104 protein-coding genes and 1 pseudogene (1 of these 105 running past the window's edge) are annotated in these 115343 nt (G+C 37.6%); 74 read left to right on the top strand and 31 right to left on the bottom strand.

Translation table 11 applies throughout. The features are described 5' to 3' along the window. The 21 genes from RV15_RS00530 to RV15_RS00430 form a co-directional block, all read left to right on the top strand. Positions 1-216, top strand: partial view of a WxLIP family cell surface protein gene (locus tag RV15_RS00530; protein ID WP_342715478.1) — the end only. 873 nt of this gene lie to the left of the window's left edge; 216 of the gene's 1089 nt are visible here — the last part of the coding sequence; its start codon lies beyond the left edge, outside the window; its stop codon occupies positions 214-216. A 28-nt stretch (positions 217-244) separates the two neighbouring features. Further along, positions 245-910 carry a hypothetical protein gene (locus tag RV15_RS00525; RefSeq protein WP_071876105.1) on the top strand — a complete coding sequence of 222 codons (666 nt, stop codon included), beginning with the start codon at positions 245-247 and terminating at the stop codon, positions 908-910. 21 nt (positions 911-931) lie between these two features. Continuing rightward, positions 932-1651: a signal peptidase I gene (gene lepB, locus RV15_RS00520; RefSeq protein ID WP_083429050.1), complete on the top strand. Its 720-nt coding sequence runs from the start codon at positions 932-934 to the stop codon at positions 1649-1651. 21 nt (positions 1652-1672) lie between these two features. After that, complete coding sequence (lepB, locus tag RV15_RS00515) at positions 1673-2386, top strand: signal peptidase I (protein ID WP_083429049.1); 714 nt, start codon at positions 1673-1675, stop codon at positions 2384-2386. Positions 2387-2427: 41 nt separating this feature from the next. After that, positions 2428-5025 (top strand): YfhO family protein, encoded by a 2598-nt coding sequence (locus RV15_RS00510; protein ID WP_071876227.1) that lies wholly within the window; start codon positions 2428-2430, stop codon positions 5023-5025. An 84-nt stretch (positions 5026-5109) separates the two neighbouring features. Then, positions 5110-6054: a DUF5067 domain-containing protein gene (locus tag RV15_RS00505; RefSeq protein ID WP_071876104.1), complete on the top strand. Its 945-nt coding sequence runs from the start codon at positions 5110-5112 to the stop codon at positions 6052-6054. Positions 6055-6065: 11 nt separating this feature from the next. Next, positions 6066-6800, top strand: coding sequence for a hypothetical protein (locus RV15_RS00500; RefSeq protein ID WP_071876103.1), 735 nt, complete (start codon positions 6066-6068; stop codon positions 6798-6800). Positions 6801-7451: 651 nt separating this feature from the next. After that, positions 7452-11069 carry a MucBP domain-containing protein gene (locus tag RV15_RS00495; RefSeq protein WP_071876102.1) on the top strand — a complete coding sequence of 1206 codons (3618 nt, stop codon included), beginning with the start codon at positions 7452-7454 and terminating at the stop codon, positions 11067-11069. A 12-nt stretch (positions 11070-11081) separates the two neighbouring features. Further along, complete coding sequence (locus RV15_RS00490) at positions 11082-11471, top strand: EF2685/EF0750 family sortase-dependent surface protein (protein WP_071876101.1); 390 nt, start codon at positions 11082-11084, stop codon at positions 11469-11471. 1 nt (position 11472) lies between these two features. After that, a complete protein-coding gene (locus RV15_RS00485) occupies positions 11473-12273 on the top strand; it encodes a WxL domain-containing protein (RefSeq protein WP_245791161.1) in 801 nt (266 codons plus the stop codon). Positions 12274-12304: 31 nt separating this feature from the next. Beyond that, positions 12305-13090 carry a WxL domain-containing protein gene (locus tag RV15_RS00480; protein WP_071876100.1) on the top strand — a complete coding sequence of 262 codons (786 nt, stop codon included), beginning with the start codon at positions 12305-12307 and terminating at the stop codon, positions 13088-13090. A 110-nt stretch (positions 13091-13200) separates the two neighbouring features. Next, entirely contained in the window at positions 13201-14271 is a 1071-nt protein-coding gene (locus tag RV15_RS00475; RefSeq protein WP_071876099.1) for a WxLIP family cell surface protein, read from the top strand. Positions 14272-14320: 49 nt separating this feature from the next. Further along, positions 14321-14986 carry a hypothetical protein gene (locus tag RV15_RS00470; RefSeq protein ID WP_071876098.1) on the top strand — a complete coding sequence of 222 codons (666 nt, stop codon included), beginning with the start codon at positions 14321-14323 and terminating at the stop codon, positions 14984-14986. 27 nt (positions 14987-15013) lie between these two features. Further along, positions 15014-15721, top strand: coding sequence for a signal peptidase I (gene lepB / locus RV15_RS00465; protein ID WP_083429048.1), 708 nt, complete (start codon positions 15014-15016; stop codon positions 15719-15721). A gap of 24 nt (positions 15722-15745) precedes the next feature. Next, positions 15746-16342, top strand: coding sequence for a signal peptidase I (lepB, locus tag RV15_RS00460; protein ID WP_071876097.1), 597 nt, complete (start codon positions 15746-15748; stop codon positions 16340-16342). A 25-nt stretch (positions 16343-16367) separates the two neighbouring features. Then, the gene (locus RV15_RS00455; RefSeq protein ID WP_071876096.1) at positions 16368-18980 is read left to right on the top strand and encodes a YfhO family protein; all 2613 of its coding nucleotides are present in this window, start codon (positions 16368-16370) and stop codon (positions 18978-18980) included. Then, positions 18964-19941, top strand: coding sequence for a DUF5067 domain-containing protein (locus tag RV15_RS00450; protein ID WP_071876095.1), 978 nt, complete (start codon positions 18964-18966; stop codon positions 19939-19941). Before RV15_RS00455 ends, RV15_RS00450 begins: the two co-directional genes overlap by 17 nt. Positions 19942-19961: 20 nt before the next feature. Next, a complete protein-coding gene (locus tag RV15_RS00445) occupies positions 19962-20699 on the top strand; it encodes a hypothetical protein (protein WP_071876094.1) in 738 nt (245 codons plus the stop codon). Between the two features lie 13 nt (positions 20700-20712). Further along, the gene (locus RV15_RS00440; protein WP_071876093.1) at positions 20713-22416 is read left to right on the top strand and encodes a YfhO family protein; all 1704 of its coding nucleotides are present in this window, start codon (positions 20713-20715) and stop codon (positions 22414-22416) included. A gap of 121 nt (positions 22417-22537) precedes the next feature. Further along, positions 22538-22759: a hypothetical protein gene (locus RV15_RS00435; protein ID WP_071876092.1), complete on the top strand. Its 222-nt coding sequence runs from the start codon at positions 22538-22540 to the stop codon at positions 22757-22759. A 328-nt stretch (positions 22760-23087) separates the two neighbouring features. Further along, positions 23088-23519 (top strand): hypothetical protein, encoded by a 432-nt coding sequence (locus RV15_RS00430; protein ID WP_071876091.1) that lies wholly within the window; start codon positions 23088-23090, stop codon positions 23517-23519. 118 nt (positions 23520-23637) lie between these two features. Here the strand turns inward: RV15_RS00430 and RV15_RS00425 are convergent, their stop codons facing one another. Further along, positions 23638-24375, bottom strand: a complete 738-nt coding sequence (locus RV15_RS00425; protein WP_071876090.1) for a class A sortase — start codon at positions 24373-24375, stop codon at positions 23638-23640. A 270-nt stretch (positions 24376-24645) separates the two neighbouring features. On the opposite strand from RV15_RS00425, the gene RV15_RS00420 reads away from it, so the two are divergent. Beyond that, entirely contained in the window at positions 24646-25428 is a 783-nt protein-coding gene (locus RV15_RS00420) for a hypothetical protein (protein ID WP_071876224.1), read from the top strand. A 69-nt stretch (positions 25429-25497) separates the two neighbouring features. Here RV15_RS00420 and RV15_RS00415 read toward each other — a convergent pair whose 3' ends face one another. Then, on the bottom strand, positions 25498-26265 hold the full coding sequence (locus tag RV15_RS00415; RefSeq protein ID WP_025871755.1) for a MurR/RpiR family transcriptional regulator: 768 nt from the start codon (positions 26263-26265) through the stop codon (positions 25498-25500). Between the two features lie 216 nt (positions 26266-26481). On the opposite strand from RV15_RS00415, the gene RV15_RS00410 reads away from it, so the two are divergent. The 4 genes from RV15_RS00410 (at position 26482) to RV15_RS00395 (ending at position 30100) form a co-directional block, all read left to right on the top strand. After that, positions 26482-27864 (top strand): glycoside hydrolase family 1 protein, encoded by a 1383-nt coding sequence (locus RV15_RS00410; RefSeq protein WP_071876089.1) that lies wholly within the window; start codon positions 26482-26484, stop codon positions 27862-27864. A gap of 23 nt (positions 27865-27887) precedes the next feature. Then, positions 27888-29204: a PTS sugar transporter subunit IIC gene (locus RV15_RS00405; protein ID WP_071876223.1), complete on the top strand. Its 1317-nt coding sequence runs from the start codon at positions 27888-27890 to the stop codon at positions 29202-29204. A 23-nt stretch (positions 29205-29227) separates the two neighbouring features. After that, positions 29228-29470 (top strand): hypothetical protein, encoded by a 243-nt coding sequence (locus RV15_RS00400; protein WP_071876088.1) that lies wholly within the window; start codon positions 29228-29230, stop codon positions 29468-29470. 84 nt (positions 29471-29554) lie between these two features. After that, positions 29555-30100: a DUF1697 domain-containing protein gene (locus RV15_RS00395; protein ID WP_071876087.1), complete on the top strand. Its 546-nt coding sequence runs from the start codon at positions 29555-29557 to the stop codon at positions 30098-30100. 73 nt (positions 30101-30173) lie between these two features. Here the strand turns inward: RV15_RS00395 and RV15_RS00390 are convergent, their stop codons facing one another. From RV15_RS00390 to RV15_RS00370, 5 genes are all read right to left on the bottom strand, one after another. Next, positions 30174-30581 carry a DUF1622 domain-containing protein gene (locus RV15_RS00390; protein ID WP_071876086.1) on the bottom strand — a complete coding sequence of 136 codons (408 nt, stop codon included), beginning with the start codon at positions 30579-30581 and terminating at the stop codon, positions 30174-30176. Between the two features lie 46 nt (positions 30582-30627). Then, positions 30628-31371, bottom strand: coding sequence for a class I SAM-dependent methyltransferase (locus RV15_RS00385; RefSeq protein ID WP_071876085.1), 744 nt, complete (start codon positions 31369-31371; stop codon positions 30628-30630). Between the two features lie 163 nt (positions 31372-31534). Next, complete coding sequence (locus RV15_RS00380) at positions 31535-31918, bottom strand: ACT domain-containing protein (RefSeq protein WP_071876084.1); 384 nt, start codon at positions 31916-31918, stop codon at positions 31535-31537. A 17-nt stretch (positions 31919-31935) separates the two neighbouring features. Further along, the gene (locus RV15_RS00375; RefSeq protein ID WP_071876083.1) at positions 31936-32400 is read right to left on the bottom strand and encodes a GNAT family N-acetyltransferase; all 465 of its coding nucleotides are present in this window, start codon (positions 32398-32400) and stop codon (positions 31936-31938) included. 444 nt (positions 32401-32844) lie between these two features. Next, on the bottom strand, positions 32845-33210 hold the full coding sequence (locus tag RV15_RS00370; protein ID WP_071876082.1) for a hypothetical protein: 366 nt from the start codon (positions 33208-33210) through the stop codon (positions 32845-32847). 240 nt (positions 33211-33450) lie between these two features. Here RV15_RS00370 and RV15_RS00365 point away from each other — a divergent pair, with 240 nt between their 5' ends. From RV15_RS00365 to RV15_RS00355, 3 genes are all read left to right on the top strand, one after another. After that, entirely contained in the window at positions 33451-34215 is a 765-nt protein-coding gene (locus RV15_RS00365) for a C39 family peptidase (protein WP_071876081.1), read from the top strand. Between the two features lie 161 nt (positions 34216-34376). Then, the gene (locus RV15_RS00360) at positions 34377-35075 is read left to right on the top strand and encodes a glucosamine-6-phosphate deaminase (RefSeq protein WP_071876080.1); all 699 of its coding nucleotides are present in this window, start codon (positions 34377-34379) and stop codon (positions 35073-35075) included. A gap of 105 nt (positions 35076-35180) precedes the next feature. Further along, positions 35181-35744 carry a DNA-3-methyladenine glycosylase I gene (locus RV15_RS00355; protein WP_071876079.1) on the top strand — a complete coding sequence of 188 codons (564 nt, stop codon included), beginning with the start codon at positions 35181-35183 and terminating at the stop codon, positions 35742-35744. Positions 35745-35855: 111 nt separating this feature from the next. On the opposite strand, the gene RV15_RS00350 is transcribed toward RV15_RS00355, so the two are convergent. Beyond that, positions 35856-36395, bottom strand: coding sequence for a DUF4865 family protein (locus RV15_RS00350; RefSeq protein WP_139242945.1), 540 nt, complete (start codon positions 36393-36395; stop codon positions 35856-35858). A 115-nt stretch (positions 36396-36510) separates the two neighbouring features. On the opposite strand from RV15_RS00350, the gene RV15_RS00345 reads away from it, so the two are divergent. Then, entirely contained in the window at positions 36511-37287 is a 777-nt protein-coding gene (locus RV15_RS00345; protein WP_071876078.1) for a LysR family transcriptional regulator, read from the top strand. A gap of 16 nt (positions 37288-37303) precedes the next feature. Beyond that, positions 37304-38065, top strand: a complete 762-nt coding sequence (locus tag RV15_RS00340) for a MurR/RpiR family transcriptional regulator (protein WP_071876077.1) — start codon at positions 37304-37306, stop codon at positions 38063-38065. A 282-nt stretch (positions 38066-38347) separates the two neighbouring features. Here RV15_RS00340 and RV15_RS00335 read toward each other — a convergent pair whose 3' ends face one another. Further along, positions 38348-39811: an AcpB/EbpR/MafR family transcriptional regulator gene (locus RV15_RS00335; protein WP_071876076.1), complete on the bottom strand. Its 1464-nt coding sequence runs from the start codon at positions 39809-39811 to the stop codon at positions 38348-38350. Positions 39812-40200: 389 nt separating this feature from the next. On the opposite strand from RV15_RS00335, the gene RV15_RS00330 reads away from it, so the two are divergent. Continuing rightward, a complete protein-coding gene (locus tag RV15_RS00330; RefSeq protein WP_071876075.1) occupies positions 40201-41679 on the top strand; it encodes a lytic polysaccharide monooxygenase in 1479 nt (492 codons plus the stop codon). 114 nt (positions 41680-41793) lie between these two features. Here RV15_RS00330 and RV15_RS00325 read toward each other — a convergent pair whose 3' ends face one another. From RV15_RS00325 to RV15_RS00305, 5 genes are all read right to left on the bottom strand, one after another. Continuing rightward, entirely contained in the window at positions 41794-42180 is a 387-nt protein-coding gene (locus RV15_RS00325) for a DUF1761 domain-containing protein (protein WP_071876074.1), read from the bottom strand. 20 nt (positions 42181-42200) lie between these two features. Further along, a complete protein-coding gene (locus RV15_RS00320) occupies positions 42201-42560 on the bottom strand; it encodes a rhodanese-like domain-containing protein (RefSeq protein ID WP_071876073.1) in 360 nt (119 codons plus the stop codon). Positions 42561-42622: 62 nt separating this feature from the next. Next, the gene (locus RV15_RS00315) at positions 42623-43453 is read right to left on the bottom strand and encodes a helix-turn-helix transcriptional regulator (protein ID WP_071876072.1); all 831 of its coding nucleotides are present in this window, start codon (positions 43451-43453) and stop codon (positions 42623-42625) included. A gap of 91 nt (positions 43454-43544) precedes the next feature. Continuing rightward, positions 43545-43895 (bottom strand): DUF4260 domain-containing protein, encoded by a 351-nt coding sequence (locus RV15_RS00310; protein WP_071876071.1) that lies wholly within the window; start codon positions 43893-43895, stop codon positions 43545-43547. Further along, positions 43892-44320 (bottom strand): MerR family transcriptional regulator, encoded by a 429-nt coding sequence (locus tag RV15_RS00305; protein WP_071876070.1) that lies wholly within the window; start codon positions 44318-44320, stop codon positions 43892-43894. The genes RV15_RS00310 and RV15_RS00305 overlap by 4 nt, the downstream gene beginning before the upstream one ends. Before the next feature lie 178 nt (positions 44321-44498). On the opposite strand from RV15_RS00305, the gene RV15_RS00300 reads away from it, so the two are divergent. Together RV15_RS00300 and RV15_RS00295 are read left to right on the top strand one after the other, a co-directional pair. Further along, complete coding sequence (locus RV15_RS00300; protein WP_071876069.1) at positions 44499-45293, top strand: MerR family transcriptional regulator; 795 nt, start codon at positions 44499-44501, stop codon at positions 45291-45293. A 93-nt stretch (positions 45294-45386) separates the two neighbouring features. Then, on the top strand, positions 45387-46007 hold the full coding sequence (locus tag RV15_RS00295) for a GyrI-like domain-containing protein (RefSeq protein WP_071876068.1): 621 nt from the start codon (positions 45387-45389) through the stop codon (positions 46005-46007). Between the two features lie 146 nt (positions 46008-46153). Here RV15_RS00295 and RV15_RS00290 read toward each other — a convergent pair whose 3' ends face one another. From RV15_RS00290 to RV15_RS00280, 3 genes are all read right to left on the bottom strand, one after another. Continuing rightward, positions 46154-47833, bottom strand: a complete 1680-nt coding sequence (locus RV15_RS00290; RefSeq protein WP_071876067.1) for a glycoside hydrolase family 13 protein — start codon at positions 47831-47833, stop codon at positions 46154-46156. Between the two features lie 275 nt (positions 47834-48108). Continuing rightward, positions 48109-49758, bottom strand: coding sequence for a glycoside hydrolase family 13 protein (locus RV15_RS00285; protein ID WP_071876066.1), 1650 nt, complete (start codon positions 49756-49758; stop codon positions 48109-48111). Next, on the bottom strand, positions 49679-51544 hold the full coding sequence (locus RV15_RS00280; protein WP_071876065.1) for a glycoside hydrolase family 13 protein: 1866 nt from the start codon (positions 51542-51544) through the stop codon (positions 49679-49681). Before RV15_RS00280 ends, RV15_RS00285 begins: the two co-directional genes overlap by 80 nt. A gap of 373 nt (positions 51545-51917) precedes the next feature. Here RV15_RS00280 and RV15_RS00275 point away from each other — a divergent pair, with 373 nt between their 5' ends. From RV15_RS00275 to RV15_RS00265, 3 genes are all read left to right on the top strand, one after another. After that, positions 51918-53153 (top strand): extracellular solute-binding protein, encoded by a 1236-nt coding sequence (locus RV15_RS00275; protein ID WP_071876064.1) that lies wholly within the window; start codon positions 51918-51920, stop codon positions 53151-53153. 114 nt (positions 53154-53267) lie between these two features. After that, positions 53268-54623 (top strand): carbohydrate ABC transporter permease, encoded by a 1356-nt coding sequence (locus RV15_RS00270; RefSeq protein ID WP_071876063.1) that lies wholly within the window; start codon positions 53268-53270, stop codon positions 54621-54623. Positions 54624-54631: 8 nt separating this feature from the next. Beyond that, positions 54632-55471 (top strand): sugar ABC transporter permease, encoded by an 840-nt coding sequence (locus RV15_RS00265; RefSeq protein WP_010772099.1) that lies wholly within the window; start codon positions 54632-54634, stop codon positions 55469-55471. 35 nt (positions 55472-55506) lie between these two features. Here the strand turns inward: RV15_RS00265 and RV15_RS00260 are convergent, their stop codons facing one another. From RV15_RS00260 to RV15_RS00250, 3 genes are all read right to left on the bottom strand, one after another. Then, positions 55507-56142, bottom strand: a complete 636-nt coding sequence (locus RV15_RS00260; RefSeq protein WP_071876062.1) for an SDR family oxidoreductase — start codon at positions 56140-56142, stop codon at positions 55507-55509. Positions 56143-56251: 109 nt separating this feature from the next. Further along, on the bottom strand, positions 56252-57073 hold the full coding sequence (locus RV15_RS00255; RefSeq protein WP_071876061.1) for an endonuclease/exonuclease/phosphatase family protein: 822 nt from the start codon (positions 57071-57073) through the stop codon (positions 56252-56254). 286 nt (positions 57074-57359) lie between these two features. Beyond that, a complete protein-coding gene (locus RV15_RS00250; RefSeq protein ID WP_071876060.1) occupies positions 57360-59537 on the bottom strand; it encodes a PTS transporter subunit IIBC in 2178 nt (725 codons plus the stop codon). A 183-nt stretch (positions 59538-59720) separates the two neighbouring features. Here RV15_RS00250 and RV15_RS00245 point away from each other — a divergent pair, with 183 nt between their 5' ends. The 9 genes from RV15_RS00245 to RV15_RS00205 all read left to right on the top strand — a co-directional run bounded on the left by RV15_RS00245 (position 59721) and on the right by RV15_RS00205 (position 69539). Beyond that, the gene (locus RV15_RS00245; protein WP_281246816.1) at positions 59721-62060 is read left to right on the top strand and encodes a glycoside hydrolase family 65 protein; all 2340 of its coding nucleotides are present in this window, start codon (positions 59721-59723) and stop codon (positions 62058-62060) included. Then, positions 62053-62727, top strand: coding sequence for a beta-phosphoglucomutase (gene pgmB / locus RV15_RS00240; protein ID WP_071876058.1), 675 nt, complete (start codon positions 62053-62055; stop codon positions 62725-62727). Before RV15_RS00245 ends, pgmB begins: the two co-directional genes overlap by 8 nt. Before the next feature lie 131 nt (positions 62728-62858). After that, positions 62859-63884, top strand: coding sequence for a LacI family DNA-binding transcriptional regulator (locus RV15_RS00235; protein ID WP_071876057.1), 1026 nt, complete (start codon positions 62859-62861; stop codon positions 63882-63884). A 125-nt stretch (positions 63885-64009) separates the two neighbouring features. Beyond that, positions 64010-64327, top strand: a complete 318-nt coding sequence (gene trxA / locus RV15_RS00230; RefSeq protein WP_071876056.1) for a thioredoxin — start codon at positions 64010-64012, stop codon at positions 64325-64327. Positions 64328-64416: 89 nt separating this feature from the next. Further along, positions 64417-64842, top strand: coding sequence for a DUF1541 domain-containing protein (locus RV15_RS00225; RefSeq protein WP_071876055.1), 426 nt, complete (start codon positions 64417-64419; stop codon positions 64840-64842). Between the two features lie 12 nt (positions 64843-64854). Then, the gene (locus RV15_RS00220; RefSeq protein WP_071876054.1) at positions 64855-65298 is read left to right on the top strand and encodes a CopY/TcrY family copper transport repressor; all 444 of its coding nucleotides are present in this window, start codon (positions 64855-64857) and stop codon (positions 65296-65298) included. Positions 65299-65319: 21 nt separating this feature from the next. Beyond that, positions 65320-67785 (top strand): heavy metal translocating P-type ATPase, encoded by a 2466-nt coding sequence (locus RV15_RS00215; RefSeq protein WP_071876053.1) that lies wholly within the window; start codon positions 65320-65322, stop codon positions 67783-67785. A gap of 49 nt (positions 67786-67834) precedes the next feature. Beyond that, positions 67835-68029, top strand: a complete 195-nt coding sequence (locus RV15_RS00210; RefSeq protein ID WP_071876052.1) for a heavy-metal-associated domain-containing protein — start codon at positions 67835-67837, stop codon at positions 68027-68029. Between the two features lie 97 nt (positions 68030-68126). Further along, positions 68127-69539 (top strand): multicopper oxidase family protein, encoded by a 1413-nt coding sequence (locus RV15_RS00205; protein WP_071876051.1) that lies wholly within the window; start codon positions 68127-68129, stop codon positions 69537-69539. Between the two features lie 202 nt (positions 69540-69741). Here RV15_RS00205 and RV15_RS00200 read toward each other — a convergent pair whose 3' ends face one another. Next, the gene (locus RV15_RS00200) at positions 69742-71061 is read right to left on the bottom strand and encodes a serine hydrolase domain-containing protein (protein ID WP_071876050.1); all 1320 of its coding nucleotides are present in this window, start codon (positions 71059-71061) and stop codon (positions 69742-69744) included. 8 nt (positions 71062-71069) lie between these two features. Continuing rightward, positions 71070-72077: a serine hydrolase domain-containing protein gene (locus RV15_RS00195; protein WP_071876049.1), complete on the bottom strand. Its 1008-nt coding sequence runs from the start codon at positions 72075-72077 to the stop codon at positions 71070-71072. 234 nt (positions 72078-72311) lie between these two features. On the opposite strand from RV15_RS00195, the gene RV15_RS00190 reads away from it, so the two are divergent. The 3 genes from RV15_RS00190 to RV15_RS00180 all read left to right on the top strand — a co-directional run bounded on the left by RV15_RS00190 (position 72312) and on the right by RV15_RS00180 (position 75788). Further along, on the top strand, positions 72312-73100 hold the full coding sequence (locus tag RV15_RS00190) for a 7beta-hydroxysteroid dehydrogenase (RefSeq protein ID WP_071876048.1): 789 nt from the start codon (positions 72312-72314) through the stop codon (positions 73098-73100). 431 nt (positions 73101-73531) lie between these two features. Next, on the top strand, positions 73532-74734 hold the full coding sequence (locus RV15_RS00185) for a multidrug effflux MFS transporter (RefSeq protein ID WP_071876047.1): 1203 nt from the start codon (positions 73532-73534) through the stop codon (positions 74732-74734). Positions 74735-74879: 145 nt separating this feature from the next. Further along, positions 74880-75788 carry an AEC family transporter gene (locus tag RV15_RS00180; protein WP_083429046.1) on the top strand — a complete coding sequence of 303 codons (909 nt, stop codon included), beginning with the start codon at positions 74880-74882 and terminating at the stop codon, positions 75786-75788. Positions 75789-76040: 252 nt separating this feature from the next. Here the strand turns inward: RV15_RS00180 and RV15_RS00175 are convergent, their stop codons facing one another. Next, the gene (locus RV15_RS00175) at positions 76041-77561 is read right to left on the bottom strand and encodes a UDP-N-acetylmuramoyl-L-alanyl-D-glutamate--L-lysine ligase (protein WP_071876046.1); all 1521 of its coding nucleotides are present in this window, start codon (positions 77559-77561) and stop codon (positions 76041-76043) included. Between the two features lie 448 nt (positions 77562-78009). On the opposite strand from RV15_RS00175, the gene RV15_RS00170 reads away from it, so the two are divergent. From RV15_RS00170 to RV15_RS00150, 5 genes are all read left to right on the top strand, one after another. Then, complete coding sequence (locus RV15_RS00170) at positions 78010-79659, top strand: putative polysaccharide biosynthesis protein (protein ID WP_071876045.1); 1650 nt, start codon at positions 78010-78012, stop codon at positions 79657-79659. A 169-nt stretch (positions 79660-79828) separates the two neighbouring features. After that, entirely contained in the window at positions 79829-80551 is a 723-nt protein-coding gene (locus RV15_RS00165; RefSeq protein WP_071876044.1) for a pseudouridine synthase, read from the top strand. A 135-nt stretch (positions 80552-80686) separates the two neighbouring features. Further along, complete coding sequence (locus tag RV15_RS00160) at positions 80687-81574, top strand: ABC transporter ATP-binding protein (RefSeq protein WP_071876043.1); 888 nt, start codon at positions 80687-80689, stop codon at positions 81572-81574. Next, on the top strand, positions 81571-82392 hold the full coding sequence (locus RV15_RS00155) for an ABC transporter permease subunit (RefSeq protein WP_071876042.1): 822 nt from the start codon (positions 81571-81573) through the stop codon (positions 82390-82392). The genes RV15_RS00160 and RV15_RS00155 overlap by 4 nt, the downstream gene beginning before the upstream one ends. Beyond that, on the top strand, positions 82392-83042 hold the full coding sequence (locus tag RV15_RS00150) for a TetR/AcrR family transcriptional regulator (protein ID WP_071876041.1): 651 nt from the start codon (positions 82392-82394) through the stop codon (positions 83040-83042). The genes RV15_RS00155 and RV15_RS00150 overlap by 1 nt, the downstream gene beginning before the upstream one ends. Here RV15_RS00150 and RV15_RS00145 read toward each other — a convergent pair whose 3' ends face one another. Then, positions 83043-83876 (bottom strand): NAD(P)H-hydrate dehydratase, encoded by an 834-nt coding sequence (locus tag RV15_RS00145; RefSeq protein WP_071876040.1) that lies wholly within the window; start codon positions 83874-83876, stop codon positions 83043-83045. Positions 83877-84027: 151 nt separating this feature from the next. Between RV15_RS00145 and pepV the strand changes: the two genes are divergently transcribed. The 5 genes from pepV to RV15_RS00120 all read left to right on the top strand — a co-directional run bounded on the left by pepV (position 84028) and on the right by RV15_RS00120 (position 90777). Continuing rightward, positions 84028-85443: a dipeptidase PepV gene (gene pepV, locus RV15_RS00140; protein ID WP_071876039.1), complete on the top strand. Its 1416-nt coding sequence runs from the start codon at positions 84028-84030 to the stop codon at positions 85441-85443. Between the two features lie 188 nt (positions 85444-85631). Further along, complete coding sequence (locus RV15_RS00135) at positions 85632-86585, top strand: ABC transporter ATP-binding protein (protein ID WP_071876038.1); 954 nt, start codon at positions 85632-85634, stop codon at positions 86583-86585. Between the two features lies 1 nt (position 86586). Continuing rightward, a complete protein-coding gene (locus RV15_RS00130; RefSeq protein WP_071876037.1) occupies positions 86587-88104 on the top strand; it encodes an ABC transporter permease/substrate-binding protein in 1518 nt (505 codons plus the stop codon). A 658-nt stretch (positions 88105-88762) separates the two neighbouring features. Next, on the top strand, positions 88763-89218 hold the full coding sequence (gene argR, locus RV15_RS00125; RefSeq protein ID WP_010763619.1) for an arginine repressor: 456 nt from the start codon (positions 88763-88765) through the stop codon (positions 89216-89218). A gap of 38 nt (positions 89219-89256) precedes the next feature. Further along, the gene (locus RV15_RS00120) at positions 89257-90777 is read left to right on the top strand and encodes a phosphohexomutase domain-containing protein (protein ID WP_071876036.1); all 1521 of its coding nucleotides are present in this window, start codon (positions 89257-89259) and stop codon (positions 90775-90777) included. A 45-nt stretch (positions 90778-90822) separates the two neighbouring features. On the opposite strand, the gene RV15_RS00115 is transcribed toward RV15_RS00120, so the two are convergent. After that, positions 90823-91683: an RluA family pseudouridine synthase gene (locus RV15_RS00115; protein ID WP_071876035.1), complete on the bottom strand. Its 861-nt coding sequence runs from the start codon at positions 91681-91683 to the stop codon at positions 90823-90825. 454 nt (positions 91684-92137) lie between these two features. Further along, positions 92138-93094 carry an endo-beta-N-acetylglucosaminidase family protein gene (locus RV15_RS00110; protein WP_071876034.1) on the bottom strand — a complete coding sequence of 319 codons (957 nt, stop codon included), beginning with the start codon at positions 93092-93094 and terminating at the stop codon, positions 92138-92140. Between the two features lie 484 nt (positions 93095-93578). Between RV15_RS00110 and RV15_RS00105 the strand changes: the two genes are divergently transcribed. From RV15_RS00105 to RV15_RS00060, 10 genes are all read left to right on the top strand, one after another. Beyond that, positions 93579-95717 carry a MucBP domain-containing protein gene (locus RV15_RS00105; RefSeq protein ID WP_071876033.1) on the top strand — a complete coding sequence of 713 codons (2139 nt, stop codon included), beginning with the start codon at positions 93579-93581 and terminating at the stop codon, positions 95715-95717. 268 nt (positions 95718-95985) lie between these two features. Then, positions 95986-98148: a PBP1A family penicillin-binding protein gene (locus RV15_RS00100; protein WP_071876032.1), complete on the top strand. Its 2163-nt coding sequence runs from the start codon at positions 95986-95988 to the stop codon at positions 98146-98148. Positions 98149-98216: 68 nt separating this feature from the next. Next, complete coding sequence (locus RV15_RS00095; protein WP_071876031.1) at positions 98217-98558, top strand: YlbF/YmcA family competence regulator; 342 nt, start codon at positions 98217-98219, stop codon at positions 98556-98558. A gap of 203 nt (positions 98559-98761) precedes the next feature. Beyond that, positions 98762-99367 carry a CDP-alcohol phosphatidyltransferase family protein gene (locus RV15_RS00090; protein ID WP_071876030.1) on the top strand — a complete coding sequence of 202 codons (606 nt, stop codon included), beginning with the start codon at positions 98762-98764 and terminating at the stop codon, positions 99365-99367. A gap of 21 nt (positions 99368-99388) precedes the next feature. Further along, entirely contained in the window at positions 99389-100258 is an 870-nt protein-coding gene (locus tag RV15_RS00085) for a phosphatidylserine decarboxylase (RefSeq protein ID WP_071876029.1), read from the top strand. Then, positions 100251-101381 (top strand): metallophosphoesterase, encoded by a 1131-nt coding sequence (locus RV15_RS00080; RefSeq protein WP_071876028.1) that lies wholly within the window; start codon positions 100251-100253, stop codon positions 101379-101381. The genes RV15_RS00085 and RV15_RS00080 overlap by 8 nt, the downstream gene beginning before the upstream one ends. 167 nt (positions 101382-101548) lie before the next feature. Beyond that, positions 101549-102781 (top strand): metallophosphoesterase family protein, encoded by a 1233-nt coding sequence (locus RV15_RS00075; protein ID WP_071876027.1) that lies wholly within the window; start codon positions 101549-101551, stop codon positions 102779-102781. Continuing rightward, positions 102778-105474: an ATP-binding protein gene (locus tag RV15_RS00070; protein WP_071876026.1), complete on the top strand. Its 2697-nt coding sequence runs from the start codon at positions 102778-102780 to the stop codon at positions 105472-105474. The genes RV15_RS00075 and RV15_RS00070 overlap by 4 nt, the downstream gene beginning before the upstream one ends. Positions 105475-105476: 2 nt before the next feature. Further along, entirely contained in the window at positions 105477-106421 is a 945-nt protein-coding gene (locus RV15_RS00065) for a 3'-5' exoribonuclease YhaM family protein (protein WP_071876025.1), read from the top strand. 17 nt (positions 106422-106438) lie between these two features. Continuing rightward, positions 106439-106900, top strand: coding sequence for an ASCH domain-containing protein (locus tag RV15_RS00060; protein WP_071876024.1), 462 nt, complete (start codon positions 106439-106441; stop codon positions 106898-106900). A 46-nt stretch (positions 106901-106946) separates the two neighbouring features. Here RV15_RS00060 and RV15_RS00055 read toward each other — a convergent pair whose 3' ends face one another. From RV15_RS00055 to RV15_RS00045, 3 genes are all read right to left on the bottom strand, one after another. Then, positions 106947-107978, bottom strand: a complete 1032-nt coding sequence (locus RV15_RS00055; protein ID WP_071876023.1) for a peptidylprolyl isomerase — start codon at positions 107976-107978, stop codon at positions 106947-106949. Positions 107979-108265: 287 nt separating this feature from the next. Continuing rightward, the gene (locus RV15_RS00050) at positions 108266-108607 is read right to left on the bottom strand and encodes a YtxH domain-containing protein (RefSeq protein WP_083429045.1); all 342 of its coding nucleotides are present in this window, start codon (positions 108605-108607) and stop codon (positions 108266-108268) included. Positions 108608-108609: 2 nt separating this feature from the next. Continuing rightward, positions 108610-109035, bottom strand: a complete 426-nt coding sequence (locus tag RV15_RS00045; RefSeq protein ID WP_071876021.1) for an HIT family protein — start codon at positions 109033-109035, stop codon at positions 108610-108612. A gap of 135 nt (positions 109036-109170) precedes the next feature. Between RV15_RS00045 and RV15_RS00040 the strand changes: the two genes are divergently transcribed. From RV15_RS00040 to trmB, 5 genes are all read left to right on the top strand, one after another. Continuing rightward, positions 109171-109908, top strand: a complete 738-nt coding sequence (locus RV15_RS00040; RefSeq protein WP_071876020.1) for an ABC transporter ATP-binding protein — start codon at positions 109171-109173, stop codon at positions 109906-109908. 1 nt (position 109909) lies between these two features. Beyond that, complete coding sequence (locus tag RV15_RS00035) at positions 109910-111127, top strand: ABC transporter permease (RefSeq protein WP_071876019.1); 1218 nt, start codon at positions 109910-109912, stop codon at positions 111125-111127. Between the two features lie 2 nt (positions 111128-111129). Beyond that, positions 111130-111993 (top strand): D-amino-acid transaminase, encoded by an 864-nt coding sequence (dat, locus tag RV15_RS00030; RefSeq protein WP_071876018.1) that lies wholly within the window; start codon positions 111130-111132, stop codon positions 111991-111993. A 110-nt stretch (positions 111994-112103) separates the two neighbouring features. Continuing rightward, complete coding sequence (locus RV15_RS00025; protein WP_071876017.1) at positions 112104-112883, top strand: phosphotransferase family protein; 780 nt, start codon at positions 112104-112106, stop codon at positions 112881-112883. A 114-nt stretch (positions 112884-112997) separates the two neighbouring features. Beyond that, positions 112998-113642 carry a tRNA (guanosine(46)-N7)-methyltransferase TrmB gene (gene trmB, locus RV15_RS00020; protein WP_071876016.1) on the top strand — a complete coding sequence of 215 codons (645 nt, stop codon included), beginning with the start codon at positions 112998-113000 and terminating at the stop codon, positions 113640-113642. 46 nt (positions 113643-113688) lie between these two features. Here trmB and RV15_RS18560 read toward each other — a convergent pair. Further along, positions 113689-114508, bottom strand: a pseudogene (locus RV15_RS18560) (transposase). A gap of 185 nt (positions 114509-114693) precedes the next feature. Continuing rightward, a complete protein-coding gene (locus RV15_RS00005) occupies positions 114694-115128 on the bottom strand; it encodes a hypothetical protein (RefSeq protein WP_139242944.1) in 435 nt (144 codons plus the stop codon). Positions 115129-115343 lie beyond the last annotated feature (215 nt).

Genomic DNA, 115343 nt, shown 5'->3' with positions numbered 1-115343 from the left:
GAATGGGATGAAGAATTTACGGTGACTGATGAAGAAGCCGATAAATACAATAAGCAAGATGTCAGCCTAATCCAAGAAAATGGGATTGATTGGAAAATCATCGTAGCGATCGTTGCAGGTGTGTTTGTCCTTGTTCTTGTTATTTTCTTCGTTGTGCGAGCTGTAAATAATCAGAAAAAAACCAAAAATAAATCGATGTCGAAAAAAAGAAAATGATCGTTCATAAATAGAGGGGGATGGAAAGATGAGTATTTTAGATTGGTCGTTTATAACGTTACTATCCAGTGCCCTTCTCTTTGTTCTTTTTGCAGGGTTAGCCTTTTTGCTCGCTTTTTCAACGAACAAAAAACTGAAAAGATTTAGAAGAAAGCCACCAAAAGATAAAGAAAAACGGAAAAGGTTTCTATCTGAGCGTAACAGCTTAGACAAGCAAAAGAGCCGGCAAAGAAATTGGGGATTTTTCTGTATTTTGATGATGTTACTGACAGGCTGCGGTGCGTTTTATTCGAGATATTATCAAATGACGAATTTAGAAGCAAGTGATTCAGAAGCTATTGTGCAAAGTTATTACTTAACGGATGATATCATGGTGCAATTAACAAATATTCAAAATGATGAAAATTCTGAAAAGTCGATTAAAAATCTCCGAGATGTCGCTTCACGTTTGGCAAGCTACGGCACTAAAATGGCGTATCCAGGCTTGACGGAAGAAGGTCAAAAAACGTTGGCCCGTCACTATGCATTGATCAAAAACTTAGGTGTCAACTTGTCGGTTCAAACAACCGAAACCTTGTCGGACCAGCAAGTGATGGAGGGGTATGTAAAAGACATTGAGAAAGTCAAAGAAAGCCAAGCAAAAGTCTTTAAAACCTTCAAGGTCAATGAGTCAGCACTAAAGCAGAAGAAATAGTTCTTAGCTGAGGTAAATTCGATGGATAAAGTAAAAAAAAAGACGACTACTACACAAAAAAAGACAAGACCGTTGGTTAAAAAGTCCAGTCACCAAAAAAGACAAAAAGCTAACCATGTTCGGCCGAGCAAAGAAATACCAAACATCAACGCACATAAGAAGAAAAAGAAGCAATCTAAAAAACAAAAAGAGCAGTTAAAGAAGCGGAAACGAAACAAAGTGTTGATGGAGATTAGCATGGCTTTGGTGATCTCCGCATTCTTGATTTGGCTAATAATGTTTCTAACCATTGCCATACCCAAGGTAGATGGGTATTCAATGACCCCTACAACGAATGATAGAGATCGAATGCTTGTGAATAAGTGGGCTAAGATCAAACGACTTAATCTGATTTACTTTAAAGAGCCTAGAAAAGATGAAAAAATGATTCGTCGGGTGATTGGGTTACCAGGAGATACGTTATTTTACAAGGATGGACAATTGTTTGTTAATGGGAATGAAGTCGCGGAACGCTTTTTGTCTGATACCTATCAATTAAAAGACCAAGAGCAGACGATGCCTGACTTCACTTTGCAAGAGATACTAAATGTAAATAGTGTTCCTAACGGTAAATACTTTGTTCTTGGCGATAACCGCGCCTATGCTACAGATAGCCGTTATTTTGGTTTTGTGGATGAAAAAGATATTGTCGGTGTAGTGAAAATTCGCTTATTTCCGATCCACTCAATGACTCACTTTTAATGCAATGAAGGGAACGAAGCGATGAAAAAGCAACGACCAGAAGAGATCAGAAAAAGACCAAAGAGAAAAAGTCCTGCTGGTTACTCTAAGAAAAAAAATCAAAACAGAACAGTAAGCAAACAGAAGAGTAAACGTCTGTTATTAGAAGCCAAAAGCAAACAAACAGCTGCTGGGAAGTATCACAACATTCAAGGTTGGGTAGCAAATTTCTTTTTTCTCTTCGTTTTCTTGGCAGGTATTGTCTTTTTAATACAAGTAAAGTCACATCAAATAGATGGCCACTCAATGAATCCGACATTCAATGATAAAGATCGCATACTTGTCATCAAAGGGCAAGAGCCAAAACGCTATGAAATCATTACGTTTGAACCTAAAAGTGCACCAGGAGACTCCTATGTAAAACGCGTAATTGGTTTGCCAGGGGATGTGATTTGGGTCGAAGGTACCTCTTTATATATCAACTATCAAGCCGAAAATAATCCAGCAAATCTTTATGGACACAATCTTGCCGCCAAAGATTTGCCAGATGGAACGACTCGGATCACTGTAAGTGAATGTGTTGCAAAAGAGTTAGCCCCATACTATCAAATTCCAGAAAATGCCTATTTTGTTCAAGGCGATAATCGCAACCATTCAGACGATAGTCGAGTGCTAGGATTGATCGATCGCAAACAAATTGAAGGTGTAGTCGCCTATCGTTATTATCCCTTCAATAAAATCGGTGTGGTGAGATAACAGAGGATGTTTAGGAAAAGAAAGTGAGTGAGTCAAAAAAGATGAGTCAAACGATTAAAAAATTTATAAAGACTAATGGCGTGGCCCTGTTGCTTAGCTTTAGTCTGCCAGTCATCATAATGGTGATATCGTATTATTTAGTAGGAATTTATCCAGGTAGCAAGACGACATTGTTGGCCAGTGATGCGTTTACTCAATATGCTAATTTCCACGCAAGCTTTAATAATGTCTTGCATGGGAAACAAAATATATTCTACACGTGGTCTGGCTCGTTAGGCTTAAATTATTGGGCATTTATGGCTTATTACTTAAATGGGATCTTTACACCATTAGTTGGACTTTTCGATAATATACATATGCCTGATGCATTATATTTTTTAACGCTACTTAAATTTGGGGCAAGTGGTTTAGCTTTTTGGATTTTTGCCCATCATACCTTTAAAATCCGTCAATGGGCTACGATTGGTTTGAGTGTGTCGTATGCTTTAATGGCATATGCTGTAGGCTATTCTGAGGTTATTATGTGGTTGGATACCTTTATGTATTTACCATTAATTATTTTAGGTATTCATCGATTGATGGATCAACATAAACCAACCCTTTTATTTATTAGCTATTTATTTCTGTTTTTATCTAATTTTTATATGGCGTTTATAGTGGGCGTCTTTTCATTTATGTATTTCATGGTACGGATGTTGACAGATGTGAAAAACTATAAGAAAAAGATCATCCCGTACTTGTTTACCTCACTGTTAGCAGGTGGTGCTTCGATGATCACGATTTTGCCGACGATTTTTGACTTGAGTAACAATGGTGAAGGCTTAAGTACGATCAATAAAGTGTTGACCAAAGATACAGGTCCTTGGGATTTTGTAGCCAAAAGCTTAGTTGGGGTTTATGATACATCCAAATATGAAAGCATGCCGTTTATCTACATTGGGTTAATACCGTTGATGTTTTGCATATTCTATTTTCTAACGAAAAAAATTCCGTTAAAAAATAAACTGCTCTTTGGCTCATTGTTGATGGTCTTGATCGCAAGTGTTTATATTTATCCATTGAACTTATTCTGGCATGGCTTACATTCGCCTAATATGTTTTTATTTAGATTTAGTTTTTTATTTTCGTTTATGATAATTTTACTCGCAGGCTATGGGTTAGAAGTCTTTGAAAAAGAAGATTTCGATCAGCTGCTAAATGGAACACTTGGGATTGTTGGTATCTTTATTCTTTTTATCTTAGTATCAAATAAAAAACGTTATGGGATTATTACAACAAATTCTTTGATTATCACCGTGGGATTGCTCATTGGTTATTTAGTTTTTTGGTTTATCTATCATCGAAATGTCAAGGTGGCAAAATGGCTACCCATCTTGTTTGTACTAATGATGACGGGGGAAGCGTTCGTGAACTCAAAAGTCATGATTGAAGGCATACGAGATGATTGGGGCTATCCAACAAGAAAAAGATACGATGAATTTTATCCTGAGATAAAAAATTTGGTTGACCAAACAAATAAAGCAAACGATACGTTATTCCGATTAGAAAATTTAGATCCAGTTTCTTTGGATGACAGCTTTAACTATGGTTATAGTGGTGTGACGATGTTTTCATCCATTCGGAATCGACATTCATCGGCCTATGTTAATGCTTTAGGATTCCGCTCGTTAGGCAGTAACTTACAGGTTCAGTATAGGAATAATACATTGCTGATGGATGCGCTAGTCGGGATCAAATACAATATAGCGAAAACAGACCCATCAAAATTTGGTTTCACTAAAATTGCGACAGAAGGAGCTTATTCGCTGTATGAAAATCGCTTTGCTTTACCTCTGGGAATCACTACAGATGATGGCATTTATGAAACTGGTGCTGTAAGTAACCAAACTGAATTGTTTAATTACCTTGCCAATACAGAAGGCGAACTTTTCAGTTTCGATGAACCGAAAGTAGCTGACTTAGAAAATGTGATTGTGACTGATGAGGGGAATAATATCATCAGCTACGGGGAAGAGATTCCTAATAAACCAAAAAAAGTAACTTGGCTGGTCACTATTCCAGCACATTCCCAAGGATATCTAAGTCTTGTTCCGGCAAGCTTTAATAACAAATTAGAGCGCGGCGCAGCAATCAAAGTTACGGTCAATGGAAATTCTCAAAGTAACAGAGTCATGGATTATGGGCAGTATTATAGTATTGGGTATTCTGAAAAAGCAACGTCAATTAAGGTGACCGCAACATTTACTGGCTCTCAAAAAATGACTCTCTTCAAACCAGACGTTGTGTTTTTAAACACACAACGCTTTGAAAAAACGGTCAAACAAATACAGGATAAAGGGGTCAAATTCCAAACAAGTGGGCGGAAAGCTAAAGCAGATATTTCTTTAGCGCAAGACCAAGTTGTGTTGACCACGATTCCTTATGATAAAGGGTGGAAAGCCTATATTGATGGGAAAAAAGTGGACATTCCAACCTTTAAGGATGCCTTTTTAGCAATTCCAGTCCCAGCCGGAAAGCACTCACTGGAGCTTGCCTTTTTACCACAAGGCTTTTTGATTGGCGCAGTGTTGTTTGTCCTCTGTCTTTTGGTTTTTATTGGCTATAGTTTGCGCCTAACAAGAAATAAACAGCTTAAATGAAGTAGAGAAAAATAATGAGAGTAACTTATTTTGACGAAGCCACTTGTTCTTCGAGTGGCTTTTTTTAAATAGAGAGGAGCTCAGATGAAAAAAAAGATAATCGCTGTTGCTTTAGGTGTATTGATGATTGCGACAGGCTGCACTAAGCCAAGTTTAGAAAAGGCAAAAGAACATTTCTCAGACCAGGAATTCAACTACTCGTTTCAATTACCGCAAGGTTGGAGGACTCAAGAAGACTATCAAAACCTGTATAATCCAGCGGCCGTTTTTGGTGCAGAAGATCAAAATAGTAAATCCTATATGTTCATTCGGACAAGGAAAAATAGTGAAATAGATCATGAAAAACAAATAGAACAAGAATTGAAAGAAAATTATGAGTTGGACGATCTCGAAGTGGAAACCTTTAAGTCTAATGAACGATCAGTTCTCTTATATAAATTTCAAGGCCTTTACAATCATGAAGAGGTGTCTATTCATGATTTCTATGTTGTTTTAAATCAGAGGATGGTGGAATTTACGTTTTATTCTCCAGCGAATAGCAACGATACGAAACAAGTAGAACTATTTAAGCAATCAGTCACTACTTTAAATGAAGAAAAAAGAACGGAAGCCAAGACAAGCGAGTCAATGGAGGAAAATACCGATCTTAAAATTGAAAATGACGCTGTCTCGTTTACTTTGACAGGTTACAAGATGATTACTGGGACAGAAGAAAAACGCCTATTGATTATTCGTTACTTATTTTTAAATAAGCAGACCGAACCTAGTATGCCTAATATCTGGAATTCCTTAGTGACAGCGAAACAAGATGGGCAAGATCTGACGGTTAGTTCAATAACTGAAAGTGCAGAGGTATCTGATTTGAGTTATCTACTACAAGTTGGCAAAACTGCAATTGGCAAAGATGATCTAGTAGAAACCGCTGTGGTATACGAACTGGTAGACTCGTCGATGTCTGATATTTCCTTTATATTTGACCAAGCGACCTTTAAAGATCAAGCGCCAATTATATTGCCAATCAAAGAATAAGGAGAATGGGTATGAAGAAAAAACTGATCCTATTAGCGACAGTTACACTCGCTGTGTTAACCGCTTGTCAATCAGGAAAAAACACAGCAAAAACTAAGTTAGCAGAGGATGAACAGGTGTTTACTTGGTGGGCAGATCGCAGTAAACCGTTTGGAAATCTAGAATATCTTGAGATTTCTGAGAAGGAAGCGACAGAGCTGATGGCAAATAAATTTGAGCTAAAAATCCCCCGTTTTTTTGATGTGGCAAAAGAAATTATTGAAGATGATTTAGTGAGTGATGCTGTGCAGCGAGAACCAGATATCTACAATGTGGTTGCATCAGGGAATGATCTCGTCTTATCCAGTCTGATTAAAATAAAGGATGCAAAGGGCAGTTATTTGTCTTATGGGAAAATTGAGTTGAAATATCAATACATGGGTCTTCAAAAGAAAGTCAAGTTACTTAGCCAAGAAGTATCCATTTACAATTTATCGGAAGATGAAACTTATCATGGGAAAGATGCAACGGCTGTGCTAAAACAATTAAGCAGCCTGATGAAATTGAAAGACCAAGACAAACTGCTGACAAAATTTACTGAAGAGACCAAAGAAAGTCAAAATAATGTTGGAAAAGAGATCAGTCTTTATAGAACATTGGATAAAGCGTATAAAAATAATTCGTTTGGGAAAAATTTGGTTGTAACCTTTAATGGAGCTGGCGGCATCAAAATTATTGAAGCCGCAATTTCAGATTATCGACTATAAAAAAGTAAACCTTTCATTATAGATAATATAGTTAAGCTTGTGTTTATATATCATTTTTTTATTTTTGTTCTTTGATAGGTTTCTTTTTGATGTGTAAATATAACAAATTATCAAGAATTACCGTAGCTAATGTTGTATTATTGCGAAGAAAAGCGCTGGAATTTTGAGTATATAGAGTTAATTTCAAAAAGAACTAAAAAAAAAGAAGTATATGTAATTCAATTTATGTTTTTAAAGATATAATTTTAATAGAAATAAATAATTATTTTGTATTTAAATAGTTAAATGCAATAATGTTCTTTATTAAATAGAAATAACCCTAATTTAACCTAAGTACACGGAAAAAATCGAGCTAAAGCAGAAATAAGAACTAGCTATGGTGAGTATGCGGTGAAAAATAGTATGAAGACAATGACTAAAAATAAATAGGGTAGTTAGTTGGTTTTCTTGTTTTCACCATACAGGAGAGTCAATAAATAAAGTTTGAATGAGTGACTAAGTATTTTAATTATTTGTATGGAACCTTGCATAAAAATAGTTAAAATACAGAAAAATACCTATTTAAACAGGAATCGAATGTATGGAGAAAATTTGAAATAAATGTGCCTAGATTGATTGCACATAAAATATTTTTTAAGAAAGGAGGATAAAATGAAAAAGAAAATAATCGGTCTAGTAATGGCGGCTGGCGTTATCTTATCTTCATTGCTCATTTACTCAGTGGGAAATAACCAAATTAAGGCCGAAGAAGTAGCGAATACAGGTTCTAAGTCAAGTGTAGATCCCTCTAGTTTAAGGGTGAAATTTCCAGATTATTCCCAACTTCCATGGCAATCATTGCCCCTTGGCGTACATGCGTTTAATGAACGTAGCTTTGATACTAGTTCTGCTGGAGCAACATTAGGCTGGCATTATGGGCGTTCAAGTGATAAAGTAATCCCTGATTTTAGTGGTGCTAATTTAGAGGAACTTAAAATGAATTTGGATTATGGCGTGACACCTACCACGGAACTAAATGGATATGTTCCTTATGGAACTAGTGGCGGGTTATTTAATACTGAAGAGGAAGAACCCATCGCTGGAGGTTGGACGGTATACCGAAGAGGCTTTCCAGTCAGTTCTGCACCGATAATATTTGCTCAAGGTGATAAAGTGATTGAACCTTTAAGTCAATTTGGACATGGTGATCCCAACCTAAATCAGCCAGCAGCGATTGCATCTAATGTAAAAGTCTATACAACAGGAACGGCCATTCCTGAAAAAGCAATTAAGGTGGAATATGAACTAAAAAATAATCCAGCTGTAAAAACGGCGAATATGTTTGAATTTCATGTGAAAGTTGAAAGTGTCGCTAGAATACTTGCGGGTAAAACAGTATCAGCCAATAGTCTAAAAGTGACGAATCTAAGTGAGAAAAAACTAGAGAATTTTGTTCTGGGAAGCCAGTATGATATTGATTTACTAGGAACATACAATCGTGGTTACGGCCAAGACGTATCTGACAATACCTTGCCAGTAAAATTTTTAGGGCATAATAGAGGGGTCAAATACACCGCGCATTACTTGAAAAGAACAAAATACGTAGATCATTTTCTTCTAAACTTTTATTTTGATACCCTTGATAAACCGGATAACTGGAGTGTAAAACAAATTAGGCCTTTAGGGCAAGTTGAGAGCTTTTATGATCCAGCTTACTCTGGATTTTCAGGTCCAACCGCTAGTGGTCAGGAAAATAACAATACGCCAGCTCCGGCAGGAAGTATCGCCTATTCTGCAGAACAAAAAGATCCTAAAATTACAGCAGCATACAATACAGCACTTTATATGAAGAATCAACCAGTTGATTTAGAAAAAAATCAGTCTACTGGTTATACATTCAACACAGCTGCAGGAGTTATGGATGCAAAGCAACCGTTGATTTTTGTGGATAGTCCAACCGCTTATTATACAGGAGAATCGCCGCAAAAAGTCAGTGGAACTGTCATGGATTATAAGGCTACCACAACGAGCTTAGACGTTATGTACTCATTTAATGCAAAAGGTCCATTCAAAAAAGCAACAACAGTTTCTTCATACGTACCAGGAGTGGATAAAGAATGGTCATTTGAAATTCCCACAGCTGAACTGGCACCCATTACTAAAGAAAAGATCGTGTATCTTAAAACTGTCAATAATGGAAACGTAGAATCAACTGTTGTGCAGCAATTGTTAGAACATAACGTAGCACCTACCTTGACAGCTGATAAATCTGTTGATTGGTTTATGACTGGATCAAGCTACACGATCAATGGACAATGGAAAGAAGCGGATGGAGATGCAGTCAGTCTGTACTATTCTCTTGATGGTGGAGCGCCAAAGCAATTTGAGAGCAGCCTTGTAAATAGTCCAGCAAATACTGATCGGAAGTTCAGTAGTGTTATTGCCGCAGCTGAATTAGGTGATACTGCTCATCAACTTTCAGTCTGGGCAGAAGACTCCCGTACAGGAGAATCAGCTGTAGAAACATGGACGATTAGTCCGCACAACCAACCTAACGCTTCAGCAAATTTAGCAATTGCGACACCAGAGATCTTTGAAGGGGAAACAGTCGTGTTCACCTCTACGTTCCAAAATTCTGCGCCGGCGCCTTCCATATGGAGAGATGTACTTTATGAAACAACTGAAGTATTCCCTGAACATGTAAAGGTAGATACAACTACGGTCAAATTAAATGGACAGGCAATTGCGGCAACGGATATTGAGTTTGGTGCTGATCGAAAATTGAAAGTCAAACTTGGAGAAATCAAACCAGGCATAGAGATGAATTTAACCTATAACGTTATGTCAGAAATTTCTAATCCGCCTATCCTGACACCAATAGAAGTAAACCAGGCATACAAAGTTAGTGGTATAACTGCTGATGAAACTGTGGTAACAGCCGTTTCTGGAGAACTAAAAGGATTTACAATCAAACCGAGAATCGCTGAAATAAAGATTTCTCATGTAAAAGAAGGATCCGATCCGGAAACCTCTTTAGCATCAGAACCTGTCAGATCAGGATTGATTGGAACAGAAGAAACGGTCTCTGCAAAAGCGATTGATGGGTATATCTTAAGCAAGGTGACAATTGACGGCGTAGAACAAACACCATACGCTAACTCAGCAAAAGTAAAATTTGGCGAGTCAAGTGAAGTGAAATTCTACTATCAAAACAAACCGAACCTTACTGCTAAACTAGATATTGCTTTACCAGAAATTTCTGAAGGAGAGAAAGTGACCTTTACTTCGACCATCCAAAACACAGTAGCAGCTCCGTCAGTACTCAACGATGTATTATACAAAACAACCGAAGCATTTCCTGAAAATGTCGATGTTGATTTAACATCTGTTAAGTTGAACGGTCAAGCCATACCGAAAGAAAATGTGGTACTAGGCAGTGCAAGACGATTAAATGTGAAATTAGGACAACTAGAACCAAGCATTGAATACAAATTAACCTATGATGTTGTGTCGAAAATAACAACACCACCGTTAATGACGCCACTTAAAGTAGATCAAGCGTACACAGTAACTGGGAAAAATGTAGATGCATCTGTTAGCGAAGCAAGTTCAGGAGCATTACAGTCATTTACGATCAAACCTAGAATCGATAGTATTTACACACTACACCTAGAAGAAGGCTCCGAACGTGAACTAGCGGAAGAGCCGGATGCATCAGGCATTGTAGGGGAAAAAGTCACAATTTCTGCTAAGAAAATTGATGGCTATGTTCTAAGTAAAGTACTCATTGATGAAGTTGAACAAGAAACAGTCTCAAATGAAGTGACTGTAACGTATGGTGAAAATTATTTGGTTGAATTTTATTACACAGGTGTCTTAGAAATTAAATCTGCACCGACAGGTTTTGATTTTGGTGTCGTTCCTTCAAGTTACGAAAAAGTGAGGGTCGAATCTGCGCTTGCCAAAGGGGATCCATTGGTCATTACAGATAATCGCTTAGGCAATCAAAATTGGACCTTGAATGCAACCTTAACAACACCGTTATCAAATAAATCTGGGAAAATTCTTCCAGATGTGATTCGTTACAAAAATGGCAACGAAGAAATCAAATTACGTGGTGAAGGAATGCCGATCGTGACGCGTGAAACAACGACCACTGGTGACTATAGTATCAGTGACACTTGGAGCTCTACCGGAGACGGATTTAAGATGGAAGTTGCACCAGGGATAGTCAATGAGCTAGGCAATTATCATGCTGAAATTTTATTTGAGATGGGTATAACACCATAATGGAGGAAAACAATGAAAATAAATAATCATGTACGACATGCGTTCTCCTTCATTGCGGTATTGTTCTTGCTTTTGGGCGTGCCCAAACTAGCACATGCTGCAGAAAATGGTGGCGCCATCCAAACGAATGGACAAATCACGTTTTTTGAAAGCGAACCTTCAAGTAGTAGCTCAACTGAACCGACAACGAGTACTAGTTCATCCTCCAGTTCAACTGCGACGACAACTAGTGATCAAACGTTCTTACCTGGTAAGCCAACAAAGCCAGTCGGTAGATATCCATCTACAGGTGAGCTAGTGGGGAAAAGTTTGTCAGTCACAGGTCTAGCATTGTTGCTAATTCTTCTTGTTCTGTATTTATGGAAACGTAAAAAGCATGCAGAGCAAAAAAGGAGGAACTAGGATGATGCACACAAATATGAACCGATTGGCTGCACTATTTCTATGTTGCATGGCTCTTGTCGTGACGACTCAACCAGCATTTGCTGAGGGAGCGGAAGCAGGGGTTGAGATTCAGTTTTCTGGTAGACCAGATGAAGGAGACGGCATTAGAGATCCTGAAAATGCGGATGTCATCGTTGATCCTGGTAAAGTCAACAAAACAGAAGGCCTTTTGCGCTTTGATTTTGTACCAGAGCTTAACTTTGGTGCAAGCGAAATTTCAGACAAAAATATAGTTTTTCCGGTAAATGCCCAACAGTTCAAAGATGAAACGACCGCTAGAGGGCAGTTCATCCAACTTTCTGATTATCGTGCGAACCCCACTGGCTGGACTTTGCAATTGCGACAAGAAACGCAATTCAAAAGTGAAGCACAAGATGGGGCAGTCTTAAAAGGCGCCGTTTTATCGTTTGATAATTCCTGGACAAATTCGAAAAAAGACGCATCTTTAGCACCAAAAGTCTCAAAAGAAGTGATTCGCTTGAATAACATTGGCGAGACATATAATTTGGCAGAAGCGGCTTTCGGGAATGGCGGGGGAACTTGGAGCATTGTCTTTGGTGCTTCCGAAAATAATCCCAAAGGCCAGGCTACGACAGTATCCGCAAAAGTGGATGAACAAAATAAACCAGTTATTGATGAAGCAGTGAATAAAGCGGCCTACATCAATAGCGCTGTACAACTAACCGTTCCAGCGGCAACAGAGAAACAACCTGGAACCTACTCAACGGTGTTAACTTGGATCATATCCGAGCTACCATAAATAAACAACATAATATTAGGAGGAAACACAAATGAAATTAACACACAAATTATGCGGTGCCGCTTTATTAGCAGCAGTAGGCATGGCAGTAGCAATCCCAAATTCAGTAAAAGCAGCTCCAGGAGCTGCACCAGCTGCAGGAATGGATATTCAATTTACGGCCAACACAGGTGACGGAACAACAAATACAATTACAGATGGCGACGGTAGTGGTGAAGGAACTGTAACTTCTGGTCTTGTAACGACAGATGCTGGTACTTTCGGTGTTAGAGCAATCACACCATTAAAATTTGGTTCAGATAATTCATCTGCTTCTGGTACTGGACGTCACTTCTTTGCGAAAAACTTTGTAGCTAATGATGGTGAAGGTTCTACTGATCAAATTATTGCACCAAACTATGTTGAATTCGTAGATGACCGTTCAGAATTAGACCATAAATATGAAATCACTGCTCAAATCACAAGTGAATTAAATACAACAGTTGGTACAGAAAACACTGTAAAAAAATTAGACGGTGCTACATTACAGTTCTTAAATGGACGTGTTAAATCAGAAACTGATGTAACAGATGCTTTAACACCAAAAGAAGCTGTTGCAACAACAGCAGTTACCTCTAAAGAATCAACAGTAATTCTTAACCATGTAGATGCGGCTAAAGGTCGTGGACGTTTCAAAATGTTATTTGGAACATACGCTGCAGAAGGCGATACAAATTCAGAAAAATCTGTAAAACTAAACATTAAAGATGAAACTGAATTATTCCAAGATACAAACTACCAAGGTGAAATCACTTGGTCAATGAACGTTTTACCATAAGTCGTAAGACGGTAATCGATCAAATCATATTATAAAAGCATCGCTAAACAAGGTCGGCCGATTCTTAGGAGTCGGCGGCCTGTTTCTTGGTGAAGAGAAAGGTCAAAAAAATGAGAAAACTTAAAGTAATTTGTTTTAGTTTTATATTATACATAACTTGTTTCAGTATTGGAACAGTAGCAGCATCGGCAGCAGAGTCTGAAGATATCGGGAACTTTAACTTCAAAATGATCCGGCCGGAAAACCAAATAGGTGACACGGGTTACTTCAATTTAAAAATGAAGCCAAGTCAAAAACAAACGGTTCAAGTCGAGATGTCAAATATCACAGATAAAGAAGTCACTGTCGAAATTGCGCTAAATAGCGCTAAAACGAACTCAAATGGGGTGCTGGAATTTGGCCCGACTGTGTTTAAAGAAGATGCGTCCTTAAAGTATAACTTTAAAGATATTGTCAAAGGTCCTGAAACAATTACGATCCCAGCCAAACAAAAAATTCCGTTGAATCTAGAAATTACAATGCCAGCCGACTCCTATGATGGAATCATCACAGGTGGTATCCAAATGCAGGTCCAAAAATCAAAAGAACAGCTGGAAAAAGAAAAGAAAGAAAAGCAAATCGTGAACCGTTATGCCTATGTCTTAGGAATGGTCTTAAAAGAAACCGATACAGAAGTGAAACCAGAATTGGAATTTAGTAAGTTTTATCCAGAACTTGCTAATTATCGCAATGCAGTCTTTGTAAACTTCTCAAATGTCCGTTCAGAGTTTTTGAATGATATGACAGTTGACATGCAAGTGATGAAAAAAGGTTCGGATGAAGTTCTTTACGATACGAAAAAGACTAATATGCGAATGGCACCTAATTCAATGATCGACTTTCCAGTTGAGATGAATGGTGAACGGATGGAGCCAGGTGACTATACAGGTCACGTATTGGTGACCAGTGGTGACCAAAAATGGGAATGGAGTAATGATTTCAAAATTACCAAAGAAGATGCAGATAAATACAACGCACAAGATGTTACCTTAGTACAAGAACGTGGCTTCAATTGGCTATTGATAGCGTTGATTGCCGGTGGCGTTATTTTAGTGGTAGGTCTAGTGTATTTTGTGGTTCGAATGACCCTGAATAAAAAGGCAGCATCTAAAAAAAGAAAAAAGAAAACCGTAAAAAAATGATCGTAAAAAAAAGTGTATTGCTATTATTTAAAGGAGGAGGAGGAACGAAGTGAGTATTCTAGATTGGCTATTTATCTTAATGTTATCCTCTTCTGTGCTGTTTCTCTTTTTCGGTGTGATTTGTGTAGTGTTATCTATTCGTAAACAAAAAAGATATACCTTGTTGAAGAGTAAGCGAGTGAAAAATAAGCGGAAAAAGCAAAAAATCAAGCGAATGCTGGCTAAGCTAAAAAAGCAGCAAAAGAAAAATATCCGAACCAGCGTCTTCTTGTTTCTTTTAGGTGCATTGACTTTAGGTGGTGGAATGTATGCTCGTTACTATCAACAAACCAATTTAGAAACAGAAGATGCTAACGCGATTATTCAAAGTTACTTTTTAGTTGGAGAAATTGAAAAAGATCTGCAAAGTCTTTCAGAAGGCAGTGATCCTGGCAAAGTCAATGAGAAATTAACAGAGATGACCTCGCTGTTGATTACGTATGGAAATAAAAATGCGTTTGGCGGATTGAGTTTAGATGGACAAAAAAAGCTGAACCGTTATTATGCTTTAGTCCGTGAATTTGGTGTGAACTTTAGCAGTCGCACGCTGGAAAACTTAAAAGACACTGCATACGTTGCTAACTATTTAGAAGATATAACCAAAATCAAAAAAAGTCAGAAACAAATTTTTGACGTCTTTAAAGTGAATGAAACTGCATTAAATCAAAAGAAATAGTGTTAAAGAAAGTATCAGGAACAGAGAATGACAAATCAAAAAAAACAAAAACGACCTGTTCGTCAAGTCAAAGATGACTCCTTCCAGCCTAAAAAAAAGCGGCGCAAGCCAGCAACGAAAAAAAAGAGCGCAACAAATTCTGCGGGTGTCTCTAAAAAAAGACAAACCCAACAGAAGAAGCGAAGAAAGCAAAAAAAATACAAGCGAATGCTAACAGAGCTGATTTTAACTGTGCTGATTTCTAGTGTGCTACTGTTGCTGATCAGCTTTTTGACGATTTCTTTGCCAAGGGTGGAAGGTTATTCTATGATGCCGACATTAGAAGATCACGATAGAGTATTTGTGAATAAATTAGGGAAGCTAAAACGGTTCAAATTGGTTTATTACAAAGATCCAAAAAGTCAGGCAACGACCATTCGACGGATTATTGGAACACCAAAAGAATCCTTATATTATAAAGAAGATCGTTTATTCATCAATGATCAAGAGGTTGTTGAACGATTTATTGCTGATCAGATTGCTAAAACTAAGCAGAGTAACAGTGTATTTACCAAGGATTTTTCTTTGTCGAAAGATATGGGAGACGATCAAATTCCCGCAGGAAAATATGTTGTTCTGGGCGATAATCGATCGTATGCAGCGGACAGTCGGATGTTTGGCTATATTGATGAAAAAGATATTATCGGAGTTGTGGAAGCAAGAATCTTTCCAATCCACCGGATGACTCGTTTCTAAAAAAGAGAAAGTGAACGTAAATCAATGCAAAAAAAAGTAAAAAAGAACCCGTTAGTTGGGGAAAGTAATCCTAAAAAAAATCGTTCAATCATCAAAGGACTTTTTTTATTTAGCCTCGTTATTGCCTGCCTTTGGTTTTTGATTTGTGTGAAAACACACCGCATTGATGGGCATTCTATGGAGCCGACGCTAATAAATAATGATCGAGTCCTGGTTTTTAAAAAAGTGGCTCCGAAAAAGCGTTCATTAATTACCTTTAGCCCAAAAGACAAACCAAATAGCATGTATGTTAAGCGAGTGATTGGAATGCCAGGAGACAAAATTCAGCTAGAGCAAACATCATTGACAATCTTTTCTGCCAAGAATGAGAAGCAAAAGAAAGTAGCTTTATTTGAAGGCGATCAGCCTGATGGAACAACTACGATAGCGCTATCTGCAGAAGTCGCAAGATTAGTTGAGCATTTAACTGAAATTCCAGAAAATAAATATTTTGTTTTAGGTGATAATCGAAAAAAATCTAGAGATAGCCGCCAATTAGGACTGATCGATCGGTCGCAGATCGAAGGTGTTGTGAAGTATCGCTACTACCCGATATCAACACTAGGTTGTATAGATGAATAAATCACAGAAATTAGTGAGGAGAACTATGAAGAAAATCAAAGCGTTTATACAGGTGAATTACTTAGCAGTATTGGCAAGTTTTTTTCTGCCAATACTTATTTTGGCATTTGCGTACTATCAACAGGGAATCTATTATGGCAGTGAGACAACGCTGTTAGCCAGTGATGCATTTGCCCAGTTTTCCAATTTTTATGCCAGCTTTAATAATATGCTACATGGAAAGCAAGATGCTTTATACACATGGTACGGTTCTTTGGGATTAAATTACTGGGCCTTAATGAGTTATTATTTAAATGGAATTTTTACCCCGATTGTCTTTTTCTTTGACAACTTACATATACCCGACGCCATGTATGTGATTACTTTACTAAAGTTTGGCTGTATGGGACTTAGTTTTTGGACATTTACTTATTTTACTTTCAAGTTGCCTCAATGGGTAAAAATTGGCATGAGCATCAGCTATGCTTTGATGAGTTACGGGATTGCTTATTCACCGATGATCATGTGGTTGGATGCACTGGTGTATCTACCGTTAGTGATTCTAGGCATTCATCGCTTGATGGATGAGAAAAAGCCTGGACTGTTGTTTATCAGCTATCTCTTGTTGTTTTTATCTAATTTTTATATGGCATTTATGGTAGGCGTATTTACTTTTTTATATTTTTTCGCCAAATTATGCACAAATTGGGTCAAATACAAAAAAACAATTGGGTTTTATCTGATCACTTCATTGCTTGCAGGTGGCGCTTCGATGATCACGATTTTACCGACAATTTTTGATTTGAGTAATAACGGAGAAAAATTAACGGAAATGACACGCTTATTGACGCCGGATACTGGTCCTTGGGATATGATCACCAAGAGTATGAGCCTGGTTTATGACACCTCTAAATATGAAGCCGCGCCATTTATCTATGCAGGTCTGGTACCGTTAATCTTCTGTCTGTTTTATTTTGTCACTAAAAAAACTGCTTTACGGGACAAACTTATTTATGGAAGTTTAGGCTTGTTGCTGGTGGTTAGTGTGTATATTCAGCCATTGAATTTATTCTGGCATGGACTGCATTCACCAAATATGTTTCTGTTTAGATTTAGCTTTTTGGTTTCATTTTTCATTTTGCTTTTTGCAGGTTATGGTCTGGAGAAAATGGAAAAACAAGAATTGAATCAGCTTGTCAATATCGGAATTGTTTTATTGGGTGTATTCATCAGTGCGTATTTATTTTCTAATAAAAAAAGATATGACTATCTTACAAGAGAGTCATTGGTCGTTTCGGTCGTTTTTCTGTTGTTATATGTAGGATTGGCTTTTGTATATTATCACAATCGCTATCGCAAATTGCTGCCGTTGATCTTTTTGGTGCTGGTCGGAGCGGAGTTAACAATGAATACGCAAGCGATGGTCGCAGGAGTTCGCAAGGATTGGAATTATCCAAAGCGGGAATTGTACAGTGAGTATTATCGCGATATCAAGACATTGACGGATGAAACGAAGCGAATAACGCCTGATTTTTATAGAATGGCGAATGTCGACCCTATTTCTCATAATGAAAGTTTTAATTATGGGTACAGCGGAGTCTCTATGTTTTCATCGATTCGTAATCGGCATTCATCTAGTTACATGAACCAGCTAGGTTTTCGTTCAACTGGGACGAATTTGAACATTGATTACAAAAACAATACCTTATTAATGGATTCATTATTAGGAATCAAATTTAACCTAGGAAGACAAGCACCAATGAAGTACGGCTTCACTAAAATTGCGCATCAAGGTGCGTACGATTTGTATGAAAATCAGTATGCCTTGCCATTAGGAATGCTAACGGATAAAGAGATTTATCAGAAAGAAGCCTTTCATAATCAAGAAAGTCTGCTTAATCATCTGGCTGGAAAAAAACAAGCACTATTTTCTTTCAAAGAACCTAAAGAAATCGCTAAAGAAAATGTGATCGTTCAAAAAGAGGGAGACATTGTTTTTCTATCAGAAGAAAAACCGTCTGCTGATAAAAGCATGACCTGGTCTGTTGAGGTACCAGCTGATTCCCAAGCCTATTTGAACTTACTTGTAGAAGATAGCGGAGCGATGCGGGATGCAGTGGCAGAAGTGACGGTTAACGGGATCAGTCGATCAGCGGATATGCAAAGAACAGGTCAGTATTATAATCTTGGCTACTATGAACAGGCAGCTACTGTAACAGTAAAAGTGGCCTTTCGTGGTGTTCCTGTTATTAAAATGGCACGTCCAGATACCTTGATCTTAAATACCAAAGTGTTTAAATCCACGATCGAAGCAGCGCAAAAAAAGGGTGTTGAGTTTAAAGGCACAGGTAGAAAATTAACGACAGATGTGTCTTTAGAAAAAGAACAGGTTTTATTTACCACCATTCCTTACGATAAAGGCTGGAAAGCCTATGTAGATGGAAAAGTAGTCCCAGTTAAAGCCGTAGAAGAAGCCTTTTTAGCGATGCACATACCAGCGGGTAAGCATCAGGTAGAACTGGTCTTTTTACCACAAGGCTTTGTTTTAGGCGCCAGCTTATTCATTAGCTGTATTGCGTTATTTTCTCTATTTTTCTGGTATACAAGGAAGAATAGAGTGTTGAATAGAGAGGAACATTTAGATGAAAACAATGTATAAAAAAATATTTTTTGTTGCTCTGTTTTTAGTTTTATTGACGGGCTGTTCAGATGGACTATCTAAAGATAAGGCAGTTTTTTCAGGCCAAGGTGTTAGCTATGCCTTTCGATTGCCTGCTACTTGGAAAGAAAGTAGCAATGTTCAGGAAACGTATAATCGTCAAGCAGTCTATGGTGCTGAAGACACTAAAAGTAATTCCCATTTGTTTGTTTTAACGTATTTGAAAAAAGAAGTAAATCGGGATGATTTTGCTAAAAAGACCAGACTTGAATTACAAAAAAGATACAACTATAAAGAGCTATCTGGCGTTTACATGAAAGAATACGAAATTAATCACCATAAAGCCATCAAATATACTTTAAATACGAAATTTAAAGAAAAAGACGTGTGGGCCCACTTTTATTATGTGGAAACGGAGCACGGTTTTGTGGAAATGATTTTTTATTCGGCAAATGACGGAGAGTATAAAAAAAGATCAGAGATCATCGATGCCAGCGTAGAAACGTTAGTAGAAACAGAAGCTAAAACAGCCGATTCAACAGTAGGAGAATCTGGGGTAGAAGATGAGCAAGGCGATACGATTGAAGTTAAAAATGAGCGAATGACGATTGTGATCGATGGTGTAATGAAGTTACCTGATGGCGATAAAAAATCACTGTTGATCATTCGTGCCCAAGTGACTAATAACGGGGATGCGCCATTGACTCCAAATGATTGCCAACAACTAATAAAAGCGACACAAAAAGAAAAGGTCTTAGCTCAAGGAACGATTTCAGAAGAAAATCCTGAATTAGATGTAAAAGGTTTGGTGAAAAATGGCACGAAATCAATTAATAAAGGTGAAACGATTGAGGCGGCACTAGTGTATGAATTAAGCACAGATGATCAACAAGTACTATTGAATTTTTCTAAAGAGGAATTTAAAGATCAGCCAGCTCGCATGATCAATTTATCAGAATGATGATTAGAAAGGAATAATCAATGAAAAAAATAATACGGATAGTCTCAGCCTTCCTGTTGCTTCTGGCGTTAAGCGGCTGTGCGGCATCGAATGGGCATGACACGTTGAATGCCAAAGATAAACCTTTGACTTGGCAAGGAAAAAAAGAAAAACCGTTTGGAAAATTTGAATACAGAAAATTAGATGAAGCAGAGGCTAAAAAATTATTAGAAGATAAGTTTTTAGTAGAGCTGCCACAGTATTATGAAGATATCAATATTGTGTTTAACAAGCATTTTGAAACGGAAGCTAGTAAGCTAGAACCCGTTGAGTATTCCATTACAGCAAATGGGGAGAGCCTTTATTTTAGAGCAATCAACAAATATTCTCAAAATGAAGAGTTAAAATTATTTACGTATATCGATTTTGAGTATCAGTTTGATCAAGAGAAAAAGCAAGCAACCTTAAAAAATCAGACAATAACAATTGCAAACCCAACGCAAGAAGGACAGCTTCCTAAAAATGATTTTGAGGAAACCGTCAAAGATTTGAGCAGTTTAATGAATATGAATATAAGGAAAAATTTAGAAGACCTGCAGACGTTGATGGACAAAGAGAAAGGGAAGCTTGGCGACGCTGTTTTACAAGTATATGAAAATACCAAGGATGCCAAAGCGGCCAATGAATTGCAAAAGTCAATTGCAGTAGAGTTAAACGAGCAAGAGCATATTATACAGACATTTTTCTATATTACAGATACGATCGATGAGGATCAGTAAGAAGGGGAAGTAGATGAATAAATTCAAAAACATTCGACAGAATAAACCAATTTTTTTTCTATTACTATATAGTCTGTTTCTGATCTTGAGTATTGGTAGTATTTATTGGTCATTGATCCATCGTCAGCAGTTATTTTTAGGTGATGATATTCAGTTTCATTTGGGACGGATTGAAGGATTGAAATTGTCTATCTTTAATGGCGATTTCTTTCCTAAGATCAATTATTTTTTCTTAAATGGAATGGGGTATGCTTCAAATATTTTTTATCCAGATTTATTGTTATATCCGGCCGCTTTATTAAGGCTTGCGGGGGTATCTATTGCTCAATCGTATATTATTTATCTGATCGGGATCAATTTTTTAACGTTTGTCATCAGCTATCATGCGTTTTATTTCTGGCGTAAGAGCCCAGCGAAAAGTCTGATGTTCTCACTCTTATACACGTTAGCTTCGTATCGTTTAAGTGATGTGATTTTTCGAGCAGCTTTAGGTGAAATTTTAGCCTTGATGGTACTGCCGATCGCATTTGTCGGATTATTAAAAATTGTTGATGGAGAATATCGGCAGTTTTACTGGTTGACGATTGGGATGGCCTTGCTCTTTGCGAGTCATTTGATCACGGCATTTATCTTCTGTTTGTTTATTGTGGTATTTTTGCTGCTGAATTGGCGTAAGCTAGTTCAAGAAAAACAAAGAGTCGTATTTTTGGCTATTGCAACAGTGAGCACGGTGGGGCTAGTCGCGCTGTACTTATTTCCTATGCTGGAGCAACTCCAATTCCAAAAGCTAGCTGTTCAAACAGATCAGATGTTTTATTTGGAAAAAACAGCCCAATCTTTTTCTTATTATTTGAAAAATGCCTGGAACAATCTTGGATTTAATAACGTGGGTCTATTGCTCTTGGTTATGATGGTTCTTTTCATAGTCAGAATAAAGAATATTTCCAAGTTAGGGAAACAGCTGTTGTTTAGTAGCGTGCTCTTTTTATTTTTGGCGACTAATTATTTTCCGTATCGTTATTTCAATCAAACCTTGTTGAACACTATTCAGTTTCCTTGGCGTTTTTTTACAATAGTAACCTTATGTATGTGTTGGTTAGTCAGTGACCAGCTGGATGTTTTGCTTCCACAAAAAAAATGGGTTCAACGAATGACTCTGCCTTTAATTGGACTAGTGCTGATTGTTTCCAGTCTTTTTTATCAGTCAGGCTTAAAAACGACGGTCTTGGAAAAAGAGCGAATAGTTCCCTATTCATTCTTCTCTGAATTAAATCCAGAAGTCTTGGGTTATGGCCGTGAATATTTGCCCAGTGGGTTTAAATATATGATGGATCCTCATGGCTTGATCATTGAACCGCCGACGACTAAGGTAAGTAATCTGAGCCGGACTTACAATGTAATGACTTTGGATTTTCAAGAAGCTGAAAAAACCAGACTACTCTTTCCAATTATTTATTATAAAGGGTACCAAGTAGAAGTAGAAGGTCAGGCCACGGTCAGTAAAATCAACAAAAGCACGATTCCATATGGCTTTTGTGAAGTTGAGGTGACGGGAACGGGGCGTCTAACTTTTTGGTATGAAGGAACACTGGTGCAAAAAATTTCTGCAGGAGTCTCCTTGATTTCAGCCGTGCTCTTATTGTGTTATATCCTCCTGACAAATGGAAATAACACAGAGTGGAAAAAAATTAAAGCGCGAATCAAGACAAAGGACTAGAAAAATCTCAGACTATAGATGGATGTATCTCTCAAGAATAAAAAGTACAATGAAACAGTAGAGAAATGACAAAGAGGAACAGCCACTAAATAAAAGTCGAAAGAGATTGGGGAAATGAATCATGAAGCGTTTATATAAAACAGTAGTATTTGAGATGAGTTTGTATTATGGGTTACTGGCGATCGTTCTGCCATTGATTTATGCTGTGACCTATCATATATCATTTATGTCCGTATTTAACTTAGAATGGCTTGCTGTGACGTTATTTATATACCCAATCGTGCTAGTTATATCAATGATTCGTTATGGCTATTATCGAGTAAGAAAAACGAGTCACTTTTAATCGAAAAGGATCAGAACATTCAACTAAAAAGGAATGTTCTGATCCTTTTTTTACTGTTTATAAAGGGTCATTATTTGTAATTTGCGAACGGGTGCTATAATCATTCGAGAATGCGTTTATATACGTATTTTAATAAAAAACGTATATATATAATTAAAATGTGATTTAAACGGTTTTTTCATTGTTGTTACACACTTTCATTTAATTTTTTTTCGTTTTAAATTATTCGAAATAGTTATCAGTATTGTAAACTTAATAAAATGTAAAAAATATGGTGATTCCACCAATTTTATTTGTTATTATTAGGGAGGAAAAAGGAGGTGAAATAATGAAAAAATTTGTTGTTATTTTAGGTTTAGTTTCTCTTTTTGGTTTAGGTAATTTAGCTTTATTACCAAGTCAAGCACAAGCTGCTGTGACTGTTTCTGAAACTGTTCCTGCTCAACGTGGTCAATATTTTTCTGCAAATGACGTGAAAAATAGTAGAGCAATTAATTCCGAATTAGCGTTATTAAAACTAACTAAAAAGAATGCTAACTTTGATTTAGTTGTCGGTGAAGTTGACTTCTTTGGCGGAACTGGTTTTAAAAATTTTGAAAAAGCTGAGTTAGAAGCAGTTGTTATGCCTGGAATCCCTGGATATACAGGATACTACACTGTGGAAAATTACAAAGTTTCAAAAGGAAAATGGTTCATGTTTGCTTATGTAGACAAAAAAGGTACGATTAAGGATTACTTCTTCTTAACTCCTGAGAGATAAGTTGAACAAATGCTTGGAAGAGTAGTCAGAGCAATCTGATTATTCTTCCTTTTTTAGGTATTGACATTGAAACGATAGAAGAGCACATCAACTTTGCGCGGATGTGCTCTTCTATCGTTTATAATGTTAATTGTTCCATATTAAATGCGTCAGTCATGGCTTGTGTAGCTTTTTTCATCGGAGTCACAGATTCTAATTCTCCTTGAACTGCGATCCGGGTTGTGGCATACATATCCCCACAAGTGATCAACGTAATCATTTTTTTACCGGGAACATCATCAATCAACTCCACACGTGAAGGATCGATTTTTTCTACGTAAGTGATTTTATATGTATAAACATTCGTTAAATCAGTTGTGTAAATCAATTCTCCTGGTTTTGAATATTCAAGCGGTGAAAACAATGAAATCATATCCTGGACACGATGACTTGCAAGAGCGTAATTCCCTTTGCCCATTTCTTGGTCAGGTTTCATCGTTCCAGCCCCTGTTAGTAAAACAACATTATCCAGTCCTCTGAAAATCGGTAAATTGATTTTTACATCGGGCAGTGCTACAGCACCTACTACGGGTAAATTTTTGTTCGCTAGCTGCGCTTTGAGCACGGCTTCTGTACTTAATGATTCAACTGCTGCAAAATCAAATGTTGTATCTGTTTGATTGTTTTTTTCGATGTCCTCAGGGGTTAACTTTTCAACAGCATATGCTTTTCCATTTTGCTGGATCAACAGGTTTCTGATTTGTGTATTGAAGACAAGAGCTAAACCAACAACTAACAATAAGAATAGGAAGATGTTTATCAGCCAATTTCTTTTTCGGGATTTTTTCTTTTTGGGGCGGTCTGTTCTGGTGGCCATATTCTCCCTCCTTTTTATCCTAGTGTATCATAAATTGTTTTGAAACCCTAGCTTAAAATCTTTAGGTTTTTCTAAATATTGTTTTTAAAAAGGAACCTTAAAAAAAATGCGAAATAAGGCTTTGTGTTCTTGTCGTCAAGAAATGGCAAAGTTAAAAAGTCATTGCTTTTTAACTCTTTGTAACTGAATCTTAAAATAAAAGACACAAGCTTTTCTTTTCGAAATATTGTAGAATAGAGTAGAAGACAATTAATGGGGGTGATAGAACAAATGTTGGATTTGATTTATGTACATATTGATATGACAAGTAATGCAGTATTATCAAAAGGGATCACACATACAGACTTTACTCGCTCCATTGTTCATCACCCTAAAAACTTACTATTACTGAACCCTTCTGCTGAGGAAGGGGAATACGATATGCACAGCGGATTGAAAATTATTCGCGGACAAGAAAATGTTGATCAATATTTTTCTACTACTGAACGTCGTAGAACCAATGAAGAAATCAAATGGATCGATTTTTCAGACGTTACGATGCTCAAGGAATTAACACCACTGGAAATTTCAGAGCTGCTTTATTTTGGGCACATGAAAACAAGTTTGCATTCACCATTCTTTTACAAACTACAAAATGATTTCGTCTTTTTTGAGTTTGTGGATCATATGACGCGCGTTTATTATCGTTATATTGACGAATTTTATCGGATTCTGGCAGATAAAATCACCCGTGTGATTTTAGAAAAAGTCAACGATCGGAAAACATTCTTCAAAAGAGGGGTTTCAGTTGAGAAGCTGGATGGAGAGTTGTTAAAAGAAATGAAGCCGATTTTACAAGAAGGGATTGTTTTTTGTTTCGATCAGATGGACGTTAAAGGCAAAGAATATCATATCCCAATTCACATTGTGGAAGATTCTTTATGGAAAACAAAAAACTTTGCTTATCGAAATGAACCAGTGGTTGCGATCTTGATTTATAATACAGCGAAACGCACATGGCGTTTGATTCAGGAAGATGAATTTGGCTTTACTGATTTACCAAGGCATGCCTAATAATAGAAGAAAGCAACTGATTGAGATATAACTCGTAGCGTTATATCTCAATCAGTTGCTTTTTTATTTTTAAATATTTTTTTGTAATCTTAAGCGCTTGGCAATTTTTTCAATGAGAAAAAGTGCTGGCAGTTGTGAAGTAAGTTCGATTGTTTTGTCATGGTTATCACTCGTTTTATAAATGGTTTCCCGATTGATGGTATAAGGAATATTTAAGTCGGACATGCGGCTGATGGTCGAACTATCACTGTTGGTAATAGAAATAATCGAGCATTTTTTTGTATTTAAACGTTTAATATAATGAATAATTTCTTTGGTTTCGCCAGTTACAGATAATGCGATGACACAGGTTCGAGCTAGGATGTCATCGGGAAACCATTCAATCGGGTAGTTCGAAGGATCTTCAATGCGCAAGGCTGTTTGCGATAAATTGGTAAAATAAAGCGAACCGTAAGCCGCAATGGGTTCAGAGGAGCCTGAGCCAAGAAAAAGTACCAAACCTTTATCTGATAATAGCTCAACGGCTTGCTTGATTTTATTATCAAGGAAGGGCTCATTGATTCGTTCCAGAAAATGGATATGTTGTGTTTCATCTACATCCGCGATTTGGGCTTGATTGATAGAGTCATAATATAATTGAAGCTTGACTTTAAATTCAGAAAAACCGTTGCATTCGAATTTGTGACAAAAACGTAAAATGCTGGCGGTACTAGTGTGTGTTTCATCTGCTAAATCTCTGATTCGCATGTACGTGACAATCTTCAAATGATTGGCAATATAGTGATAAATCTCATACTCTAAAGGATTTAAATCAGGAACATAGTCTAAAAAAAGCATCGTGTCCTCCTTCTAGTTACAAACTGTGACAAAATTGTGAGAAATGACAAAAGATGTTACTTATCACAAAGGAATGAAAGCGCATAACAAAACGTTATAATCAATGCTATACTCCAATTATAAATTGTGAAAGCGTAATCTGCAAGGTGGTAGGATAAGAAATATTCAACACTTGCTGCGTGTTCAAATTTAGATTAAGAAGTGGAGGAACGATGGATGAATAGAACATTTCCAAAGACATTTTTCTGGGGGGCAGCCTCTAGTGCAACGCAAGCGGAAGGGCGAAAAATTGGGGACGGTAAAGGAGAAAACATCTGGGATTATGCGTCAAAAGAATACAATCATCGTTTTTATGATGGCGTTACGACAGAAACTACCTCTTTATTTTATCGTGATTATCAACAGGATATTCAAAAAATGCAGGATATTTCTTTTAACTCATTTCGAACATCGTTGTCTTGGTCACGTTTGATACCGAATGGCACAGGGGCAGTCAATCCTGAGGCAGTCGCTTTTTACAATGACATGATCAATAAATTGATTGCTAAAGGCGTCGAACCGTTTATCAATTTGTATCATTTCGATATTCCAATGGTGCTTCAAGAGAGAGGAGGATTTGAGAATAAAGAGGTGATCGATGCATACAAACAATATGCGAAAACATGCTTTGAGTTATTTGGGGATCGAGTGAAGTATTGGTTTACCTTCAATGAGCCGATGATTCCAGCCGAAGCTGGCTATCTGCATGATCGACATTATCCATATGTTGTTGATTTTAAACGAGCAGCGACTGTCTTACACAATATTATTTTGGCGCATTGCGAAGCGGTTGCTGTCTATCGGAAAATGAATTTATCTGGAAAAATCGGGATCATCATGGATGTGATACCTGTGTATCCTCGCAGTCAAAATCCAGCAGATCTCTATGCGGCTGAAATGGCCGATTTGTTTTATACAAAAAGTGTTAATGACGCTATTTTGAAAGGAAAATATCCGGAACGCTTAAAGGACGTTTTAACAGAATATAATCAAGTGCCAGAAGTGACTGACGCTGATTTAAAACTGATTGCCTCCACAAGCATTGATTTATTAGGAATCAATTATTATCGTCCAAGAAGAGTCAAGGCTAAGGAGTGCGTGCCTAATCCGCAAGGCGTTTTTTCACCGGAATGGTTCTTTGATGAATATGTGATGCCAGGTAGACGAATGAACACCTCTCGTGGCATTGAAATTTATCCTAAAGGAATTTATGATATTGCGAAAAAAATTCAGACAGAATACGGCAATATTGATTGGTTTGTTTCTGAAAATGGGATTGGCATCGAAGGCGAAGAAGCCTTTATTGAAGATGGCATGGTTCAAGATGATTATCGCATCGATTTTTTGAAAGAGCATTTGACGTATTTAAATCAAGCGATGAGTGAAGGAAGTAATTGTTTAGGCTATCATATGTGGACCTTTGTGGATTGTTGGTCGTGGGGCAATGCGTACAAGAATCGCTATGGCTTTTATCGAATGGATCTGGCGACAGGTGCAAAAACAATAAAAAAATCTGGTTTATGGTTTAAAGAGTTGATTGAAAATAATGGATTTGATTAAAGAAAGGATGAGTGATTCTTATGATGAAAACGCTGGATAATTTAGCGATGAAACTATTGCCGATCGCAAATGCGATCGGTAATCAGAGGCATCTACAAGCAATTAGAAATGGTCTGATCTCGATTCTGCCCTTAACGATTGTGGGCTCGTTTTTCACGATTTTGTTGAATCTGCCAATTCCCGGATATTCTGAAATGATTGCGCCTTACTTAGCGGCTTTAGATGTTCCGTTTCGTTTTACGGTTGGGTTGATGTCATTGTATGCGGCATTTACGATCGGTTCATTTCTTGGCAATACGTATAAATTAGATAAGATCACCAGCGGCTTTCTTTCGATGCTGGCGACACTTTTGATGGTCATGCCAGTCAATCTTCAAGAAGGTGTCGATGTCGCTGGAAATGCAGTCGCAGGCGGTCATTATATTCCGATTACACCACTAGGCTCACAAGGATTATTTGGCGCGATCGTGGCGGCGCTGATTTCTGTTGAAATTTATCGTTTTACAAAGGAAAAAAAGCTGGAGATCAAGATGCCTGATGGCGTTCCTCCTGTTGTTGGTGAGTCATTTGCAGCGTTACTGCCGACGCTGTTAGTGATCTTGGTCTTCTGGATCCCTCGTCATTTCTTTAACTTTAATTTAAATGACCTGTTAAGTGTGGCAATTTCACCTTTGAAAGTCTTTTTGACCGGAAATAATATTTTTGGCGGTATTATTACGCAATTTATGATTTGTTTATTCTGGGCTTTAGGGATTCATGGACATGCTGTTTTAGGACCGATCATTCGTCCGTTTTGGGATCAAGCGATCATCGAAAATGCGGAGCTGTTTCAAAATGGAACGAGTGCGTTTCAGTTACCGAATATTTTTACAGAGCAATTTTATCAATGGTATGCGCAAATGGGTGGAACTGGCGCAACGTTAGCACTTGTTTTCTTGTTCTTATTCTCTAAATCAAAATATTTGAAGCAATTAGGGAAGTTATCGATTTTACCCGGCATTTTTAATATCAATGAACCTGTGATTTTTGGAGCACCGATCGTGATGAATCCATTGCTGGCAATTCCGTTTATCACGGTTCCAATCGTGAATACAATTTTGGTTTATATCGTGACAGCACTAGGCTGGATGCCTAAAATGATGGTCAAGCCGCCGTTTTCGATCCCAGCACCTTTGGGAGCGTTGATTACTTCTAATTGGAACTGGGTAGCGTGTGTGATGGTTTTTGTCTGTTTTGCTGTATCACTGGCAATTTATTATCCATTCTTCAAGATGTTCGAAAAAATTCAAGTAGAGCAAGAGCAACAAGGTGAATCAGGTGCACCAAGTGAAGGAATGTAACGCAAGTATCGGAGGGCGAGTAGATGGTTTACGTTATTAGCGGTGGTATCATATTTGGTACACATTATTTATTAAAAGAAAATCAGTGGTTGCTTAAAAATAAGCTTTGGCAATTGATTTTGGGCGCTATTTTGATCGTGGGTGTTGCGATTATAGTAAGTACTTGGATCGGTTCGTTGTTTCCTGTGATTGGCGCAACGTTAGTATGTTCGACAATGCTTCAAATTAAATACACGCATCAAATGGCGAGCCAACGGTTAGCATAGAAAATGTTTATTTTCGGAGAAGCTGGTCTGATTCCTTTTATATGATAGAATTAGGATATATTAGTCAAGGAGAATGATTTCAAGATGAATAGATATATATCATTGCTAAGAGGAATCAATGTAAGTGGAAAAAATAAGATATCCATGCCCCAATTAAAAATAACTTTTGAGGAACTTGGTTTTTCTAATGTTTCTACCTATATCAATAGTGGGAATGTGCTCTTTAATAGTGAACGTACAGACAAAAACGAGCTAGTGATAATAATAAAAAAAGCAATACAAGATGATTTTCAGTTGGAGCTACCCGTAGTAGTCGTAACTTCAGAAGAACTTCAAGATACTTTTAAGAATGCACCTGACTGGTGGAATACGGCTAACAAAGAAGTCTACCATAATACAATTTTTATGGTTTCACCGACTACTGTAGAGGAAGTAGTCGAAGTGATGGGAGAACTCAAACCAGAATATGAGAAAATCCATTTATATAATGATGTTATATTTTGGTCTGCTGATCTGAAAAATTTTTCTAAAACAAGATGGTCTAAGCTTGCAAGTTCATCGGTAAATAATAAAGTAACGGTCAGAAATGCCAATACAGTCAAGAAACTTATTGAGTTGGCGAAGACTTGATTTTTCTATTTTTAAGCCTAGATCATTTTTATTACTGTTCATTAAAATAAGAAACCCGAAGCAAAACTGATTGTTAGTTTTGTTTCGGGTCCTTTTTTTCTTCTATTTCATTTTCCTTATCTTTCAATGCATCTTCAATTTCTTTATGCAAGAAATAAGAGATCACTGTTCGGATTACAACTAAAATAGCTAGTTTTAAGATATCTTGAAAAGTTGGTTTAATGATCGATTCAATGATGTCTGCGGCAATCAGTATTTCCAAGCTTAGTAGAATATAGCTGCCTAAAAAACTTTTAATAAAGTTATTCTGCCGAGCCATGACAATACGATTTCGATCCGTGCGCTCACTTTTCAAAAAATCGATCCCCGCCATAATAACGCCCCAAATCAACACAACAATGGAAAAAATATTCAACGCCAAAATGAAGAGATCAAAAAAAGGAATTAGATTATCCATGATGTTTTGAGCTAAATCATGCATTTAGTAGGCCTCCTTTGGTTGTAGTTTGATGAGTTTATCGCAGTTCTTAGGCTACTGGATTGATTTTTTTTGCAGAAACTAACAACATCATTGGTCTGCGAAGTTCTTGCCGCATCTCAGCGTTTGCTTCCAACATTTCAGGAGCAGGCATAGGTTCCACCAAACGCATAAGTTGAAAACCGTTTGTTAATAGTCCATCTAAATAGGTCGTTAAGGTTTTATGGTACTTCATCACCGTTTCACCTAAGAAAGTTGTTTCGCGAATACTTTCATCAAAGTAGCGGTCAACGGGCCAATAGATTGGTTCGCCTTTTTGATCGTAGATCCAGTCTTGTGTTCCTTTCGCTGTAAAAATTGGATGCTCTGTTGAAAAGACAAAGACACCGCCAGTATTTAAACAATGATTGACCTTTTGTGCGATTTCATTAAATGAAGAAACGTAATGAAGTGCTAAAGAACTGATGACAATATCAAATGTTTCATTTAGACCATTAATTTCTTCCATGCCCATTAAATGATAACTAATTTTTGGAGAATCCGTCATTTCTTTAGCTTTCTCGATCATTTTTTCAGATAAGTCGATCCCAATGACCTTTTCAGCACCATGTTCAACTGCATAACGACAATGCCAACCATAGCCGCAACCAAGGTCTAAAACGCTTTTTCCCTTGAAATCAGGCAGCAGTTTTTTTAGCTCATGCCATTCACCGGCACCTTCAAGACCTTTTCTAGAACGATCCATTTGGCTATATGCCTCGAAAAAGTGTGGGTTATCGTATTCGTTTTTCATCGTCTATCTCCTTTTAATGAGCATGCTTTCTCTGTCATTTATTGTATCAGATTGCTAGGAGAATACCCATAAAAGAGCATTTAAATAAAGTGATTGGGGCACAACTCTGCGAGTCATCTCTCAATCACACGGAATCCGTAAAGAGGTTTCTGTCCTAACCTCTTTACAGGAAAATATGACCACAATCTTTTAGTACAAGGACGGCTTTTTCTTTATCTTTGTTTTTGATTAAAAGATAGTCCGTATTATAAGTAGATAAAGCAAAAATTGAGATCTGATTCTCGGCTAAAGGATTGGCTAATTGTGTTAAAATGCCAACTAAAGAAAAGTCCAATTCGCCCATGACTTGAATAATTACCCAATCGTCATCAACAGAAAGCGCTTGTTCTGTTGATAGTGTGTTGGCCGGTACAATGATTGAGCACTCGTTCTCTGTGTAAGTAATACTTTTAAAGGCTTTTATCTCATGAAATAGCATAGGGATTTCGGAATGTGCGGGGAATTTCATGATTGCATAGTTTATTTTATCTAGTAGTTTTAGTTGCATAGCATTTCCTCCTGGAATCAAATTGGAATCTGTAAATACACTTGAGATCCGTAAGTTAGTGAGTCATTTCCAGTATCTTTAAAACCAGCTTCTAAACGTAGAGCTTGTGTAAATGCTTTGTCTTCATTCACAACAATTATAAGTTGATCGATCATTGAAAAGTGCTGGCGAATGAAGGACGGTAGTAATTCAACAGCTTGTTTGATATAGCCATTTCTTAAATGGCGGTAGTCAGTAGAAAGATCCTGCACCAATAAGCTACTGTTATTATCAGAGTAAGGACTGCCCTCTGTTGCTTCAAAAAGTGTCATAAACGCAACTAAGTACTCACCTTCAAATACGAGAACAGCGTGCCGTTTGGGGTCTTTTTTGGTTAAAGTTAACGCTATTTTTGGTTCACGGACATAGCGAAGTTTTTTTTCTGACAAGCAATAATTATCGATAGCTGTTTGGTGTGTGTCATCATACATTGCTAGATACATGGTGTCTCCTCCTGCCTCGTTTGACGTGTATATGTGAACTGAAAAATAACAAATCATTGATGTTTGTAGTATAACTTGTTTGAAACCTCCTGTGCAGTGACTTTACCGTTTTTTTTATTGGTGTGAAAAGACTGCCGTCAAATTCTTGCTGATTGATTGGATTGGTGCATAGTGTTAAATTAATTTTATCATAGATTAAGGGAGGTGGAGTACAAAATCGAAAAAATTACTATCGATTAGGGCTATTTGTTGAATAGGCGTAATAAGCTTATACTTTAGGATAAAAAAATAGTGACTGGGACATAACTCTGCGAGTCATATCCTAATCACTTTCTATCCGAATAAACGGTGGGAGCAGAAGTAGCTACTTCGATCACATCAAACTCTAAATGCTAAAGCACTGCTTTGGAGATAAGCTAAACACTCCTGTCCAACCTCTATTTTTTACTGAATAAGTCGCTTATCATTTTTTGATAAGGTACTTACTTTTTTTATATGTTCAACAGTGATCATCCGGATCTGTTGGCTGTCTTCTTGTAATCGTAGCATAATAGAATCGCCTATGCTTTTAGAAACGATCCATCCAGAAACTGTTTCAAATTTTTGAGAAGTCGGCACTTCTTTTAATTGTAGAACAACTAAACTTTTTTTGGCGGAGGCAACTTGTAATTTATTAAGAATTTCTTCACGCTCTTTATTCTTACTCTGCTTATCTTTAGAGTCCTCTAAAAATGCCGAAAAGAAACTTTGGGAAGATTGGCTGATCAATTTTGAAATGCTTTTCATTGTTGATTTGTGGTCATTATCCATTCTTCTACCTCCTTCACGAATTTACTGTTACTATCAGACTCTGAACGATCAGATACTATCATTCTACCTAAAAAAGAAGAATAGTTCAAGAAAATCTGTTCGTAATAAATTTATAAATGATTATTCCTACTTGCTTTTTTTGGTAGATTCAGTAATATAAGAAGTACCGATTACGATCTAAGTAATGAATTTGGAAGTGAAGTTCGACAAAAGCTTTCAACTTAAAAGAGGGAGATACCAATGAAACAAAAACAAACCAAAAAAACGAACGTTTATATCATAGTGTTATTAGTAGTAACAGCATTTGCAGGTGCAATTTTGGCAAAAATAGCCCCAATGGAAGAAGGACATGGTTTTTCAGCATTATTCAGTGATGGAAAGGCTGATGAGACAAAAGTAACTGAAACAAGTGAAAGTAAAAAAGAGTCAGAAAAAGTCAAAAAACTAACATATACGGAACAAATCAACCAAGATATGAACCAAAGTAAATTTACTAACAGAATGCCAATCAACTTATTGTTGCAAACGGATGAAAGATGGAAAGTAACACCCTACGGTATAGGAAATCCAGAAGGAGATACCCTAGAAATCAATGGCTGTGCGATCCTTTCTTTAGCGATGGTATCGTCATACTTGGATAATAAGACTTATACACCGCAGGATATTCTAAATTGGTCAAAAAATGATTACTTTGTAGAAGGCGAAGGCACTGCGTGGTCGATATTCTCTGATTTTGCCATGGAAAAAGGCTATCAATTTGAAGATCTTGAAACAGATATCTCGGCTGTAGAAGAACACCTAAAGCAAAAACATCCTGTGATTATTTCAGTGAAACCAGGCTTGTTTACTGAAGTTGGGCATATCATGGTACTGAGCGGTACAAATAACGGGAAATTCTGGGTGAATGATCCGAATGATTCTGAGACAAAAGGACATTCAAATAAGGAATTCACGTCGGATGAGTTACTGAATGAAGCCGTAAATTTTTGGGCGATGTATAAATAAGTAGTGATAAAAAAAGAGAAAAGCTGACCTTTATTTGAAGTCGGCTTTTTTTGTAGGTGTCTAAAAAAAGAAAACGTTTTATTTTTTTCTTCAAACGTATTGACATGGGATGGTTCCCACAGTATACAATTAGGGTATAACAAGGAAACGGAGTGAACCAGATGAAAATTATTATTGAAAAAAACTTTGAAGCAATGAGTGAAACGACTAAAAATATTTTATTCGGACATATGAGTCAGGATAAACGCGTCAATTTATCAATTACAGCAGGTAATACTCCTGTAGGTGTCTATAAAAAAATGGTGGAGGTCGTAAAAGATTCACCTGATTACACCAATGTTCATTATTATAATTTTGATGAAATTCCTGTAGCGAATCAAGCAGAAGGTGTCACCATCACTGATTTGCGAAAATTATACTTAACGCCTGCTAATATCAATGAAGCTAATATCCATCCACTAACTGTTGAAAATTATGCTGAACAAGACAAACGCTTGGCGATGGATGGCGGATTGGATGCGATGTTGATCGGTTTAGGCGGAGATGGACACTTCTGTGGAAATATGCCGACAACAACAAGTTTTGAAAATCTAACATATAAGATAAAAGTAACGGGTGATGAGCCATGGTTTGTACCAGATATGATGGAAAAAGGTCTGGAATTCGTTACGATGGGACCAGTCAGTGTGATGCGAGTGAAACATTTGATTTTGATCGTTAATGGCGAGAAGAAAGCAGAAATGGTAAAAAACGTGTTACAAGGACCAGTGACAGAAGAGTATCCAGCCTCTGTTTTACAGCTACATCCTAATCTGACAGTTATTTTGGATGAAGAAGCTGCAAGCAAACTAGAAAAATAGGCTAGAAAGACTAAGGCATAAAATCGTCTTAGTTTTTTTTACCTAATTTACAAACGTACGTTCTCGTGGTATTCTTATATAAAATAAATAAGAATGGGGTAGAATATGGAAAAAGTACGTTGTGATTGGGCTAGCGGAAATGAATTAGAAGAAAAATACCACGATGAAGAGTGGGGAGTAGCTGAACATGAGGATCAGAAGCTATTTGAAATGTTGCTTTTGGAAAGTATGCAAGCTGGGTTAAGTTGGTCAACGATCCTAAAAAAAAGAGCGACTTTGACGAATGCCTACGATCAATTTGACTACGTCAAGATTGCTGAATATACGCAAGAAAAAATCGATTCTTTGCTAGAAGATCCAGGAATTATTCGGAATAAGTTGAAGGTCAATGCAGCGATCAACAATGCGCAGGTATTTATGAAGATTCAAGAGGAATATGGCAGTTTTGACCAATTCATCTGGGCATATGTCGACGGAAAACCAATTAAAAATCGCTGGAAAGATATCAAAGAAGTACCGGCTTCTACAGCGCTATCTGATAAAATAAGCAAAGATTTGAAGAAAAAAGGGTTTAAGTTTCTAGGGACAACAACAGTTTACGCTTTCATGCAGGCCACAGGTATGGTAGATGATCATTTAATGCATTGTTTCAAGAGTCAAGTGAACTAAAAAACGGCTGGAACAAAAAAATAATGAGAAGCGATTTTATTAACAGAATAGGATAGATCGAAGCTGTCCAGTAATGACCGCCTTGATCTATCCTATTCTCATTCACTCTTATTAATTAGTGGATATATGAAGTATTTCATATAAAGTAGCATCATGTTGCTGTGGTTTTTCAGTGTAAAATCCGAAGACGACCGCTTGCCACTTGTCTGGATTATAAACAATCAGTTTTCCTACGCTATTTTCTGGTAAGCTTGCTTGGACACTGATTAGCTCATTTGGCATCTGTAGCAATGATGAGCGTTCTTTGATCGGAATAGTTTGTTCCAGTAAGTAAGCGGCATCCGAGAAATGATTTTCTAAATTTAACGTTAGAGGAACGCCGATTTGAATCGCTTGCCAGCCAAAATCACGAATGATATTGTCGTAAAAACCTGCAAAAATAAATTGATTCATTCCCTCAGAATCGTTCCATACATACAAAGGAGCATAGGAGTTAGAAACTGCCCCTTGCACTTTTTCTGAAATAAGATAAGCTTTAAAGAGCAGATGTTTAAATTTGTCTGTTTTGGCACCATTTTCTTTGACACGTTTTCTAATCAGCGACATATCGTAATCATCTGGTAAAGTTATTTTATATTGCATTGCATTCAATTGAATCAGCTCCTATTCTTGATAAACTCAGTATATTATTTTTAAATAGTGTTGCATAATACAAAAAAATGATATATGGTATCAGTAATTGTGATAGCAAGAAATGGGTGGGAAGATGGAACTGAATGATTTAAAAATCTTTCAATGTGTAACAGCCGCAGGTTCAATGTCAGAAGCTGCCAGAGTCATGGGGTATGCTCAATCCAATATAACTGAACGCATCAGACTACTAGAGCAAGAGTTAACAGTGCGTCTTTTTGAACGAACGAATCGCGGTGTTAAACTGCTTCCAGAGGGCGAAAAATTACTGGAATATGCAACTGTAATTTTAGCTCAGGTTGATAAAATCGAAGCACATTATAAAAATTTACCAATCAGAATTGGCTGTACACAAACAATTGCTTCTAGCTACTTTGATTTGATGGATGTTATCAACTATCGACCTGCAATTGAATTACTGATTGATAGCACGAATCGATTAGAATCAATGTATGTAAAAAAAGAAATTGATGTATTTATTACGAACAAAACGACTGCTCTCAACAAAAACGTTTTGCTGAACGAAACCGTTGGTTGGCTGTCTGTAACAGGTGCGCCTGAGGTTTACCTGATCAGCCGAGATAGAGAATGTCCTTATAGAAAGATGATGCTGTCTTTAATCAATCCGCCGACATGTAAAATTGTTGAAGTTGATTCTATTCACTTGATGATTGACCTGATTAAAAAAGGAGCAGGTCGATCTATTTTACCCGAGCGTTTCTCTCAGGAGAAACAGAATCAGTCGTTGCTTTTCGATAAAATAGAAGAGCAAGTTCCTATCTATATCGTTGGAAATGAAAGGAACACACAACCTGTTCTTTTATTTTTAGAGCATAGCAGCGGTTTGAGATAGAGAGGATTTGATTTGTATGAGTTATATCTATAAAGATATCAGTGTAAACTATGAGAAATTGTCAGGGGCCGAACAGGAAGTTATTGATTTTATTTTGAAATTTGAAAATATTGAGCGCTTAAAGTTAAAAGATATTAAAGATGAGTTATTCGTCTCGAATGCTACGATCATCCGAGCCTGTAAAAAATTAAATTATGCGACGTTTAATGAATTAAAATATGCTTTTGTTTTATCAGGAAAAGAACGACAGAGTGCTTTTCCAGTAGAACCTGACTTTTTTCGGATTTTGGAGAATATAAAAAAAGACACATTAACAACATTGAAGTTAATTGATGAAAAAAAGGTTGATGAAATATGCGATTGTTTGATCAATGCAAGACGAATTTTTTGTGTGGGAACAGGATCTAGTGCATTGGCAGCTTCTGAGTTTAATCATAAATTAAAATTGATTGATCTTTGGAGCAATGATTATTTGGACAACTTTTCAATCAAACGGATTCCTCAAATCAGTACGGCTCAAGACGTCGTCGTTGTTTTTTCTTTGAGTGGTCAAGTGGATGAAATCAATGAACTCATGATTAAAGCAAAAAGCAATGGAACAACGATTATTGCCATTACCAATATGTCCGCTAATCGACTAAAATCAATCAGTACATACTTTCTATTGGCTTACAGTAGTCCTAGTAATCGCAAGAAGCTTCGCTCCAGATTGATGCTTTACGTGATGAGTACCTTGATTTATGAAAAGCTAATCTCGAAAATATCTATAGTTGATTAAATTTTTACTTGAATAGTATTTTTAGCTAGAATCAAGTGTTCTTCTTGCAAATTATGGTTGAGATGGGAGCAGTTAACTCAGAAGCTTGCGTAGTGTTTCTTCTCACCATGTATTTGAACTAACTTAGAGCCAGGTATAACTCTTTTGAGTTATACCTGGCTCTAAGCTCTTTTTGATTTTTAACCACAGCAAGCTACAAATTTTAAACAGTTGTTAGCGAAATGAAACGGAAACTTCTTGTCAAAAGGCAGCGTTTCGTTGCTGCGTTATCCAAGTCTAAACTCAATTTTTATCAAAGTAATCTTCATAAACCAACATCAATTTATCGAAGCTCTTGGCATCAGGGATCAGTGGAATAACGATGATCGGAATGTTATTAATAGAGATTTCTGGAATATTGGTTATAATACAATCGTATTCCTCAGCTTGTTTTCCCAGTTCCTTTAGCGAATTAATGTGCAAAGGTGTACAAGAAAAACGTCCTCGCAAATAGTAAGTAATGCGCTCAGAAAGCATATTCATGTAATCTAAACCAGAGTTAAATAAAAGACCAGCTTTCATGGTTGGGCTTGAGTATTCTAAACGATCAAGTAAGTTTGGCCAATCTGTAAATAAAATTGAGATCGATTCATAAATCATATATTCTTTGTAAGGATTTGAATAAAAAATCGCTTGTAAGGAATGGATCAGCTCGATTGGGAAATGACCATATAGATTTTTGATACTCGTTAAAAACTCTTTGTTTTTATTATGAAGGATAAATGTCCGTCCATGTATTTGACAGTCTAAATTATAGAGGCGCATAAAAATGTTATCAAAATTATGGCACGTACAATCCATTTTCTTTTCGATTTCCAACAATAGATGTTCGATTTTTTGATATTTTAAATAGGCATTGCGATCATACTTTATTAGTTCGCGTAGCGTATCAATGGAATCGATATATTGATCACTAAAAAATAGATAGAAAAAAGTATTTAAATTAGTAGCAGACAAAGGAAGGCCGAACTGGCTATAAAATTCATCGCAGGCATATGTATCATCAAGTATTGTAAACTCTTTCTCTGGTATATCGGGTAGCTGATTTTCGCTATTATGTTTTAATAGATTGATGTCAGTATAGATGTAAAAACGCAGACGATTCAATAGGGAAAAGTCCAGGCTGTAGTCTGACTTGTTAGGAATTGCCTGTCTAACGATTTGAAGTCCGACTTGGTCTAAGATAACCAATTGAGCCGGCGTTAAAAGACTTTCAGCAACCCCATACTTTTCATAAAAATAATGCTGCATAAAATTACAAATACTATGTGGATCGCCAACCAGCTGCATTTTTTTTAAATTGATCGTAAAACCTTCTATCTGAAGAAGCTGGTTTACCCGGAAAACAATTCGTTTGATCGTAGAAACGCTTATGTAAAGATCATCGGCTAAATCAATGATGGTAGAAAAATTATGTAGGAAAATTTTTTCGATTAATTGAAATTCAACACTATTCTTTATGAATTTTTGATAAAAACTTGTTTTGCAGAAGCCAAAGTTAGTTGCTAAGCGAATACCGTATTTTTTTGAGGACTCGATTGTGGCAGGCGCAAGCAATGTTTCTAATTCAATAATATCTGATTTCAGTGTTTTGACAGGCACGCCTAAGGACTCTGATGCCGTAGAAAAAGGGACCCAATCGCTATCAGCTAAAAGCTCCATTAGTTCTAATTGCCGTTTAGATCGGGAGGAGAGGATTTCTTTCATAGTATCAACGCTTTCTTTTTTTATGTTATTTTTTATATTTGTTCAGCTTATCGTGAAATAAAGTTCAGCCTAGTCTCTATTTTAACTTGAAATGAACTACTTTGTCTATATATCAATGAATAATAAAGCTACCTTTTTTGAAATAAATTGAACTTTATAGTTCATATTTTTCTTTTTAATAGAAAAATGTGACCTTTTAAAGTTATTTTTTTAAATAACATTTGTGATAGTTGGCACAATTTGTTTGTAAGTTGTTTTTATTTTGTTATAATAGTTCATTTTAATCAACTATGACTTTTTTTTTACCATAAATGACCCTTTTTTTTCTTACATTACGTTTAAACTAGTGTTAAGCCAGTTGAAGGCAAAATCGTGAACGGAGGAGAATTATGAAGAAAAAGTTATTAGGATTAGCATTGGTATCGACAGTAATAGCCGGAGGTGCAGGTCTACTTAGTGCGGATGAAGTAAATGCACATGGATATGTAGAAAAACCAGCAGCTCGTGGTTATCAAGGATCACTAGATAAAAATACAATGGGTTGGACAGCCGCTATGGAGAAGTACGGCATGGTTATTACGAATCCGCAATCTCTAGAATTTGACAAAGGGTTTCCACAAGCAGGACCTGCAGATGGTAAAATCGCCTCAGCACAAGGTGGTAAAGGTCAAATTACGGATTCTATCATGGATAGTACTGGTGTAAATCGTTGGACCAAGCAAGATATCAAAACAGGATTAAATACATTTACTTGGCATTATACAGCGCCACATAGCACAACTAAATGGCATTACTATATGACAAAAGTTGGCTGGAATCCAGAAAAACCATTAGCGAGAGCAGATTTCGATTTTCTTGGCGAAGTGAAGCATGATGGATCAGCGGCATCAAACAACAAGTCACATCAAATCGTTGTACCGGAAAACCGTCTAGGCTATCATGTAATCTTAGCTGTCTGGGATGTTGCAGATACAACAAATGCCTTTTATAACGTTATTGACGTCAATGTAAACGGTAGTGGAGAGATCACACCGCCAGTTGAGGAAGCTCCAGCTAAACCGACAAATGTTAAAGCATCTGACGTAACAACTTCTTCGCTGAAATTAACGTGGAACAAAGTTGCCGATGCAAAAGAATACAATGTTTATCGTGATGGTAAAAAAGTTACGACAATCGGTGGTACACAATTTAATGATGCAAATTTAGCAGAAAATACAACCTATTCTTACCAAGTAGAAGCCGTTGGGACAAATGGCAAGATCTCTGAAAAGAGCGCTACGGTCAAAGCAACAACACGATCATCCGCTGTAGAAGATAACCAAAAACCAACCGCACCAACGAATGTTCATTCAATGGGAACAACAGAAAATACAGTCGACTTAATGTGGACGAAATCAACACACTTCCTAGGCGTTAAAAACTATGAAGTATACCGTGATGGTAAAAAAGTTGCAACAACTGAAAAAACTAGTTTCAAAGATACTGGCTTAAAGGCTGATACAACATACAGCTACACAGTGAAAGCAATCAGTGTTGGTGGGAATGTTTCAGAAACGAGTGCTGCATTTTCTGTGAAGACAAAAGAAACGCCAAGTGGTCATTCTACATGGGCTGCTGATAAAGTTTATAATTATGGCGATAAAGTGATCTTCAACGATTTAGAGTATGAAGCAAGATGGTGGACGCAAGGCGACCGTCCAGATCAATCAGACGTTTGGAAACTTCTTTCAAACAAAGCCGTAAACTGGGAAACAAGTAAAGCCTATAGCGGCGGCGATACAGTAACGTTTCAAGGTAAAACATACAAAGCTAAATGGTGGACACAAGGCAACGAGCCAGCAACTTCAAGCGTTTGGGAACTGATTTAGTTAGTAGGACCTTTACCACATAGTAACAACCAATCAATCACTACGACATAGCACTACAAAGAAAGCGCTAGAAATGATGCATGATGAGTCTCATTTCTAGCGCTTCTTTTTGATTTACATAAAAATGGTAAAAGTTAATGTCAATATAAGGGCACTCAACAAGCGATATCCTTCATTGATCAAGATTGTTTTAAAACTTTTTCCGTCAAAAATAGATAATTTAATACCGGAAAAAATAATAACTGTTGCAAGCATAGCTGTTTTAGCTACTAAAGGAACTTGCAAGTTAAATAGTAACCCTACTGTACAAAATGCCGCCATCCACTCACAAACAAAGGCGAAAAACATTTTTTTAGGGGTGAAGATTGTTTTGATTTTAGCTTCTGAAAAAACCATTTCTTTTTGCCAAGTCTTTCCAAATAGAAGAGTATACCAGATACACCCCACAATAAAAGAAAACACCGCACCGCTAATTGCGGCTAAATAAAAGCCAGTTGTCATTTGTTATCTCCTTTTGAGCCTTAAGCTATCTCTTCCATTGGTAAGCCAGACTCTTTCCAAGCTACATTTCCTCCGCCAATTTCAATGACAGAAAATCCAGCATCAAGCAGTAACAAACTTGCTTGTTTGGCCAATGTACAAGCTCCGCTCCAGGTAGTAACATAAATTGTTCGTCCTTGCGGCAACTGGTCGAGTTTACTAGGTAATTCGATTAAAGAAATCTCCAAAGCGCCCTTGATTTTTTCTTGTAAAAAAGCTTTTTCAGCAATTCTAACATCAACAATGATTCCTGACTCAGGTTTTTCATTCAAGTTCATAAATACTTCGATTGGGCTTCTCTGTGATTCTACAACAGCTTGCAAATAGTCGATTCGATTCATTTTAAATTCCTCCTTATTAGGTATAGGAGCATCATACCAAAAGGAAAAGATCAAAACTTCTTCTACTTTGCTTTTTTAATTGTTTGAGCTATTTTTTTTTGATTTCTTTTCATTTGTTGTTTAATGCCATTCGCAAGTATATTAGGTAAATTAATCAAAATAGGAGGATCTGTGGGTCCTTTTTCACGAAGCGTGATATGAAGCACTTCATCTTTTGTCAGCGGAAATGTAATCTTCTGACCATCGTAGGCTCGCATTGAATTGTCTAGTAAAAAATAATTAAATACATTTAAACTTTTTCGGATGCCACAGACTAACGGGTAATAAGTGCCGTCAGGCAAGTCGTAAAACTCATAGCGATAGTTTTTCACTCGACATCGTCCCATAACTGGGAGATGATTTGGGTTAGGTTTTAAAAACAGACCAGAAAAAATAAGTCCTTTAAAATCCTCTGGAGCGTCAATGTAGACGGTTAAAAAGTAAGGACTTTTCTTTATCTCAAAGGCAGGATTTCGATAGTACAAAGAATCAGAATCTTTGTCGATGTGTTCATGTTTTTTTGATAGTTCAAATAAATCAGACATTCCTTTTGCGTAAACTCTTGGAGAAAGGCCAGTATTTTTTGTGAATGTTGTTGTAAATGTTCCGGGACTTTGATGACCAGCATCCAGTTGTGACTCGATGACGGAGTGACCTTGTGTTAGTGTATCGATACTTTGCTCTATTTTTAAAGAGGCAAGGTATTCATTCGGTGAAAGGCCAGTTGCTTTTTTGAACTCTCTGCTAAAGTGAGATTTGCTGTAGCCAAAATGAGCTGCAACGTCTTCTATGCGAATAGACATTGCAGCATTTTTTTTCATAAAAAGAATAATCTCTTCAATATTTTCATTCATAATTAATACTCTCTTTTTCTTATAATGCAAGCACAACTCCATTTGAGTCACTTTTAACGTTGACTATATCAGATTTGTGGCGCTTTTTCAATTAGAGATTTTGAATATGTGTATGTTTAAATTCATCAGAGTATTTAAGTCCATAGCCCATCGTCCGATCCATAAAGATGTGAGCAGACCAAACAATAGCAATCGCTAATAAAAGTGGGGTTTGGCTAAACAGATAAATAAAAGTCAATAATACTGGAAAAACCAAATTATGACCTAAATTGTAGATTTTAGCACCAATTGCTGGGTTGCTTATGTAACCGACCATTGAGACATCTGGTAATAAGAGGAAAATAAAAAAATACAGGATTGGAAATCCTAATTTAATATATAGACTTAATGCCAAAAGAAAGAGTACGCCGTTTTCTAGTTGTAAGATTGTTTTGTTTGTCATGTTTTTACATCCTTTAATCCGTAGTTAGATAATTGGTCGATCAAAGCGAATAATTCCGCTTGATTTTTTGTATAGTTATTATATTTGATTATCGTTTTTAGCTTGAGTAATAATTTGTAAGAGACTTCGTAAAAAGCGATTTTTTGTTCAATGTAGTTGATTTTATTGGTTAAAAAATCGATCGAGTCATCATTGCATTGAGTAGAAACTGGTTGTCTTTTTAGCGCCAAAACATAACTGATTTCTTTTATTGAAAAATCCAATTCTTTCAAAGCTAAAATAATTTTTAGATCTTGTTGATCAGTTTCTGTAAATTCGCGGTAACCATTTGCTTGGCGTGTAGGCTGCAGCAAACCAGAGCGTTCGTAAAAACGAATGGCATCTGTTGATAGATTGAATTGCTGGGCGAATGTAGTTATTTTCATGTCTGATCCCTCCTATATTGCTAGTGTAACATTGGATATAGCTCCAAGGTCAAGCAGTATAATCAATAAATTGTCTTTCACTTTCTCTGCCCCAAAAGAGTGGAAGGGAAAATTTATTGATTATACTTGACTTTCAAGTGCAGTGTAAGGTTTATACTATAAAAAAGGTGGTGAACAAATGAAATATAAAATCAATGAATTTTCAAAAATGACGGCTATTCCAAAATCAACATTACGCTATTATGATCGAGAAGAATTGTTGCTCCCATCATTAAGGGACCAAGAAAATGGCTATCGTTATTACGACGAAGCAGATTTTAAACGAGCTAATCAACTGACTTTGTTAAGAAGCAGTGATTTCTCTATTTCAGAAATTAGGGAAGTGTTGGCTGGCCTTGAAGAAGAAGGTGATTTAGCCTATTATTTGCTTGAAAAAAAGACATTTATTTTAGAAGAAATTCAAGAAAAAGAACGATTGATGAAAAAAATCGATCAAATGATAACGCTAGGTGAAACGACTATGTGTGAGCAAGAATATAGAATTGAACCGTATACTAAATCAGCACAAAGAGTAATTCTGAGGAAATGTACTTGTGCATTTGATGAGATGGGACCGGAAGTGAACTACTTGTACCAAGCGGCAAAATCAGCTGTTGCCGGTGAGCTATTTACAAGCCAACGCGAGATGCTAGATGAGAAAATACAATATGAACTAGCCTTGCCTGTTAGTCGGTTGATTGAAAGTAAACATGTAGAAAATGAAATTTTCCCTGAAATGACAGGGATTAGAACGCTTCATTATGGCGATTATCAAGAGATTGGTCAGGCGTATAAAGTGTTGATCGATCATGTAGAGCAAAATCAATTGAAAACAGATTTTTCATTTATCAATACGTTTATTAAAGGAAGCGGCAAGAAGTTCAAAGGGAACCAAGCAAAATATGTCACAGAAATTTTTTTGCCTATAAAATAGATTGTCTAGCTTTACAGGTTAACAAAGTAATTTTATCCATTTTCTCAGAGTTACAAGTGCTTGTGCAGTGTTTAAAATAAGGAGGAAATAGCAATGAAATTTGAGTGGAGAAAACAAGAGAAAGAACTGTATTTACCGAAAACAAAACCGGTGGAAATCGAAGTTCCAGAACAGAAGTTTTACACGCTATCTGGACAAGGTGATCCTAATGGACAGCAATTTTCAGAAGAGGTCAGTGCTTTGTATGCGATGTCTTATGGTATCAGAATGTCGGCTAAAAAAGGGCTGATCGGCAAGGAACCTTTTGAATATACAGTGTATCCATTAGAAGGAATTTGGACATTATCAGATGAGGCGGTGGCAGCTGGTCGGGCGTTTGATAAGGCCGATTTAGTCTATAAAATTATGATCCGGCAACCAGATTTTGTTACGGAAGAGATCGCGTTAGCTAATTTAGATCAGGTAGCTAAAAAGAAAGCAAATCCGAATAACCAAAACATAAAGTTTGAAGCAATCGAAGATGGTAAATGTGTGCAAATGCTACATGTCGGTCCATATAGTGAGGAAGGCAACACCTTTGAAGTGATGGAGCGGTATTGTGGTGAAAAGCAATTGAGTAGAAAGACCTTTGCTCATAGAGAAATCTATCTTTCTGATGTGAGAAAAGTAGCGCCTGAAAAAATGAAAACAGTGCTACGTTATTCCGTTAAATGATTAGTATAAAAAAGGAGGATGGGACAGGAGTGTTTAACCCCGAGAAATAAGCTGGAATTCACGAAAATTGTTCTTCAAATTTTTGTGAATTTCAGCTTATTTCCGAAGGGGTTGCTTCTGATCCCACCGTTTATCCGGATTCCAATTTATTCTGTTGGACTAACTTTTCGATATACATGAGCCTCATAATCAGAAAGAGTCATATTTTGTGTTAGTGGCATGGCACGCGCTGTGGTTAGGATTTCTTCCCACTTAGAATAATCCCAAGAAGCTGGCAAGGAAATTGTCATCTGATGTCGATCTAGCTGAACTAATACTAGCCAAGACTCGGTTTCAGTCGTCCGTGTATAGCCAAAAATAGTGGGGTGTTCAGGTAACAGTAACTCGAATTTACCATGAATCAGAGTGTCTGTCTGTTTTCTTAACTGAATCAAGGTTTGATAATGATGGAAAATACTACTGCTTTCAAGCTCTCTTTGGGCGGCATTGATCATGCGGTAATTCTCATTAACTTTGAGCCAAGGATCAGTTGTTGAAAAGCCACCATGTAGAGCATTCTCCCATTGGAAAGGGGTTCGGCTGTGATCTCTGGACCAGTTGACGGCAATCGCTAAAGCTTCTGTATCCAGTGTTCCTTGTGTTAACAATGTTTGGTAAAAATGAATCGTGTCGGCTGCATTGATTTCTTCAATCGTTCGAAAAGGATAATTCGTCATTCCGACTTCTTGGCCTTGGTAAATAAAAGGTGTTCCTTTCAATAATAAAAGTACTGTAGCTAAAGCTTTTGCGGCTTCTGGAGAATCATCACCGTAAACTGATACGCTACGAGGTGTATCATGATTTTCTAAATATAATGCATTCCAGCCGTTATCGGCTAAGCTAGTTTGCCATTGGTTTAAAGAGTGCTTTAAGTGCGGGATTGATCCTTTTTGCTGGCCGATTTCACCGATTCGTTCACAGTGTTCTAACTCGAAAATCATATTAAAATAACCATTATCGCCTGTCCAGTCCGCGGCTTCCTGATGAGGCACACCACTAGCTTCGCCGACGGTCATAACGTTGTATTCATTAAAAATAGCGTTTAGTTCTTTCAAATACACGTCGATTCCAGCAACATTCATAAATGGTGCCCATTGATTGTCGGTAATCTTAAAGTCCCAAGGTTCTTTTTGAATATGACTGATTGCATCTATCCGAAAACCATCGATCCCAAGGTCTAGCCACCAGCGGATCATTTGATAGATTTCTTGTCGCACTTTAGGATTTTTCCAATTCAGATCAGGTTGTTCTTTAGCAAAAACGTGAAAGTATGATTGTTTTGTCATTTCATCGTAGGTCCAAGTAGAGCCACCAAAAAAAGATTGCCAATCATTTGGGGGCAACGCTTTGGATGCATCCGCCCAGTGGTAATAGTCGCGATAGGGATTATCTAGAGATTTTTTTGACTCTAAAAACCATGGGTGCTGATCGCTTGTGTGATTGACTACAAGATCCATAATGATTTTCAACTCGAGGCCATGTGCTTCAGCTAGCAAAGCTTGAAAATCATCCATCGTACCAAAATCTTCGTGGATGGCTTGGTAATCAGAAATATCGTAGCCGTTATCGACATTTGGTGAAGCATAAATTGGATTGATCCAAATGAAATTGATTCCGAGCTCTTTTAAATAGGGTAACTTTTCCCTAATACCATTAAGATCACCAATCCCGTCATGGTTGCTATCTTTGAAGCTACGGGGATAAATCTGATACCCAACAGCATTCTTCCACCAATTCTTTTTATCTACTGTAATTGTATGTTTTGTTTGAACAGCTGAATTAGACATACTTTTCCTCCTAAATTTAAAAGCGTAGCGGGCTCGTTCAGCTCTGACAGAAAAATAGAAAAATATGTTTGTGGCGCTTTTAGCCACAGGCGGATTTTATCTTTTTTCCGAAGAGTTAGCCCACGTAGCTAGATATAATTAAAAGCGCAACGGGCTCGTTCAGCTCTGACAGAAAAATAGAAAAATATGTTTGTGGCGCTTTTAGCCACAGGCAGCTTTTATCTTTTTTCCGAAGAGCTAGCCCACGTAGCTAGATAATGACAAAAGCGTAACGACTATCTTGCGTGATTAGATAAATTAACAACAAACGCTTCGTATGGTTCTAACGTTCTATCAAAAAGTTGTTTATAGTCCTTTTCAGTATTTGTAATAATCGTTTCTGAAGGTGTCTTGTCTAATGAAAATCCTTGTTCTTGGTCAGAAAAATTACAAACGATCAGCCAGCTTTCACCTTGATAATGGCGATAGTAAGCGAAAACTTCTTCTGTGGTGTCTTCTACCAATTCAAAGCTCCCCCAAATGATCAACGGATGATTTTTACGCAGTTCAATCAGTTTTTGATACGTATAAAAAATGGAGTTTTTATCTGCTAAAGCTTGTGCAACGTTGATTTCATGATAATTTTCATTAACAGCAAGCCAAGGGATACCCGTTGTAAAACCAGCATTTTCAGTATCGTCCCACTGCATCGGCGTTCGAGCGTTGTCCCGGCCTTTGGCGTTGATCGATGCAAAAATCTCTGTCTGGCTGTAACCTTTTTGGCGGCGATCAGCGTACATCTGTTTACTTTCAATATCTTCCATTTCTGCGATATCTTGAATCACGCGATTGGTCATTCCAATTTCTTCACCTTGATAAATATAAGGAGTTCCTTTTAGCATATGCAATAAAATTGCCAGCATTTTGGCACTTTGTATGCGGTAAGTACTATCATTGCCCCATCTTGAAACGATCCGAGGTAGATCGTGATTGTTCCAAAAAAGTGAATTCCAACCTTGGTCACCAAGTTCGGTTTGCCATTTTGAAAAAACATTTTTTAGTTCTCTTATCTGTAACGGTCGTAAATCCCATTTGCTTTTTCCAGGTTGTTCATCTAAGCCGACATGCTCAAATTGAAAGACCATTGAAAGTTCATTTCTTTTAGGGTCAGAGTATAATTTAGCAATTTCAGGTGTAGCGCCCCAAGTTTCACCGACTGTCAGTAAGTCTTTACCGCCGAAAGTTTGGGCGTTCATTTCTTGCAGATAATCATGTAGTTTCGGTCCATTACCAGTGATTTTTTGATCTGGAATTTTTCCAACAAGGTCGATGACGTCCATCCGGAACCCACCGATGCCTTTATCGATCCAAAAGTTCATCATATCGTAAATTGCTTGTCGGACATTGGGATTTTCCCAATTCAGATCAGGTTGTTTTTGGCTGAATAAATGCAAATAATATTCACCGGTTGGCTCATCTAATTGCCAGGCTGAACCTAGAAATGTTGATTCTAGGTCATTGGGACAACTCCCATCAAGGCCAGTTCGCCAAACATAGAAATCGCGGTAGGGATTGTCTTTGGATGAGCGGGATTCAATAAACCATGGATGTTCATCGCTCGTGTGATTGACAACTAGATCCATAATGATTTTTATCCCTCTTTGTTGTGCTTCGTCGATCAGTTGCTCCATGTCAGCCATCGTACCAAATTCTGCCATGATTTGTTCATAGTCACTAATATCATAGCCATTGTCGTCATTCGGTGATTGGTAGACAGGGCTAAGCCAGATAGCGCTGATTCCTAGTTTTTTCAAATAGTCTAAGCGTTGGATGATCCCCGCTAGGTCACCGACTCCATCGCCGCTGCTATCTTGAAAACTCCGTGGATAAACTTGATACACGACGGCTTCCTGCCACCAATGATTGTTTGTTTTGAGATGATTCATTTTCTTCAATCCTTTCCGTTGTGTCTACTGATACGGCAAACCCATAAGGTGCAAGTTCAACAATGTTTTTATCTAATGATTGCATTTGTGTAGAGAATAAAATATGTTCTTTTTCAATATAAACAGGCGATTGTCCAGTGTTAAAAATACAGCGGATCATTTTTCCTTCATGTTCATAGGCAAAGTCGAGAATGCCTGTTTGCTCATCGATTTCCTGCCAACGTAGTTTCCCTTCTGATAAGAGCGGCTGATGTTCTTTTCTAAAAGCAATCAACGCTTTGACGAATGCGTACATGTCTAAATCTTGCTTATCAGTCTCCCAAACCATACATTTCCGGCAGTCCGGATCAGCTGCTCCGTCCATCGCGTATTCGTCTCCGTAATAAAGACAAGGTACGCCTTTTTGCAAGTAAGTGAACGCTAGAACTTGTTTCATTAGTGCTTTGTTGTTTTGAGCAATCGTCAATAAACGTGGTGTATCATGTGAATCTAGTACGTTAAACATGATTTGGTTAGTTTGCTCACGGTAAAGCATCAATTGGTGATTTAGTTCAGAAACCAACTTGCTCAATGAAATTGTTTGGTAAACAAAATAAGAAAGAATCGCGTCAGTAAAAGCATAATTCATAACGCTGTGAAACTCATCTCCCTGCAGCCAAGCTTGAGACGAGTGCCAAATTTCGCCTAAAATATAAATATCTGGTTTGGCTTCTGTACAAACATCATGGAATTTACGCCAAAAGCGATGATCTACTTCATTGGCTACATCTAAGCGCCAAGCGTCGATATCAAATTCAGTGATCCAATAACGAGCGATCGCCAATAAATAGTCTTGGACTTCTTTGTTTGCTGTGTTTAATTTTGGCATATGCGGTGTAAAAGCGAACGTATCATAGGTAATATCTTCTGAGAATTCAAAATTCGCTGTTGGTGTGTAAGTCACTGGGAATTTATGAATATGGAACCAGCTGGCATAAGCAGAATTTTCACCGTTTTTGATCACATCTTGCCATTGGGGTGAGAAATCGCCCATATGATTGAAAACAGCATCCAGCATGACCTGGATCCCGCGTTTATGACATTCTTCTACGACTTTCTTAAAGAGTTCTTTGTCTCCGAACGCTGAATCTATCTCAAAGTAATCGATCGTATCGTATTTGTGATTGCTCGCTGCTTGGAATAGCGGACAAAAATAAATGCCGTTGATCCCGAGATCAACTAAATGATCCAAATGATCTAAGACGCCTTGTAAGTCACCGCCAAAAAAGTCATCACGTCCAGGATGCTCTTTGCTGCTCCAAGGTAGAGTGCCCTTTGGATCGTTCGTTGTGTCTCCATTGGCAAAGCGCTCAGGGAAAATTTGATACCAAACCGTTTCTTTTACCCATTGCGGTGCTTTAAAGCGGTCAGCTTCGTGGAAATAAGGTAGTTTAAAATAATTAGCAGCTGTTTTTAATGTGGCCTCTTGATAAGGAAAGAAACCGTGGTCGCCGTAAAACAAAACCGTTCCATCCATGCCTTCTATTTTGAAGGCGTAGCTTAGACGCTTAAAAGGAGCAGAGGTTTCGACTGTCCAGTAATCATGTGTTGTGGTAGATAAGTATTTTTCCATTGGAATAGTTACGTTGAACCACTCGCTATGCTCAAGTTGGTACGGATCGCCATTCAATAGTTCAACACTTTTGATATCTCCTCTACCTGTTCTTAACCGAATATGCATCTTGTCTGAGGTGTATAAATAAGCGAATTCGCTTTCTGGTTGGTGGTGGATTGCTGCAGTATTCATCTAATTTGTCCCCCTGTGATCGACTCATTATTTTATCTAACCATATAATTCTAAAAACCACCCATATTATGCCATATAAGAAAAACGTTTTCAATACATTTTTCGCAATCGATTGCATTTTGTTTCGGTAGAGTGTTTATTTATATGATGAATAAAGGAGAAAGCACTAAAATGCTTGGTTTTAGTTGTGATAAAATTATAATCATTGTCTAATCAACGTTATTTTTAGGTGGGGTACATGCGTTATCATTAGTTTCTATTGAAATAAATGAAGTTTTTTTGTAAAAAAATTAGATTTCTCTTGACAATTTATGCAAACGATTGCACAATATAAGAGAATAGAACAGCAAATAATTCCTAGGAGGAACAAAAGATGAAAAGAAATATGAAAAAGCTTTTGACATTAGGGGTAACAATGACAGCGGCGGCGTTTTTACTTGCTGCTTGTGGCGGAGGTTCGTCGGATGAAAAAGCTGCTGATGGAAATGAAAACGCTTCTATAAAGTTGTGGGTGGATGTTGCCTTTGTTGATACGTATAAACCATTAGTAGAACAATTTGAAAAAGAACACAAAGACTGGAAAGTTACGATCAAGCCAAGTGAATCTGCCACAGCTCAAGAAAATTTGAAGAAAGATCCTAGTGCCGCAGCCGATGTTTTCATGATGCCGCATGATCAATTGGGGCAAATGGTGGATGCGGGAATTATTTATGCCAATACAAAATACGAAGATAGTGTGAAAGAAAATAGTACGGAAAGTGCTGTCGAAGCTGCAACGTATGACGGTAAGTTATACGGTTACCCATACGGTGTTGAATCACAAATTTTATATTATAACAAAGAAAAACTAGCTGAAGGCGATGTGAAGAGTTGGGAAACATTGACTGCTAAAGGTAAGCTCGGTGCGAACTTTGGTGAAGCAGGGGCCAACTATATCTTCACGCCATTGTTCATGTCAAATGGCGATGAGTTGTATGGTAAAAATGGCGAAGATATCAACGGAACGAACTTTAATAATGATAAAGGTGAACAAGTCTTAAAATGGATTCGCGCACAAAAAGACAACGCTGGTGTTGTTCAATCAAATGCAGACGCACTTTCTAATTTAGGTAATGGTAAAATCGATGCTTTCTTATCTGGTCCATGGTCTAAGTTGGATGTAGAAAAAGCATTAGGAGATAATTTTGCAGTAGCGCCATATCCTACCGTTGATTTGGGCAATGGTCCCGTTCAACAAAAAGCGTTCTTAGGCGTGAAATTATTTGGGGTGAATGCTTCAACCAAAAGTCCTGTAGCAGCAATGGCATTGGCTGATTTCTTAACGAATAAAGAAAACCAACTAACTGTTTTTGAAAAAAATGGAACAGTACCTGCCAATAAAGATGCCCAAACAGATGATAAAGTAACCTCTGATAAAGTAGCCGAAGCAGTGATGACCATGAGTGATGCTGATCATTCTGTTGTGATGCCAAAACTTCCAGCGATGGTTTCTTTCTGGGGACCGGCTGATGCAGTGATTAATGACACGTATAACGGTAAAATTGCTGAGGATCAATACTTACCAAAATTGGATAAATTAGTGAAAGATACGAGTAAATCAGAAAAATAATTTATAAAAACTGTAGCAAAAAATAGAGGTCTGAGAAATCACGGCAAAACTCTTTGAGTTTTAGCTTAATTACTCAGCCTCTTGATTTCAAAGAAGAACAGGAAGTGAAATGCTATGAAACTAAAAGCGAAAGCCGATGGGCCGATTACTTTTAGAGAGTTGTTTAAAAAAGGGGACACACCGATCAAGCTTTCTTATATTTTTATGGGAACAGCTAATCTTTTAAATGGACAAATTATCAAAGGGTTGGCGTTTTTAGCGTTGGAGATAGGGTTTGTGGCGTGGCTGGTCGTAAATGGATTCCATGCGTTGTCGATGTTGCAATCATTGGGAACGAAATCTCAAGGTTGGGTCATGGACGAATCGTTAGGAATCGAAGTGCAGCAGCCGGGTGATAACTCGATGTTGCTGTTGTTGTTTGGAATCGCTGCAATTATTCTTATTTTTCTTTTTGTTTTTCTGTACATCGTAAATCTAAGAAGTGCGCGTAAAATTTTTACATTAAAACAAGCTGGACAGTCTCTGCCGACACTTAAAGAAGATCTCAATAGTTTGTTGAATGAAAAATTTTATATTACGCTGATGAGTATTCCGTTATTAGGTGTACTAGCCTTTACGATCTTGCCTTTGCTTTATATGATTTCAATTGCGTTTACTAGCTATGATCATAATCATTTGCCACCTAAAAATTTATTCCATTGGGTCGGCTTTGCCAATTTTAGCAATGTGATCACAGGTGATATTGCTGGAACCTTTTTCCCAGTGCTTACTTGGACCTTGATTTGGGCAGTTTTGGCAACCGCGACAACGTTTTTCTTTGGGATTTTATTAGCGCTCTTGATCAATGCTAAAGGAGTCAAAGGGAAAAAAGTTTGGCGGACGATTTTCGTGATTACGATGGCGGTTCCACAATTTGTCAGTTTGTTATTGATGGCAAACTTGTTTAATGGTTCAGGACCAGTCAATGCGATGCTGCAGAATTGGGGCCTAATTGATCAGCCAATTCCTTTTTTAACAGATGCACTACTCGCAAAAGTTACTGTTATCTTCGTGAATATGTGGGTTGGGATTCCAGTCACGATGTTAGTTGCAACGGGGATCATTACGAATTTACCGACAGATCAAATTGAAGCCGCTGAAATTGATGGGGCCAATAAATTTCAAATTTTTAGAAATATTACCTTCCCACAAATTTTGTTTGTGATGGCACCTAGTTTGATCCAACAGTTTATTGGAAACATCAATAATTTCAATGTGATTTTCTTGTTAACTGGCGGACAACCAGCGAACAGTAATTTTCACTCTGCCGGTGAGACAGATTTATTGGTCACGTGGTTGTATAAATTGACGGTAACCGCAGCCGATTATAATCTCGCTTCTGTAATTGGGATCATTATCTTTGTTCTTTCAGCTGTCTTCTCGCTATTTGCCTACACACGAAGCAGTTCATTTAAAACGGAAGGGGCGTAAACAAGCTTATGAAATCGAAAAAAAGAAAAAATTTAGTCCTACATTATACGCTATTGACGATTTTGTCGATTGTTTGGATCTTCCCGATCGTTTGGATTGTTTTGACTAGCTTTAGAAGTGAGGGCGGAGCGTTTGTAACGTACTTTATACCAAAGCAGTTTACGTTTGAAAACTATAAAATGTTGTTGACAAGCTCAACGTATCCTTTTGTGCAATGGTTTTTAAATACGCTATTTGTAGCAGTTTGTAGTTGTATTTTATCAACATTGATCACAATTGCGATGGCTTATTCGTTAAGTCGTTTACGCTTTAGAGCGCGTAAACCATTTTTAAAATTAGCATTGGTGTTGAATATGTTTCCTGGTTTTATGAGTATGATCGCCGTTTATTATATTTTGAAGGCGATGAATTTAACAGGTAGTTTGTTAGCGTTGATTTTAGTTTATTCATCTGGAGCTGCCTTAGGTTTTTATATCGCAAAAGGCTTTTTCGATACTATTCCGATGGCGTTGGATGAGTCTGCGATGATCGATGGGGCGAGCAAGTTTGAGATCTTTACGAAAATCACGTTGCCGTTGAGTAAACCGATCATTGTTTATACAGCGTTGATGGCCTTTATGGCACCGTGGATGGATTTCATTTTTGCAAAAATTATTTTAGGGGATAATGTCAATAAATATACGGTGGCGATTGGTCTGTTCACAATGCAAACAAAGGATAAAATCGATCAATACTTTATGGCATTTACAGCTGGTTGTGTCTTGATCGCGGTACCGATCACGTTGTTGTTTATCTTTATGCAAAAGTATTATGTAGAAGGAATTACAAGTGGTTCTGTGAAAGGGTAAGACATAAAAAGCATTTCCGTATTGGAGATGCTTTTTTATGTCTGTCTTTGAGTGTAAGCTGATGATTTTCCTTCTACAACACTGTTGATTTCTATTGCCAGCTTTTCTCTGGAAATTGGTTCATAGGCACGGACGAGCTTTTTGATTCCAGGGATTGCTTTTAGAACCTTAATACCAAATGCGCTGATAACGGAAAAATAGCGTTTTTTATCTACGACTAGGCTTGGGTAAATAATGACGTGTGGCTGCGCATTTTCTTTGATCAGTTGCTCTGCCTGCAGTTTAGCATCCATGTACTTTCTTAACGGAAATGGGGCGCTGTTAGCTGAAATAAACAAGAAGTGGGCAGACGGATTGTGCGTATTCAGGTAATCTAAAATCAATTGGACGGGCGTCAAAATAAAGCGATCATAGGTAATTTTTTTGCGCGGATGCTCAAAAAGAATTCCGATTGTATCGATAACCCAATCTGCTTCTTGAAGAGCCTTGTGCCAATAAGTATCGTTTAAGATGTCAGAACGAAACCAGTGAACTTTTTTAGCCCATGAATCTGATAGATCTGCGGGTTTTCCTTTGCGTGAAATACTCGTTACGTTATGTCCATTGTTCGTTAATTCTTCAGAAAGTTTTTGTCCGATAAAGCCGCTTCCGCCAAATATAGTTATATTCATCTAGTTTCCTACTTTCACTAAGTCCTATAGTTAGTTTATCATTATTTTCCAAAAGGGAAAAAGAAACAGGACGCTGAGGACCGTTGTTAGCCTTAAGCGTCCTGTTTGTTTAGTTGACTGTTACTGCTAAGCCGAAATGGTCACTGATCACAGGGGTCTGTTTCCCGTCAAAGACGATGTGGTAATTAGAAATCGTCAACTCTTGCGAGGAAAAGATATAGTCGATGCGTAATTTCTCTTGATTTTCACCCCAGCCATCTATGGCCTTTTCAACAGTGTGTTCACCGATTCTTTTATTAGCTGTTAAAAAACTGTCTTGCAAATGCAAGTGGCTGGTTAGGACAAGGTCGTAGCCGGTTTGAGCAACCGAAGCTGGGTTGTTAAAATCGCCCATCAGTAGTAATGGCAAAGTTTGGCTTTTTAATGCCTGCTCTGTTTGTTGCCATTCGTATGAAAAGCCGCCAGATTCTAACCACCAAGAGTAATGACAACAGACTACTGTAATTGGTCTGTCCGCTAATTTGGTCTGACCTATGAGGAGCAGCCTAGTGTGATGGTCATCTGGATTCTTTTCTTTGGAAACTAAGACAGCTTTTGGCTGGATCGGCTGTTTGGAAAGTAGTGCAACGCCTTCGTGGTAAGCGTCGTAACCGATATGGTTGTATGCCCAGCTCCAGTGATAGTCATGTCCCTGTGCTTTTAAAAGCTGAACCAAGAGATGTGCAAAATTGTCTTCGTGGATCGGCTGTTGATGTTTTGTTGGGTGGAAGTTATGCGTTGAAACCACAGGTAAGCTGTTAATCCGTTGGTTGACTTCTTGTAGAGCGATCAATGCATATTCTTCTTTGCTGATGTGGTCCACTAATTGCTGTAATTTTTCTAAGGGGTTATTTTCTAACCAACTGTGGGTGTTCAATGTTAGTACCTTCATACTTATTCCTCCTAAAATTAAAAGCGTAATGGGCTTCGTTCTGCTCCCACCGTTTATCCGGATTCCATGTGAGCGGGATATGACTCGAAGAGTTATGACCCACTCACACTTTTTATCCTTTTTCCGAAAAGTTAGCCCGTGCAGCTAGATAACACGTGGCACAATGGTTTACTCGACGACAACCTATAAATGGTGACAATGTTCCACTCTGTTTCAAATTAAAAAAATAGGATCAGAATAAAACTCTGTGAGCTTTACGCCGATCCTATTTAGAATGTTACTTATGTTAAATGTCTAAACGTCCGATGGCAGTTCCAGGATCTTGTTTGCCGACTTTATCTAAATGGAATGCATTGATCTGTTCACGGTTTGTAAAGACAACGATCATAGTGGTTTGTTTACCGGCGGCTGTGATTTTTTCTAAATCAGCTGTGGCGATTGTGTCACCTGCAGTGACTTTTTGTCCCTCTGTTACTAGGATTGTAAAGGCAGAATCTTTCATTTCGATTGTATCAAGCCCCATATGGATCAGCACTTCGATACCTTCGTCGGTTTGAATACCTAATGCGTGTTTAGAAGGGAAAATGCTGGTGATCACACCCGTGATCGGTGCATAAATTGTTTCATCTATAGGGATAACGGCGAAGCCATCACCCATCATTTTTTGTGAAAAGACAGGATCGTCTACTTGATCAATTGCGATTACTTCACCATGAGCCACAGGCACGATCGTTTTTGTGAGACCGAGATAAGCTGAGCTGTTTGGTGTCGGAGCGAGTGGTTCAGCTTGCTGTGGTGCGGGAATTGTAACACCTGAATCTAATAGGTCTTGAATATCTGATTTTAACACGTCAGCTTTCGGTCCGTAAACGGCTTGAACGCCATTATCTTTTACGATCAATCCCATAGCGCCAGCTTTTTTCCAAGCATCCTCTGTTCCAACTTTATTCTTATCAGTGACACTGACACGTAACCGGGTCATACACGCATCAACATCCACGATATTTTCTTTTCCGCCTAGCAGATGAACGATATCGATGATTTGAGGATCGATTCCGTCCGCGCTTTGAGCGTTGTTCGTTGTTGAATCAGCTTGAGACTCATTGTTATCGTAATTGCCATTTCTACCTGGTGTAGCAAAGTTGAATTTTTTGATCATGAAATTGGCGATAAAATAAGTCAACACGCCGAATACAATAGTGCAAAGAACAAAATTCAACAAATCTCCGCCTAGACCAGCCTTTATGGCTAAGGGTGTTCGGGTCAAAAGTTCAATGTTTCCGAATGAATGAACACGTAATGCTACGATGTCTGCCATAGCGAATGCCGCACCTTGGATGATGGCGTAAACAACATATAATGGCACTGCTGCAAACATAAACATAAATTCTAAAGGTTCAGTCACTCCTGTTAGGAACACGGCTAAAGCGGCTGAAAGGTACATTGATTTATAGTTTGAACGTTTATCAGGGTCGACATTACGATACATCGCCAGTGTCATTCCCATCAAAATCCCAGAAGCACCAATCATTTGTCCAACTTTGAAACGAGCGGGCGTCCAGTTTGCTAAGACATAATTGTATTGTGATGTATCACCAGAGCCTTTTAAATTGACTAAATCAGTTGCCCAAGCTAACCATAACGGATCTTGCCCGAATACTTGTGTTCCAGCCTGTGCGCCAGATAAGATTTCATAGGTTCCGCCTAATTGGGTATAGTTGATCGGGATCGTCAACATATGATGCAAGCCGAACGGTAGGAGTAAACGCTCTAATGTTCCATATAAAAATGGTGCGAGAACTGGTGCGGTATCTTGAGATTGAGCGATCCAAAGTCCGAAATTGTTGATGCTGGCTTGAATGTAAGGCCAAATAATTGCTAAAAGAATCGCAACGATCGTTGACCAAAGGATCACAACGAATGGTACAAAGCGCTTGCCGTTGAAAAACGAAAGAGCATCAGGTAGTTTACGGTAATTGTAGTATTTGTTGAACGCCATTGCGCCAACGAAACCAGCAATGATCCCCACGAAAACACCCATATTTAAGGCGGGTGCTTCTAAAACGCTAGTGAAGAAACCTTTAACCATGATTTTCGTGCCAAACAATGTGTGCGTAAACGTTTTGTCATCGGCTAACATATCACTAGTTACACCAAAAATCGAACCAGTGATGCGATTGATCAAAATAAATGAAAGCCCAGCAGCAAATGCCCCACCTGCGCGCTCTTTCGCCCAACTACCACCGATCGCAAGTGCGAACAAGATATGTAAGTTGCTGATGACGCCCCAACCAATGTTTTCGATAACACCGCCTGTTGTAGCTAGTGCTGTCCAATCTGGATTGATCAGAGGGATTGTTTTCCCGATACTGATCATTAACCCTGCGGCTGGCATCACGGCAATGACGACCATCAATGCTTTGCCAAACTTTTGCCAAAATTCGAAACTTAGTAACTTTTTCATCTTTTCTCTCTCCTTTGCAATAATTGCGCAATCGATTTCGTTGACTGTAGTATAAAGCAGATTTTTATTTTTGTAAACCCTTAAATAAAATCACATCTCTCTGATTGTTGATAAAATGATATTATCATTACAGTCAAAGAATATTCAACGAATAAGCAGTAATGCATAAAGAAATGTTTGACAATGCAATCGGTTGCGTTTATTATGAGGTTAAGAAGCAAACAACATACAGGAGGAGAGAAAATGAAGCATTTATTTGAAATAGACCCATGGAAAATTGCCACACATCAATTAGAACGCAACGAACGTCGTCTTCAAGAATCGCTAACATCAATGGGAAACGGTTATATGGGGATGCGAGGGAATTTTGAAGAACACTATACAGGTGATCATCATCAAGGAACCTATTTAGCCGGTGTTTGGTATCCTGACAAGACCAGAGTTGGTTGGTGGAAAAATGGCTATCCTGAATATTTTGGGAAAGTTATCAATGCAGTGGATTTTATCGCAATGGATATTCTTGTGAATGGGAAAACGGTTGACTTAGGTATACAAGAACCAAAAGATTTTTATTTAGAATTAGATATGCATAACGGGTTGTTGACACGTACATTTACTCTTGAAACTGAGGAGGCAAAAGTTAAATTCCGATTTGAACGTTTTTTAAGTATTGTGCAACAAGAACTGGCTGTGATTCGGGTAACGGTAGAAGTTCTTGAGGGTGTAGCAGATATTCAAATCAGCTCAAAAATCGATGGAGATGTTCGCAATGAAGATAGCAATTATGATGAAATGTTTTGGGAAGCCCAACAATCTGGTTTCGAAGATGCCATCGGCTTTTTAACGACTAAGACGATTCCAAATCCATTTGGTATTGAACAGTTTAGTGTAACGGCCGCAATGAAACATGTGACAGAGGCCAAAGCAGGTGTGGCTGAAACGGAACCTTTAATCGTACAACAATCATTTCAAGCGAAGCTACAAGCAAATGAATCAATCACGCTAGAAAAACAAGTAATCGTGTTGACTAGCCGTGATATTCCAGAAACGCAACAACAAGAAAAAGCAGTTCAACTACTGAAGCAAGTAACTAAAACCTTCGATGAATTACTGAATGAGCAAAATGACGCCTGGGCGAAGCGTTGGGCACTTGCTGACGTTGTGATTGAAGGAGACGATGCAGCACAGCAAGGCATCCGGTTTAATTTATTCCAATTATTTACCACCTATTATGGAGAAGATGAACGGTTGAACATTGGGCCAAAAGGCTTTACAGGTGAAAAGTATGGCGGTGCCACTTATTGGGATACAGAAGCGTATGCTGTTCCTTTATATTTAGCTTTGGCAAAACCAGAAGTCACAAAAAATTTATTGAAATACCGCTATAACCAATTAGAGCAAGCGAAACATAATGCGCGTCAACAAGGATTAGCTGGTGCTTTATATCCAATGGTGACCTTCACAGGAATTGAATGCCACAATGAATGGGAAATCACCTTTGAAGAAATCCACCGAAATGGTGCCATTGCGTATGCTATCTACAATTATGTGAATTATACTGGAGATACTGATTATCTAAAAAATGAAGGACTACAAGTTCTAACGGAAATCGCACGTTTTTGGGCAGATCGCGTGCATTTTTCTAAACGTACTGGAAAATACATGATCCATGGTGTGACAGGACCAAATGAATATGAAAATAATATCAACAACAATTGGTACACAAATACGATCGCAACGTGGGTATTACAATATACTTTAGAGCATTACACGAAATACCAAGCAGAAACATCGGTTGATATTAGCAAAGAAGAGCAAGCGCATTGGCAAGAAATCATTGATAATATGTATTATCCATTTGATGAAGAGTTAGGCGTTTTTGTCCAACATGATACCTTCTTAGATAAAGATTTAATGCCGAGAACAGCATTATCATCAGAGGACTTACCGTTAAATCAACATTGGTCGTGGGATCGTATTTTACGTTCTTGCTTTATCAAGCAAGCAGACGTATTACAAGGGATTTATTTCTTTGGCGAACGTTTTTCACGAGCAGAAAAAGAGCGGAATTTCTTGTTTTATGAACCGATGACGGTGCATGAATCTTCTTTATCGCCAAGTGTTCACGCCGTTTTAGCGGCAGAACTCGGGATGGAAGAAAAAGCGGTAGAAATGTATCAACGAACAGCTCGTTTAGATTTAGATAATTACAACAACGATACGGAAGATGGTTTGCATATCACGTCAATGACAGGCAGTTGGCTTGCGATCGTGCAAGGATTTGCGCAAATGAAGACAGCTGATGAGAAACTAAGTTTTGCACCGTTTTTACCAAGTACATGGACAAGCTATGCCTTTCATGTGAATTATCGAGGGCGTTTGCTTTATGTGACTGTGGATCAAGAAAAGGTTCGTTTACAGCTTGTTTCAGGAGCAGAGTTGCCGCTTACTGTATATGGAGATAAGCAGGTTTTAGCCGATGAATTAGTGATCGAAATGGAAAAGGTGAATACGCATGTTTAAAGGTGTTTTATTTGATTTAGATGGTGTGTTGACCGATACAGCCGAATACCACTATCAAGCGTGGCAACGGTTAGGTAAAGAAATCGGCATCACGATTGATCGCGCGTTTAATGAAGAGTTGAAAGGTGTGAGTCGTGAAGATTCATTGACATTATTACTAGCTCATGGCGGGAAAACCAATGACTTCACTTCGGAACAATTCGCTGAACTAGCAAAGCGGAAAAATGAGTACTACGTAGAAATGATCCAGCAAGTTAGCCCGAAGGATGTTTATCCAGGGATTCTGGCGTTGTTACAAGACTTAAAAAAACAAGGAATCAAAATTTCATTGGCCTCTGCTAGTAAAAATGGTCCATTTCTATTGGAGAAAATGGCGTTGATGCCCTACTTTGACGGTATTGCTGATCCAAGTGCAGTTGCAAAAGGTAAACCTGCCCCTGAGATTTTTCAATTAGCGGCCAAAAATGTTGGCTTGACAGCTGCAGAATGTATCGGAATCGAAGATGCCAAAGCGGGAATTCAAGCGATTATTGCGAGCTGTGCTTTGCCGATTGGTGTAGGACGTTCAGAAGATCTTGGAACGGATATCGCGCTGGTTGCTTCTACGAAAGAATTGACGCTTGATTTCTTGCTATCTGTCTGGCAATCAGCAAAAGTGAATGATTGATTTCACTGGTTGTTCTAGTGACTATTCTTGAAAAAAGACGATAGCAACAAAGCATCAATCTATGGTATTATTTTCTACGATAGAATGATTTATCCAGATTTGTATGATTATTCATGAAAGGAGGAGAATAGATGACAATTACTGTTAAAGATGTTGCAAAAAAAGCTGGTGTTGCTACGTCCACTGTCTCCAGAGTAATCAACGACCACTCAAGTATTTCAGATGCGACGAAGAAAAAAGTCTATAAGGTAATGGAAGAAATGGGGTATGTGCCCAACATTGCTGCTAGAAATCTAGGCAAACGCTCGTCAGGAGCAGTTGGCGTGATTTTGCCACCGTTAGATTCTCGTGAGCGAATGGGAAATCCTTTTTACTTAGAAATCATTGAATCGATCAATGACGAAGCGCGTAAACACAGTATGACGACGGCAATCGCTACGGCACAATCTTTTGAGACGTTGTTGGAAAATGTTCAACTGATGCATCGCCAAAAACAAGTCGATGGATTCATCTTACTTTACTCAGATAAAGATGATCCAGTCATCAATTATTTATTCGAAAATCAAGTTCCCTTCTCATTGATCGGTCAGCCGTATACAAATGAAGATAAGGTCATTTACGTGGATAATGATAATCAATTACTAGGAAAACATGCGACAGATTACCTAATTGAAAATGGGCATAAAAATATTCTGTTTATTACGAATACGACCCATGAAAATGTCTATTATGAACGTTATTTCGGTTACCAAAAGGCGATGATGTTAGCAAATTTGACGGTCTTACCTTCAGTAGATATGGAAAAACCAGAAGATTATGTAGCCTTTGAACAACTGTTGAAAGAAACTAAAGCCACCGCGGCTGTCGTGATCGATGATATCTTTGCGATGCGAATGATTCAATTAGCGCAAATGTATGGCTATCGTGTACCAGATGATTTTTCAGTGATCAGTTTCAATAACTCGATTTATGCAACGCTCGTTCATCCTTATCTAACTAGTATCGATATCGATATTGCAGAACTTGGGAAAATGGGCATGCAAAAACTGATTGAATCCTTACAGGAAAAAGAAGCGACAGGCGTTAGAATGGTGATTCCTCATCAGCTGATCAAAAGAGAGACAGTCTTGTCTTTGAAAAATAATACAACAGATTAAGTAATAGAAGAACGCTGAAAACTAATTTACTCAGAAATGAAAAAATGAGTGAGTTAGTTTTTTTGTTGACAAAAAACGACTACAGTTGTAAACTTTGGTTGTGAAGTAAAAAGGAGAGGAAAAAAATGATAAAAGCAATAACGGATGAAAATTTTTTTCAAGAGGTTGAACAGGGAATCGTTCTAGTTGAATTTTGGGCAGAATGGTGCAGTTATTGTAAAATGTTAGAACCAGTATTAGATGAACTAGCCAAGGAGTATTCAGCAGAGATTGAAATCAAAAAAATAAATGTTGAAACAAATGAAAAGATTCCCGAAAAATATAACGTAATGAGCTTGCCGCTGATCATCCTATTTGAAAACGGAGAAGCAAAAGAAAAAGTCGTTGGATACTATCCAAAAGATGTCTTAAAGAAATATATTGAAGAAATAATCCAAAAATAAGGTGTTGACAAACATCATAATTTGAATTAAGATACAAGAGAAGTTGAAACGACTACAAATGTAGATTTTAAAGAAAGTAGAAGATATATATGAAAATAAAGAAACAATATTTAGAAAAGGCTGTGCAACCAAAATTTCAAATAGATGACCTAGCGACTGTGTCGGCTGGCTATGTTTCTGGAATGAGAAATACTGCTGTTAGGATCTTAGCGATCCATGATACAAGAGCGTATACAGTCAGTTATATGCCGACAAATGGGGAACAGTTAGTGGTCAATTACAAATGGATCGTCCAAGAAGAGATAGTAGACTCAGGGAAAGAAAAATTGAAAGAAGGAAAAATGGTCTTGCTAAATGCCGATCATTCAATTGGAATGGAAGGAGCGAAATCTGTTATAGAAGCTTCATTGAGTACGACTGCCTATAAGGTAGAGTATTTAACCACATCCAGTGAAAGAATCAAGCATCAAGGTTGGTTGATAGAAGATGACCTAATAGAACTAGTTAAGGAATAGGAGGGAATCTCGATGGCAACAAGGGAAATACAACATATAACTGATGCCGAATGGGAAATCATGAGAATCGTATGGACTCAAGGTGAAACAACCAGCAAAGAAGTCCAACAACTGCTAAATCAAAAAACCGAATGGAAAACGACCACAGTCAAGACCTTGCTTGCACGACTAGTTGAAAAAAAGCTGTTATCTACTGAAAAATTAGGCAATAAATTTATTTATCGATCATTAATAGAAGAAAAAAGTGGTATTCAATTGGAAACGGATGAACTCTTAGGTAAGATTTGTGCAAAAGAGGTTGGAGCTGTCCTTAAAACGATCATTGATGAAAGCGTCTTGAGCGTTGAGGATATCGAGCAGTTAGAAAAAGCGCTACAAAAAAAGAAAAAGAATGCTGTCGACGTTATTCTATGTAATTGTACGCCGAAGGATTATTCATATAAACAAGCCAATTAATTATTAGAGGAGATGGAGAAAATGGAAGTGAAAACATTTGATATCGAAGGGATGACCTGTGCCTCATGTGCACAAACGGTAGAAAAAGCGACCGCAAAACTGACAGGTGTTACTAAATCAACTGTTAACTTAGCAACCGAAAAGTTAAATATTGAATATGATGAGAATAAACTCTCAGAAAAAGATATTCAAAAAGCCGTATCAGATGCAGGCTACGAAGCGTTGAGCAATGTCCAACAACGAACATTTGATATCGATGGCATGACGTGTGCTTCTTGTGCGCAAACAATCGAAAAAGCAACAGGCAAACTGAACGGTGTTGCAAAAGCATCAGTCAATTTAGCGACAGAAAAAATGGTAGTGGATTTTGATCCATCTGTTTTAAATGTCTCAGATATTACCAAAGCAGTAGCTGATGCTGGGTATGGCGCAGTGGAACAAATTGATTCAGCTGATACGGTAGATAAAGACCGTGAGAAAAAACAAAAGCATATCAAAGACATGTGGCAACGCTTTTGGATGTCGGCAGTATTTACTGTTCCTTTATTATATGTTGCTATGGGACATATGGTTGGCTTGCCTTTACCAGCATTAGTAGATCCTATGATGCATCCTGAAACATTTGCGATGGTTCAATTGGTCTTAACGATTCCAGTCCTGTATTTAGGTAGAAGCTTCTTTACAGTTGGATTTAAAGCGTTATTCAAGGGTCATCCTAATATGGATTCTTTAGTTGCTTTAGGAACTAGCGCTGCTGTAGCTTATAGTTTATACGGAACAGCGATGATTTTTGCTGGCGATCCGCAATTTACAATGGCTTTGTATTATGAATCTGCTGGTGTGATTTTAACTTTGATCACATTAGGTAAATACTTTGAAGCTGTCTCAAAAGGAAAAACCTCTGAAGCAATCAAAAAATTAATGGGCTTAGCACCAAAAAATGCCCGTGTTTTCCGTAATGGTCAAGAAATGGAAATTCCGGTAGATAGCGTTCAGCTAGATGATACGATCATCGTTCGCCCAGGAGAAAAAATTCCAGTAGATGGTGTTGTAATCGAAGGCTCTTCTGCAATCGATGAATCAATGTTGACAGGTGAAAGTATGCCAGTTGAGAAAAAAGTTGGCGACAATGTTATCGGCGCAAGTATCAATAAAAACGGTAGTTTCCGTTTCAAAGCAACAAAAGTTGGGAAAGATACTGCCTTGTCTCAAATCATTAAACTAGTGGAAGATGCGCAAGGCTCAAAAGCACCAATTGCTAAAATGGCCGATAAAATTTCTGGTGTCTTTGTACCAATCGTGATGGTGCTCTCTGTTTTAGCTGGTTTAGCTTGGTATTTCTTAGGACAAGAGTCTTGGGTGTTCGCCTTAACGATCACGATTTCCGTCTTAGTTATTGCATGTCCTTGTGCGCTAGGTTTAGCAACACCAACTGCCATCATGGTAGGAACAGGTAAAGGTGCTGAAAATGGCGTATTGATCAAAAGTGGTGATGCACTTGAAACGACACATAAAATCCAAACAATCGTTTTCGATAAAACAGGAACCATTACTGAAGGAAAACCAAAAGTGACGGATATCGTAACCGCAAATGGGATGGAACAAAATGAGTTACTACGTTTAGCGGCATCTGCTGAAAAAGGGTCTGAACATCCGCTAGGTGAAGCAATCGTCAACGGAGCAGAAGAGAAGAATTTAGCATTTGCACAAACAGAAGAGTTTGCAGCAATTCCAGGTCATGGGATCGAAGTGACGATCGAAGGTAGTCGTTTATTATTAGGAAACAAGAAATTGATGGATGACCGCAACATTTCTTTAGGCAATTTAGGTTTTACTTCAGACCAATTAGCAGAACAAGGGAAAACACCGATGTATATTGCGAAAGATGATGTAATTGCCGGAATTATCGCAGTAGCAGATACGATCAAACCAAACAGTATCCCAGCAATCAAAAAATTACACCAAATGGGTATCGAAGTTGCGATGATCACAGGAGATAACAAACGGACCGCTCAAGCAATTGCGAAACAAGTAGGGATCGATCGTGTCTTAAGTGAAGTGTTACCGGAAGATAAAGCCAACGAAGTAATGAAACTTCAAAAAGAAGGCAAGAAAGTTGCGATGGTTGGTGATGGAATCAATGATGCACCAGCTTTAGCTCAAGCGGATATCGGGATCGCGATTGGTTCAGGAACAGACGTTGCGATGGAATCAGCGGATATCGTGTTGATGCGCAGTGATTTGATGGATGTCCCAACAGCAGTAGAATTGAGTAAAGCGACAATCAAGAATATCAAAGAAAATCTATTCTGGGCATTTGCTTATAACACATTAGGAATTCCAGTTGCAATGGGCGTCTTATACCTATTCGGCGGACCATTATTGAATCCGATGATTGCGGGAGCCGCAATGAGTTTTAGTTCAGTTTCTGTATTGCTGAATGCATTGAGATTAAAAGGCTTTAAGCCTTCAGCGTTGAAAAAATAAAAAAGTAATATTAAAAAGGGGAAAATAAGGATGGAAAAAAACATTTGAAATAGCAGGACTTACCTGCGAAGGCTGTGCGACTAATGTTAGAGAACGATTTGAATCAGTTTCTGGGCTTCTGTCAGTAGCGGTTGATCTGACTACCAAGACAGCGAAAGTGACCAGTGATAGTGAGATAGATCGAGCTGATTTAGAACAGGCATTAACAGGTACAAAGTACACAATCAACAGTGAATTAGTTTAAGTCAGGAAATGTATGAAGAGTTGATGTTTAAATTGACTCTTCATCTTTTTTTAAGGAAAAAACGACTACGGTTGTAGTTTTTTAGAAGGAGAATATTATGAACAACAATAGATATACTGATTATTTTTTTGACGATCCGGTTTTTGATAGAGCAGGAATAGATTATATTCCGTTGGAAAAAGTAAAGTCTCCACAAAATAAATTAGCGATCCCGCCTTTACTGATACCAGATTTTGATTCAGAGTTGCAAACAAGATATACCATTGTATCACAAGAAGGAGAAACGCAAATTTTACCTGGGGAAAAAACGAAAACTTGGGGATATAATGCTTCATTGTTGGGCACAACGATTATTTTAGAACGAGGAAAAAACTATAGTGTTACCCTAAAGAACGAACTACCCGAGCTAACGACCTATCATTGGCATGGTCTAAACGTTTCAGGTCCAGAAACAGATGGTGGACCTCATGCACCTGTTTATCCTAAAGGAACACAGGAAATTGAATTTACAGTTGACCAGCCAGCATCAACGGCTTGGCTGCACCCGCATCCTTGCCCAAACACTGCTGAGCAAGTTTGGAAAGGTTTGGCTGCAATGGTGATTATAAAAGACGATCAGGAAAGCAAGCTACCTTTTCCAAGAGAATATGGTGTGGATGATATTCCAATCGTTTTACAAGATAGAAGTTATCATGATAATCAATTGGACTATCACAAAGATTACAATGTTGACGGAACGTTAGGGAACATACCCTTGATCAATGGCACAGTGAATGCTTATTTTGATGTTACGACACAACAAGTACGGCTACGTTTGCTAAATGGGGCTAATCGTCGAGAATTTCGCTTGCATTTTTCCAAGGAGCTCCCCTTTACGCAAATTGCATCAGATGGCGGTATCCTGCCTGAGCCTATCTTATTTACTCATTTAATGCTAACTGCTGGTGAAAGAGCGGAGATCATTGCAGATTTTAAAGGGCGTTCAGCGGGTGAAGAGATTATTCTTTATAGTGACGATAGCCCATTGGTTGCTTTTAAAGTGGGTGATTTTAAGGAAAATGATTGGTATATGCCAGAGAAACTTATAGAGATACAACGACTTCAAGCAACTGATTCAACCGTAATAGAGGAGACAGTCATGTCAGGGATGAGAGATTTTGTTAAAATCGATGATCAGATTTTTGATATGAAACGAATTGATAAGCAACAAACAATGGGCGAGACTCAGATTTGGGATGTGTCTAATATTAATCCAGCAGATAAAGGGATGATCCATCCTTTTCATATCCATGGAACCCAATTTCAAGTCCTTAGCAGAAATGGTCGTCCGCCTTATCCCAATGAATTAGGTTGGAAAGATACTATTGGTGTAAATGCGCAAGAAACAGTCAGAATTGCCGTTAGATTTGATGTGCCAGGAGTTTTTATGTATCATTGTCATATTTTAGAACATGAAGACACCGGTATGATGGCTCAAATAGAAGTTATTGACGTAAAAGAGAAGCGTTAAATGAAATAGAAAAATAAAGGATCTGAGGTTGGGACGGAAGTGTTTAACTCCGAGAAATAAGAGGGAATTCACGAAAATTACTTTTCAAATTTTTGTGAATTTCAGCTTATTTCCGAAGGAGTTACTTCTGTGCCCACCGTTTATTCGGATTCCTTGAGGATGGGATGTGACTCGTAGAGTTATGTCCCGGCCTCCAGACCCTTTAACACGGATAGTCTGTTTCACTTCGTTTTGTTAAAGTGGTTGTTATTCCCTGACAATCAGTATATAAAATTTTCTCGAAATCATATTGATTCTGATAGACAAACGTAATCGATTCGTTGATTTTCTCTGTCGTAAATATGATTGTTTCATTGTTCGCCTGAACTAATCTAAGCTTGAATTTATAGTTGATTTCATAGAGTTTAGGCACAATAAGAAACAAAGATTTTCTTTGGCTGACAATTTCAAGGGAAGTGGTGTTTGCTGCTTTGTAGCGGCCAACAAATTTTTCTAACGGAACAGGCGACATGAGTTGTAATGGATGGGTAGTTGGAGAAAATGTACTGTCAAACTTCAATCGGGCAATTTCTTTAGTGATTGTTGTTACAGGTATAACATCTAGGTTACTGAGCAAGATAACGGTTAAATCTTCCTCTTCAAATTGCTTGATCGAGTTGACAAACCCACTGATGTTTCCAAAATGCTGTCGATAGCGATGAGCATTGAGTGTGGCAATATCCCAACCACAAGCATAACTACTTTTATTGACTGTAAACATTAGCTTTGTTAAGTGCTCGGGAACGAGCTGATAGTGTCTAATGGCTTGATCCCATAGATATAAATCCTTTGTAGTTGAATAGAGTCCATAGGCACCTAATGGAAAGAAATGATTTGTCTGTGGTGTATTGATTTCTTTCTCCCAGTAGCTATAACTAGAAGCTAAGTTCAAGACGATATCTGTTTCATTCATACATCCTGTATTTGTCATGTTTAACGGTGTAAAAATTGCTTCTTCTAAAAACTGTGCATAAGTTTGCCCCGTAATCACTTCAATTATTTTTGTTAAAACCAAATAACCAGAATTAGAATAGGCAAACTGACTACCAGGCTCAAATTCAAGTGGCAGCTCTTTGAATAAATCGAGCATATCATCCAGTGTCCAGCTGAGTCGCATGGTAGTTTCCCAAAAATCACCAAATGAAGCAAAGTCAGGAATGCCAGATGTACAAGTCATACAATGGTAAATAGTTATTTTCTCGCCATTTGGAAAATCACTGAGATATGTATTGATAGTGTCGTCAATCGACAACAAACCATGATGCTGTAAGATCAATACTGCCATGGAAGTAAATGCTTTTGTTAATGAGCCTATTTGATATTTGGTTTCAGAAGTATTAGCAACATTGAATTCAATAGAAGCTAATCCAAAACTTTGTTCTAATAAGATGCCAGATTTATCTGCAATGAGTAAACTGCCCTGTAAATAGCCTTGTTGTTCATAAGAACGGACGTAATTGTTTAATTTCGTTTTAAAATCCATTATTTCCCTCACTTTTCTGTCAGGTGATCATCTTCAGAAAAAATGGTAGCGATTTCTTTATGCAAGGACCACACATCCTGCTCTAAGTTACTCATGAGTGTAATCTGTAAACTCAATGTTTTATTATAAGAGGAGATAAATGAGACGCCTGGATCATGTCCTTGCATATATGGAAACGTGTGATCAGCTTTTTTAGCAATCCAAAACCCGTAGCCATAATGATCGGCTGCTTGCATGGTGTGAATCAGAGTAACAGCGTGCTCAGAAATGATTTTCCCACTAAAGAGGATCTGCCAAAAACGTTCTAGGTCTTTTAAGGTGGTGAAACAGCCGCCAGCACCAGTTCCTTTGACGTCAATACTATAAATATTGGAATAATAATCCGTTGTTTCTTTATCGTAAATGTAGCTGTTGGCAACATTGCCCGGTAGTCGATCTAAGGCAAAGTAACCGGTGGAAGTCATACCAGCTGGATCGAAGATGACTTGTTTTAAATAGTGGTCGAAGGCTTGACGTGTTACTTCTTCGATGATCATAGCTAGCAACACATAGCCTGTATTATTATATTGGAATTTTTTTCCAGGAGTATCCACCATTTTCTTGTCAATGAATAAAGGCAGCAAGTCACTGTTTTTGCGTATCTTATAATTAGGGAAATCTTGCCAAAGATCCGCATAGTCAGAGAGTAACTCTTCATCATAATAATCGCCAATCCCAGATGTGTGGTTTAATAATTGATGGACAGTCACGCTTGGATCAATATTCGGCATTTGTTTTGAAAGAATATGTTTGATTGGTTGATCGATTCCAATTTTCTTTTCTTCGATCAATTTCATGATCGCAACAGCGACAAAAGTTTTCCCGCCAGATGCAGTGCTGAAAATGGTCTCTAAATTGTTCTTTATTTGATTGGGAAGATCCCGATAACCGTAAGATTCACATAATAATGACTTGTCATTAGCGATAACATTGACAAAACCACTAAAATCATTAGGTATAGATTGCTTTATGTTCATAGGCGAAGCTCCTTTGTGTTGGCTCAAATATAATTTTCATTCAATGAAATAAGTTTAGCATTAATTGAGAGCTAACGGGCTTATTTTTGTTATTTTCTGACTTTTTTGGATAAATTTTTGAATAACCACGGACAGATCTGACTTTTGAAATCAAACATTGCTTATAAAAGCGATTACAGATACAATAATAAGTAGGAATATATTAGAGTAACACAAAAAGAAGGAGGAGAAAAAATGATAGAATTTAAAGCAAAATACGGTGAGTGGGGGATTATTTTTGGTGCCACAGATGGTGTTGGTAAGGCAATGGCTAGGTCCTTAGCTGAAAGAAAACTAAACGTTGTTTTAATTGGCAGAAGAACAGAAGCGTTAGAGGCTTTAGGCAAAGAACTTGTTGAAGAATACAAGATAGCTTATCAAGTTATAACAGAAGATTTATCCACTGATCTAGCAATTGAACGAATCATCGAACAAACGAAAGGTCTGGATATTGGTTTCGTTTCCTATGTCGCTTGTTTAAGCGTATTTGGTCCATTTTATGAACAAACCTGGGAGCAAGAGCAACAGATGATCAACATCAATATTATTTCGTTTATGAAGTACTTCCATTATTATACAAAATTATTCAAAGAAAAAAATCGTGGCGGCATCATTAATATCGGATCGATGTCAGGTATTACAGGTGCGCCCTACATTGCTCAATATGGTGCAGGCAAGTCATTTATCAGTAAGATGACGGAAGCTGTAGCTTTTGAAATGCTGGATACCAACGTTGATATCATGGTACCAATTTTAGGCTCAACAATTACGCCAAGTTTCTTGAAATCTTTGCCGGATACGGAGGCTGGAAAAGCTGCGCTGGCTGCTGCAATGACACCAGAAGAGTGTATGGAAGAAATTTTTGAAAACTTTGGAAAAAAACGTTCGATGATTCTTGGTGATCTTAATCGGGAAAATGCTAAAGCTATGGCAAATCAGACCTCGGATCAAACGATTGAATTTGTTGGAAACCTATTTAAATAATAAGTACGTCTAAGACTCGAACTAGAGTCTGTGTTATCATAGAGTGAGATGAGAAGTGATCTAACGAAATGAAGAAAAGGAAGTGACTAGCAAATGAATACGTACCAATTAATATTGATTATGCTCCCGCCGCTTCCCGGAGATAGATGTTTTTTTTCAACCTTATAAAATAATTGACTAGCTGTATGGGCTAGCGCCTCGGAAAAAAGAAAAAAACATGAATGAGGCAAAAAGCGCCTCAGTCATGTTTTCCTATTTTTCGGTCAGAGCTGAACGAGCCCATTCCGCTTTTAATTTATCTAGCTGTATGGGCTAGCGCCTCGGAAAAAAGATAAAACCTGAATGAGGCAAAAGCACCTCAGTCATGTTTTCCTATTTTTCAGTCGGAGCTGAACGAGCCCATTCCGCTTTTAATTTAGGAGGATTTTCTTTTGAAAAAAAGCATCGAAACTCGTGTACCATCTTTATTATTATTGATTGTTTTGGTTGGTTTCCCACAAATCAGTGAAACGATTTTTACACCGTCATTGCCGGATATTGCCTATGATTTTCAGGTATCGATGGCAACGGTCCAACTAACGTTGAGTATCTATTTTTTAGCCTTTGCTTTAGGGGTATTCTTTTGGGGCTGGTTGTCTGATTTTATCGGACGACGGAAAGCACTGTTGTTTGGCTTGTTATTTTATGGACTCGGCAGCTTTCTTTGTTTTCGAGCACCAACGATCGAGGTTTTGCTGCTAGCGCGATTTGTTCAAGCGTTTGGAGCAAGTACCGGTTCCGTTGTGACTCAGACGATACTACGGGAAAGTTACTCTGGTAATCAGCGTCATGCACTATTTGCACAAATATCAGCAGCACTGGCGTTCACTCCAGCGATAGGTCCATTGATTGGCGGGATTGTTGATCAGTCTTTTGGTTTTCGAGCTGTTTTCTTTGTACTAGTGTTGATGAGTATTTTGATTTTTTGCTACGCATTTTTACGTTTACCAGAAACACTTGAAGTAAATCAACGAGTATCGATAAAATTAGTACCAATCTGCAAACGCTTGTTAACAAATCAGAAGGTTTTGACTTATGGTTTTTTAATTGGGGCGATTAATGGCATATTATTCAGCTATTACGCAGAGGCGCCGTTTATTTTTATTGAACAGTTTCATTTATCAACCGCAATGTATGGCTTTTTAGGAATTGGTGTAGCTAGTGCTTCAATTTTAGGCTCATTATTGTCCAAACGATTGTTGACGATTTATCAGCCAGAAAAAATTATTCTGATTGGAATCGGAAATATGTTGCTTGGTGTAGTGTTTTTGCTGTTTGCCAGTGTAGTCACTGTTTTTCCAGAAATGCTTCAGTTTTGGCTGATACTGTTGGGACTGTTTATCATGCTGACTGGAATGGGAACGGCTTTGCCTAATTGTCTTAGTTTAGCATTGGTCGATTTTCAGGATGTGATTGGAACAGCTGGAGCGATCTTTAGTTTAGGCTATTATTTGCTAGTTAGCTTGTTTACATTTGGCATGAGTAAATTTCATAATGGAACGTTGCTGGCGATGCCGCTGTATTTTCTTGTGCTTGGTAGCGTGATGTTTTATTTAACACGAAAGTTTTTACTACCCAAGGCCAATCAGAGCTAAAAAAGTGATTTAAAAATGACTCAAAAATCATCTGCGTAAAAAATTGCGTGGATGTTTTTTGAGTGAGTGTTTTTTTGAGAGAATCTGTAAACGATAAATTTTTTGCTATACTCTAATGTGGAAGTGAAAAGTGAGGGGGAGTAACGTGAGAGAAATTTTACTACAGGCAATCGGATTTTGTTTTGTGATATTTTTGGGTTATTTAATGAAACGAATTGGTCTGTTGAGTAAAGCGGATGGTGGTACGCTATCTGTTATTATTGTAAACATTACTTTGCCGGCAACGGTAATCGTTAGCTTAGCTAGTGTTGTGGTTTCTGAAACGTTATTTTTTTTACTAGTGATGGGCATTATCTTGAATATTTTGGTGATTATGATCGGTAGCCGAGCAAGTAAAAAACGACCTGTCTTAGAACAAAAATTTCAGATGTACTCAATGTCAGGATATAATATCGGTAATTTTAGTTTGCCATTTATACAAGGCTTTTATCCCCTAGCAGTCCCGTTTTTATTGATGTTTGATATAGGAAATAGTGTGATGCTGACAGGTGGAAGCACCTTGTTGATCGATAAAATGGTTGGAACCAAGGAAGAGACGACCTTGAAAAAAATTGTTTTATCTTTATTTAAGTCCGCTCCTTTTACTGTCTATATGATCATGCTCTTATTACGAATCGGTCAGGTTGGGCTTCCTGTAGAGGTTTTAGGGATATTAGAAATGGTCGCTAAAGCGAATGGCTTTTTATCGATGTTTATGCTTGGTTTGTATTTTGAATTGCGCTTGCCTAAAAAAGCCATGCACTTAGTTAAAGAAGTGTTAGTTTGGCGTTATTTATGTGGCATTTTCTTTGCCCTACTCTTTGCTTTTGTCATTCCGCTAAGTCCTTTGCTGCGGGTAGTTTTAGTTGTATTAAGTGTGGCACCGATGCCTACATTTTCGGTGATCAACAGTGTCAAAGCCGGAATGCCGGAAGAAACGGTCGGATTTACTTCGTCTATAAGTATTCTGATCAGCTTAGTATTGATGACGTTTGTGATGATGTTGATGGGGTAAAAATGGAAAATAGGTTTAGAATTAAAAAAGAGGCTGGGCTATAACTCTATGAGTTACATCCCAGCCTCAAGGAATCCGAATAAACGGTGGGAGCAGAAGCAACTCCTTCGGAAATAAGCTGAAATTCACAAAAATTTGAAAAACAATTTTCGTGAATTCCTTCTTATTTCTCGGGATTAAACACTTCTGTCCCATCCTCTAAATGTTTGGAAAAAAGTAGATTGTTACGGTCGTTCCTTTGCCTGTTTTCAATCAGTTAACAATCAAGCGCTCCGCTATTTGGAAATCGCCTTCATAAGGTGTATCCTCTCCGCTGACTTTTTGGTATAGATCAGCGCCTTTACCGGCTAGAATCACAGCATCTGTCGGTTGGCTCATTGCTAGAGCTTCCTTGATTGCTTCACTACGATCAACGATGATTTCAACAGGAATATCTGTTGTGATGTAGCTTTGGATCTCTTGACAGATCATCATTGGATCTTCATCAGCTGGATCATCGGTCGTTAAAATCGCGACATCTGCCAGTTCAGATAAAACGGTTCCGAAATCTTTACGTCTGGAGATCGCTTTATTTCCAGTACTGCCGATAAGAACAAGCAGGCGACCATTAGGATGTTCTTCTTTGACAAAGGCTAGAAGATTCTTTAAACTGTCATAATTGTGTGCATAATCGACATAGATTTTGGCGCCATTTATATTGGTTAACAACTCCATACGGCCAGGGACGGTCGTTTCTTTGATACCTTGTTGACAATCACTACGCACAGCTCCGACTAAAGCACTGGCAAGAACTGCACTTAATGCATTGCCTTTATTGAAATCACCGCCTAAGCGCAATTGATAGTCACCGGTGACAGATAAGGTATCCTTTGTAGCTTTGATAGAAAAAGCCAATGAATCATCGATGCTTGTGTGATAACTATAATCAGTTTCTGCTGATTGTTGATTGCCATAAACGATATAGGGTACTTTGTGGAGCTCAGCTGTTTCTTTTAATAATTGAAAGTAATCAGATTCATGATTTAAGATGATCGTCTTTGAGTGCTTGATTAATTGACGTTTACAGTAAAAATAATCGTCAAAAGTTGGGTGCTCAATCGGACTGATATGATCAGGTGTAATATTTAGGAAAATACCCACATCAAAAAATAAACCATAGACACGATTGGTTTTATAGGCTTGTGATGATACTTCCATAATAAAGTGAGTCATCTTATTGTCAACCGCTTCAGCCATCATTTTATAAAGATCAAGAGATTCTGGTGTAGTTAAATGAGATTTAAAAAATGTTTGACCGTCTAAGGTAGAGTTCATTGTAGACAGCATCGCTGTTTTTTTATTGGTTGTCTGATCTAAAATAAATTTAGTGAAATAAGCAGCTGTTGTTTTCCCTTTGGTACCAGTAAATCCGATTAGTTTTAATTTGTTTTGTGGATAGTCATAAAAAGCCATGCTTAAGATAGCCATCGCCTTCTTGATGTCAGTCACAATGATCCCAAGTTCTGCTGAGACGTTATCATAAGGCTGCTCTGCTACATAAACCTCCAGACCAGAATGAACGGCTTGTTCTAAATAAACGGATTTGAAATTTAGTCCTTTGCAGAAGAAAAGCGTCTCTTTGTTTACTGCACGGGAATCATAAGAAAGTGTGTCAAACATTTTATCATTCAATGAGGTCGGCAAGGTCAAAGACCAGCCCTCTGCTGAAATAAATTCTTTTAAAAGGTGTTCTTTAAGTAAACATTCACGGATTTTTTTTAAAGAAATAGTCATCATTATGCCTCCAAGCGGTATCTAAAATCTGAATGTAACATTTTTGGATAGAAAACTTTAGAAATTCATCATACAATTTAAACGACAAAACTTCAAGATGCTTGGTTGAGGGATGAAAAAATCATTAAGATAAAGGATCAATTTTAGTAGGTTAGGAAACTTTTAAAATAACAATAATATATATTGTGTATTTAATGTAAATAAAGAAATAAAGAAAAAATAAAGGGTCGAAACAACACTTTATTCCTTAAATATAGGCAAAAAAGAAATAATTGCAACGGGAGATGTTCTTTGATTTTTAGATATTTTTATAATGATAACTAACGTTTTTTTAAGAAATATACAGGCAAAATATAAATTAGTTAATTTATTCAAGAAAGTCGTTGCATATACTTGGTTTAACAATTAAAATAAAGAAAGCATGTTCAAAGAAAGTTGGAGGAGTTAAATGATAAATCAACCAAATCCTGCTGATCAACCGATCTTAACTAACCAAGAAAAAATGGTTAGAGGATCTGCTTGGATGACAGCTAGTAATATAATTTCTCGTTTGTTGGGTGCGGTCTATATTATCCCATGGTATGCATGGATGGGAGAGCACGCCAATGAAGCAAACGCTTTATCTTCAATGGGGTATACTATATATGCTCTCTTTTTATTAATTTCTACAGCAGGAATTCCTGGAGCAATTGCAAAGCAGACTTCTTACTACAATTCATTGAATGAATATAAGATCAGTCGTCGCCTTTTTTACAAAGCACTTCAATTAATGGCTACTTTAGGGGCTATTTCTGCAATCATCATGTATCTTTTTTCACCATTACTGGCAAAATGGTCAGGTGGTGGAACAGAATTGGTCCCAACAATGCGTGCATTAAGTTTAGCAGTGTTGATTTTTCCTTGTATGAGCGTGGTTCGTGGCTATTTCCAAGGGAATCAAGATATGATGCCCTTTGCTTTATCACAAATCGTTGAACAAGTCGCCCGCGTGTTTTATATGCTATTGACCGCATTCATCATCATGAAAGTTTATGAGGGGAATTATGTCGATGCAGTAACGCAATCGACACTTGCTGCATTTATTGGAATGCTCGCTAGTTTTGTTGTTTTATTCTTCTATATTCGTAAACAAAAACCAATGTTCGATTATCTTGAGGCGCATAGTGCTAATGAACACGAGGCTTCAACGAGAGATTTATTAACAGAAACATTAAAAGAAGCGATTCCTTTTATCATCGTTGGATCAGGTGTGACAGTCTTTAAATTAGTCGATCAATTTACTTTTTCTAATTTTATGAATACATTTACCGCATATTCAGGCAGTCAATTACGCACACTGTTTGCGATTTTTAATGCGAATCCAGATAAACTAACAATGGTCGTGATTGCTTTAGCAACCTCGATCTCAGCCACTGGACTACCTTTGATTACAGAAGCGATTACGTTGAAAAAATATCGGGATTTGTCGAAGTTGATCAGTAATAATTTACAGTTATTTATGTTTGTGATGTTGCCTGCAACGTTTGGTATGATTGTTTTGGCAAAACCACTTTATACAATGTTTTATGTCCCAGATGCTTTAGGTGTGTCGGTCTTGATCCAGGCATGTTTTGCAGGTTTGTTTATGGGACTTTATATGTTGTCGTCTACAATGTTGATGGGGATGTATGAGAATAAAGCTGCAATCAAGTACTTTGGTTTAGGACTAGCAGTGAAATTGCTCATTCAATATCCAAGTGTGCGACTATTTGAAGTATATGGTCCACTGATTGCAACGATGATCGGTTTTACTTTATCGTGTGTGTTGATCATGAGAAGAATCAAAAAAGTCAGCCATTTTAATTTGGGGTTAACTTTACGACGTGGGTTATTGATTTTCTTGATCACATTAGTAATGATGATCGCAGCAATCGTGATGAGACAATTCTTGTATCTATTCTTAGATCCAACAAGTAAATTCCAATCCTTTGTGATCATTCTGATCGTAGCAGCATTTGGTGGAGCAGTTTATGGCTATATCACATTGAAACTGCGCTTAGCAGACAAACTATTAGGCGCAAAAATAGGTAAAATTCGCCGTAAATTGAAAATAAAATAGAACCAACCAAATAGCGGGGCGTAATGCTCCGCTATTTGATTTGAAACATGTTGAGGAACATAATGACATTAGGAGTAGATGCTGCTTGCTTCTGCGTTTATTCGTCGTACGAAAAGGCTTGGTACAAGGTGAAAGGGAACCTTGTTACCTATAATTTAAGGAGGAGCATATGCGTTTAGATAAATTTCTTGCTGAAACAGGTATTGGCAGTCGTAAAGAAGTCAAACAGCTATTGAAAAAAAGTCTAGTAACTGTAAATGATCAAGTCGTCAAAGACGGTAAAACTCAAATCGCTGAAAAACAAGATATCATTAAGTTTGCAGGAGAAGAACTAACTTATCAACAATACTACTACTATATGCTGCATAAGCCTCAAGGGGTGATTTCAGCAACAGAAGATAAATGGGATCAAACAGTGATCGACCTGTTGCGGGATGAAGATTATCGAGAGGATTTATTTCCTGTTGGTCGTTTGGATAAAGATACTGAAGGGTTGCTACTATTGACAAATGATGGGCAACTAGCGCATCAATTACTATCTCCTAAAAAGCATGTTGATAAAGAATACCTTGCAACTGTTCAAGGGATCGTAACGAAAGATGATATTCTTCAATTTGCAGCTGGATTTGCGTTAACCAACAAAGAGTTGGTCAAACCAAGTAAGCTAATGATTGACTCTATAAATGAGAAAGAGGATCAATCAGAAATTCGTTTGATCATTCAAGAAGGAAAATTTCATCAAGTAAAACGGATGTTTGAAGCCGTAGATAAAAAAGTTGTTTATCTAAAGCGATTGCGGATGGGAAATCTATGCTTGGATGAGGAATTGGCGCTTGGAGAATACAGAGCTTTAACCGAAAAAGAACTTGAAGGATTAACGATGAATAATTAAAAATCATATCAAAATACAAGTGAACGAGGTTACCTGCATTAAAGTAATCACGTCCACTTGTATTTTCTTTGACTAGTAGGGCAATACAGGTATATACTTCAATTGACTAAGGAGTCAATGAGGAGGAGTAATCAAATGAAGGCGATTGAACTTAAAGGATTGACTAAACTATATAAAAAACAACCAGCCATCGATCAAGTAGCTCTATCTGTAGAAAAAGGGGAAATTTATGGTTTTATCGGACCAAACGGTGCAGGGAAATCAACAACGATCAAAGCGATGCTGAATTTTATTTATCCAGATCAAGGAGCGGCTACTTTACTGGGCTTGGATAGTATTAAAGATGCTAAAGAAATTCGCAAACGAACAGGCTATGTCTCAAGTGATGTCCGTTTTTATCCTAACATGACTACACTTGAAGTGCTTAAGTATGTAGCTGAATTTCATCAACTAAAAAATAGTAAACAGCAAATCGATTACTTTATTGAGTTGTTCGATATCGATGCTAAGAAAAAAATGTCTGATCTGTCTTTAGGGAATAAAAAGAAAATCGCGATCACAGCAGGGATTTTACCTAATCCGGAATTATTGATTCTAGATGAACCGACGAATGGCTTAGACCCACTGATGCAGCATCGCTTGTTTGAAGAGCTGGAAAAATACAATCAAAAAGGCATGACGATCTTTTTATCCAGCCATGATTTAAATGAAGTCCAACAACACGCACATCGGGCCGCGTTTATTCGCCAAGGGGAAATTATTACGGTACAAGATATTACTAAAGAAAAAGCGTTAGGTAAGGTTATCACATTGACTGGAGATCATATCCCACTATCCTTATTTGAAAAAATCGGTGCGGCTATTTTAAAACATCAAGGAAATGAGACACGCTTGCTATATGAAGGGGATCTACATAAAGTGTTGCCGCTGTTAGCTGATCCTTCGATTCAAGATTTTACGGTCACAAATCCTGAACTGGAAGATCAATTTATGGCGTTATATGAAGGAGGCGATGGACAATGATTACAGCTAAAATCGAAAGCAAGTCTTTGCTAAAAGGGTTGATTATTTGGACTATTTTATTTGCTGTGATTATTTTTGGCTTTAGCGCAGTCTATCCTCAAATGCACAGTTCAGCGATGGAAGATCTTTTAGGTGCGAAACTAGGGGGTCTATCTCCGGCTTTATTAAAAACATTCAATATTAGCGTAAACGGACAAACAAGCTTTTTAGTAGCTACTGGTTTTTTCGGGTACTATTTTCAATATATGTTTTTGGCAGCGTCCATTTATGCCATGATGCTCGGAAGCCAAGCACTGATTAAAGAAGAGACTGATGGCACGATTGAGTTCTTATATGCGCAGCCTGTGACACGCAAAGGAATCGTTACGAGTAAATTCATAGGAAATCTATTTATTTTAGCAGCATTTTGGTTGATCTCATTTGGTGTTTCTGTAGGCTCCACCTTACTCTATCGTCAATCAACTGATTCTGTTGCGACGATCACTAGAGAAATTAGTAAGATCTTTATGCAAGAAAGTTTGATTTTACTATTTTTCCTAACGCTGGGTTTTTTTGTTTCTACATTTTTAAAATCCAGCAAACAAAGCACCAGTGTTTCATTAGGTATTGTTTTTGGTTTTTATTTAATTGGAATTTTTTCTGATTTGAATGATTCATTTAGCTGGGCAAAGAATATTTCTCCCACACATATGGGGATTCCCAGTAACTTGCTGGATAAGGGATTATCTGCTGGACATGTCATTTTATTGAGTATCCTGATTGTTTTATTCCTAGGCGGAACGTATATGGTTTACCAACGGAAGGATTTGATAGTCTAGTGAAAGAAATCAACATCGATCAACAAAAATACGAGCGAATTTTACAAGCGGCATTAAAGCGGTTCGCAACTTATGGCTACCAAAAGGCAAATACAGATGAAATAGCGCGTGATGCTGGCGTTTCTAAAGGATTGATTTTCCACTATTTTGGTAAAAAACAAGTGCTGTATGAACGAACGATCAGTGGTGTGATTGATTTTTTAAATGAACAATCAAACGATTTATTTACAAAGCAGTATATGAACTTGGTAGAAGTCGTTGTCGTATCGACTCGGTATAAAATAAAATTAGAACAGGAATATCCTGATCATCTTCATTTGCTGATTGCGGCATATACACAAAAGCATAGCTTGCCTGAGACAATTCAAGTGAAGTTAGCGCGATATATGGATGGAAATATGAAAATTGCGAATCAGCTTTTGCCGAGCATCGTTGAACAATTACCGATAAAAAAAGAGCTTGCACAGCAAGATGTTGTTCAGCTAGTATTAGGTGTTGTTAACCAAATTTCTGTGGAGAGTTTGCAGTTTATAAGAGCTCACCCAGAAGTAACAGAGGTCAAACAAATGCAGTTTTTAACTGAACGAGCAGAGATTTATATGAAGATTTTACAAACAGGATTTCTAGAAAATAAAGCAGAGGAAAAATGATTATCGTTTCTCCTCTGCTTGTTTCATGTAATAAGGTAAGTTTTTGCTGATTTCAGTTGGCAACACCACATACTTTTCTTTCCCCAACGCTTCTCCAATGAAACTATGAAGATAAACAGCAGCACAAAGAGCTGCTTCTTTGTCTTGAAACTGAGCTAGAAAGCCAGTGATCATCCCTGCAAGTGTGTCACCCATTCCGCCAGTTGCCATAGCTGGAGTTCCTAGAGGATTTCTATAGTGTGAAGAGGCCGTATAAATTTCTGTCCGATGGCTTTTTAAAATAATCGTTGCCCCCAACTGCTTTTGAATAGCTTGATTGTTTGCAACGGTTTGCTCAATGATTTCAAGTCCACTTAACCGTTGCCACTCCATTTGATGTGGTGTGAATACTACTTGTTTTGGATAGTTTAAGGAATAATTATTTTGAGCGAATAAGGTAATGGCTGATCCATCAATCACGAGCCATTGTGATGACTGTTGCTGTTGTAAGACTTTGGCTAAAATTTGTTGACTATGCGTAGTTAAACCTAAACCAGGTCCAATCAAAATGACATCCGCTGTATCAATTAAGTCACTGAATGCTTGGCTGATCGTCCAATCCAGCACCATCGCTTCAGGTAAACGAACATGAAGGGCGGTGTGATTTTTTTCTGCTGTAATGACTGAAGTTAAACCGCACCCCGCTTTGACACAAGCTTCTGCACTCATGATGATTGCTCCGCCATACGTTTCATTTCCACCAATCAATACCGATCGCCCAAAGGTTCCTTTGTGAGAATCTTGCGGGCGAGCTTGGATCACCGCAGTCAGATTTTCTTGTGATAGTTCCTTCATCTAGATTTCCTCCTTGAGTGATTTACCTTCAGTATAAATCTGTTTCGAATGAAGCGCAAAATATTACAGAAAAAACTGTTCCTGCCTTTTTCTTTTAAGCCAGTTAGTGGTATGATGGGAAGGTAGAATAATGAATTGGAGTGACTAAAAAATGACAATTGATTGGCAAAAAGAAGTAGACGCACGTAAAGATGCGCTATTAGAAGATTTACAAAATTTATTACGTATCAATAGCGAGCGTGATGACTCAAAAGTAACACCAGATGCACCATTTGGACCAGGACCTGTTGCTGGCTTAAAACATATGTTAGCGTATGGCGAACGTGATGGATTTGTTGTGAAAAACGTTGATAACTACGCTGGACATATCGAGTATGGTGAAGGCGATGAAACATTAGGGATTTTCGGGCATATGGACGTTGTACCTGCTGGAGACGGTTGGTCTACAGACCCGTATGAGCCAGTAATTAAAGACGGGAAAATCTTTGCCCGTGGTTCAAGTGATGATAAAGGCCCAAGTATGGCGGCTTATTATGCATTAAGAATCATCAAAGATTTAGGTGTACCATTATCTAAAAAAGTTCGTTTTGTCGTAGGTAGTGACGAAGAAAGCGGCTGGGGCGATATGGATTATTACTTCAAGCACGAAGAAAAACCTGACTTTGGTTTCTCTCCTGATGCAGAATTTCCGATCATCAATGGTGAAAAAGGGAATGTATCATTATACGCTCGTTTTGGCGGATCAAGCGAAGGTGAATATGATTTAGAAAGCTTTAACGCTGGTTTACGTGAAAATATGGTTCCAGGTACAGCAACGGCTGTGATCACTGTTCCAACTGCCGAAGCGGCTGAAAAAATGCAAGGCGCATTTAGCGTTTTTGTCGATGAAGAACCGATTTCTGGTGAGTTAGAAGCAAATGGTACAACTGTAACGCTCAAAGTTGTCGGGAAAGGCGCACACGGCGCTAGCCCGCAATCTGGGATCAATGCGGCGACATTCTTAGCAGTATTCCTAAACAGTTATGGATTTGCTGGGGCAGCGAAAGAATTTATCCAAGTGGCAGCAACACTTGTTCACGAAGATTTCTATGGTGAAAAATTAGGCGTCGCTTTTGAAGATGCTAAAATGGGTAAATTGACAATGAACGCTGGTTTATTCATCTTCAAAAAAGGTGCTGAAGAAGGCAACTTTATGAGCCTGAATTTCCGTTACCCTAAAGGTACAACAGCCGCTGATTTAGAAGCTGGTGTGACATCTACAGCAGGCGGGATTGGTGCAGAAATCGTTCAAGGCGGACGCAATCAAGAACCACATTATGTGCCAGCGGATGATCCATTGGTTGAAACGTTGTTACAAGTTTACGAAGATCATACGGGTCAAAAAGGTCATGAACAAATCATCGGTGGCGGAACTTACGGACGTTTACTAAAACGTGGTGTGGCGTATGGCGCAATGTTCCCAGGCTATACAGATACAATGCACCAAGCCAATGAATTTATGGCGTTGGATGATTTATTCCGTGCGACAGCTATTTATGCGGATGCGATTTATCGTTTGGCGAAATAAATTTAGCTACTATAATCTAAAAATAAATCTAAAACCTGACAGACAGTTGTCAGGTTTTTTTCTGTACAATAGAAACAAGTCGTTAGAAACATCGGACATTTTCAAGTATACTTATAAACATACTTAAAAATAATGAAAGATTACCTAAAGATAAATAGCACATGCATACAAAAAAATGAGGTGAATAAATGATTAATTTTCAAAACGTATCAAAAAAATACAACGACCAATTAGTATTGGAAGATTTCGATGTCTCCATTGAAGACGGAGAATTTTTTGTCTTAGTCGGCCCAAGTGGAAGCGGAAAAACAACCACGTTAAAAATGATCAATCGCTTGATTGAACCAACCGATGGAGATATCTATTTTAACGATCAAAGATTGATTGATTATAATCTGAAAGAACTACGCTTAACAATCGGCTACGTCCTTCAGCAAATTGCACTATTCCCAAATTTAACAGTTGCTGAAAACATCGAATTGATCCCAGAAATGAAGCATTGGAATAAAGCCAAAAGACGAGAAAGAACCGAAGAATTGCTGAGAAAAGTCAGTTTATCACCAGAAGAATATCTCCACCGGAAACCAGCAGAATTATCTGGTGGAGAACAACAACGTATCGGCATTTTAAGAGCGATCGCAGCCAAACCAGATATCATTTTAATGGATGAACCTTTTAGTGCGTTAGATCCGATTTCACGAGGGCAATTGCAATTACTAATCAAAGAACTGCATAAAGAACTAGCCAGCACAGTTGTTTTTGTGACCCACGATATGAATGAAGCCTTACTTTTAGGTGATCGAATTTGTGTGATGAAAGATGGTAAAATCGTTCAAACAGATACGCCGGAAGAAATTAAAAGTCATCCGGCCAATGAATTTGTAGCGCAGTTCTTCCAACATGAACACGCCAATTTAGAAAATTATTGCGCAGAAGATTTATTAGCATCTGGGTTTATAGAAGATGGACAAGTAGATAGTGAAACAACCGTGAATTTAGGCACCAATCTACCAACTGTGATTCGCTTGCTTGTAGATGGAAAAACGGTTGTCCTAGTTGACGAGAAAGGGCCTATCGGTGAAATCACGGATCGAACGATTTTACGCTTCTTAGAGACGAAGATAGAAAAAGGTGATCAATAATATGGGAAAACTGATCGAAACATTCGTTGCTCGTAAAGAGGACTTTATCCAAGCAGTTGTCGAGCATATCCAACTATCGTTACTGTCATTACTGATAGCGATTCTTATAGCGATTCCATTAGCGATTTTACTGACGAATTATAAAAAAGTCGCTGAGTTTGTTCTACAAATCACTGGGATTTTCCAAACGATTCCATCTTTAGCGTTACTTGGTTTATTGATTCCAGTGATCGGTATCGGTAGTCCGCCAGCAATCGTTGCCTTAGTGATTTATGCACTATTTCCGATTTTGCAAAATACCTACACAGGTTTGACCGAAATCGATCCTTCACTAGAAGAAGCCGCCGAAGCTTTTGGGATGAATAAAAGAGAAAAACTGATTAAATTTGAGTTGCAGTTGGCTTTACCTTATATCATTTCAGGAATTCGTACAGCAACAGTCATGATCATTGGTACGGCAACGCTTGCGGCTCTGATCGGTGCAGGCGGTTTAGGGACCTTTATTTTACTAGGGATCGATCGAAACAATGTGTACCTGATCTTGATCGGTGCCATTTCTTCTGCTGTCTTGGCGGTCTTGTTTAACTTCGGGATCCATTTATTAGAGAAAGCAACAGTCAAGCGAATCGTAGCTGCATTCATAGTATTGCTAGCTTTATTAGTGGGATCGTTTGTCTACACCCACCAAGAAGCAGAACAAAAAGAAATCACAGTTGCAGGAAAATTAGGCGCAGAGCCAGATATCTTGATTAACATGTACAAAGAATTAATTGAAGCAAATAGCGATATCCATGTAAACTTAAAATCAAACTTTGGGAAAACAAGCTTCCTATTTAATGCACTAAAATCTGGTGAAATCGATGTCTATCCTGAGTTTACTGGAACCGTTCTTGAAACATTTTTGAAGGACAATAAGAACACTTCTAATGACCCAAGAGAAGTGTACGAATACGCACGAGATCAAATCAAAAAACAAGAAAATATGGATTATTTAGAACCAATGCGTTATGAAAATACCTATGCTGTCGCAGTTAAACGATCATTTGCGGAAGAAAATGGGCTAAAAACAATCGAAGATTTGAAAAAAGTTGAAAGTCAGTTAAAAGCTGGTTTTACCCTAGAATTTATTGATCGTGAAGACGGCTATAAAGGGTTACAAAAACTGTATAACTTGAATTTCGATGTCAAGTCGATGGAGCCATCGTTACGTTACCAAGCGATCAATAATGGGGATGTCAATGTGGTGGATGCTTATTCGACCGATAGTGAATTGAAACAGTACGATTTGGTGATTTTAAAAGACAATAAACGACTATTTCCACCGTATCAAGGAGCGCCATTGCTGAAAACTGAGACACTTGAGAAATATCCGGAATTAAAAGAATTATTGCAGCCATTGGTTGGTAAGATCACGGAAGAAGAGATGAGTGAGATGAATTACCTGGTCAATGTGGAGCAAAAAGATCCAGCGACGGTTGCGCATGATTATTTGGCGGAGCATAAGATGTTGGGAAAATAGTAACTGATAAATGAACAAATACAACGTGGGAGATGAATCGCCATCTTCCTTGTTGTAGCTATAAGATTACAAAAAAAGTCGGTACTGATACACTGACTCTTTAGTTGAGCGTTGACTAAAGCCGATAGATTGTTGCATTGATACTATCTTACTTTAACGTGGAAGATAGTGTTTTTTTGTCTAGCATCACGAACTAACCCCATCGACAAATAGATAAAGTCACACAAAGATTAAAAGCATCATTGCATGACTTTCCTAATTTACTTTAAGGGTTAAACGAGTTCGTTCTGTTTTTCTGTATCAAAAATCAAAGTGATAAAGAGTTTAATCGCTTCGACAATATAGTAAGCCACAAGCGTGACTACTATTTTCGAAGCGATATCTTTTAACAAATCTTTTAAGGACCGCTTTTCCTAAGCAATAAAGGCATATATTTTTTTGATTATATAAATTTATACGCAAACATGATTTAAGCAAAAGAACTAATCTAATACAAACCAAAGTTTCAAGTCCGTAATAGCAAACGGACTCGAAGGTTTTTTCCATGCTGATAGTTTACTTTTCTCATAATAAAGTAATTTTTACCAAAAAGAAATGCAAATTCCTCCAACTTTCGCTATAATAAAGAAAATAACCAAAACAGGAAGTGTAGCTAAACATGAAAAAAGCAGACCGACAACGGTTGATCAAGCAACTGATCACAGAAAATGAAATAGAAACCCAAGACGACCTGATTGCACTTCTTGAACAATCCGGTGTCAAAGCAACTCAAGCTACTGTTTCAAGAGATGTACGTGAAATGAGCATCGTTAAAACGCATGGCTCAGATGGTCGAGTAAAGTATGCCCTATTCTCGCAACAACAAGCATCCAGCAGTGAGGAAAAGCTAAAAGAATCTGTGAAAGATTCAGTGATTCGCATGGAACGTGTCCAATTTATGGTAATCGTCCATACAGATATGGGCGCAGCCGATGTCGTAACGAATTTTTTAGATGAAGTCAGTTATGAAGAAATTGCTGGAACTGTCGCAGGAGTCGATACAATCATTATTATTGCTCGTTCGGAAGATGACGCAATCGCCGTCGTTGAACGTTTTGAAGCGATGATGGATTAAAACATAACCAATCAAAAAATGAAGGGAGATTTGGTTGCATGGATTTGAAAGCGTTACAAAACGGGTCAGATATAAGAGGAATAGCAGTAGAGCACGAGGAAAAAACAGCGAACTTAACACCAATGCAAGTCGGGAAAATTGCAGTAGGAATGGTTCATTGGCTTCGTGATGAGAAAAATTTAGCTGAAAAATATCAATCGGGGAACTTAAAAATCGGTATCGGTCATGATAGTCGTATTTCAGCGGATAGCTTGAAACAAGCATTGATCGACAGCTTCGTTGCGCAAAACGTTGAAGTGTTAGATTTTGGTTTAGCGACAACGCCAGCCATGTTTATGGCTACTCAATTTCCACAATATGACTGTGATGCAACGATTATGATCACAGCCAGTCATTTGCCGTATTATTTTAATGGCTTGAAGCTATTCACTAAATCTGGTGGTGCAGAAACAGCGGATATTGCGTATATCTTAGAACACGCTGACGAACCTAGACTCGAAGTTGAAGGATCAGTAACTAAAACCTCAATTTTAGAGGATTATTCCGCGGATTTAACGGAAAAAATTCGTAAAGGCATGAAAACAGCAGAAGAAAAACCGCTAACTGGTTTTCATATTATAGTAGACGCTGGCAATGGCGCGGGCGGCTTCTTTGCTGGAAAAGTCTTAGCCAAACTTGGAGCAGACATCACAGGTTCGCAGTTTTTAGAACCTGACGGCATGTTCCCTAATCATATTCCAAATCCAGATAATAAGGAAGCCATGGCAAGCATCCAACAAGCTGTGTTGAAAAATAAAGCCGATCTAGGAGTGATTTTTGATACGGACGTGGACCGTTCAGCAGTGGTAGATGCATCGGGCGAGGTCATCAATCGAAATAATTTGATCGCTGTCCTATCAACAATCATTTTGGCTGAATATCCTGGCAGCAGTATTGTGACAAACTCACCAACCTCAAGTCATCTGAAAGAGTTTATCGAGTCAAAAGGTGGCGAACAAGTACGCTATATTTCTGGCTATCGCAACGTAATCAATAAAATGATTGAACTCAATGAAGAAGATATCGACACCCAATTAGCCATCGAAACAAGCGGACATGCAGCATTTAAAGAAAACTACTATTTAGATGATGGTGCCTATGTTATCGCTAAAATCCTGATGTTGTTGCCTAAATTAAAAAAAGAAGGCTCAACATTAGGAGATCTGATCAGCTCGTTAAAACAGCCAGCAGAAACCCAAGAACTACGCTTTGAAATTCTGGCAGGTCATGTCCGAGATTACGGTGAACAAGTGATTCGAGATTTAAGTGGGTTTGTTTTGAGTCAACGAGGCATGAAAGTCGATCCTGAAAATCATGAAGGAATTCGAGTAAATGTTTATGATGAGTATGGCAGTGGTTGGTTTTTACTGCGGATGAGTTTGCACGAACCATTATTAGTGTTACAAGTCGAAAATGATCAAGCTGGAATGAATGACCAAGTATTAAAAGAATTAGCGGGTTTCTTTGAAGGATATAAACAGTTGGATTTAGCTAAACTAAATGAATCATTGAAGAAATAATAAAAGCTAGGAAAGAACAAAACGCTCTCTCCTAGCTTGTTTAGCTTACCATAAACTCGGCTCAGCAACTGCCACAATCGCCTCTCCAGTAAATGGGTGGAATAGATGCAGTTCATAAGCATGCAGCATCAAGCGTCCATTAGGCTTTGGATGGTACAAAGGATCACCAACAATTGGATGCCCAATACTTGCTAAATGTACACGTATTTGATGCGTCCGCCCAGTTTCTAAAACGCAATAAACAGTTGTTTGATTGGTCTTTTTCACATAAGACGCAATGTCAACATGAGTAATAGCCATGTCACCATGTCGCTCATCAACGACTCGTTTTCGGCGATCATGTCGATCACGCCCAATTTTTTTACGGATAGTCAACGATTCCTTTAAATGACCTGAAACCACCGCTTGATAACGCCGATAGATTTGTTTACTTTCCAGTAATCGTCCTAGAATCGGCAATACGAAAGGATTTTTAGCAAATAAAATCGCACCACTTGTTTCTTTATCTAACCGATGGACCACATACGGTATTTGGTTCTTAGGTACTAAGTAAGCGGCTAAATGATTAAGTAGCGTGTCATTTTCGTCTGGTTGATTAGGGTGAGTTTTCATGCCAATCGGTTTATTTAAAATAATCAAATGTTCATCTTCAAATAAGACGTCAATGTTCGCTTTGTTTCCTAAAAGAATCGTGGGTATTGGATAATCTTCTGGTTCAAACTGTAAAGTAATGGTATCACCACTTCTTACAGAAAAATGAAACAATGCGGGCTCTCCGTTGACTACGACATTTTTTCGAGTGCGCAAAAAGTGTCGTACTTTGCGAGGAACTAACCATTCTTGTTCAAGTAGTTCTCGGACGGTTTGTTCTTTAAAATTTTTAGGTAATTGAATGGATAATTCCATTTGTTTTCCACCTTTTCAATAGCATTCTTTATTAGTTTAACAAATGGAAGGATAAGTGCAAGTGCTTAGGTAGAATTAAGTTGGAGGTAAGGAAGTTGTTCATTTTTGTGTGTAGGGGAAGCCAAAGGAAGCAATGTTCCAATGGTTTATTATCAAGTTACATTTTTTCACGATTCATAGCAATTCACAAGTAAGGAAACTTCTCTCCTTATGGTCGCCAAGTATTGTTCATCATCTACTCTGACGAAGTCAGTCGCAGTGATTCACAACAAAAAGACCCACTCTTTGGGGAAGAGTGGGAAAAGGAGTTAAAAATGAAAAAGTGTTTTGTTAGGGTTGTTTGTTGGTATACATATATAATACAAACTAAATATGAATTTTTTGTGTATTAAATTACCTCAAACTGTAAAGCTTTTCTAAAGAAGTATTTAAGTTTTGCAAAAAACAATTCTAACTAGTTACTCTTCATCGTATTGATCAAACGTTTCGTCCAACTAAAATCAGTTTTGGTGATTGTATCATCACCAAATTGTTTGCCATCTCGATCGATTCCATAAACGAACATGCCGCCTTTTTGGCCATCTTTTGGATTCCATTTTGCATAAGCATAAGCACGGCTTGTTTCATAAGGTTCTATAGTATCATTCCACCGATTGTGATCTTGTTCTTCTGGGAAAGAGATACCAGGAAGAAACTGTTGGGGGGTGATCGAAGTTTTATACGTATTCCACGTAGTATCTAAAGAAGCAGCAGAGCGGCCATAAGCTTGGACAAATAAATAGTCAAAGTAAGGCGCTGTTTTTTTAAATAAAGAGTGATTATCTTTATTTGTATCATAAATCAATAACTTTCCGGTCTTGGAATTTGGACCTAATTTTTTAGACAAGGCTTTGAAAGTACCAACAGCCATCTCTTCTTGCTTAGCGGTCAAACTAGATTCCATATCAACATCTAGTCCATCTAAGTTCCATGGTGTTAGATAAGTATCGATGAGCTGTTGTGCGTATTTATCATATTCAGCTGTTGTTGGTGTAGCACCTGCATGAGGGACATTCCAAACTTCTCTAATATCGATCGTTCGAATCACACGCGTTCCTCGAGCATGTAATGTCGGAACATAGGTGTCTTTCAGTGTATCCCAAAATTTCTGTTGATTCGTTCCTGGATTGACATAATGGAAAACAGAGACAATATCAACTTTATCTGGAATATCAGTCATCGCAGTGACATTTTGATCAGGTAATGTAGAATTTGCATCGTGAGGCATTGTAACGTCTCGCCAAGTTCGATAATAAGCCATCATGATCGGATCTTTTGGCGTTGCTTGTGCTGCATCTGACTGATCAGGCAGTAAACTAAAACTTAGTAAGAAGAAAATCGGAATAAGTAAAAATGTTAGTTTTTTAGACATAAAAATGCTCCTCTTCTGTTTTTTTGTAAAACGGTTACATTTCAAGGGAAGTGTAGCATAAAAAAATCTATAATAACAATTAGAGAGACTCAAACAAATGAACTAGGTAGAAGTTTCATGACTTAAAGCCTTAATTGAAAATTTTCTCAGAACAAAAAGAGACCCACTCTTTGGGGAAGAGTGGGAAAAAGGAGTTAAAAAATGAAAAAGTGTTTTGTTAGGGTTGTTTGTTGGTATGTGTATATAATACAAACTAAATATGAATTTTCTTTGTCTTATTTTGTTTAAAGTTGTAACTTTTTTCTAAAGCAATTATTAAGAATACTAATGTTGCTTGAGTTGAGGTATCAAGATGGGAAAATATTTATTAGAAAAAAATGAATATACGCCTATTTTGTTTGGAAAATAGGCGTTAATACTGATATGATGTATAATTATTGAATTATATATAAATTTAATAAAGGAAAATTTTTAAGGAGGAAACATGAATAAAAATATAGTATTGCTTGCTGTTAGCTGTCTAGTATTTATGAATGTAGCGCCGTCAGTCAATTATGCAGCAAATGTAACTACTCAAGGTTTAGAAGATCCTACTATTGATAATAAAAGTTCTGATCAATTACTTCCACTTGAGCAAGATAGTGCGTTAGCTGAAAGTTCAACCGACACTATTTCAAGTGAATCGACAGTACAAAAGGAATTACCTGAACCTCAAACCAATACATCCGTAGAAAGTATTGAAGGAGCAGAAACTGACAACGATAATCAAAATCAACCAAATTCAACTAAAGATTCGGCACCGATTGACTATTATACCGACAGCCAATCAGAGCAGGCAGAAAAGACCAGTCTTTTTGCTGATACCGTGACTATTCCGGATTTAAATTTGCGAAAGCTGATTAATAAAAAATTGAATCATGTTTCTGACTGGGAAACTTACACGCCTACAAAGCAAGAATTAGCATCAATTAGAGGGATCTTCCGATTAGATTTTGGGACAACAACTCAAACACAATTTACAAGTTTAGAAGGAATTCAATATCTTACTGGGATTTCAGACTTATACGCATATTATGTTACTTTTATGAATTTAGATGATTTAAATTTGATTAGTACGTTGAAGCAATTAACCTATATCTCAATGGGAAATACTAATATTGATAGTATAGCTTTTGCTACATCATTACCTAATTTAACAGGAATGGTTTTGCCTAACAATTATATCAGTGACGTGAGTGCTAGTCTGGACTATTACAATTCGCCTAAAAGAAAGCAATACAATTTCACTAAACAATCGATCACTAAAACAATAACTTTGGAAAATGGACAAACAGTAGTAGATCCTTTAGCGATTATTGGGATCAATGGGAATCCAGTTTCAGTCAATTATCAAAATTCTACTAGTCACTTTAAATTTGAAAATGGTAAATTTATCGGCAACGATCTGATTCCCGGACAAACGTATGCAATAAAGTATAGCTTTGTTGATACTAGTATTAATCATGCAGGACGATTAACTGGAAACGCAACAATCGATGTCCAAATACCCCTGATCCAAGGAGCAGAAGTAACGGTAAAATACGAAGACACGGAAGGCAATGAGCTAGCCCCGGCTGAGATATTTAGTGGGAATCTTGGAGAGACCTACACAAGTGAACAATTAGAAATTCCGGGCTATACGTTTAAAGAAGTCCTTGGAAATGCGAGTGGGGAATTTACGTCAGAAGCTCAAACCGTAATGTATATCTACACAAAAACGCCAGTTAAAGGAGCAGAAGTAACGGTAAAATACGAAGACACGGAAGGCAATGAGCTAGCCCCAGCTGAGATATTTAGTGGGAATCTTGGAGAGACCTACACAAGTGAACAATTAGAAATTCCGGGCTATACGTTTAAAGAAGTCCTTGGAAATGCGAGTGGGGAATTTACGTCAGAAGCTCAAACCGTAATGTATATCTACACAAAAACGCCAGTTAAAGGAGCAGAAGTAACGGTAAAATACGAAGACACGGAAGGCAATGAGCTAGCCCCGGCTGAGATATTTAGTGGGAATCTTGGAGAGACCTACACAAGTGAACAATTAGAAATTCCGGGCTATACGTTTAAAGAAGTCCTTGGAAATGCGAGTGGGGAATTTACGTCAGAAGCTCAAACCGTAATGTATATCTACACAAAAACGCCAGTTAAAGGAGCAGATGTAACGGTAAAATACGAAGACACGGAAGGCAATGAACTAGCTGTTAAAGTATTGAGTGGGAATCTTGGAGACCCATATACAAGTGAGCAGTTAGCTATCGAGGAGTATGTTTTCAAAAATATTAAAGGAAACCCAACTGGAAAATTCACTGCTGAGGCTCAAAAAATAACCTATGTATATACGAAACAAACAGCCAGTGGTAACCATGATAAGCCAGATAATTCTTTAGATAAAAAGCATCAAACTCAAAATAGTCAAGCAAATCCGAATAATTCCAGTAAAACAGGTTCTACCTATCAAAGTACTTTTCCTAAAACAGGAGAAAAACAAGGCTTAGAAAAACGATTATCTATTTTAGGTAGTATCATCATCATTCTATTGACTGGCTTATTCATTTGGAATAAACATTTTCTAAATAATAAATAAAGATAGTGGTGAACGAAGGAACACTATCTTTATTTATATCTGCATAGATACATTGTCTAACTATAGTGAATTAAACAAAATAGCCTTCAAAGGTCACAATGCCCATTTTCTTGACAGATTCTTAAACTTTTCTACATAAAAATAAAAGAAAATCATGTTAAAATAAGCAAAACATAATCTATGCCCATTATTCATGCTAAAGACGTATGAATAAAAGCTACAATCTGTGTTAAAATGGCTTAGAAACTTTATATAAAGAGGGAGCACTATGGACTTTAAAACAATTATGGGAAAAATGAAATCTGGTTTTCTACGCTTTTGGGCTTGGATCAAACCTTACCTCGTCCGTTTTCATCATTGGAGAAAGCGAATTTGGAAAAAATATCAAATCAATAAAATTATTTTGCTTTTGGGAATGGTCGTCGTTTTAGTCACTAGTATCTATCTATTTACATTAGCTAAATCAGCGAATGTCGGTGCTTTGAAAAAAGGGTTGGAAGAATCAACAGTCATCTATGATAAAAATGGAGATGAGGCTGGAAAGCTATTTGGTCAAAAAGGAACATTTGTCACTATCGATCAAATCTCTCCCTATGTGAAAGATGCCCTGATCTCAACGGAAGATCGAAATTTTGAAACGCACCATGGCTATGATATCAAAGGACTTTTACGGGCAGTCGTTGGGAAATTGAGTTTCGGCATGATTGGTGGCGGGGGTGGAGGTAGTACAATTACTCAACAACTTGCCAAAAATGCCTACCTCACCCAAGAACAAACGATGACACGTAAGGCAAGAGAGTTATTCTTAGCGATCGAAATCGAAAAAAAATACGATAAACAGCAAATTTTAGAAATGTATCTGAACAATTCATACTTTGGTAATGGTGTTTGGGGAATCGAAGATGCGTCTCATAAATATTTTGGTATCAGCGCCAGTGAGTTATCGGTCGGTGAAGCAGCTACTTTAGTTGGGATGCTAAAAGGACCAGGAATCTATAATCCACTAGACTATATTGAAAATGCAGTTAATCGCCGCAATACGGTTTTACAATTAATGGTAGATAATGGCAAATTATCTCAAGGAGAAGCCGATGCTCAAGCGGGTGTCGATATGAATACTATATTGAATGACAATTATTCTGATCAAAATTCAGATTACCGATACCCTTATTATTTTGATGCGGTCATCGATGAAGCAGTCAATAAATATGGTTTAAAAGAAGAAGATCTGTTGAATAAAGGGTACAAAATCTATACAGCATTAGATCAAAACTATCAAAAAGCGATGGAACAAACGTACGATAATGATGCCTTATTCCCACCGAATGCAGAAGATGGAGCAATGGTTCAAAGTGGCTCCGTTGCACTTGATCCAAAAACTGGTGGTGTCCAAGGGGTCGTAGGCGGACGTGGGGAGCATGTGTATCGTGGCTTTAACTTTGCGACTCAAACGAAACGTTCACCAGGCTCATCCTTGAAACCAATTTCAGTTTATACACCAGCTTTAGAATCAGGAATGAAACCTAACAGTATTCTAGAAGACAAGCCGCAAGATTATTACCCAGCTGAAAACTACAGCCGGACTAATAGTGGTGAAGTATCGATGTATCAAGCATTAGGTGAAAGTTTAAATTTACCTGCGGTTTGGACGTTGCATAAAATCGGTTTAGATAAAGGATTTGATAAAACAGAAAAATTTGGGATTCCTTTAGCCAAAGAAGATAAATATTATGGTTTAGCTCTTGGTGGTTTGAAAACAGGGGTTTCTCCGTTAACGATGGCGAATGCTTATAGTGCTTTTGCTAATGGCGGTGTTCAACCAGAGGCTCATTTGATCACAAAGATCGTCGATTCTACAGGTGCCGTGATCGAAGATAATACGACCGCTAAAACGAAACAGGTCATTACAAAAGATACAGCAGATCAAATGACAAGTATGCTTTTAGGCGTATTTAGTTCAGGAACTGGGATCAATGCTGATCCAGCAGGGTATGTTATGGCTGGAAAAACTGGAACGACAGAAACCAACTTTGATACAGATAAAACCAATGACCAATGGGTGGTCGGTTATACACCTGATGTAGTGGTCGCAACATGGTTAGGTTTTGAACAGACCAGTGAAAGCCATTATTTGCAAGGCAGCAGTGCGACACATGCTTCTACTGTGTTCAGCAGCCAGACACAAGGGATTTTACCATACACAGCGCAAACTCCATTTACAGTAGCAGATGCGTATGCCACAGGCGGTGTTGTACAGCCAGCAGGTGAAGTGCCAACAAATGAAAACAACGATGCCTGGAAAGATAGCGTCAAAGATATCGGTGGTCAAGTCAAGGAAGGGGCCAAAGATATTGGCGGCAAAATCAAAGAAGGCTGGGACAATGCCAAAAATGGACTGAAAGACTTCTTCGGTGGTTTGACAGGAGAATAATCGGTTTGAAAAGGGATCAAAGAATGGTACAATCAAAGAGAAGAATTTATAGAAACGAGGGAGATTGAATGAGCAATATTTATGATACAGCCAATCAGGTAGAACGCGAAATCCGAGATTTAGAGGAATTTAAAGCGTTGGAACAAGCTTATGATGAAGTAAAAGCGGACGAAGAGTCTTACAAATTATTCAAAGAATTCCAAACGTTCCAACAAGGATTACAAGAAAAACAAATGCGCGGAGAAGAATTTTCAGAAGAAGATGCTGAGAAAGCCCAAGCTTTAGCGACGGAAGTTCAAAAAGCAGAAGTCATCAACCAATTGATGCAAAAAGAACAAGCGTTTAGCTTGATTGTAAATGATTTGAATCGCATCATCATGACACCGATTCGTGATTTATATAACGATTAAGAGATAATTATAAAAGCGTTTAGAGATAGTTGATAAGAAATATCTTCAGCTATCTTTAAACGCTTTTTTTGTAGGCTCATAATATGGCTAAAAAGCGCTCTTATTTCTAGTATGAAAACAAGTGCAATCTCAAAAAATCTTACAATTTTCGCTACTTTAATGATATAGTAATACTAAATGAAAAATGATAGGGGAACAAAAGCATGATTGGTATTTATGATTACACAGTAATACTGACCTATGGAAATGCAGTTTTTTCTATGGTTGGAATGTATTTGGCATTAACTCAACATATTGTGGAAGCTATTTTTTGTTTAGTGTTTTCAGGTATTTGCGATATGTTTGACGGATTTGTCGCGAATACGAAAGAACGTACTAAGAATGAAATGTGCTACGGTATTCAAATAGATTCACTAGCCGATTTGATTAGTTTTGGGGTTTTCCCAACAGTTTTAGGGTATGCCTCTGGTTTGACACAAGGAATTTATTTGCCATTATTTGTATTTTATATTTTAGCAGCATTGATTCGTTTAGCTCACTATAATGTGACTGAAATGGAGAGGAAAGAACAGACAGAAGGGTGTCGTGAATATTACGAAGGTTTGCCGGTAACAAGTAGCGCGGCATTGATTCCGTTGCTATTTTTTATTGCAGGACGAATGCATATCGCTATTACATTGGTTTATCCAGCGGCATTGTTGATTATTGGAGGCTTGTTTATTTCGAAAGTGAAAATCAAAAAGGTTGATCCTAGAAAACTAGCTTTTGGGGCTTTTGTAGGTGCTGTGGTTGCTTTTTTTGTTCGCTAAATTTTTCAAAGGAGTAAATACATGGAGAAGTGCTTTAAAACAAAAGCTATCATTGAAGATGATAGCTGGGTATTAGATTTCCTATATAGAAATTCGATTGGACGTGTTATTTTAAAAGGGTTGATTCAACCTCCGCTTACAAAAATGGCCGGGGTTTATTTAAATAGCACTTTTTCGAAAAGTATGATCAAAAATTTCATTAAAAAAAATAAGCTGCAGATGGACGAATATCGGTTGGAAACGTACCGCTCATTTAATCAGTTTTTTATGCGTGAGATCAGGCCAGAAGCACGGCCTTTACCAGAAGCTGACTATTTATTGGCAGCTCCTTGTGATGGGAAGGTTACTGTTTATCCAATTGATAAACAGTCTCTTTTTCAAGTGAAACATTCTGAATATACTCTTTCTGAGTTACTGGACAGCACTAGCCTGGCTGAGTTGTGGCAAGGTGGAACGGCTGTAATTTTTCGTTTAACTCCGGATGATTATCATCATTACTACTTTGTGGATGAGGGGACGATTCTTGAACAGCGAAAAATAGCAGGTATTTTTCATACCGTCCAGCCGATAGCAACGCATAATGAGCAGGTATTTTCTAGAAATTCCCGAGAAGTAACAATTATTGAAACGACTAATTTTGGGAGAATTGCTCAAATCGAAATTGGTGCTTTAATGGTTGGAAAGATCAAGAATCTGAAATATTCTGGAGCGTGTCAACGATTTGAAAAAAAGGGCTGGTTTGAATTTGGCGGCTCGACCGTGATTTTACTGTTTCAAAAAGATGCGGTTGTAATTGATCCAGAGATCATCAATAATACTGAAAATAATCAAGAAACGATTGTGAAGTTTGGGCAAGCTGTTGGGAAAAAGGTAGGGAAATATTATGAATAAATTATCATTTTTGATTATTGCGTTACTATTTTTTTTAGGAAATTTTTATATTGGTCGTAAATTTCTAATGGTACTGGAACAATGGACCTCATTTAGACACCCGTTAGTTGTCTGGGGTGTGATTGGTTTATTTGCGGTTGCATCCATGCTGACATTGCTTTTATCTGAAACGAATGTTGGTGGAGTTATCGGTAAAATTGGTGGTTACTGGCTGTCGGTTTGGTTTATTTCTTTAGTTGTGTTTGGTTTGACTGATCTAGTTTTAGTAATTGTTAGCAGAATTACTTCTATCTCGCAAAAGGCAAATATGTCTGTTTGGTTGGGTTCGCTGGTATTAGTTTTAGTCTTATTCTGTTATGGTTCATGGCAAGCACAGCAGCTTAAAACAGTGGATTATCAAGTAACGATCGATCATTCAGGAAATTCAGAGAAGCAGCATTTAAAAGTGATCTTAATCAGCGATGTGCATTTAGGTTATATCAATGATGCGAATAAATTAAAAAAGATTATCACCAAAATCAATCAAATGAAGCCGGATATTATTTTGATTTCTGGAGATTTATTTGATGGTAATTTTAAAGCCCTTCAAGAGCCAGAACAGATAAAAGAACAATTCACTCGACTGTCTTCTACCTATGGAACATATATGTGCTGGGGCAATCATGATGCTGGAGCAACCTTTGAACAGATGAAAGAACTTGTTGAGTCATCTAACATAACGCTATTAGAAGATGAACTGACAGTTGTGGGAGAATCTATCATTATTGCAGGCAGAAAAGACAGCCGTCCGATCGGATCTCAAGATGGCCAGCGTAAAACGATTCAGGCGCAGCTTAAACGCTTAGATAGTCATCTACCAAAAATCATTTTAGATCATCAGCCTTCAAATATTGATGAGTACGACTCGGCGAATGAGTTAATTCTGTCAGGTCACACCCATAAAGGGCAGATTTTTCCCTTTAGTTTGGTAACTAAGGCTTATTTTACAGTAGATTATGGTTATTATCGCAAGGATAGAAGTAGCCCGCAAGTGATCGTTTCTTCTGGTGTTGGTACCTGGGGCCCACCAATGCGGATTGGTACCCAAAGTGAAATTGTTCAAATTGATATTACAATAGAATAAAGAAAAAAGAAGAGAGAAAAATGAAACTTTACGGTTCTATTTTTGTCTCTTTGTTTTTGTTTCTGTAAAAAAATAAAAAACGAACAAATTTTCGTATATTTTTACTGACCGATTCTCTATAAAATGATATGATTAACTAAATGAATCAGGACGAGTAGGAGGAGCAAATGAAAGTATTGCACACAGCAGATTTACATCTGGACCGGTCTTTTGAAGGACTGAAAATAATCCCAAAATCAATTACTGAGCGGCTGCAGCAAGCCAATCAAAAAGTACTGACAACAATCGTTGAGATTGCAATCAAAAATCAAGTAGATGCAGTGATTTTCGCAGGCGATACTTTTCATCAAAGCCGCACCTCGATTCGAACGCAAGCTTATTTTATTGATGAAATGAAGCGTTTAGAGCAAGCTGATATTCCTGTCATCATGACATTTGGAAACCATGATTACTATGTTGAACAGAGATATTGGTTTGATTTTCCAGCAAATATGTTTCTTTTTAAAAAGGAGCAAGTGGCAACACATTATTTTATGACAAAAAATCAAGAAAAGGTTGCGGTATCAGGTTTTAGCTATGAACATCCGTGGATCAATGAGAATAAATTATATGAGTTTCCGTTAAAAGATCAGACGGTAGATATTCATCTAGGAATGTATCATGGGGATACATCAAATAATGGGCAGCAAAATTATGCGCCATTCTCCTATAGTCAGATGAAGTCAAAAGGCTATGATTATTGGGCTTTAGGACATATTCATCAGCCAGAGATCGTGAGTGCCGATCCCTTGATCGTATATCCAGGTACACCGCAAGGACATACTAAAAAGGAACGGTCAGTGCAGGGAGCTGCAATCGTTTCTATAGAATCAGGTCATGCAACGGTCCGTTTTGAGCCAACTGCCCAAGTAATGTGGCAATCGGCTAGCTATTCGTTAAAACAGGCTAAAAGTTTACAAGAAGCGTTAGTTATCTTGATGGAAGCTCTTTTGGATGATGTACAAGAACAAAGTCTGTTGACGTTAAAAGAAATTCAACTAACTGAGACGGAACAACTCGATGAAGAATTTCAGAGATCCTATGATAGTGGAGAACTACTTCAGTACTTGCAGGAGCGAGTATTAGCGGAAACCAATCAGTCAGTATTACTCCATCAGATAAATGTAGTAGACTCAGCACAAGCTAAAAAAATAATGATTGCAGCTGATCCTGAATTATTACGCCAATTGGAGCAAAATTATCTACAGCCAGAGATTTTTTCAGATACGCTGCAGGAATTACTTCAGAATCCGTTATTTTCAAGTGTTGTCCAAGTAAATGAACAATGGCGTGAACGTAGCCTCGAACAGGCGGACCAAAGAATCAAGCAAGATTTCGTTATTCAGGGGGATCAAACATGAAACTCATTGCAATAGAACTTGTCGGTTTTGGGAAGTGGCAACAAAAGAAAATCGCTTTTTTACCAAAAAATCAATTGTTGTTCGGAACGAACGAAGTGGGGAAATCGACCATTTATCAATTTATTCAAGCGATGCTGTTTGGCTTTCCGGCCAAAGGCAAACGGAAAAAAGATTACCAACCAAAATCTGGCGGTGCATATGGCGGACGTCTGTGGTTTAGTCATCCGGTGTATGGAGAAGTTCAGATAGAACGTTTTAAAGCACAAAATAAAGGTCAGGCTAAGGTTTATTTTAACGACCAAATAGGCGATGAAGCGACACTGGAAAAAATACTGCATCCATTAACAAAAGAATTATTTCAAGCCGTTTTTACGTTTCAACAAGAACAGCTTAATCAATTAGATAAATTGAATGAAGAAGAATTACAGACATCGTTGCTTTCTTTGGGTTTATCAGGAAGTCAGCAACTATTATTGAGTAGAGAGGCTTACTTTAAGTCTGCTCAGACGGTTTATAAAGGGAAGGGAAGTCAACCACCGCTAAATCAGAAGCTGACAGAGTATCAAAACCTGCAAAAACGAATCAATGAAAAGGAGCAGAAAGAACGTCCTTTTCAGCAACTAGTTACTGAATTAGCTGATACAGAACAGGAAATCAACCAAAAACGACAAGCAGTTCAAGACATCAAAACAACATTGGCGTTGGTGGAAAAGCAAGTTATGAATCTACCTTTATATAATGAACTGCACACGATCGAACAATCAAATTCAAGTATTATCATCAGCCAAGAAGAGCAAGAAAGGCTGCTTTCTGTCTATCAACAGTACCGCTTTTTGAGTGAAGAGTTGCTACGCTTAAATCAAACCATCGCTGCTCAAAGCGAAACGGAAGATCAAACAGAAGACTATCAATTTTATTTAGCAGAAGAAGTACACATTCAGCAGTTGCTGAATCAACGCTATGAGATCGATAAATTACTTGCAGAGGTTGAGTGGATGACCCAATCATTTCAACAAAACCAACAAGAAATGCTGCCGCTAGAAAAACAATGGGGCTGGCAAGTAGCAACAGTACCGCAATTACCTTTTGGAGAACAAGAAGTCGAAAAGATGCATGACGCAATCGTTGAGCGAACAATCAAGCTACAGACAGTTCAAACTGATTTACGTTTATTAGAGGAAGAAATTGCAACGCGAGAAGAGAATTTGAGTACCTTTGAAACAATCAATAAAGAAATGTTCCAAAAAAATAAACGCCAGCAGAAAAAAAGCCTTAACCCGCTCCTTTGTGGAATAGCCGCAATCATTTTTATGATCAGCTTTTTGTTACCAACACCGATTCGCTATGGAGGACTTATTGTTAGCTTAGTAAGTTTGATTATAGGCGTATTACCGCTTTTTTATCAGTCTAAAGATCCCTATGAAAATGAAAAACGACAGTGGCAGGAAAAATTATCACAATTGGATTATTTGAATGACCAACTAATTAAGATTAAGGCTGAGATTAAAAAATTAAATGAAGAAGAGCAAGAAACAGCCCATTTTATTGCTCAAAAGGTCAAAGAAAACCATCTAGGTAAAATGGATAAAGTGGAGTTTTGGCTGAACTATCGTGCAGACATCACTCGCTATTTGATCTTGATTAAAACGAATCAGGAATTAGAGTATCAACTACAAGAGGATCAAAAACGTGTCACAGCAATCTCTGAGCAAACGAAACGCTTTACAACCAAATTACCGATTGCAGGAATGTCATTAGCAGAACGAATGCGCGTAATCAGCGAGTTTGCTGACAAAATGGAGAAAGTCCGCTTTGCACAAGAATATCAAGCAGATGCCTATACACGCCAATCGATTCGGGAACTAAAAGATAAGCAGCAGCAGGTAATCGAGCAAGGACGCACATTGATGCATCATTTTCAAATCAGCTCAATCAATGAAATCCCTGACAAACTGCGCAGCTATCAAACAGCTTCCAGCAATCATAAGAGGAAAAATGAACTGCAACACATGTTAGCTGGGCTATACGATGATAACAGTGAGACGGAACAGTTACCAGCAAAACAGCAAGAATTAGCTAAAACACTTAAAGAACTGGAAGAAGCGATTCACCAATTACAGAAGAAAGAACAAAAATTACTTTATCAACGTCAACAAATGTTATCAGATGGGACTTTAGATGAACTTTACCAGGAGCAAGCGATAGTAAAAACAGAGATTGAAGAATTAGCGTTAAGCTGGTCAGCAGACCAATTAGCAGGTCAGTTGCTCATCGATCTTTTAACAGAGTTATCGGAAAAACAATTGCCTAATCTATTGAAAAAAGCTACAAATTATTTTCAATTGCTAACCGCCCAATCCTATCGAGCAATTCAGCTGCATGAAGGACAGCTGATCGTTGTTCGCAAGGACCAACAGCGGTTCATGTTGCATGAATTATCCACGGGGACAAGAGATCAAGTGATTATGGCGGTTCGTTTTGCTTTTCTCTATTTACAAGAACACAATAGTCTGTGCCCGATTATAGTAGATGACGGCTGGCTACATTACGATAGCCAAAGAAAAAAACAATTAGCGCAACTATTTGCAGTCTTCTCTCAGCAGCAGCAAGTCATTTGTTTTTCTTCGGACCAAGAAATGGTAAGCTATTATAAAGAGCTAAAACAACCGATTATAGAATTAGAAGGAGCCTAAGTATGAAGAAAATCCGTGAGTTAACTGTAGATGAAATGTTTGAATTATTTCTGTTGATCAAAAATGCAGATGTCCGTACGGCCAAAAATGGTAAAAAATTTATTGCCTTCACTTTTCAAGATACATCAGGTACGATCGACGGCAAATATTGGGATGCATCAGAAGAAGAAATCAGCCGTTTCATCGCTGGAAGTGTCATTCTTTTAAATGGAAAAAGAGAAGTCTATCAAGGCAATCCTCAAGTGAAGATCATTCATATGCGGGTTGCACGCCCTGATGAGCCTAGTGAGCCGGCATTATATATGGAGCGAGCGCCGCTAAAACGCGAAGAGATGGTTGAAGAAATCAATCAAACCGTTTTTGAGATTACCAACGCCCATTGGCAACGAATCGTTCGTTACTTGTTAACACAATATCAGAAAGAATTTTTTGATTACCCAGCTGCGAAAAGGAACCATCACGCCTTTGCAAATGGTTTAGCCTATCATACGGTTTCTATGTTGCGCTTAGGTAAAGCGATCTGTAAAGAATACAATGAGTTAAATGCAGCACTACTTTATTCTGGAATCATTTTACATGATTTAGGTAAAGTCAAAGAACTCTCTGGTGCTATGACTACTGAATATACATTATCGGGAAATCTGATTGGTCATTTGGTTCTTGTAGATGAAGAAATTACTAAAGCGTGTATTGCGTTGAAAATCGATGAGAATGATGAAGATGTGATTGTTTTACGTCATATGGTTTTAGCGCATCATGGTTTATTAGAATATGGCTCGCCTGTAAGACCACGAATTATGGAAGCAGAAGTCTTGCATCAAATCGACAATATCGATGCGTCGATCCAGATGATGCTAGGTTCAGTCCGCCAAACAGAACCAGGGCAATATACTGATCGTATCTTTGGCTTAGATAATCGTAGTTTCTATGTACCAAAAGATATTTAAGGGAGTAGAAGAACTAGATGAATCAATCAGTGATAGAGTTATGGACGCAATTTAAAGAAAAACATGGAATCTTGCATGATTATTATGAAGCATGGGCTTTTGGTGATTCACCTGAGATGGCAGATGAATGGTTAGCACACGTTCTTAAAGGTGAAAAAAGAGGAACCTCATCGCTACATCTTTTATATGAACTTGGTTTGGAAGAAGAAACGATGCCAGCAGTTGGACAGTACAGTGTACTTTTAGATGGGAAGCAGCATGCACAGGCTATTATTTGTACAAAAGTGGTAGATGTATTGCCTTATTCTCAACTATCAGAAGTGCATGGTTATCTTGAAGGAGAAGGAGATCGGACCTTAAAGTATTGGCGTCAGGTTCATCAGCCGTACTTTGAACAAGAGCTAAAAGGCTACAAACTGACTTTTTCAGAAGAATTGTTGATCGTCTATGAACTTTTTGTCGTAGTTTTTCAAAGATAATACAACAAAAAAAGAGATGACATTCATCTCTTTTTTTGTTTACTGCTTATTTAGAAGATTCTTCAGTTTTACTTGATGATTCTTCTGTCTTGCTTGAAGAATCTTTCGATTTTTCAGAGTTGCTTGATTTAGATTCTTTTTCTTCTTTTGCAGAAGAATCGCTTGAGTTAGCTGAATCTTTTGTTTGAATTAAGTTAGACATGATACCGCTGAAGGCTTCGTCTTTCATTTTAACATTTGCTTCAGTTAATACATCAGAGATCACTTTGCTTTGGAACTCTTGATCACTTAATTTGTTTGTTTCAGCAATTTTTTTCAACTCTTTTTTGTAAGGAGCCATATCATTGCCTTTTTCTTTATTTTTTACCATTTTAACAATAGTGAATGCTGATTGGTAAGTTGTTGGATCTGTTGTTTGGATCGGTTCAGAAATTTCGCCATCTTTTAATTTGAAAGCAGCTGTTCTGACAGGTTCAGCAACTGTTTCTGATTGAGAGTCGAATTTCACTTTGCCGCCATCTTTTTTAGTTGCTTCATCAGTTGATTTCTCTTTAGCGATTTTTGTGAAGTCGCCGCCGTCATTTAATTGTTTTTTGATTTCTTTGGCTTCATCTTCAGTCGCAACTTGGATGATTTGTGCTTCTACTTCTGGGTGGAATGTTTCCCAAGTAGCTTTTAGATCTTCATCAGTAATTTTAACGTGTGCTTTCATACCCGCTTGGAAAGCTAAGCCTTGTCTAAGTTGTTTTTTCAATGATTTTTCTGTCATACCCGCTTGTTTTAATTGCTCGTCGAAGTTACCACCTTGATCTTTGATGCTTTTCTTCGTTTTATCAAATTCAGCTTGAACATCTTTATCAGAAACATCTTTACCATATTTGTCTTCAAATACTTTGTAAACAATCATTTGTTGAACCGCTTGTTGGCTTGATGGTTGTGACTTCACTTGGTTGTAGAAATCTTCAACAGTGATGCTTCCGCCTTTCAATGTTGCGATGTCTTGTGAACCAGTTGAACATGCAGCTAATGCAAAAATACTAAATACGCCTGCTGCAGCTAAGATTAATTTTTTCTTCATTCTGTTTAGCACTCCTAGGTTTATTTTATTTTTTATTATGTAGAAATTAATTCTCACGGTTACTACTATACCACACTATGTTTCATAAAAGAAATACGTATGCAATAGTTTCAATAAATTTTCGAATTTAGGACACAATTTCCTCTATAAAATGAACAAATTTAAAAAGGGTATTCTAGATAGTCCATTACACGATCGATTTGTTTATTCCAAAAAAGGCAATTATTTAAAGTAAAATGAAAAAAGGACGAAATGCAGTGAAAAACATCCCATCCTTGAAAAGATGTCTAGTCCTCTAATGGCATATCTGGTAATTCAGACTGAATTTTTTCGACTTGTTCTTGGATTTGCTCCACTCTAGGCTCTACTTGAAACATAAAATTTTCAACATCTTGGTTGATGCCATCGATAAAGGGTTCAATGTACATATCGGCCGCCGCTTGTAATGCTTGTGCAGATTCTTTGAATTGATCCAATTTATCCGTAAAGTCTTCTTTTAAGTCAGACCAATCCTCTAATTCATCGACAAATTTTTGACGTGTGGCTTTGCCGCTTCTTGGGGCAAAGAGTAAGCCGCCCACGCCGCCCACAAGTGCGCCAAATAAAATTCCTTTAGAAAATTTTCCCATAATTATTTCACCTGCTTCATGATTTTTTCAGCGATTTCCTGCATTTCAACGGGAGAATACGCTTCTTGATTATTTCCAAAATGAATAGAGAAGTCGTCTGATTTTCCATAGCGTGGGATTAAATGAATATGAGAATGGAAAACAGATTGATAAGCGAGTTCTTTATTATTATTGATAATATTTAACCCTTGCATTTCTGGGAAGGCTTGTTCCAGTGCACGTGCTATTTTAGGGACGCGTGCAAAAATTTCGCCAGCGAGTTCCGGCTCATAGTCAAAAATATCAGTTACATGTTTTTTGGGGATCAGTAAGGTATGGCCTTTCGTCACTTGGGTAATATCTAGAAAAGCATAAACTTGATCATCTTCATAGACTTTATAGCTAGGAATTTCTTGATCGACGATCTTGCAAAAAATACAATCTGTCATGGTGTCCCTTCTTTCTTTTAGCTGTTTCTTTTACTTTACCATACCTTGAATTTTATTTGGGAGAAAAAGTTCATGAAACCTTCAAAAAGTTCGTGGTATAATAGGTTCACGATAAAAATAGTTGGAGGTATCTAAATGAGTTTAGTAATTGAACATTTAACAGGAGGCTATGGCCATATCCCTGTTTTAAAAGATATTAATTTTGAAGTGAAATCTGGTGAAATGGTTGGTTTGATAGGTTTGAATGGTGCGGGGAAAAGTACTACGATCAAAAATGTGATTGGTTTGTTAACACCGCAAAAAGGGAAAATTTCGATTGATGGAGAAACATTGAGACAACAACCGGAAAGCTATCGAAAAAAAATCGGTTATATTCCGGAAACTCCTTCCTTATATGAAGAGTTAACGTTAAGAGAACATATTGAAATTACGGCGATGGCGTATGATATCCCGATTGAAGAAGCTTTTAAACGCGCAGACGCTCTGTTAAAAACATTCCGTTTAGAAAATAAATTAGACTGGTTTCCAGCAAATTTTTCAAAAGGAATGAAACAAAAAGTGATGGTTTTATGTGCCTTTTTGATTGAACCTAGCTTATATATCATCGATGAACCGTTTTTAGGATTGGACCCACTAGCGATTCATGCCTTATTAGAATTAATGGATGAAATGCGAAATCAAGGAGCGGCGATTTTGATGTCGACCCATATTTTAGCAACTGCTGAGCGATATTGTGATCGTTTTGTCGTGTTACATGACGGGGAAGTCCGAGCCGTTGGTTCAATGGAAGAATTGCGTGAAGAATTTAGTTTACCAGGCTCTTCTTTGGATGATATTTATATTGTATTAACAAAAGAAGAAAAGGTGGGGTAGTATGTCTGGATTTTTTGGCATTCGCTTATCACGCCATCTGAAAAAAATGATGAAGTATATGCGATACGTATTTAACGACCATTTCATTTTGGTGTGTGTCTTCTTGCTAGGCGGTTTAGGTTTCTATTACTCCCAAGTGCTAAAGACCTTACCGAGAAATTTTGTCTGGGGTAGACCGATCGTTGTTGTTTTTTGGCTAGTGGTATTACAAATTGGCCGTATTGCGACATTGGCGGCAGAAGCGGATAAAGTGTTTATTTTACCGAAGGAACCTGAAATGAACGCCTATTTAAATCGTGCCTTGCGTTATTCTTTTTGGTTGCCGTTAGTTGCGTTGTTTTTATTAGGTGGTATGTCGATGCCGTTAGTTGTTGTTTCAACAGGCTGGGCATTTTCGACATTTCTCTATTTTATCGTGATGCTGGGGATTTTAAAAAGCAGTCATTTACGCTTGCAGAAATATGAGCTGTATCAGATTTCCGAAAGAGCATATGGTCAATGGTTTGTTTTATGGCTAGTGACCAGCTTGTTAGCGATCGTGCTTAGTTTATATGTTTTGCCGGTAGTGGGCCCACTTGTAGCGCTTGGACAAGCTGTATTCTTCTATTCAATATTAAACAAGAAAGAACAGGCAGTATCATTAGACTGGGAGAATATGATCCGCAAAGAAAAAAATCGGATGCATCGAATTTATCAATTCATTCACTTATTTACCGATGTGCCCGAAATTTCCAGCAGTGTCAAGCGTCGGAAATTCCTTGATCCATTGTTAAGTAAAATCAAGAAAACAAGTCAAAATACGTATTTATATTTATACGCCCGCAGCTTTTTGAGAGGCTCTGAATATAGTGGCTTATTTATTCGCTTGGTATTAGTTGCTGGAGTGATTTTATTTTTCTTAAAAGAATTTTGGATTTCAATGGGTGTCTCCGTGCTGTTTGTTTATTTAATTGGCTTTCAGTTGATTCCGATTTATACACAGTTTGATTATATGGTCATGACACATCTATATCCAGTATCTGATAAACAGAAAAAGCAAGCAGTAAGTACGCTTATCACTGTGTTACTGTTTGTCGCAGCTCTGTTGTTTAGTGTCTTCGTTTTGATCGCTTTGCCTGATTTAAAAGAGAGTTTAATGGTTATCGGTGCACTACTTGTTGAAGTGTTCTTATTTGCTAAGTTTTATGTTCCTTATCGTTTGAAGAAAATGGAGGCTTAATCATGCATATTTTATGGAATGATCAAATTGTTGAACGTGAAGCAGTAACGATCGATATTGAAGATCGTGGCTATCAATACGGTGACGGTCTGTATGAAGTAGTTCGAGTGTATAATGGTCACCTGTATATGGTAGAAGAACATTTAAATCGTTTATGGAGTGGTGCCGAAAAAATTAGAATGCACTTGCCATTTACAAAAGAAGAGTTGACGGTTAATTTAAAAAAATTAGTTGAAATCGAAGGAATCACAGAAGGAAAACTATATTTTCAAGTAACACGCGGCATTGATTCGCCAAGAAATCATGCATTGCCAGATCCGGAAAAAGTCAAAGGGGTCTTAACGGCTAATATTAGGCCCTATGAGCGTCCTGTGGAAAAGATGGAAGCAGGAATCACCGTTGCTGTAGTGCCCGATACACGCTGGTTACATTGCGATATCAAGTCATTAAGCTTAATGAGCAATGTCTTGTCCTTGGATGAAGCGCGCCGGCAAGGATTTGATGATGCCGTACTTGTCCGCGACGACAAAGTAACCGAAGCCTCCGCAGCAAATTTCTGGGTAGTTAAAGATGGCACTGTGTATACTCATCCAGATGGTAATCTAATCTTACCGGGAATTACTAAAAAGAAAATTATCGAGTTAGCAAGAGAACTGGGGATTCCAGTGAAAGAAGAAGCCGTTTATGAAGAAGAATTATTTATGGCAGATGAATGTTTTGTTTCTGGATCACTAACTGAAATCGTACCAGTTGTAAAAATCAATGATCATATCGTGGGAACAGGAAAACCCGGAAAAATTACCGAGAAGTTGTTAAATGCTTATATTGCCAGTGTTGATGCAGTGTGCGGTACACCAGAAAACTAGTTTGAATGTTAAAAGAACAAGAGAGATGCTTGACGTTGAACGCTATGGAAGCTAAAATGGTACTTACTGTAAATAATTAGTAGAAGTTGTTAGGATAGGAGATAATTTCCATGGCATTTCAGTTGGATAAAGAATGGCGCTTGCAGCCAATAAAAGGCGCAACTGGCCAAACTTTCATGGGTATACGTGCGACTGAAAGAGTATTTATTAAAAGAAATACTTCTCCTCTTTTGGCTGCATTGTCTAAAGAAGGAATTGCCCCTAAGCTAGTTTGGACGAAACGAACGGTGACTGGCGATATATTAACAGCGCAAGAATGGTTGGATGGTCAAGTACTCAAAGCCCAAGAAATCGGTCAAAGAAATGACGTTGTGGATGTTCTTTACCATTTACACCATTCACATATGCTGAAAAGCATGCTGGAAAAAATCGGTGGTCAGATCTATTCACCTACAATGATGCTCCAAGCATATGGCGAGAGATTGCCTAAGGAACTTCAAAATAATTCGTATCTTGCCAGAGTGTATCATTATCTGCAAGAGAATATACCAAATTATTCTGTTCATAATTATATGGTCGTTCATGGCGATGTCAACCATCGAAATTGGATCGTCTCAAATAATTATCTGTATTTAGTGGATTGGGATTCAGTTATGATTGCTGATCCAGCGTTAGATCTTGGCATGTTGCTCGGACATTACGTTCCACGAGGAAGCTGGAACAAGTGGCTGTTATCTTATGGCATGCGTCCAAGTGAGGAAGCGTTGACGCGAATCAAATGGTATGCGTTATTTAACTTTTTACAAGAAATTCTCCGACATCATCAATCAGGAGAAAAACGAGCAATGAATGCCGAAATTTTGAAGCTGAAACGAGCTTTTGGGTATTAAAGGGTTGAGCATATGGCGCTCACCGTTTACTTAAATAATAGAGGGCAGCGCAAAACGATACCTGTTTTGTTCTACCCTCTTAAAATTTGTGATCAAAGAAAGGAAACATAAAACATGCGAATGAGAAAAAGACCTGGAGCGGCGGAACTGTTGGCTAGTCATCCTGAATTAGTTGTTGATGAGCCTAAAAAGTGGCAAGGACGTTGGGCTGAACGTTTTGGGAATACTCACCCTATTCATATTGAAATCGGCTCTGGTAAGGGACAATTTGTAGTAGGAATGGCAAAAGCTAATCCAGAAGTTAATTATATTGGGATCGACATGCAATTAAGTGTTCTTTCGATTGCATTAGAAAAAGCGCTAGAAGAAGAACTACCTAACTTACAATTGCTGCATGTCAATGGAGAAGAACTAACGCAATATTTTGCAGAAAACGAAGTGGATCAAATTTATTTGAACTTTTCTGATCCTTGGCCAAAAACACGTCACGAGAAACGTCGTTTAACGTTCAAGACTTTTTTAGCGACAGATGAAAAAATTCTAAAACCGAATGGTGAAATTCATTTTAAAACAGATAATCGTGGGTTGTTTGAGTATTCGTTAAGCAGCTTTTCAAAATATGGGATGATTTTGGAGCAGGTCTGGTTGGATTTACACGCTAGTGACTATGAAGGAAATATCATGACGGAGTATGAAGCAAAGTTTTCTGCTAAAGGACAACCGATTTATCGTGTAGAAGCACGATTTCAAGCAGAATGAGCTAGAATTTAAGTGATAAAAAAATAGACAGAGCTTGGGACGTAAGTCACAAGAACCGTAAAATAGAAGACAGAAAATCGTAAAAAATGATTTTCTGTCTTCTATTTTTTAGATTATTGGGAGAATTCTTCTTATTTTCTAGCTTACTTAGCCTATATTTCCTTAAATTTACTGCCATTAACGCGAATCCAATTTCATTGTGTGTCTGCTGTTTCCCTCGAACAAAGAAACGAGTGAACCCTAAACAAGCCTTCAGATGTCTGAAAGCTTGTTCGACGTCAATTTTTCGTTGGCGATAGAGTTTCCCTGTTTCTTCTTCTGAAAGTAGCTGTTGAATCGTTGCTTTAAAGTATTCCCAGTTCATGTTCTTTTTAATCTCACGATTTTTGTCACTCTTCGCTTTTGTACATTGGCTTCGAAGAGGACAATTTGAGCAGTCTTCACATTTATACCGTTTAAAAGCATACTTATCTGTACGAATAGAATAATTTCGAAAATTCATTTTCCGTCCGTTTGGACAAAGCACCCCCAAAGGAGTGTATTCACTAAAGGATTCACTCGAAAACGATTGAGGGTTCGATAACTAGGTTGATAACTTTGACTAAGCCACATCATGCGAATATTATCTTTCGTCAAGGCTTCAATCTTTCGACCAGAAAACACGGATTGTGTGTAGGCACATAAAATCATCTTCATCATCATTTTTGGATGATAAAAGGCCCCATTTGATGGTGAAAAGGAAGAAAGCGTTCCTCTGGAATACTTTCAACTAATGGATCAATGGTAAATGCACTATCATTTTTTCCTAACTGAAAACTAAAATCTAGAGGAAGAACGACTTGATTTGTGGTATAATTTTTAAACATAAGAACACCTCGCTAGTTTATTGGTTTAGTCACTTTTATTTTAGCAAAGGTGTTCTTATTTTTGTACAAAAAAATAATCCAGATGCCAATCAAGTTGACTGGTATCTGGATTTTTCATTGGGACTTATGTCCCAGTCTCGTTGTTTTAATTGTTGTCTAAATGGCTTTTGTCACAACCTCAGTTCTTAGTAAACAACACCGATTGCTCCTCCACCAATTTTATAAGTTTTCTGGGAGGCGTCAGTTGCATATCCAAAAGCTTCAATGTTGTACCATCCTCTAGGAATCTTATCATAATCAAGAACACCACGTGCTCCATTGACATTATAGGTCTTAGAATAACTGCCTAAAGAAATCCGAATTGATCCAGAAAAATTAACCACTTCTTCTTGATTAAATAAATAAGGTCTCCACTGAATGGTTCTTCCTCTATCGGAAAAGAGGAGACTTATACTACCATAATTATTGATCGGGATATTTGGAATAAGAAGATTGGTTGGTTCAGCTACTTGTGATGCACTAGCGTCTTGTGATGTATCGAGTGTCGTTTCAGCTTCTGCTTGCTGGGTAAAACAAAAAATACTGACCAATCCCAATACAACTAACCACTTTTTGTTCAACATAATGAAAACCACCTTTTTGTTTTATTTTGTAATTTCTTACATTTTTATTGTAACGTATATTTTATGTAATGATCTTATCAGTGGTATAAATGTAATATTGGAAATTGGTAAGTAATGTATTTAAACTAAAATAACTTATAAAGAACCTAGCTGTTTTCCAAAAAATTCTAAATTTTGGATAAGGTTGGGACAAACACCCATGAGGGCTATCG

This window comes from Enterococcus silesiacus (assembly GCF_001886225.1).
GTDB lineage: Bacteria > Bacillota > Bacilli > Lactobacillales > Enterococcaceae > Enterococcus_L > Enterococcus_L silesiacus.
The sequence above is the reverse complement of the archived record's forward strand: the minus strand, read 5'-3'. Positions and strand labels throughout refer to the sequence as shown.

Excerpts from the sequence above, each read along its gene's own strand:
- RV15_RS00525 (WP_071876105.1), top strand. The coding sequence starts at position 245 with ATGAGTATTTTAGATTGGTCGTTTATAACGTTACTATCCAGTGCCCTT.
- lepB (WP_083429050.1), top strand. The coding sequence starts at position 932 with ATGGATAAAGTAAAAAAAAAGACGACTACTACACAAAAAAAGACAAGA.
- lepB (WP_083429049.1), top strand. The coding sequence starts at position 1,673 with ATGAAAAAGCAACGACCAGAAGAGATCAGAAAAAGACCAAAGAGAAAA.
- RV15_RS00510 (WP_071876227.1), top strand. The coding sequence starts at position 2,428 with ATGAGTCAAACGATTAAAAAATTTATAAAGACTAATGGCGTGGCCCTG.
- RV15_RS00505 (WP_071876104.1), top strand. The coding sequence starts at position 5,110 with ATGAAAAAAAAGATAATCGCTGTTGCTTTAGGTGTATTGATGATTGCG.
- RV15_RS00500 (WP_071876103.1), top strand. The coding sequence starts at position 6,066 with ATGAAGAAAAAACTGATCCTATTAGCGACAGTTACACTCGCTGTGTTA.
- RV15_RS00495 (WP_071876102.1), top strand. The coding sequence starts at position 7,452 with ATGAAAAAGAAAATAATCGGTCTAGTAATGGCGGCTGGCGTTATCTTA.
- RV15_RS00490 (WP_071876101.1), top strand. The coding sequence starts at position 11,082 with ATGAAAATAAATAATCATGTACGACATGCGTTCTCCTTCATTGCGGTA.
- RV15_RS00485 (WP_245791161.1), top strand. The coding sequence starts at position 11,473 with ATGATGCACACAAATATGAACCGATTGGCTGCACTATTTCTATGTTGC.
- RV15_RS00480 (WP_071876100.1), top strand. The coding sequence starts at position 12,305 with ATGAAATTAACACACAAATTATGCGGTGCCGCTTTATTAGCAGCAGTA.
- RV15_RS00475 (WP_071876099.1), top strand. The coding sequence starts at position 13,201 with ATGAGAAAACTTAAAGTAATTTGTTTTAGTTTTATATTATACATAACT.
- lepB (WP_083429048.1), top strand. The coding sequence starts at position 15,014 with ATGACAAATCAAAAAAAACAAAAACGACCTGTTCGTCAAGTCAAAGAT.
- lepB (WP_071876097.1), top strand. The coding sequence starts at position 15,746 with ATGCAAAAAAAAGTAAAAAAGAACCCGTTAGTTGGGGAAAGTAATCCT.
- RV15_RS00455 (WP_071876096.1), top strand. The coding sequence starts at position 16,368 with ATGAAGAAAATCAAAGCGTTTATACAGGTGAATTACTTAGCAGTATTG.
- RV15_RS00450 (WP_071876095.1), top strand. The coding sequence starts at position 18,964 with ATGAAAACAATGTATAAAAAAATATTTTTTGTTGCTCTGTTTTTAGTT.
- RV15_RS00445 (WP_071876094.1), top strand. The coding sequence starts at position 19,962 with ATGAAAAAAATAATACGGATAGTCTCAGCCTTCCTGTTGCTTCTGGCG.
- RV15_RS00440 (WP_071876093.1), top strand. The coding sequence starts at position 20,713 with ATGAATAAATTCAAAAACATTCGACAGAATAAACCAATTTTTTTTCTA.
- RV15_RS00435 (WP_071876092.1), top strand. The coding sequence starts at position 22,538 with ATGAAGCGTTTATATAAAACAGTAGTATTTGAGATGAGTTTGTATTAT.
- RV15_RS00430 (WP_071876091.1), top strand. The coding sequence starts at position 23,088 with ATGAAAAAATTTGTTGTTATTTTAGGTTTAGTTTCTCTTTTTGGTTTA.
- RV15_RS00425 (WP_071876090.1), bottom strand. The coding sequence starts at position 24,375 with ATGGCCACCAGAACAGACCGCCCCAAAAAGAAAAAATCCCGAAAAAGA.
- RV15_RS00420 (WP_071876224.1), top strand. The coding sequence starts at position 24,646 with ATGTTGGATTTGATTTATGTACATATTGATATGACAAGTAATGCAGTA.
- RV15_RS00415 (WP_025871755.1), bottom strand. The coding sequence starts at position 26,265 with ATGCTTTTTTTAGACTATGTTCCTGATTTAAATCCTTTAGAGTATGAG.
- RV15_RS00410 (WP_071876089.1), top strand. The coding sequence starts at position 26,482 with ATGAATAGAACATTTCCAAAGACATTTTTCTGGGGGGCAGCCTCTAGT.
- RV15_RS00405 (WP_071876223.1), top strand. The coding sequence starts at position 27,888 with ATGAAAACGCTGGATAATTTAGCGATGAAACTATTGCCGATCGCAAAT.
- RV15_RS00400 (WP_071876088.1), top strand. The coding sequence starts at position 29,228 with ATGGTTTACGTTATTAGCGGTGGTATCATATTTGGTACACATTATTTA.
- RV15_RS00395 (WP_071876087.1), top strand. The coding sequence starts at position 29,555 with ATGAATAGATATATATCATTGCTAAGAGGAATCAATGTAAGTGGAAAA.
- RV15_RS00390 (WP_071876086.1), bottom strand. The coding sequence starts at position 30,581 with ATGCATGATTTAGCTCAAAACATCATGGATAATCTAATTCCTTTTTTT.
- RV15_RS00385 (WP_071876085.1), bottom strand. The coding sequence starts at position 31,371 with ATGAAAAACGAATACGATAACCCACACTTTTTCGAGGCATATAGCCAA.
- RV15_RS00380 (WP_071876084.1), bottom strand. The coding sequence starts at position 31,918 with ATGCAACTAAAACTACTAGATAAAATAAACTATGCAATCATGAAATTC.
- RV15_RS00375 (WP_071876083.1), bottom strand. The coding sequence starts at position 32,400 with ATGTATCTAGCAATGTATGATGACACACACCAAACAGCTATCGATAAT.
- RV15_RS00370 (WP_071876082.1), bottom strand. The coding sequence starts at position 33,210 with ATGGATAATGACCACAAATCAACAATGAAAAGCATTTCAAAATTGATC.
- RV15_RS00365 (WP_071876081.1), top strand. The coding sequence starts at position 33,451 with ATGAAACAAAAACAAACCAAAAAAACGAACGTTTATATCATAGTGTTA.
- RV15_RS00360 (WP_071876080.1), top strand. The coding sequence starts at position 34,377 with ATGAAAATTATTATTGAAAAAAACTTTGAAGCAATGAGTGAAACGACT.
- RV15_RS00355 (WP_071876079.1), top strand. The coding sequence starts at position 35,181 with ATGGAAAAAGTACGTTGTGATTGGGCTAGCGGAAATGAATTAGAAGAA.
- RV15_RS00345 (WP_071876078.1), top strand. The coding sequence starts at position 36,511 with ATGGAACTGAATGATTTAAAAATCTTTCAATGTGTAACAGCCGCAGGT.
- RV15_RS00340 (WP_071876077.1), top strand. The coding sequence starts at position 37,304 with ATGAGTTATATCTATAAAGATATCAGTGTAAACTATGAGAAATTGTCA.
- RV15_RS00335 (WP_071876076.1), bottom strand. The coding sequence starts at position 39,811 with ATGAAAGAAATCCTCTCCTCCCGATCTAAACGGCAATTAGAACTAATG.
- RV15_RS00330 (WP_071876075.1), top strand. The coding sequence starts at position 40,201 with ATGAAGAAAAAGTTATTAGGATTAGCATTGGTATCGACAGTAATAGCC.
- RV15_RS00325 (WP_071876074.1), bottom strand. The coding sequence starts at position 42,180 with ATGACAACTGGCTTTTATTTAGCCGCAATTAGCGGTGCGGTGTTTTCT.
- RV15_RS00320 (WP_071876073.1), bottom strand. The coding sequence starts at position 42,560 with ATGAATCGAATCGACTATTTGCAAGCTGTTGTAGAATCACAGAGAAGC.
- RV15_RS00315 (WP_071876072.1), bottom strand. The coding sequence starts at position 43,453 with ATGAATGAAAATATTGAAGAGATTATTCTTTTTATGAAAAAAAATGCT.
- RV15_RS00310 (WP_071876071.1), bottom strand. The coding sequence starts at position 43,895 with ATGACAAACAAAACAATCTTACAACTAGAAAACGGCGTACTCTTTCTT.
- RV15_RS00305 (WP_071876070.1), bottom strand. The coding sequence starts at position 44,320 with ATGAAAATAACTACATTCGCCCAGCAATTCAATCTATCAACAGATGCC.
- RV15_RS00300 (WP_071876069.1), top strand. The coding sequence starts at position 44,499 with ATGAAATATAAAATCAATGAATTTTCAAAAATGACGGCTATTCCAAAA.
- RV15_RS00295 (WP_071876068.1), top strand. The coding sequence starts at position 45,387 with ATGAAATTTGAGTGGAGAAAACAAGAGAAAGAACTGTATTTACCGAAA.
- RV15_RS00290 (WP_071876067.1), bottom strand. The coding sequence starts at position 47,833 with ATGTCTAATTCAGCTGTTCAAACAAAACATACAATTACAGTAGATAAA.
- RV15_RS00285 (WP_071876066.1), bottom strand. The coding sequence starts at position 49,758 with ATGAATCATCTCAAAACAAACAATCATTGGTGGCAGGAAGCCGTCGTG.
- RV15_RS00280 (WP_071876065.1), bottom strand. The coding sequence starts at position 51,544 with ATGAATACTGCAGCAATCCACCACCAACCAGAAAGCGAATTCGCTTAT.
- RV15_RS00275 (WP_071876064.1), top strand. The coding sequence starts at position 51,918 with ATGAAAAGAAATATGAAAAAGCTTTTGACATTAGGGGTAACAATGACA.
- RV15_RS00270 (WP_071876063.1), top strand. The coding sequence starts at position 53,268 with ATGAAACTAAAAGCGAAAGCCGATGGGCCGATTACTTTTAGAGAGTTG.
- RV15_RS00265 (WP_010772099.1), top strand. The coding sequence starts at position 54,632 with ATGAAATCGAAAAAAAGAAAAAATTTAGTCCTACATTATACGCTATTG.
- RV15_RS00260 (WP_071876062.1), bottom strand. The coding sequence starts at position 56,142 with ATGAATATAACTATATTTGGCGGAAGCGGCTTTATCGGACAAAAACTT.
- RV15_RS00255 (WP_071876061.1), bottom strand. The coding sequence starts at position 57,073 with ATGAAGGTACTAACATTGAACACCCACAGTTGGTTAGAAAATAACCCC.
- RV15_RS00250 (WP_071876060.1), bottom strand. The coding sequence starts at position 59,537 with ATGAAAAAGTTACTAAGTTTCGAATTTTGGCAAAAGTTTGGCAAAGCA.
- RV15_RS00245 (WP_281246816.1), top strand. The coding sequence starts at position 59,721 with ATGCAATCGGTTGCGTTTATTATGAGGTTAAGAAGCAAACAACATACA.
- pgmB (WP_071876058.1), top strand. The coding sequence starts at position 62,053 with ATGTTTAAAGGTGTTTTATTTGATTTAGATGGTGTGTTGACCGATACA.
- RV15_RS00235 (WP_071876057.1), top strand. The coding sequence starts at position 62,859 with ATGACAATTACTGTTAAAGATGTTGCAAAAAAAGCTGGTGTTGCTACG.
- trxA (WP_071876056.1), top strand. The coding sequence starts at position 64,010 with ATGATAAAAGCAATAACGGATGAAAATTTTTTTCAAGAGGTTGAACAG.
- RV15_RS00225 (WP_071876055.1), top strand. The coding sequence starts at position 64,417 with ATGAAAATAAAGAAACAATATTTAGAAAAGGCTGTGCAACCAAAATTT.
- RV15_RS00220 (WP_071876054.1), top strand. The coding sequence starts at position 64,855 with ATGGCAACAAGGGAAATACAACATATAACTGATGCCGAATGGGAAATC.
- RV15_RS00215 (WP_071876053.1), top strand. The coding sequence starts at position 65,320 with ATGGAAGTGAAAACATTTGATATCGAAGGGATGACCTGTGCCTCATGT.
- RV15_RS00205 (WP_071876051.1), top strand. The coding sequence starts at position 68,127 with ATGAACAACAATAGATATACTGATTATTTTTTTGACGATCCGGTTTTT.
- RV15_RS00200 (WP_071876050.1), bottom strand. The coding sequence starts at position 71,061 with ATGGATTTTAAAACGAAATTAAACAATTACGTCCGTTCTTATGAACAA.
- RV15_RS00195 (WP_071876049.1), bottom strand. The coding sequence starts at position 72,077 with ATGAACATAAAGCAATCTATACCTAATGATTTTAGTGGTTTTGTCAAT.
- RV15_RS00190 (WP_071876048.1), top strand. The coding sequence starts at position 72,312 with ATGATAGAATTTAAAGCAAAATACGGTGAGTGGGGGATTATTTTTGGT.
- RV15_RS00175 (WP_071876046.1), bottom strand. The coding sequence starts at position 77,561 with ATGACTATTTCTTTAAAAAAAATCCGTGAATGTTTACTTAAAGAACAC.
- RV15_RS00170 (WP_071876045.1), top strand. The coding sequence starts at position 78,010 with ATGATAAATCAACCAAATCCTGCTGATCAACCGATCTTAACTAACCAA.
- RV15_RS00165 (WP_071876044.1), top strand. The coding sequence starts at position 79,829 with ATGCGTTTAGATAAATTTCTTGCTGAAACAGGTATTGGCAGTCGTAAA.
- RV15_RS00160 (WP_071876043.1), top strand. The coding sequence starts at position 80,687 with ATGAAGGCGATTGAACTTAAAGGATTGACTAAACTATATAAAAAACAA.
- RV15_RS00155 (WP_071876042.1), top strand. The coding sequence starts at position 81,571 with ATGATTACAGCTAAAATCGAAAGCAAGTCTTTGCTAAAAGGGTTGATT.
- RV15_RS00145 (WP_071876040.1), bottom strand. The coding sequence starts at position 83,876 with ATGAAGGAACTATCACAAGAAAATCTGACTGCGGTGATCCAAGCTCGC.
- pepV (WP_071876039.1), top strand. The coding sequence starts at position 84,028 with ATGACAATTGATTGGCAAAAAGAAGTAGACGCACGTAAAGATGCGCTA.
- RV15_RS00135 (WP_071876038.1), top strand. The coding sequence starts at position 85,632 with ATGATTAATTTTCAAAACGTATCAAAAAAATACAACGACCAATTAGTA.
- RV15_RS00130 (WP_071876037.1), top strand. The coding sequence starts at position 86,587 with ATGGGAAAACTGATCGAAACATTCGTTGCTCGTAAAGAGGACTTTATC.
- argR (WP_010763619.1), top strand. The coding sequence starts at position 88,763 with ATGAAAAAAGCAGACCGACAACGGTTGATCAAGCAACTGATCACAGAA.
- RV15_RS00120 (WP_071876036.1), top strand. The coding sequence starts at position 89,257 with ATGGATTTGAAAGCGTTACAAAACGGGTCAGATATAAGAGGAATAGCA.
- RV15_RS00115 (WP_071876035.1), bottom strand. The coding sequence starts at position 91,683 with ATGGAATTATCCATTCAATTACCTAAAAATTTTAAAGAACAAACCGTC.
- RV15_RS00110 (WP_071876034.1), bottom strand. The coding sequence starts at position 93,094 with ATGTCTAAAAAACTAACATTTTTACTTATTCCGATTTTCTTCTTACTA.
- RV15_RS00105 (WP_071876033.1), top strand. The coding sequence starts at position 93,579 with ATGAATAAAAATATAGTATTGCTTGCTGTTAGCTGTCTAGTATTTATG.
- RV15_RS00100 (WP_071876032.1), top strand. The coding sequence starts at position 95,986 with ATGGACTTTAAAACAATTATGGGAAAAATGAAATCTGGTTTTCTACGC.
- RV15_RS00095 (WP_071876031.1), top strand. The coding sequence starts at position 98,217 with ATGAGCAATATTTATGATACAGCCAATCAGGTAGAACGCGAAATCCGA.
- RV15_RS00090 (WP_071876030.1), top strand. The coding sequence starts at position 98,762 with ATGATTGGTATTTATGATTACACAGTAATACTGACCTATGGAAATGCA.
- RV15_RS00085 (WP_071876029.1), top strand. The coding sequence starts at position 99,389 with ATGGAGAAGTGCTTTAAAACAAAAGCTATCATTGAAGATGATAGCTGG.
- RV15_RS00080 (WP_071876028.1), top strand. The coding sequence starts at position 100,251 with ATGAATAAATTATCATTTTTGATTATTGCGTTACTATTTTTTTTAGGA.
- RV15_RS00075 (WP_071876027.1), top strand. The coding sequence starts at position 101,549 with ATGAAAGTATTGCACACAGCAGATTTACATCTGGACCGGTCTTTTGAA.
- RV15_RS00070 (WP_071876026.1), top strand. The coding sequence starts at position 102,778 with ATGAAACTCATTGCAATAGAACTTGTCGGTTTTGGGAAGTGGCAACAA.
- RV15_RS00065 (WP_071876025.1), top strand. The coding sequence starts at position 105,477 with ATGAAGAAAATCCGTGAGTTAACTGTAGATGAAATGTTTGAATTATTT.
- RV15_RS00060 (WP_071876024.1), top strand. The coding sequence starts at position 106,439 with ATGAATCAATCAGTGATAGAGTTATGGACGCAATTTAAAGAAAAACAT.
- RV15_RS00055 (WP_071876023.1), bottom strand. The coding sequence starts at position 107,978 with ATGAAGAAAAAATTAATCTTAGCTGCAGCAGGCGTATTTAGTATTTTT.
- RV15_RS00050 (WP_083429045.1), bottom strand. The coding sequence starts at position 108,607 with ATGGGAAAATTTTCTAAAGGAATTTTATTTGGCGCACTTGTGGGCGGC.
- RV15_RS00045 (WP_071876021.1), bottom strand. The coding sequence starts at position 109,035 with ATGACAGATTGTATTTTTTGCAAGATCGTCGATCAAGAAATTCCTAGC.
- RV15_RS00040 (WP_071876020.1), top strand. The coding sequence starts at position 109,171 with ATGAGTTTAGTAATTGAACATTTAACAGGAGGCTATGGCCATATCCCT.
- RV15_RS00035 (WP_071876019.1), top strand. The coding sequence starts at position 109,910 with ATGTCTGGATTTTTTGGCATTCGCTTATCACGCCATCTGAAAAAAATG.
- dat (WP_071876018.1), top strand. The coding sequence starts at position 111,130 with ATGCATATTTTATGGAATGATCAAATTGTTGAACGTGAAGCAGTAACG.
- RV15_RS00025 (WP_071876017.1), top strand. The coding sequence starts at position 112,104 with ATGGCATTTCAGTTGGATAAAGAATGGCGCTTGCAGCCAATAAAAGGC.
- trmB (WP_071876016.1), top strand. The coding sequence starts at position 112,998 with ATGCGAATGAGAAAAAGACCTGGAGCGGCGGAACTGTTGGCTAGTCAT.